Consider the following 115,343-nt stretch of genomic DNA (forward strand, 5'->3'; position numbering starts at 1 on the left):
ATTTTGTCCTTCCGGCGTGCTTAAACCGCCATGAAAGGTGACAAAGCCTTTAGCCTTCATCCCCGCACGAGCAGACTCTAAAACAGCGGCTCCACCGAAGCAGTACCCCATAACAACCACATTATCAGCATTCCCGCCTAAAGACGCCGCATAATCCAAACTGCCTTGCATGAGAGCTCTGAGCTTCTCTCTATCTTTATAGAGTTCGCCAGTATGTTGTCTTTTGTCTTTTACTTCAGTAGGTCTCACACCTTTACCGAAAAGATCAGCAGCGAATACGTTGTAGCCCATATCGGAAAGCATTTTCGCCCGTTTCATCTCGTAGTCAGTGAGTCCGTCCCAGTCGTGAACAAGCAAAACCAACGGGGCATCATCCCCAGCTTTCATCCAGTAGCCTTCGTAATCGTTGCCATTTACATTGTAAATTTTATTTTCGCCAGCAATGCTTGCCGCGCTGATAAGCGTAAAGAAAAGGAAAATCAGTTGTTTCATCGGTCACCTCCTGTGGTTTCAGAAAGTGTAGTACGGTTTAAAGGAGACGATAGTACAAAAAAACCTCCCCGAAGGGAGGTTGAACTGGAGTAAAGGAAAGAAAGAGTGCGTTACATCGCTGCAGTAAAGATGGCAGAGATTTCTTCGTGAGTCGCTTGTTTAGGGTTAGTAAAGCCACATGCGTCTTTTAGCGCGTTATCTGCAAGTGTTGGGATGTCTTCCGCTTTTGCACCTAGCTCTTGAATACCAGCAGGAATACCCACGTCTTTCGCAAGAGCGACAATTGCATCAATCGCGGCTTCTGCACCTTGCTCAGCGGTCATGCCTTCAACTTCAACACCCATCGCTTTTGCGACATCACGTAGGCGTTCTGGGCAAACTTGCGCATTGTAGCGCTGTACGTGAGGCAGAAGAATCGCGTTACAAACGCCGTGTGGAAGGTCGTAGAAGCCACCCAATTGGTGCGCCATTGCGTGAACATAACCCAGTGACGCATTGTTGAATGCCATACCTGCCATGAACTGAGCGTAAGCCATTTGCTCGCGAGCTTCGATGTCATCGCCGTTTTCAACCGCTGTACGTAGGTGGGCTTGAATCAGCTCAATCGCTTTAATCGCAACCGCATCAGTGATTGGTGTCGCAGCAATAGAAACGTACGCTTCCACAGCGTGAGTTAGAGCGTCCATACCTGTTGCAGCGGTTAATGACGCAGGTTTTGCAAGCATTAATTCTGGATCGTTCACCGAAATCAATGGTGTTGTGTGTTTGTCTACGATCGCCATCTTAATGTGACGCTCTTCATCTGTGATGATGCAGAAACGTGTCATTTCAGAAGCGGTACCCGCTGTCGTATTGATAGCGATAAGTGGCAGCATTGGTTTTGCTGATTGGTCAACGCCTTCGTAATCTGCGATTTGTCCGCCGTTAGATGCAACAAGCGCAATGCCTTTCGCACAATCGTGTGGAGAACCACCGCCAAGAGAAATAACAAAATCACATTGATGTTCTTTTAGAAGTGCCAAACCAGCATTAACGTTGCCGATAGTAGGGTTTGGTTGTGTGCCATCAAATACTACAGTCTCAACTGCTCGCTCAGTTAGTAGATCTTGCACCTGTTTTACCACACCGATTTGGTTCAAGATTTTGTCTGTAACGATAAGACCTTTTTTGAAGCCTTGAGATTGAATGCTGTCAGTTGCGTCTTTTAGGCAACCAGCACCCATTAGGTTTACTGTAGGGATGAAAAATGCACTTGTCATTGGATGACTCCATTATTATAGGATTTAAGAGTTGCAGTTAGATTCGCATAAAATTTCACGATGCAGAATTGATCTTGAGCAATTCTCTCACCCAAAAGTGGTACTTTGAGACTAAAACTGTGATGTAACTCTTGTTGCATATTTATCGTTGATAATATTGTTAAAATTTCGTGCGTTGACGCAATCGTTTTACCAACAGATTTGCTATTTTTATCAATAATTACAATTGGTTGTGAATTGAGCAAAAAAAGCCCCTTAAGATTGTGACCTTAACGGGCGTTTACAATTTGAAGTGATTTTATGCGATTTCTATTAGTTTACTGACCAGCTTTTCAATCCCAGAGGCGGCTTGAGAAATATTTTCTGCCAACATGTAGGCGGGGGTAGAAAGCACCTTGCGCTCTTGGTCATAGACATAGTCATTCACCGCACATTCAATGTGTTCTCCACCTAATGCGTTGAACGCGACACCCGTTGCTTCATCTGCTCCAATCGTGCCTTTTACTTGGTCTTTATAAATCATCGGTATGATAACGGGAGCAATACATAAATATCCGGCAGGTTTACCTGCGTTGGCAAAGGCGCGACATGCTGAGGCGACATGGGTATTGATACTGCATTCTGCACCTTTAACGGCAAAATCGGTGAGGTTTTTCGCGGCACCAAACCCGCCCGGCAACAAAAGCGCATCAAAGTCGTCGACGTTGAGTTTTGCGACATCTTCGATTTTACCTCGTGCGATGCGCGCAGATTCAACCAGTACGTTTCGGCTTTCGCTCATTTCTTCGCCTGTTTTGTGGTTGATGACATGAAGCTGTTCGATATTTGGCGCAAAGCAATGCCAGCTTGCCCCTTCTTTTTCAATCGCATAAAGCGCCAACACCGCTTCGTGGATTTCCGCTCCGTCAAAGACACCTGAGCCACTGAGTATGACCGCAACTTTTTTCATGGGATTTTCCTTATCTATTTGTCGTCATTAGGCTAGTTGAATTTAGGCGAGTGCGCTAATAACGAGCTCGCAGTTTCATAGATAAGTCGTAGACAGGGCTTGCTTGGGTTTCATAAATGGCAAGCCCGATGAAATGAAGAGTTTAGATGGGGACGATTGTTTACTCGATAAAAGCGGCTATTCATCGCTTGTGGGCGGTTGCTCGACGTCTTCTACAGGGTCAAGTTCATCGTTGTCTCGTTCGTCGTCTGAATAGTATTTAACGACAAAGGGAGTAAGCATTACACTGGATGGGAAAAAACGTTTCATATCAGACTCCAATGGTTTTCTTTCTTAAGCCAATAGTGCATTTTCTTGTTGCGGATGAATTTGCTTTGTGTCACTTGTTGGCTGACTAATCACGTCAATCTTACGTTCTGGGCTATGCATCACATCGTTTTGTTGGGATATGTGGGTGGAGGTGACAGCTAGTCACTACATCCCTTCGTTTCCAACTGGATTGAAAAGGATTAAACTGGTTGCTTAACGTTAGGAGAGACAAATGAAGTACGATTGGATTCTGTTCGATGCCGATGAAACCTTATTCCACTTTGATGCGTTTAAGGGAATGCAATTGATGTTTTCTCGCAAAGGGGTTGATTTTACTGAGCAAGACTTTGCGCACTATCAAACGGTTAACAAGCCTCTATGGGTTGACTACCAAGATGGAAAGATTACCGCGGACGAGCTAAAACATACCCGCTTTACCGAGTGGGCAAACAAACTTGGTACGACGACCAGTGAGCTAAACAGCGCATTTCTTGATGCAATGGCCGATATTTGTACCATGTTACCGGGCGCGCAAGAATTGATTGAATCTCTGCACGGTAAAGCAAGGCTTGGCATCATTACAAACGGATTTACCGAACTCCAGGCTATTCGTCTTGAGCGTACGGGGATGACGCACTATTTCGATCACGTGATCATCTCTGAAGAGGTTGGAGTCGCTAAACCTGATGTGGGTATCTTCCAGTATGCGCATGAGAAAATAGGCTCACCATGCAAATCAAAAATACTCATGGTGGGTGACAACCCTCACTCAGACATACTGGGCGGGATCAATTTTGGCATTGAGACGTGCTGGTTAAACCATTCTGGAGCAGCCAATATTCCGGGGATTGGACCAAACTATCAAGTTGAATCGCTGCATGAGTTAAAAAGTATTCTACTCGCGTGATGCCAAGTGATCGTTCTTTTCTTTTGCTCAGTACAAGGGGTAAGAACGCAAAGGAGATTCAACAATGGCGATGGTAGGTAGAGTTGTAAACTGGGACTCAAAACATGGAATTGGCCTCATTAGAGCAGATATGTCAGACGAGACGCTGTTCTTTCATGTACGTGACATGGATTTAGGGGCTCAACCACCGTACATTTCTGAACGCGTGGCTTTCGACGCTGAGCGCGATATGAGCGGGTGCGCTATGGCTTTGCACATCATGCCTGTTCGATAATCTCCCTACTATTTTTGGGTCTTCAAGGCGCTATCTACAGCGCCTTTGTTCGTTAAACGAGATAATAGTTTGTCCTCTTCAACCATCCTTTACACGGCTCTAGCCACCTATTGATTGTTATATAACTATTTTGTTATGAAACTGTGATGGCCACTATGCCTATTGTTTCTTACTTGTCTATATTTAACGCGCATACATATAAATCAATTAAACGTTACGTTAGGCAACAGTGCTGCATGGTGATGCGTGTGGCGCGATAGGGTAAATGACAATGGCTATTCAAGGAACGATCAGTGAGTGGAATCATCACAAGGGTTACGGCTATATCTCAGTTGATGATCAAGAGGCACAAGTAAGGTTTGACTTATTTGATTTTGAAGCATTCGGGCACCCACCTCGGTTAAGAGACAGAGTACAGTTTCGTCTCGCCGAAGATGAGCAAGGTGCGTTAAAAGCGGTTCATGTTGAGCGGCAATTTGTCTTCAGTTTCCCGTTGGCAGTCGCGATTTGGTTTGTTTCGACCATGGTTGCGAGCGTGTTTTTACTCAACTTCCCCCCCGTTGTTCTTGTTGGTGCGATTGCCCTCTCAACGGTCACCTACCTCATCTATTCCGTCGATAAACAAGCGCAGCACACTGGTGGCAGCCAAGTACCGGATATGGTCTTCTATTTACTTAACCTGTTTGGTGGCTGGCCTGGTGCTCTGCTTGCTCAGTCGATCTTGCACCACAAATACACCAATGTGGAGTTTCGTTTTTTGTTTTGGGCATCGATATCGCTCAACATCGGTTTTTATTGTTGGACGCTGACCTATGAAGGGAGCATGGCTCTGGCAAGCATAATTAGCCAACTCCAAGTCTTTATTGCGTCTTTCTGATCTGAAAGCGGCCTTATGTTAGGGCCGCTTTTTCCCTCGCCTCAATACTTTTCCCTCGTCTCAATAATAGATGCGTTGCTCTTTCCCTTTACATCTTCCCTAACCTGTAGCAAAACTAGGGGCTAATTAAGGAAGGAGGATGCGTTGGAAATACGTCTTATTTCTGCTGAAGAGACCTTGCCAATTCGGCATGCTGTACTTTGGCCGACCAAAAGTATCAATTTTTGCCGCGTGAGCGATGACGATAAAGGTCTTCACTATGGTGCTTATCGACACGGCGAGTTGGTGTCAGTGGCTTCAATTTTTACGTCGGGTAAAGTGAGTCGGTTACGAAAGTTTGCAACTCGCTCCGAGTTTCAAGGGCAAGGTATCGGTAAAGCCATGTTGACTCGCATAATTTCCGATCTTAAAGCGAGTGGTGTTGAGCACTTTTGGTGCGACGCGCGCATCAGTGCTACTGGCATCTACGCGAAGTTTGGCTTACAACCTGAAGGGGAGTGCTTTTACAAAGGCGATGTCGCCTACACAAAGATGGCCGTCTCTTGGTTAGGTAAGCCACATAAATCCACTTGCACGTGAAGCAACTTCCTGCCACTCATTGCTCTATTTTGCGTGTATAATTGCTTGCCAAACAAAGTAATGATTAACCAAAGGTCAGACTGTGCAATACGTAAAAATTAAAGACGCGATTGTTGAGCAAATTGAAAGCGGAATGCTCGCAGCAGGCGAGAAGCTACCGTCTGAGAGAAAACTCGCAGAAGCGTTTGATACGACGCGCATCACTTTGCGTGAAGCCTTGTCATTACTAGAATCAGAAGGGCGCATTTATCGTGAGGATCGTAGAGGTTGGTTTATCTCTCGGCCAACGTTAAAGCTTGATCCTTCAGTATCGATTAGTTTTCGAGAACTTACGAACCAGCAAAACCGTCAAGGTAAAACTGAAGTCTTAGTGTCGAAATCGACGTTAGCGAACAAGTACGCGTCGGCACTGATGGCACTAGCGCCGTTTTCTGATATCTATCAGATTGAACGGGTACGTTATCTCGAAGGGCGCCCTGTTTGCTATGTCGTCCATTACGTTCAGCCTGCAATGGTCCCAAACCTGCTTGAAGTGGATTTTTCAATGTCGTTGACTCAGGTTTATCGCGAAAACTACGGTCTCTCTTATGGAAAGACGCAGCAACGCATTACGACCACAGGCCTGCAAGGTGACATTGCCCATACTCTAAACGCGACGGTAGGGACACCAGCACTGATGATTGAGTGTACTAACTACGATGAGCAGGGAAGGATAGTGGATGCGTCAATTGAGTATTGGCGTCATGATGCGGTCAGTATAGAGAGTACGATTACCCGCTGAGTGGTCGTCGTTCAAGGTTGATAAGCCCCTGATTGATTCAGGGGCTTATTGGTTTTAGCGCAGATTACTGCTCTGCTTCAACGAATTCTGGTTGTTGCTCTGCGCGTGCGACGATAAGCATCTTACGAATCACGAATGAACAGATCAGAGCGATCGCGACCATTACAACAGCTAAAACGGTAAGTAATTGGAAGTAATCGCCATAGACGTTTTGAACGATTTCTTGGGTGATTTCTTGCCCCTTCTCTAGCGCAATAGACGTAGAGAAAACCGCACCGACAATACCACTCAACGCCATTGCTACCGAAAACAGCGATACTGAGAAGCCTTCGATGTGTTTCGGCGCAACAGAGAGAATAAACGCAACAACTAAGCTACCTACAATCACCTCTGCAAACGCTTGGAAGAAGTGAATGGCTAGGAACACTTCAGGGCGAATGATCACATCTTCGCCAATGTTCATAACCGCCATCGTTAAAATACCAAACGCAATAGCTGTGAAGATGAATGCAAAGCCGATCTTAGTCGCGGTAGAAAAAGTGATGCCTTTTTTCTCAAGGCTTGAGAAGGTCATTGAGATAACTGGACCTGCAACAATACACCACAATGGGTTCATTGCCATCGAAGCTTCTGGAGCAATCGGAATAATATTGAACAGATCACCGCGCATAGTGTTTATCGTCACCATGGTCATTGAGGTCATCATTTGGCCATAGTAAACAAAGAAACAGGTCGTCAGCACCGTCATGATTAGAATCGTGCCCATTTTCAACGCATCGGACTTGCCAGACTTAAACATCAGCGAGATGAAATACAAAATCGCGGCTGCGCCGATAGCGTAGACAATGTTTTGGCCGATATCCATGTTCGAGAACATGAAGAATACTAAGCCAACCATTGCTGCTGAAAGGCCAAGAAAGGCAATCCAGTTTTTGGTGCTGACAGGTTTTTGGTCGATGTCGGCGGCAACGTTCACTAGCTGCTTATTGAAGATGATGAGTACCGCAAACGCAAATGCAGCCATTACCGCAGATAGAGTGAAACTGCCGTGGAAGCCGATCACCAAGACAAACATTGGGAACAGGTATTGGCCCAGCAGCGCACCAACGTTGTTTACGGAGTAGTTGACTGGGTAGCCGTTTTCAAAGTCTTCTTCTGAAGCAAAGGTACGTTTGTAAAGACTTGGGTAAGAAGGAGACATCAAACCTCGAGCGTAGCTTGCCAATGCAATGCCGACCAAGGCCAGCGGAACATTAGTTGCTGACGCACCAAGGACGAGCAAGGTGTATCCGGTCGCAAATGTGCCATAAGCAATCGTCAACGAACGGTATGCGCCAAGGAATTTATCTGCTATAAAACCGCCCGCGATGGCGAACAGTGGACCTATCGACGAAAACGCACCAACTACCATCATTGTATCTGCCTCGCTGTATCCTAAATCCTCTAGGAAAAAGCGAGTTAGAATCACCATGACACCGTAGAATGATAAGCCAAACATAGCTTGGCAGAACATCATTGATTTGTTCAATTTATTCCACATAATATTCTCTTTTAATTGGTATAACACAGAGTTAACAACTGTAATGCTATAATTCTGTGGTATGTTATAAATTGAAACAATTATCGCAGAAAACCCTATTGATGCACGATTTTTTGTCTATTTCGCATAAATTTTTATAATGAAATTGATCCAAATCGTTTGCGTTGGATATTTGTTATTCAGTTGGGCTGGTTATCGGCATGGGAATTCGATGTTTTGTTGATGAGCTTTGTGGTAGCCTGCCCGTGTTGACCTCAAATGTAAAAGGAACGTAACTTTATGAAGATCTTCAGCAACTTCGATAGTGGTAGCATCGAAATCGTTAGCCTAGAGAATAAGGAAGACATTCAACTTAAAATTCCTAATGACAACCAGTCTGAGTTTTATCAGTGGTTCCATTTTCGTTTAGAAACGCAAGCTGAGCAAAAACACACCATCAAATTGCTTGACTTAAAAGGCTCGGCTTACCCTGAAGGATGGCAAGGTTACGATGTTGTCGCATCTTATGATCGAGAAGAGTGGTTTAGAGTTCCTGCTGAGTTTGATGGTGATACCCTCACGTTCTCAATCTACCCAGAGCGCGGCTCACTTTATTTTGCTTACTTTGCCCCATACAGCTATGACCGTCATTTAGATTTACTGCATATGGCGCAAAGTGCGCACCATTGCCAGTTGGAAACGCTGGGTCAAACCCTTGATGGCAATGACATGAGCTTACTTACCTTTGGTGAACCAGAAGAAGGTAAGAAAAAGATTTGGTTGATTGCTCGTCAACATCCAGGCGAGACGATGGCTGAATGGTTTATGGAAGGGCTAGTACAGCGTTTACTGGATGAAGATGACACGACAGCGCGCGCATTGCTTGAAAAAGCCGTTCTTTACGTGGTTCCAAACATGAACCCAGATGGCGCGATTCGCGGCCATCTTCGTTGCAATGCGATTGGCGTGAACTTGAATCGTGAATGGCAAACGCCGTCAATGGAGAGCAGCCCAGAGGTATTCTTAGTGCGCGAGAAGATGCTCGAAACAGGCGTTGATATGTTCCTAGATATTCATGGTGATGAGGCGATCCCTTATAACTTTGTTGCGGGATCTGAAGGCATTCCATCTTACGATGAGCGTCTAGCGGGCTTAGAATTGGCATTTAAACACGCATTGCACGCCGTGACACCTGAGTTTCAAGATGAGCACGGTTACGACAAAGATGAGCCGGGCAAAGCCAACTTGACGGTGGGCTCAAATTGGGTGGGGGAGCAGTTTAAGTGTCTCTCTTACACGGTAGAGATGCCATTTAAAGATAACAACGATTATCCGGACCCACTGTATGGCTGGTCACCAGAGCGAAGCATTAAGTTTGGTCATGATACTTTAGCTGCAGTATGGGCGGTATCGGATAAAATCTAACGTCGAAATGATAAGAAAAACCCAGCGATGTCGCTGGGTTTTTTAATCATTATTCGCAAGGCGGAGCCATATGGATGACGGCCAGTCCTCCTAATGACGTTTCCCTGTATTTCCGGTTCATGTCTTTGCCGGTTTGATACATGGTAGCGATGACTTTGTCGAGCGAGATAAGACACTTACTGGTGCGCTTGAGCGCCATACGAGAGGCATTGATCGCTTTCATTGCGCCCATGGCGTTACGTTCAATACATGGGACTTGAACTAACCCGCCGATTGGATCGCAGGTCATGCCTAATGAATGCTCCATCGCGATCTCAGCCGCTATGCAAATTTGCTCGTTACTTCCTCCGCGCAGTGCGGTAAGCCCTGCTGCTGCCATCGAAGAAGAAACGCCAACTTCACCCTGACAGCCTACTTCTGCGCCTGAAATAGACGCATTGGTTTTATACAAAATACCGATAGCGCCTGCGACGGCGATAAAGTCCTTAATCTGCTTTAAATCGAGCTCTTTGATAAAGCGATGGTAATACATCAGCACTGCCGGAATTACCCCAGCCGCACCATTGGTCGGAGAGGTGACAACTTGACCGCCCGCGGCATTTTCCTCACTGACGGCAAACGCGAACAGATTGATCCAATCCATGATTTCCATCGGATCGTTTTCAATCGCGGCATTGGCTTCGAGTTTTTTAAGTAGGTTAGGCGCGCGTCGGGTCACATTCAGTCCGCCTTCTAGAATCCCTTCGGTTTCGAATCCGCGCTGCATACACAAGGACATCACTTTCCAGATCTGCTCTGCTTTGCGGTCAATCTCTTCTTCTGACCAAAAACTCTGCTCATTGCGCAAAATCATCCCTCCTAAGCTGAGACCATTTTGCTCGGCCTGATTGAGCATTTCATCGGCGCTCGAGAAGGGGTAGCGAACCTCTACATCGTCTTGCTGCTTTCCATTTTGCATTTCATCGGCGGTGGCGATAAACCCTCCACCGATGGAATAGTAGGTTTCAGTGAATAATTGAGCGCCAAGCGCATCATAGGCAGTGATCGACATACCATTTTCGTGGAGTGGTAAGTTATCACTATGAAACAAAATATCACTTTCATAGCTAAAACTGATGGTATGGGCTGACGCAAGGGACAGCTTACCGCCCTCAATGGCTTGCGAAAGTGCCGTTTTTGCGCTGGTCATTTTTATAGTGTCGGGTTTATTGCCAAGCAATCCCAGAATGACCGCTCGGTCGGTGTGGTGTCCTTTGCCTGTTAGAGACAACGAACCAAATAAGTCGACCTGAACACGGTGAGTTTTCGTGATCGAGTGAGCGAGTTGTCTGGTAAAGTGGTAACCTGCGAGCATCGGCCCATTTGTGTGTGAGCTTGAAGGGCCCACACCCACTTTAAAGATATCGAAAATCGACAGCATAAACTTGATTCCTGTATAGAGAATTGCTGACTGAACCTGTTAATCAGGCCTTTTAATAATAGTTAACATAATTTTAACTTGGTAAGTTACCGACAAAATTTAGTTTTGTACAGACACAGTTTAAATAGAGGTTAATAAGTGATAACTCGGCAAAGTAAGAGTATTCATAGTGTGATCATTGTCCTTGGTAAAAGATTGGTATGTAATCAGTTGACTTTAGAAGGACAAAGCCGAGTCGATTATCTCGCCGATTACTTACAGCGCTTCGATTTGGCGCAAACGGCATTGATTTTTTGTGGTGGAGTAACGAGCGGGCAAACGGATGCTGAAGCCAAAGCAATGTACACGCGATTTGAGCAGCTCCAGATAGACGCAAAGCCTGCTTTGGTGATGCTCGAGCCTGATTCAACGAACACGGTAGAAAACGTTGAGAACGCCGCACTAAAAATGATTGATTCGAATAGATTCAACCTTGATGAGTGCTTAAACGTCTTTTTCGTCAGCAATGATTATCACCTAGAGCGAATTTTCCAAATCCAAACATTGATGGATGAGCAGGGGCTACTAAAGGTATTGCGCGATCGCTGTCTAAAGGCAGGGTTATGTTTAAATATTTCGCCAGATCTGTTTAAGCACGGCTTAGTGCCATATCCTCATAAGAATGATGCCGGAACGCGGTTTCTGGCGATTGATGAGCTCACGGTTTACAGAGTCTACTTAGAGGGGGTAGTGCAGGGCGCGTTTAAACGTTCGTTAGCAGAAGTAAGAGCCGAGCCTTATTGCATTGCGAAACGTGCACTCGAAAAGCTGGCACAATCACTCGAATGCCAACATGACCTAGCGCTGGTCAACGAACTATCTAAAATTGTGGAGTCGACGACCGAGCAATGCCCAGTGGAAACTGTACGCACTCAACTTGCTCGGTTTCATCAAATATTGACGGGTTTGAATCGAAAGTACGATCCTGAGAGTGCTCAATAGAGACTATGAATCGCTCTCTTTAGTGTGGTTGTTGCGATAGTACTCCCACTGTTCGACGCGATCCTTGTTTGGAAGTAGACAGTAGGTCACGCGTTGATCATTTTCACTGACGGTTTCTAGCTCTCCGCCTTGTTGAACGCAATACACTGCTGCTGGATTCGCCAACGACGTGTACTCTTTTACTTCATATTCATCAGGTTCACTTGCACAACCAGCCAACAATAATGAACCTGCGATTGCGCATAAGAGTGGTGTTTTATTCATTCTAATTCTCCAATGGGAACAACAACTCGATTTGGAGTATAGGATAAGCGTGAAAAAACATTGTCTTAAGTTTGTTAAAACAAAGACTAATACTAAAATAATAAGAGACCGATCATACTTACCGATTGTTTTATTGATGAATGATTAGTACTGGTTATGGTAGGGTAATCAGTATAACTAAACGTGTATTAGCATAGGACGTGCAAGATGTCGGAGCAAAAATATCGACTTGTAACCCGCAGTGATTTTGATGGCCTCGTTTGTGCCGTGTTACTCAAACAACTAAACCTTATTGATGACATTAAGTTTGTCCACCCGAAAGACATGCAAGATGGTGTTGTCGAGATTACTTCTAGAGATATTGTCACCAACCTTCCTTATGTGGCGGATGCGCATCTTGTATTTGACCACCACCTTTCAGAGACGATTCGCAATGAGGGCGATCGTGAGAATCATATCATCGACCCGAATGCACCATCAGCTGCACGCGTCGTTTGGGAGCATTATGGTGGTGAAGCGACGTTCCCATCTCAATGGCTTGATATGATGGAAGCGGTGGATAAGGGGGATTCAGCACAGTTCACCCGTGATGAAGTATTGGATTCTGACGGTTGGAACTTGCTGAACTTCTTGATGGACGCGCGCACTGGGTTGGGGCGTTTCCGTAACTTCCGCATTTCGAACTACAACTTAATGATGGATTTGATTGAGTACTGCAAAAACCACACAATCGATGAAATCCTTCAGCTTGATGACGTCAAAGAACGCATCGATTTGTACCGAGAGCATGAAGTGTTGTTCAAAGACCAGATTCAACGATGTGCAACGGTTCATGGCAATCTGGTACTGCTCGATTTAACCAACGAAGAAACCATTTATGCGGGCAACCGTTTTATGATTTATGCGTTGTTCCCTCAATGCAACATCTCTATTCACAAGATGTGGGGTTTCCAAAAACAGAACACCGTATTTGCAACCGGCAAATCCATTTTTGACCGTAGTTCTAAAACCAACGTTGGTGAACTGATGCTCAAGTACGGTGGTGGTGGTCACAAAGCTGCGGGAACCTGTCAAATTGATAATGACAAAGCAGAGCAAGTACAGCAGGAGCTTATTGCAACCATTACTGCTGATGGCTAGTAAGCGATGGCAATAGATTTAAAAATAAAGCCCTAGCATTTTTTGCTAGGGCTGTTTTGTTGGGTTGCAATTACAATGGCATGACTCTATTTCTGCCGAGTTGTTTGGCCTCATAGAGCAGTTTGTCTGCCCGTTCAATCAATGAATCTGCACTTTCATTTTCTTCAAGCTCAGCCACGCCAAATGACGCCGTAATATTTGCGACCAAGCTTCCGGAACGTTTATCTTTTATTGACAGTTTCTCAATAGAACGACGCAAGCTATCAGCGTACTGGCGAGCAATTCGTAACTGTTTGTTTGGTACGATTAGGGCAAACTCTTCTCCACCAAAACGATAAGCATGAACGCCGTCACGTGCGTTGATATGGAGTCGTTTGGCAATGCCTTTGATGACCGCATCACCAAATAGGTGACCATAGTTGTCGTTGTAGCTCTTGAAGTGATCAATATCTGCCAATACTAGGCAGATTTTTTGTCCTGTTTGGCAGAGCGTTTTAATATCGTTGTCGAAAGAACGGCGGTTATACAAACTGGTCAGGCTATCAAACAGCGCGTCTTGTTGAACTTCAGCGAGCTCAGTTTTTAGGCGCTGAATTTCTTCACTCGCTGATTCCAACTGGTTGTTTAAGAACTTGGTGGAGTGGCGAATTTCTTTTGATTCGTCGACAAGCTGGCGCACAACCGTCATCACTTCTTCCAACGACATGTTGTCGTCTTTTACTTTCTCTAAACTAGAGAAGCTCTTGTCAATCATGCTTGAGAATGTGGAGGTGTCGGCGAGCGTATCGGTAACCGATGAAGCAACTTGGCCAACCAACAGTTCGATGTTTGCTCGAAGATCGCTGATGTTGGTTTCCGCGCGTGAGGCAACGTAGTTTTTATACAACTGCTCTCCCGAAGCTGGTGGACAGACACCATAGCTTTCCAGCACAGTGTCGAGTTCCCTATTTAGCTGCGGGATCGCGTTATCAACGTAGGTGTACCATAGCGCATAGTTTGCAGGTGTGGCCGCTACGTGATTTTTCATCATTAGAGGGACGGCTTTCTTTAAATTTGCCGTCGATCTTTTGTAATCGTCGTCGGTCATTCGTTATTAGGATCTTAATGTACTTACCAATTAACTTAAGATTAGCGGATTTGCTAACGAGATGCTTGAGTTAATATCAATTAAATACGAATTATTGATGATTATTATGTGCTTAAGCGATTAATTGAACAATTAAGTAGCAATTATTCATACTAAGCCTAAAGTTTAGGCATGTAACCGGTGACTCCGTATCGTTTTGAGTCTGATTTAAGCTAAACATCCACTTCTATTCGCTCTGTAATATTCGTGCCTTCTTCAAGTTTACTTGCTCCCCTCAACATTGCTTTGATTAGGTCACCAGCGTTGAATTTTTCTAGTGCTTCATGGGCACCGACTTGCTGAGCACGGTCTACACATATTTCGCTCGACAAGGAGGTATGCAAAATGATGTAGGCGTTGCTCAACCGACTGTCACTTTGAGTTTCAAAAGCGAGCTCATAGCCGTCTAGACCGGGCATCTCGATGTCACTCACTAGCAAGTCAATAGGCGTATTGTTATCGGCTTGCTCTCGCATCGCTTGTAAGGCATCGAGCCCATTATTGCGAATCTGATAGGGGATGTTGATGCTGTCTAATGCATCAGAGAGTTGTTTACGAGCGATGGACGAATCGTCAACCAAGAGAATGTTCAGTGCCTTGAGCTTTTCCCGTTCGATGTCGGTCAGCATTGGGATGTTTGTAGATTCGTATTGCGGATAAATCTTAGATAGCAGCAATTCTACATCCAGCATTTGAACAATTTTGTCTTGGAAGCGAGTAATGCCCGTTACAAACACATTGTTGCCTGCGGAACGAGGCGCCGATTCGATCGCTTTCCAGTCACACTCGATGATTTTCTCTATCGAACGCACCATAAAGGCGACAACCGTTCTTAAGCAGTCTGTCACGATCAAGTAGCAAGAGTCGTACTCTTCTGGCTGGATTGGCCTAAAGCCAATCGCGGCCGGCATGTTGATTACGGGTATGGTCATATTTCGTATCGTCACCGTACCCACGACGTGATGATGCGAATAGGGAATCTGCGTGGTGGGCATGAAGGGTACGATTTCGCGAACTTTTAGGGTTCCGATAGCAAATAGCTGTTGCTTTGCTGTTAACGTAAACATCAACATGCCTTGCGATTGATTAGCTTTGCTTGCGATTTTTGCCATGGGGTATCCAACTGCACATAAACTTAAGGGTTATTTTTATAGTAACGAAATTAGCGTGTTGTTCAATTAGGATAGTCCAAATCTACCGTTAATAGCCTAGATAATCGTCAGTCAATATCGATTAGATCAATTGCTGGGATGAACAATGATGGTGTTTCGGCTACAATCCGGTCAAATTTAGGTTTCGAGGTTTACACTATGGCAAACACCGCAGCTGCTCTGCACATTTTGGTTAAGCATAAAGAGCAGGCAGAAGACATTATTAAACAGCTCAAGAAAGGGGCGAAATTCCAAACGTTAGCGAAGAAATATTCGACGTGCCCTTCGGGTAAAAAGGGCGGTGATTTAGGTGAATTTCGCCGTGGTCAAATGGTGCCTCAGTTTGACAAGGTTTGCTTCTCTGGTGAGACCCTCGTACCACATCTCGTAAAAACCAAGTTTGGTTGGCACGTTGTTAAGGTGCTGTATCGTACTTAACACCATAAGATGTTCTGTTAATGAGCCTGCGTGTTTTGCTGAGAGTAGTATGCGGCAATATCTTTTAAATCTTGCTCATTGAGTCGAGATAGCTGCGCGGCCATCATTTCAGCAAGTGGACCAGAGCGATTACCGCTTTTGTAATCTAGCATCGATTGATACAGATATTGTGCGTTTTGGCCGTTGAGGTTGGGATAGCTCTTATTCACCGCAACACCGGTTTCACCATGGCAAAACACACAGCTTGGTGACTTGATCTTACCCAGTTCGGCATCGCCAAACTGAGTCGCATGTAAGTGTGAGGCAAAAAGCAGGGCAAATAAAGTAAGTATTGGCTTCATCGCGTGGATTTGAGTTGTTGAAATTAGCCTAAAGAATAAAGCTTCCCCTAAGGGGAAGCTCAATGGTTCAGATCAACAAATCGTGAGGCGTTACAGATAAGCGTTGATTTTCTCGATCAAAGTATCGATATCTTGCTTGGTGATATCTTTGTGTGTCACGAAGCGGATCGGATTTCCGGGCGTAATGGTAATGCCGTCTTGGGCGAGTTGCTTGGCAATGCCATGAATATCAACGCTCTCATCCAACTTCGCGAATACGATATTGGTCTGTACAAATTCAGTTGCCACAGTAAATCCATCCAACTTATTCAACTTTTCAGCCAAACGTTTCGCGTTTTGGTGGTCGACTTTCAATTGTTCTACTTGCTCGGTCAATGCTAGTTTGCCCGCAGCAGCAAGAATCCCAGCTTGACGCATACCACCGCCAACCATTTTACGCAGACGACGTGCTCTTTCGACAAAGGCTTGGTCACCAAGGAGTAAAGAGCCAATAGGGGCAGCGAGCCCTTTTGACAAACAAATTGTCATCGAGTCAAAGTATTGAGCGATCTCTTTAACATCAATCTCAAGTGCCACCGCTGCGTTGTAGACGCGTGCGCCATCAAGGTGCAGTAATAGACCGTTTTGGTCAACAAACTCACGAGCTTGTTTAAGATACGCCATCGGTAACACTTTGCCATTGATGGTGTTTTCCAAGCTCAGCAGCTTCGTTCTGGCAAAGTGGGAATCATCCGGCTTAATAGCAGCTTTAAGTTTGGCGAAATCGAGTGTACCGTCTGGATTGTTTTCGATAGGCTGAGGTTGAATCGAGCCCAAAACCGCAGCGCCACCGGCTTCATATTTATAGTTGTGGGCTTGCTGACCGCATAAGTACTCATCACCGCGCTGACAATGGGCCATTAGCCCCAGCAAATTGGCTTGTGTTCCTGATGTGGTAAACAGTGCCGCCTCAAAACCATGGCGTTGTGCGACCCATTGCTCAAGTTCATTGACGGTCGGGTCATCACCGTAGACGTCATCTCCCACAGGGGCTTCCGCCATCGCTTTTCGCATCGCGGGAGTTGGTTTAGTCACGGTATCTGAACGAAAATCCATTTGATTATCTCCTAAAGGTATCCACATAATTTCGCTTTGCTAAGACACGCTATGGTTTTCGCATCGCTCACTTCGCCACGAATGATCTTTTGTTCTAGTTCTTCAATGGTTAGGGTAATGACTTCGATTACTTCATCGTCGTCGCATTCGTATCGGTAGGTTTTGTCCAACTCTTTTGCGACAAACAGGTACTGTATTTCATCACAAAATCCAGCTAAAGGGGTCACTTGGCCGAGCGAGATCATTTGTTTTGCGCTGTATCCCGTCTCTTCTTCTAACTCTCTTCTGGCACACTCTTCGATCTCTTCCGCGTTTTCAATGGTGCCTGCTGGAAGCTCTAATAACCACTTCTTTAGCGAAGGACGAAACTGATTGATAAGAATGATATGACCATCTTGAGTTATCGGTAAGATCACCGTCGCTCCGGGGTGAACAATCGTCGTGTGTTGAATATTTTTGCCATTTGGGAGGGTGACGGACTCTTCGACCAAAGAGATTCGTTTCCAGCTATGGAGGGTTTTGCTTGTATCGGAAGGTATCATGATTATTTTCTTTACAACTAACGCTGACGTTACCTTATCCGCTTCTTCTCGCGAATGAAAGAATTAACCTGTTATCGTTTGCGTCTCGCTGAAGCATTTTTGCGACTCAAGCTACATTAATGCAAACATTGATTTCAATGGCTTACAGACAACCCTGATTTGATATAAAGATTTGCCCTATCTACAAAATGCACTTGTAACAAAGTGATAACAAATGTATAAACTTATACATAAGTCTGCTCATAATCAGAGGTAAGCATGATAAACCCAACAAGAGCCTCCCACTCACAAAAAGCATTACTCTCTGAAAGGATCAATAAGCTCGCTCAAGCCCTATCTGACGGGGTATACGAGCGAGAAGAAACCATTAAACTTTGCCTGTTAGCCGCCCTGTCTGGGGAGAGCGTTTTCCTACTTGGTCCCCCTGGTATTGCAAAAAGTTTAATCGCCAAGCGCCTGATCCAGGCATTTGACAATTCCTCTTATTTCGAATACCTGATGACTCGCTTCTCAACACCGGAAGAAGTGTTTGGTCCGCTTAGTATCCAAGAATTGAAAGATAACGGCCGCTACGTCCGTCTAACGGAAGGGTATTTGCCAACTGCACAAGTCGTCTTCCTCGATGAAATTTGGAAGGCTGGACCTGCGATACTCAACACGCTTCTCACTGTGGTGAATGAAAAAACCTTTAAGAACGGTAATGAAATTGAGCGCGTCCCGATGCGCTTGTTGGTTTCTGCATCTAACGAGTTGCCAGACGAAGACAGCGGTTTGGAAGCGCTCTATGACCGAATGCTGGTGCGTGTGTTCGTCAATCGTATTCAAAACAAGCAGAACTTTAAGTCTATGCTCACGGTGGGAACGCCACAAGAAGCAAAACTCCCTGAGGGTTTAGCCATTACGGATGAAGAGTATCACCAGTGGCAATCGGAGCTAGATACGCTTGAGCTGTCTGATTCTGTGTTTGAAAAACTCTACGAACTCAAAACCATGTTGGAAAACGCAGCGCAAGAGTCGACGGGCGTCGATATTGCTGATACCGACATGTATGTCTCTGACCGTCGCTGGAAGAAAGCCGTCCGATTGCTAAAAGCGAGCGCATTTTTCAATGGCCGTGATGAAATCAACCCGCTCGATCTGTTACTGCTACAAGACTGTTTGTGGAACAGTCCAGATTCACGTGAGGTGGTTCGTAAGGTCATCAAAGAGTTTGCCTTGATGCGAGCGTTTGATCAGCAAGACGTTGAGCAGCAAATTACCCTGTGCCGTGAAGAACTTGCAGAGATTCAAGAAGAACTCGAATCTGAGTTTGGCGTGATGCTTTCAATGGAATCAACAACGGGTCTACTCAAGAAGCAGATCCACAGCTACGACATCTCCGATGCGAAAAGCTATCAGGTGGGCAGCGCTTACGACCTTGTTAAATTAGTCTTACTCCAAAGTAACATGTCAGTCACTGAGTCTGAAAAAGGTGACAGCCGCTGGGTTTACGTCCCTAAGAATGAACTAGAGCGAGTGATCAAAGAAGGTCACGGTGACGTTTATGGATACGTGAACACCAATACAAATCTGGTTAGATTGCGTTTTGATGTCGATGGCGCGAACAACTTGGTGATTAAAGACATCGCCAATCGTGCCGTCTTAGTTTCCATCGTGACCAACAAAGGCCTAGATCAAACACTTTACCAAGAGTGGTTTGCCAAGGCTGAGAAAGCAATGGCGCAGCTAGAACATGCTGAACACCACTTGCTGAGAGTGCGTTCGAATTTCCACGGAGCCTTGCCACATAGCTTTGTCGAACAAGAGATTCCAAGGGCAATGGAAGCGAGCTTACAACACCTTCAACAAGTACTGGAATCGACCAAAACCGAGTGTGAACGTACGGTTTTCCGTTTCAAGACCTTAAATCAATTCTTTGAATAGGAGAAATGAATGTTAGGCGCAGATGGATTAAACCTCGCACTGATGATTGCCGATTCTGGCATCATAGACACGGCTGTGAACGACTTAATGGCTCGTTCTCAGATGATGGCGGTAGCGGAAAACCGCGGCGTTAAGTCCTCGGTAAAAAACCATCTATTGAAATGGCGTGGAAGCGTTAAGAAGCGCATAACGAAGGTGTGTGAGACGGAACGTTTTCAACAAGAACTCGCGCTCTACCAAGAGGTGATCTATTGGGATGAAGCGCAGTTTTTTGAACAGATACCAGAAGTCATCAAAAAGCTAGAATGGCACTCTGCGTTTTACTTGCAGGCGCGTCGCCTAATGGAGAAGAACAAAGGGGTGAACAACCCAATGTTCCCGCACTATTTCTGTGATCAATGGTATCAAAGCCTTTCCGATGCCATTCGACAAGCGCAATTGACCGAGCTTGAAGCCAACAAAGAGAAAGTGCTCAAAGATCTTTACCAACGCATGGAAACCATGAAGAACATGGATAAAGTGACGGAAGAGGGTGATGAAGGCAGTGTTGGCCGTCTGTGGGACATGGCATCGGCTCGATTAAGCAAAACCGATCTTACCGTAATGAAGCGCCATGCAGAGTTTTTGAAAAAGAACCAAGGCCTTCAAGAGATTGCAGAGAAGCTTGGCCGAATGGCGAGTCAAGTTGACGATCCTGATTTGAACAAAGCGCCTTTGGAAGAGCCTCAAATTGTTGAAGAGAAATCTGACAAAGCCACCGACGATATCGTTGGTATTCATGAAGGCGACGATCTTAATAAGCTGTTACCCAACGAAACCATGTTCTTGGCGTATCCTGAACTAGAAGTGGTGTTCTACAAGCACCTAGTTGATAAGCGTCTCATGAACTACAAAATGCAAGGTAAGTCCCGCACTTTGCGCAAAGTACGCGCGCAAAAACCAGATAATGCCCAAGTTGATGTAGAGAAAGGGCCATTTATTATTTGTGTCGATGCATCTGGTTCAATGAGTGGCTTTCCTGAGCAGTGTGCCAAAGCGATGGCGTATGCGCTGATGCAAATTGCGCTGGCTGAAGATCGTGACTGCTATGTCATTCTCTTTTCTTCAGAGCAAATTACCTATGAGCTGACTAAGCAAGATGGCTTAAGAGAAGCGAGTGATTTTCTTACCTACAGCTTCCACGGTGGCACAGATTTAGAGCCCGTGCTTATGAAGTCAATCGACTTAATGACGGGAGACAAATACCGAAACGCGGATATGGTGGTGATCTCGGACTTTATTGCACCTAAGCAGTCAGAAGAGATGATCGCCAAGGTTGATGAACTGAAAGAGCATAAAAACCGCTTTCATGCGATCAGCCTGTCTAAATATGGCAATCCAGAGTTAATGACAATGTTCGATCACTGCTGGTCTTATCATCCCAATCTGATGGGACGAATCATGAAAAAATGGTAGTGGAAAGACAAATAAAAGGAGCTCAGTGAGCTCCTTTTTTAGATTAAAGATTCGCGTCTACTTCAGAACCCGCAGCGACAGAGAGCCCGTTTTGTGACGTGTAGATAGAGAAGTTTTCTCCCGCGACAATCCCTTCCTCGGAGTCGTCATTGGCTGTACATGTGTAACCAACCGAATAGGTTCCAGGCGCTACAAAACCGAACTCATACTCATAGGTTAGACCGTTGTCTTCTGTAACAACATTCGCGGCTGCTACCGGAGCACTATTCCCCGTTCCCGCAAAAGTACCCATGTCAGCTTTCGCAACATTACCCTCATATAGGTACACTGCGTGAGCGAAACCATTGCCGCTTGTTGTATCTGTCTCACATCCATTGTAGGTTGCTAGTGAAACATCGCCCTCTATCTCTCCTGTTGTTACGGTGTTGATCAACATGACAGAAGTTCGTTGAATGGTGTATTCACCAGAGTCCTCTTTTAATCCACGGCGTAAATCAAACTCCGCCACATAATCATTGTTTTGATCGTTAACTGTAAATGTGTCATTGAAATACAAAGTACCAGTATTCTCAAATTCACCGACGCCTTGAGGACATTTTCCGTTGCCTTTGACGGTCAAAGGAACCTGGTTCCCATTGCCAGTTTCTCTCACATAGGAAGGGTAAGTCGGGTGGTCTCCATCATGAGCAAAGAGACACAACTTATAGTTACCTGTTGGAATGTCTTGATCGTCCAGCAGCGACTTTGAATCGGAGCCTTGGAAATCAAGCAGATTAACACTAAGAGGTAACGGGTCATCTCCATCAGGGAGAGGAGCGCCATTCTCATCAACATAGTTGCCGTCTTCATCCGTTTTATAGACGTCAAATAGAAGAGGTGAGCTGCCATCAAGCGGTAAGAAAGCAACCTTATTGTATGTGACAACAACTTCTGAGACTCCGTCTAACGGTGCATCAGAAACCGACAGTGTTACTGGCGTTGTCGCGTTTGAGTCAGATGAACCGCCACCTGAGTTACAACCAGCAAGAATCAACAACACCGAAGCGCTCAATAAGCTGCGTTTACACATTTTCATACTCATAGTCCTAGTAAAAGCTAATGACATAATTCTAGTTCAAAGAAGGGAAATTTTATTGTTAGTACTGTCAATATTAGGGTGAATTTTGTCAGCGCTAGGTAGTGATTACATAAAGTAAGAGCTCCGTTCCAATCGATAGGGAATTGGAACGGAGTAACAACAGTTAGATAGCCAATGGCATTTGATCATTAGATTGGTCGTGTTTACGGTAAACGCGAATAAGACCAATCAGCGCGAGCAATGACATGATCAACATCAATGCACCTAAAGGCATCTGATTAGTGGTTGGAATCATGGATGCCCCTAAGGTTGCTAAGCCAGCTCCGAGGTTTTGCATTCCACCAAGAACCGCACCGCCAGTCCCTGCATGATAGGGCAGTGGAGAGAGCGCACCTGTCGTGGCCGCAGGGAAAAGAATGCCCGCACCCAAGAAATAAATGGTTGCTCCGCCGACCAATGTTAAGGCTGTTGTTTGACCCATTAAACCAGGAATCAATACAATCAAAGAGCCAGCCATAATGGCAAACAAACCGAACATCAGCGCACTTTTTTCGTTCTTCTTCGCAGCAATAATGCTTGAAAGTGCGGCACCGACTAAGTAACCCGGAATCGGCATTACAAATAGTAAACTGACGGTGGTTGCAGGAAGTTGTAACACCCCACCGAGCAGCACACCTGCCGCCGCTTCAAAAATAGCGACACCAGAAAACGTCGCCACCAAGCAAATTAGGTAGCCTTGGAAGCGTCGGTCCGATAATACGTAGCGATAGCTGTCGGTGACTTTCTCATAGCGACGTTTCTCTTTTGGCAGTGTTTCGATAAAGCTTGTCATCATGGTGATTACGACCGCGATACCAAATAGCGCGAGGAACATGTAGCTAGAACGCCACCCGAACACTTCTGTGAGATAGCCTCCTAAAACAGGTGCGATAAGAGGCGAAAAAATCACACACATGCTGATCAAGCTGTTGACCTTATGGAGCTCAGCGCCCGAGAACACGTCTCTCGTTAAGGTGCGTGACATAGCGCCACCACAGCCTATACCTAGACCTTGAATAAAGCTTCCCGCTAAGAACCATTCATATTGATGGGCAAACAACGCCATGATTGTGCCTAGGATATAAATCACCAGTCCAACAATGATGATGGGTTTACGGCCTAAGCGATCGGAAAGAGGCCCATAAATGAATTGAGAAAAACCATAAGGGATTAAGTAACAAGCCATGACCGCCTGCAATGCTGCCGGTGAGACTAAGAACTCATTCGCCATGTGACCGATTGACGGTACGTACATGGTTTGAGTCATTTGGCCAACAGCGGTCAAAATCGCAATCAAAAACGTGAGTTTAATAACTTGTGAAGACGCGGACATTTCCTATTTTACCTAAATTCAAAACGCAAGAAACCAATAGCTTTGCCGTAGCTAAGCTAATTTAAAAAACGAGAAAGGGAACTTTCAGGCGCGAGATATTAGAGCGAGTTAGAAGAGCGAGCAATGAAAAAGTGTGATCTTAAGCAAGATAAAAATCTATGATTTGGATTAGAAAAACTAATCCAAAATTTAATCCATGAAAACAAGAATTTTTATGCGATGGGTAAGTTTGTTAGACAAGAACGGCATAGGCAAGAATCGTTACTCTGTAATGAGCTTGTATCGCGTCTTTCCAAACTAAAGCACCAACATGTGGCCTTGCCTTCACTAAGATCGCAGCTTGCTGGTTTACCGCATTGAGGACACTGATGGCTTGATGTTTTGCCACTTAAACGGTCCATTACAGACTCTCTTTGCTCATCGGTCATCATTCGCCACGTTGCGATCTCTTCAACAGTGCGATGACACCCAAGGCATATTCCACCTTCATTTTTACATGCAGCGATACACGGTGTTTTCACAAACTTATTCCAACAATGATTTAGGGCCGATGACTATAAAGGTTTTAACAGAGAACCACCATAGTAAAGAAAACACACAAATTTCTTGCTATTAATTGCAAATGACAATCATTATCATTAATATGATTTGCAGTTGAATAAAAAATAATGTTTACAATGATTCCTTCTCTTGCTGCCGGAGTCTTTATTGCCGCGTTGGGTAAGAAGATCCATTTACAAAACGTTGAACTGCTCTTCTGGTTTATCTGGTTAGTTGTGCTCGAAACATGGCTTTCACACGGCGCGGTCTCGTTACTTATCGCACTTTTTGTGTCGGCTCCCTTCATGATTAAATGCAAGCCTTATGCAAAACCACTGTTCCGCGCTGCTATCGTTGCCAGTTCTCTACTGATTTATTTGAACTTTGGCGGTTGGTAGAGCAAGGAGCTATCTTGCTTCATAAAAATATTGCTCGCGATAAGGCTACCAATACAAATCAGCGACAGAGCCACCCAACCAAGAAGTGAAGGCTGCTCATTGAAGATTGGGATGGCTAAAAACGTCGCAATTGCTGGCGTTGCTGCGCCAAATGCAGCTGTTCTTTCTGCGCCCAGCACGGAAATAGCATGTAGATACGTAAAGGCGGCAATCACGCCTGCACCAATCCCTTGTAGCATGATGTGACCAATTAGTTCTTTCCATGGCCATTCATTTACCGCTGTGGTGGCTAAGTGGCTAGGCAACCAGCCAAGATGAATCGAAAGTGCGAGTGTGAATGTCGAGAGGAGTGATATAAAGCCCGCCGTTACCAACGGATTTAGGCTCGATACGCGAGCACAGATAGTGAACATTGCCCACATGATACTTCCCGTTAGGAACAGCAGATGCCCTTGCATACGCTCACCGTTGAGTTCCATCAAGTTGTGCGACATAAAAGCGGCAATACCAATGATGACCAATACCAAACCAGCAATCCGATGCTGGCTTAACGGCTGCTTAAACAGTAAAACAGCAATCCCAGAGACAAACAGGGGCAGTGTGCCTGGTATCAAGGCACTGCCATCAGAGACCGGTGCAAACTGCATCCCTGAGCCTGCAACCAACAAATAAGGCAGACCGCAGCCAATGAACATGCCAAGTAAATAGCGTGGCGGAACTGCTTTAATGCTCAGCCGAGATCGAATCACGAGTGGAAGTAAAATCAGACAAGGGATGACGAAGCGTGTCAACGCGATATCAGCGGTGGTGAGATCGGAATGCGCGCCGCTTCTCAGCGATAGAAAAAAACCAGACCAGAGCAGTAACGTGGCAATCATTGCCAAATATCCTGAAATCATAATGATGTTATCAATTTGTATTTGTTTGCGTTAATTATGAGTCGTAACCGTTGGCGTTATATGGCAAACTTCGCTAAGTTTTTCCCATTGCTTGATGGAAAACATCAAATCTATCGTAATAATTGGTAGAAAAAGTTAAGGATAAGTATGGATAGAATTGATAAGCATATTCTGTCGCTACTGCAGAAGGATGCAAGGTTATCCACTGCGGACATTGCGGATAGGGTTGGACTTTCGGCTTCACCGTGCGCGCGGCGAATCAAAAAACTGGAAGAAGAAGGCGTGATCGCAGGATACCAAGCCAAATTGAGCAAACCTGCGATTGGAGTCGGGATGACGGTTTTTGTTGAAGTGAGTTTAAATAACCACCAAGCGGCGTCTATTGATGCATTTGAGCAGGCGATTTTGGAAATGGGCGAGGTGACAAACTGCCACGTTGTGTCAGGTGCTTATGACTACTTGTTGGAGGTTGTTAGCCAAGATCTCACCGGATATGAATCGTTTACTCGAAAGTTACAGAGGTTGGATAATGTCAAAGACATTCATACCCACCTTGCAATCCGTCAAGTGAAAGAGTCGAGTGAGCTGCCTGTTTTCACTTAACGGTTTGTTTGCCAGACTCTCGTTGATAATCAACATCTTCATATTGAGAAAGCGTCGAGTCGCAGTAGACAGAAACCCGATTTCGACCAAGAGATTTGGCTTGATACAAGGCTAAATCGGCGCGCTTGATCCAAGCTTGGCTGGTTTCAAAGGGTACCGATTCAGCGACGCCACAACTGAGCGTGACTTTAACATCATGTGGGTAGGCTTGCTCTGAGATATTCCTTCCGATCAGATTCATTATCGTTTCTACCGCATACTTATCGACACCGTGAAACAGCAACAAAAACTCGTCTCCTCCGACTCTAAAGAGCAAGTCATTCGCTCTGGTATTGCTGTTGATGGTTGCAACCGCTTGTTTGAGGACCGTGTCGCCCGTGTCATGCCCATAGTTGTCATTAATGGTCTTAAAATTATCGACATCGATCATCACAATGGTTGAGTAGCCATACTGCTCGATGGCCCTGTCGAGGGAACTATGCAGTTGGTGGCGATTCAATGCCCCAGTCATCGCGTCTCTTTCTAGCAGGTGCCTTAGTTCACTTTGCAATTTATGCACTTCCTTGACCACCACATGGACAATCGTAAGGGTTGCAACAAGGGAAAACGTGTATCGAGCGGTCACTTCCGGATCTTGCTGAGGGTAAATCGCAGCCGTCACACCGATAATGATGAGCAGGTTTGACAAAAGCGCCACTCGCTCTGAAAACAAGAAGACAATTGCTATCACGATAGGGAACACCCAGTAGGTTGCGAGTGTACCGAAAATGTCGATCGCCATAATAATCGAGGCGCCGAGCAATGTCAGTGGGATCAAATTGCCGATTACTCGTTGTTCATTGTAAATGATGGCTGCGACTTCAAGCAGTAAGGTGATTTCGAAAGCAAGTAGGACGATGGCGAGGACAGTTTCACCAATGAGGATGTTTTTAACCGCAAGTGGAACGAAAACAACCAGCGTGATGATGGCGATAAGTTTGAGGACACGCTTCTTTTGATTGACGTCTAGGATGGTATCGTCTGCGTGGAGTTCAAAACTTGTCTTTTTAACCATCCGACACCTTTGCACTGGTTAATCAAAGTAGCTTTTGCGTGACGAAAAGCTACTAAGACGCGTTGTTTCACTTATTACAACTTTAGACCAATGCCCGGATAGTTCAATTCAGATAAGGCTATTCCGGTTTAGTGATGCTGCCCAGTTCAAGCACTGGCGCCACTTCAATATCTTCAGCGTTCATCATCGATGAAATACGTTGCACCGACGATAGCAGCAGAGATTGTTCCCACTCTTCGAGCCTTTGGAACTTATTAATGAAGTTCTGTTGCAGAGGCATAGGGGCTTGGCTTAGCACCTCTAAACCTTTATCAGTGATGTACGCATGAACTTTACGTTTGTCTTGATTACTGCGCACACGCTTAACAAGCTCGTTTCTTTCTAAGCGGTCAAGGATTGTGGTCGCAGTTGCTTGACTCATATTGGTATGATTCGACAACTCTCGTATGGTCACTTCACCTAACTCTTTGATTGAACGCATTAGAATAAGCTGAGGGCCTGTTAAACCAGACTCTTTGCTCAAGCGTTTGGAGTGTAAATCGATCGCGCGAATTATTTGGCGAATTGAAACGAGGACTTCTTCGTGCTTTTCCAATGTTCATCCTTAGTCAGCAAGCGTTTTAAGGCGTGAAAATACATGATATTGACGCCTAATTGAAGAGCAAAAATCAATAACAATCTCATTTAGAGATGCGGGTTGTTTAATTATGTTAGAAGACGGGTGAATAATTGCACATCTAATGTTTAGAATTCAAAGTTAATGGTGATTTGGGTTGAGCGAGATCACAGTTACTTTTTCAACAAAATGATCTTTTTGAGGTGGATTTGTGAGCGGTTAAGCGCGTTTGACTGGCAACTTACACTGGAAGGCGTACAATAATGTCGGTTCGATCAAGTCTTGAAATAAGATAAAATTACTTTCATCACTAATGAATTTTAGTTTTAGGCTTTGATTAGGGAAAGATAATTATCGAGAGAGGAAAAATGACGAAAGGTATCGATAAGTACAGTATCGACAGTACCGATTACACCATCGGTCAAGATAACGTACAAAAGTGGGGGTTCGATGTTCATAACCCTGTCTTTGGCGTCAGTGCAGGATTTATCGCCCTGTTCCTATTTGGCGCTCTAGTTATGGATGCGGAAACGGCTAAATCCGCGTTAGATGGCCTGAAGTGGCAAATCATTGGAAGCTTCGATTGGCTGTTTATCTGGTCTGGCAACATCTTTGTTGTCTTCTGCTTAGCGCTTATCGTATCGCCTTTGGGTAAAATTCGCCTTGGCGGCCAAGATGCTACCGCAGATTACTCATTCATTTCTTGGCTCTCTATGCTTTTTGCTGCTGGTATGGGTATCGGCTTGATGTTCTGGAGTGTGGCTGAACCTGTCGCTTACTTTACTGGTTGGTATGAGACTCCGCTCGGCGTTGAAGCCAATACCGCTGAAGCGGCGAAACTGGCCATGGGTGCGACGATGTTCCACTGGGGTCTTCACCCGTGGGCTATCTACGGTGTTGTGGCGTTATCGCTAGCGTTTTTTGCATACAACAAAGGCTTGCCTTTATCTATCCGTTCCATTTTCTATCCGCTACTAGGCGATCGCGCTTGGGGCTGGGCTGGGCACATCGTTGATATCTTGGCTGTGGTCGCAACCCTGTTTGGTCTTGCGACGTCTCTAGGTTTAGGCGCGCAACAGGCGGCGAGTGGTATTCAACATGTGTTTGGCATCGATGCAGGCTTAGGTCTGCAAGTGGTTGTGATTACGGTCGTAACTTTGCTTGCGGTAGTCTCTGTTATTCGTGGTATTGATGGTGGCGTTAAGGTCATCAGTAACATCAATATGGTGGTCGCATTCGTTCTGTTGATCCTAGTTGCGTTGATTGGTTACGCGGTGACTTTTGGCAATATCGGCACTACCTTGATGGCGTATGTTGAAAACATCATTCCTTTGAGTAACCCGCACGGTCGTGAAGATGAAGCATGGTTCCAAGGTTGGACTGTGTTCTACTGGGCGTGGTGGATTTCTTGGTCACCATTCGTGGGTATGTTTATTGCGCGCGTGTCTAAAGGTCGAACAGTCAGAGAGTTTATGACTGCAGTACTGCTAGTCCCAACGGCAGTGACGCTTCTTTGGATGTCGGTGTTTGGCGGTATTGCGATTGATCAGGTCGTTAATAATATTGGTGAGCTGGGTGCGAACGGTCTAACTGACGTTTCTCTGGCCATGTTCCAAATGTTCGATGTTCTGCCAATGGGCACCTTGCTCTCTGTTATTGCTGTTGTATTGGTGCTGGTGTTCTTTATTACCTCTTCGGATTCAGGTTCACTGGTTATCGATAGCATTACCGCAGGTGGTAAAGTCGATGCACCTGTCCTACAACGTGTTTTCTGGGCGTTTATGGAAGGGGCTATTGCGGTTGCTCTACTTTGGATTGGTGGTACAGAAGCGATTCAAGCGCTGCAAGCGGGGGCTATCTCTACCGCACTGCCGTTTACCATCGTCTTGTTGCTGATGTGTGTCAGCTTGCTAATGGGCATGCGCACAGAGAAGTACCAAAATTAAGGTTACGTTTGTTGATTATAAGGGCGCTCGGCGCCCTTTTTTTGTACCTGCTCACGAGTAAAAGTGAGTTTTGTGATCTGAGCAAGTCCGGAGGCAAAACTCCACTGTGTATCTACTCAATAAGTTAAAATAACCTTTTTGTTATTAACGAAATTTCATCGATTTTTTCTCCCAGATTCATAAAGTTCGTCACTATTAGCTGCTACATTTTTATTTATTAAAACTATCAAATTTATAAAAGTGCTGAATGCTTTCTTAAGAAGGTCTTGGCGCTTGAACAATGTTTAGAGCTAGGGATCGGAATTATGAATATAGAAAGATTATCGAAGGTGTCCATTGCGACACGGGCTTGGTCAATATTAGCGTTGTTCGCAATAGGATTGTTGTTGAACACCTATTTGAATATCGACAAATCGCGTGAGCACATGCGTGAAAACTACGAGCGTGGCGTCATGACGATAGTAGAGTCTGCGAACGGTGTTGTGGAGCACTATTACGATCTTTATCGTGCCGGTGAAATGAGCGAGAAAGAGGCGCAAGTGAGCGCCCTAAAAGCAGTTTCCGCTATGCGCTTTGACGGTGATAACTACGTCTTTGTTGGTGACAACACGGGTATCCAACTCGCGACGGGTGTGAGCTCGTTGTTGGGCAAAAACATCATGGGATTGCAAGACAGTTCAGGAGAGTACTTTGTCCAGAGACTCTATCAAACCGCGCGCAGTGGCGGAGGGTTTGTTGACTATACTTGGCGCAATCCAGACAAAGGGACAACAGACCCTAAAACCAGTTATGCGCTGATGTTTCAGCCTTGGCAATGGATGATAGGTTCAGGAATGAACATGGTTGCGTTGCAAGCGGCGACTGAACGTTCAGAAATGGCGTCACTCGGTTACGCGGTGGCAATTTTGTCAGTTCTCTCTCTGATGATTGCGTTCTTCATTAAAACCATTACGTCTCCCCTCAAACGCTCTGTGCGCGCCATGCAGGCGTTGTCGAAGGGCGAGGGCGATCTTACTCAGCGTTTACCCGAAGAGGGCAGCTCTGAGCTGATTCAACTTGCGCGCTACTTCAACCAATTCGTCGCTTCTGTGCAGTCTATTATGTTGAACATTAGCGATGCGGGTAGCCAGGTATCGAGCGCGGCAAATCAGTTGTCGACGTCTGTTCACCATATTGATGACAGTTTAAATCAGCAGCAGTCTGATGTGGATATGCTGGCCACCGCGATGACACAAATGCTTGCAACGGTAGAGGAAGTGGCGAGTCGGACGGTTGAGGCGAATGATGCCAGCCGCCTCGCGGCCAACGAAACGAATAGCAGTCATCAGATCATAAGCCAAAACGTCAATGAAGCGAATCAACTAGCGCAGCAAATGGATTCGGCCAGTCATGTGGTTGAGCAGTTGGCGAGTGACGCAAAAAATGTCGACACTGTGCTGGAAGTGATTCGCGGGGTAGCAGAGCAAACTAACTTACTCGCGCTAAACGCTGCCATTGAAGCGGCACGGGCGGGCGAACAAGGACGTGGATTCGCGGTGGTGGCTGATGAAGTGAGAAGCCTGTCGTTACGCACTCACGAATCAACGCTGGAAATTCAAAATATTGTTGAAAAGCTGCAAAATGGCGCTGGCAATATCGTTACGGTTATGGAGCAGGGCGCTGTCAAAGCCGTCAATGCGTCGAGCTTGTCTTCGCAAGCCGGTGAGGCGTTAACCCGCATCAACAAAGAAGTTCACACGATTGAAGAGATGAATCAACACATCGCGACCGCCGCTGAGGAACAAACGGTCACGGTCAACGACATCAATCGAAATGTGGTGAGCTTAAATGACATGGCATCGAGTGTTTCCGAGGAGTCAGCACAAATGGCGAGCGCCAGTAAAGAGCTGCGCAATGTGTCGGAAAATCTGATGTCGATGATCAATCGCTTCAAATTGGCGTAACTTGAGGAGACAGGGTGATGTGGTAGAATCGGCGCAAATTTTTTTGCTGAGCTGTAAATGAGACATTTAAACACCACCGTTCACCCTGACATCGACCATCTAGACGACAAAGTCATCTATCAACGAAACGCGGCTCGTGCCATTGTGGTTGATGGAGAAGACATCTTACTGCTCTACACGGAGCGCTATCACGACTACACGATTCCAGGTGGCGGCTTGGATGATGGTGAAGACGTCATCGCAGGCATGGTTAGAGAGCTAGAGGAAGAGACCGGAGCGCAGAACATTCACTCTATCAAGCCTTACGGAATCTATGAAGAGTTTCGCCCTTGGTACAAAGACGATGCAGACATTGTCCATATGATCTCTTATTGCTATACCTGTAAAATTGACCGCCAATTGGGTGAAACCTCATACGAGGATTATGAGATAAAAAACGGCATGAAAGCCGTATGGATGAACATCCATGACGCGATTGCTCATAATGAAAAAACAATGGCAGAGAGCCCTAAAAAAGGCATGAGCATAGAGCGAGAAACCTTTTTGCTCCATTTAGTCGCCAAGGAAATGCTCTAACAGTGAGTCCGCAAAATGCGGACTCTTTTTTATCCCAACCCCACTTGTTTTAGGAACACTTGCAGCGGCTCCGCGTACACTTTCCTTCAAGAACTGTTTTGCTTCACAATGCTTCCTAGTCCTAACGAAATCGTTTACATAAACATTGTTCCGCTTCTATACTGATCCAAGTAATTGAATTATTAATATTAATTATTCGTACTGTAGAGCGTATAAACCAGATTATTAAAGGATGAGTATATGGGGAAAGTACGTCATTTCGCGGTGGGTTGCTCACTGCTGTTGTCTGCTCAAATGAGTTTCGCTGATGTGATTGAAACGCAAGTTCTTGTCGGGTTCGGCGAGGCGAAGTATGCGTCGGATTTCGCGCACTTTGATTACGTTAATCCAAATGCACCAAAATACGGCTCAGTGACCTTTGGTCAGGTTGGAACCTATGACAGCTTCAACCGATTTGGGTCTCGAGGTGTTTCTGCGGCAGGCATTGGTGAAATCTACGATACCTTAATGTTTTCCCCAAGTGACGAAATAGACGCTTACTATCCCCTTATCGCGGAGCGAGTCCGCTACTCAGACGACTATCAGTGGATTGAAATCGATATCAATCCTAAAGCCAAATTCCATGATGGCAAACCTATCACCGCGCATGATGTGGCGTTCACTTTCGACAAGTTTGTCAAAGAAGGTGTGCCGCAGTACAAAGTCTATTATCAAGATATAAAATCTGTCACGGCTAAAAATGATCGTACGGTTCGCGTAGACATGGTTAAGCCGAACCGAGAGAAAATGTTCCGCTTTGCGCAGAACACTCAAGTTTTACCCAAGCACTATTGGCAAGATAAAAACCTCGCAGAGCCGCTATCGACTCCGCCAGTGGGAAGTGCGGCTTACAAAGTGGTGGACTATAAGTCTGGGCAAAGCGTCACTTACCAACTTGTTGACGATTATTGGGCCAAAGATCTTCCGGTGAATGTAGGGCGAGATAATTTCAAAACCATCACTTACGATTACTATCGCGACGAAACCGTCATGCTTGAAGCGTTCAAAGCGGGCGAGTTTGATTTTCGGATTGAAAACGTAGCCAAGTTTTGGGCCAACTCCTACACAGGCGTCAATTTTGACAAAGGATTCATCGTCAAAGAAGAGATCGCTCACGAGCGTCCAGCCAATGCACAAGCGTTTGTGTTTAACACTCAACAAGCTATTTTTAAAGACCCGAAAGTTCGTCAGGCGCTGAACTACGCGATGGACTTCGAGTGGATGAACAACAACCTGTTCTACAACCAATATACCCGTACTCGGAGCTATTTCCAGAATACGGAATATGAGGCTAAAGGCACGCCACAAGGCGACGAACTTGCCTTGCTGACCAAGTACAAAGATCAGCTGCCTCCACGCTTATTTACTGAAGAGTTCCAGCCGCCAGTTACCGATGGCTCGGGTCGTATTCGCAGTCAGATGAGAAGTGCGTTCAAACTGCTCAAAGAAGCGGGGTGGGAGCTAAAAGATAAAGTGATGACCAATACCGAAACCGGTGAACCGTTTAGCTTTGAGCTGCTGATCTATAGCCCGACCACAGAGCGGATTGCGATACCCGTGCAGAAAAACTTAAAGCGAATGGGTATCGAGATGAAGATACGAACGGTGGATACGACTCAATACATCAAACGCCTTCGCGATCGTGACTTTGATATGGTCTCTTCATCCTATGGCGCGAATCCATACCCAGGACCCAACTTGCTGATCGTTTGGAACTCCAATTACATCGATTCGACCTACAACACGGCAGGGGTGATGGATCCGATTGTCGATGAATTGACTGAGCAAATCGCGAAAAGCCAACAGAATCCAGACAAACTGCTTACGCTTGGTAAAGCGCTTGACCGTGTATTGCAATGGAACTACTACGTGATTCCACAGTGGCACTTAAGCAAATACCGCGTCGCGATGTGGGATAAGTTTGAGCGCCCGGCGACTATGCCGAAGTATGACCTTGGCCAAGACACTTGGTGGGTTTCTAAAGAGAAAGCGCAAAAACTGCCTGAGAAACGTCAATAGTGATTGTCTAGTTCATGGCTACTATGCTGTAGCGCTATCACAAGATGCGAACCAGAAGGTGACGCGTTACAGCAGTAATCGCTAAGAGACCAGAGCGCATTGATTCGCGGCTCTGAGATACGCAGAGGGAAACATGGCTGCCTATATATTTCGCCGACTACTTTTGGTGATTCCCACCTTGTGGGCGATTATCACCATCAACTTCTTTATCATTCAGATTGCGCCCGGTGGACCGGTAGAGCAAGCGATCGCCCAGATGGAGGGGCACACCTCTGGCATTATGGAGCGTTTTACTGGCGGTGGTGCTGAAGTGGAACTCGCGGACGACCAAAATAGTGCCTCTGGCTATAAAGGCTCGAGAGGTTTGGACCCAGAAGTGGTTGAGGCGATAAAAAAGCAGTTTGGTTTTGATAAGCCACTGCTTGAGCGCTATGTGGAGATGCTCAAAAATTACGCTACATTCAATTTTGGTGAAAGCTTGTTCAAAGGCGGCAATGTCATTGACTTGATCGTTGAGCGCCTCCCTGTCTCCATCTCACTTGGCTTGTGGAGTACTCTGATTATCTATTTGATCTCAATTCCTCTTGGCATTTTAAAAGCAATCCATCATGGCTCTCGATTTGATGTCTGGTCGAGTGCGGTCGTGATCGTGGGTTATGCCATACCAGGGTTTCTCTTCGCCATCATTTTGATCATTCTGTTCGCTAGTGGGAACTATTTCAGTTGGTTTCCTCTAAGGGGCTTGGTGTCGAGTAACTTTGAACAGTTAGTCTGGTATGAACAGGTGATGGACTACTTTTGGCATTTAACCTTGCCGATATTGGCGATGGTGATTGGTGGGTTTGCGACCTTAAGCATGTTGACCAAAAACTCCTTTCTGGATGAGATCAACAAACAGTATGTCGTGACCGCAAGAGCGAAAGGGCTCGATGAGCGCAGCATTCTCTACAAGCATGTGTTTCGCAACGCCATGTTGATTATAATCGCAGGCTTTCCCGCCGCTTTCATCAGTATCTTCTTTACCGGGTCAATGCTCATCGAAGTGATGTTCTCACTCGAAGGGATTGGGCTGCTTGGCTTTGAGTCGACCATCCAGCGTGATTACCCTGTCGTATTCAGTTCGTTGTACATCATGACTTTACTTGGATTGCTGCTCAGTATCATCTCCGACTTGACCTACACCTGGGTGGATCCACGCATTGATTTTGAGGCTCGTTAACTGTGATTGAAAAAAGACGCAACCCACTCAATGAAGCTCGTTGGTTACGATTTAAAGCCAATCGCCGCGGCTTTTGGTCGCTTTGGGTCTTTGCTTTGCTCTTCTTCGTCAGCCTGTTTGCAGAGCTAATCGCCAACGACAAACCGTTATGGATAACGTACGACAATCAATGGTATTTCCCGATCGTTTCGCAGTATGCAGAAACTGAGTTTGGCGGAGAGTTTGAAACGGAAGCCGATTACAAAGACCCGTTTGTGGTTGAGCTCATTGAGGAAAAAGGGAGTATTGTTTGGCCGCTTATTCCGTTTAGTTACGACACGATTAACTTTGATATTCAAGGCTCGGTTCCATCGGCGCCTGATGCGGTGAACTGGCTCGGCACAGACGACAAAGGAAGAGACGTCTTGGCGCGAATTATTTACGGCTTTAGAATTTCGGTGTTGTTTGGTTTTGTATTGACCATTATCTCAAGCGTCATTGGCGTGGTTGTGGGGGCGACACAGGGCTACTACGGAGGTTGGCTTGATCTGCTTGGTCAGCGTTTTATCGAAGTGTGGTCTGGCATGCCTACCTTGTTTTTGTTGATTATCCTTTCCAGCTTCGTTGAGCCCAATTTCTGGTGGCTACTGGGTATTATGGTCGCATTTAGCTGGATGAGCCTGGTGGGGGTTGTTCGCGCTGAGTTTCTTCGTTGCCGTAACTTCGATTACGTACGAGCCGCTCTGGCAATGGGCGTCAGTGACAATCGCATTATGTTAAGGCACATGTTGCCCAATGCGATGGTAGCGTCACTTACCATGATGCCGTTTATCTTGTCAGGTTCGGTGACGACCTTAACCTCATTGGACTTTCTTGGCTTTGGTTTACCTGCGGGGTCGCCATCGTTAGGTGAACTCTTAGCACAAGGAAAGGCGAACTTACAGGCGCCGTGGCTAGGGTTTTCGGCGTTTATTGTCTTGTCACTCATGTTGACACTGCTCGTGTTTATCGGGGAAGCCGTGCGCGATGCTTTCGACCCGCATCATCAAGGGAGATAGCCATGACTCATCCGATACTGACCATGGAAAATCTGTCTGTTGGCTTTGGCCGACAGGCGAACATAGAACAGGTGACCCATCAGGTTTCGCTGTCGATTTGTAAAGGGGAAACATTAGCGCTTGTCGGCGAGAGTGGCTCTGGAAAGTCGGTGACTGCGAACTCGATTCTAAAGCTATTACCCAAAGGCTCCGCACACTACTTGGAAGGTAAAATTACATTTGATGATATCGACATACTGCAATGTTCTGAACGACAACTGAGAGGCATCAGAGGGGGAAGAATCGGAATGATCTTCCAAGAGCCCATGGTCTCTCTAAACCCGCTGCATAAAATTGGTAAGCAGTTGGTGGAAACTCTCTCTATTCATCGTGGCGTTAGACAAAGCAAAGCAGAAAGCATTGCCATTGAATGGTTGGAAAAAGTGGGTATTCGCCACCCAAGCGTCAAAATCAACGCCTATCCTCACGAGTTGTCAGGAGGCGAGCGGCAGCGCGTAATGATTGCGATGGCGTTGATTAATGAACCAGAGCTTCTGATTGCCGATGAGCCAACAACAGCGCTCGATGTGTCAGTTCAGGCGCAAATCCTCGACTTGCTCAAACAATTGCAGCAAGAGCTCGGTATGGCAATGCTGTTTATTACCCATGACTTGAGCATTGTCCGCCGTATCGCGGATCGCGTTGCCGTAATGCAAGAGGGGCATCTTGTCGAAGTGGGCGAGTGTCAACAAGTCTTCCAGTCACCTAGTCACGCTTATACCCAATTACTCATTAATTCAGATCCTAGGGGGACGCCGGTTGTTGTCAGTGAACCGAGCGAACCAATACTGGATGTTGAGCAACTTAGGGTTTGGTTTCCTATCACTGGCGGCGTGTTCAAACGGGTGGTTTCGCACATTAAAGCGGTCACCGATATGCAAATCAGTTTGTCTCGTGGTCAATCCATAGGATTAGTCGGAGAAAGCGGGTCTGGTAAGTCGACAACAGGTATGGCGATTCTCAAGTTGGTCAACTCGGAAGGGTCAATTCGCTACCAAGGTAATGAGCTTCAAGGACTTGACCGTAAGGCGATGCTGCCATATCGGCGTCGCATGCAAGTGGTGTTTCAAGACCCGTTTTCAGCACTTAATCCTAGGATGTCCGTTGCGCAAGTGATAGGTGAGGGATTGCGTGTCCATGAGCAGCTTAGCGATGAAGAGATCGATGAAATGATTGTTAAAGTGATGCGAGAAGTGGACTTGGATCCGGACTCCCGCCATCGCTATCCAAATGAGTTCTCCGGAGGTCAGAGACAACGTATTGCGATTGCACGGGCACTTATCCTAAAGCCTGAGTTTATATTGCTCGATGAGCCAACCTCATCCTTGGATCGAACGGTTCAAGCGCAAGTGCTCGATTTGCTTAAATCCCTGCAACACAAGTACGGGCTAAGTTATCTATTCATTAGCCATGACCTGAATGTCGTTAAGTCTTTGTGTCACTACACCATTGTGCTCAAGCAAGGAGAAATTGTGGAGCAAGGCGAAACGAAAGGGCTGTTTACTGATCCTCGGCACCCCTATACCAAAGAGCTTGTCACACTGTCGAGTTTATAGAAAAAGAAACGCCGTCTAAGTAGACGGCGTTATCGATTCAATCAGTGCCAATTAGCTGTTTGGGATGATGATCAGCTCCATAGGGCTTTTCCACACGCTCTCAAACTCATTGCTGATGTCGTACTCGTTCATATGAGCGACATGGAAGTTCATTAGATCTAAGTCGTAAGAAGGAGAGGTGTAGACTCGGCCTTCATCGATCGCCTTAATCAACTGGTCAGCTTGGTGAGCGGTGTATGCCTCATCATGTGGGCGAGTTTGCCCCTCAAGCTCTTTGCGAAGTTGCGACACCACCATTTCGTACTCTACTTGGCTAAAACCGCTAGCGCGCGCACGGTTGATCTCTTTCTCGATGATCTGCTGTGCGGCTTTCGCCTGCTCGCTGTCTTCACTGGTAAGGGAAACTTGAGAAACCAAGCTAGATTGCGCCAAAATCTGGTTTGAAACCTCGACTTTAATATCTTGATTGGCAAACGCTTCTTCCAAGCGTTTCTCTAGAATTTTGTTTGCAATGGTTACAGTAAGTAGCTTTTTGCGTTGTTGCTTACTGTTTGCCGTATCGTCAAGTGAGGTATGGGCCGTGTATGCCACAGTTGGCTTTTCCTGTTTAGGAGCGTCAGAAACACTTTTTGGCATTAGGCTAAGCTCAGCAGGTGCAGAAAACGCTTCGCTTGATTTCCAGTCAGAAAGATTGTCGCTAATTAACTCTGCCGCAGTACGGTTTTTAAAGTTGCCAGCAATAACCAAATCGGTTTGTGACGGCAAGAAAACCCCTTTGGCTTCCTCGCTCTTAAATAGCGCTGCGAGCTGCGAGATTGCCTCTGCTAAGGTTTCTTCTTTATTGTCAGCGAAGTCGCGTTTGAGCACACTTTTGCCATTAAATTCGACCAACTCCCAACCATAGTCTTGCGTTAACGTCTGAGCAACAGACGCATATTTAATTGGAAGATCAGTCAAACGAACGCGGATAGAAAGCGCTTGTGTATTGCGGCTAGTCGGCAACAACACGTAGCGCATGGCATTGCTAAGTTTACCTGCTTTCGTGCCTTTAGGTAGCGTGATGTCGCTTTGTTCAAACCAGTTAAATTGATTTTGCTCTGCACTTACTGATAGGGAGAAAAAAGGGGAAAGCAGTAAGCTCGCTGAAAGGGTTGCAGTGACGATTTGACGTAATGGTTTAGACACAAAGTTCTCCTAAAACAAGTTTATTATGACTTTCCTTGTTTCAAGCGCTGTTGATGACGGTGTGTGATCTGACAGGCGGTAACGAATCGAATCCTTGATTGCGTTAATTTGAGAGGTTACACAGAGCTTTTGAATGCGTGTCATGTCTCAAAAATCGTGCAAATTTTCTACAACTTAAGTGACATAGTCAATCACTAAATATTGATATGTTAAATATGTCTTATTTTTGAGAGGGTTAGATCGCAGTATAGTGGCTAGCACTTGCGAATGAAAGAGGTTTAGAGAACCAATACCCTTGTAAATAGGAGGCTCCGAGGTCAGTAAACGCTTGGGCCATTTGCGCGTTTTCTATGCCTTCTATGACAATATCAACATCGTAGGCTTGGCATAACTTAATCACGAAAGAGAGATACTCAAAGGTTGCAGGGTTGGTGAAAGATCGCCAAGCGATGGATTTGTCGATCTTAATTTGTTGTAGCGGAAAATCAAAAAAGCTGTTTAACGAGCTGTAACCCGCGCCAAAGTCATCCAAAGAAAGTTGAAACCCGAGCGCGCTGAGCTTGTTAAGTTGGTCGGCCGCGTTCTTGTTGCCATCCAAAATCATGGTTTCGGTTAACTCGAGTACAATATGTTTTGGATCAATTAGGTATTCGTCAGCGACCTTTTTCACTCGCTCAGGAAAGGAGTGATTAAGCAGTTGCAGCACAGACACATTGACGTTAACGCGTACCGAGTTGTTATGCGTGGCTTGATATTGCTGGATAAAATGACATGCTTTGGATAGCACCAGATAACCTAAATCAACAATAAGTCCTTTCTTTTCCGCAACAGAGATAAACTCGTCCGGGAATATTTCCCCTATGTCTTTGCACTTCCAACGTACCAGCGCTTCAAAGCTCGCAATGGCGTTTCGTTTGGTGCAAATAATCGGCTGAAACTTGATCGAGAGTAGACCTTGTTTAATGGCGTTGCCTAACTCGCGTTCGATATAAAAGTGGCGGTCTACCCGTGATTTGGTTTTACTGGCATAAACGCTGATATGGCAATCTTTTTGCTCGCTGGCAAACTGGCTGGTACGGCTAGCGATTTTGATCGCTTCTTCGGCATCAAGCTCTGCTGGAATCGAAGGATAAATACCGATACTGATTTCGGTGCCATACAGGTAGCCGAACGTTTTTACCGCTTCGTTATACTTCTCGGAGATGCGCTCACCAAGTTGCGTCAGTTGCTCGTCACTGTAATCCCCTTTAACCAAGATAGCGAAGTCATCTGAGCGAATACGATAGAAGTCAACCAAGTCTTCCGGGAAATGATTAAGCGCTTGAATGATGTGATTAAGCACATCACGCATGATTTGAGGACCATAGAGTGATAAGTAGGAACGAATATTCGCGACTTGGATGTAAAGCAAGCTATGCGGTTCACGAAGTGGGTCAATGTTGTCAATATCCATGACCAATCTGTGCTCATTGGAAAGCCCAGACGCCCCATCTTTGAAAGAGGTTTGCTGTACAAACGCCTCCATCAGCTTTTTGTCGGAAATATCTTTGTGGCAACCAATCATAAACCGTTTACCGTTAACAGTTTTGGTTATCGCCGTTCCTTCTAGCCAAACATATTGTCCATTAGTGCAACGTACACGATATTGAGTCGCCATTTTGAAATCGTCTTCCGCGATATGCTCGTCTACTTTGCTTTGCAGCATCAAACGATCCATCGGGTGAACGAGATCAAGCCATGTTTCTAGGCAGGTATGACCGGATTGGATGCCGAATCTTTGATAAAAGCTCGGGTTGTAGAAGCAAACATGCTCGGTATCAGACATATAAAAAATGCCATCGTTAAGCACATCGATCATATGCTTAAAATGGTCATCCATGAGCTCATCTAACTCTGCGCCAGTCAGAGAGTGAGTAAGGTCTTGTGATACTGATTCGACCGCCACACCACACTCTGAGACCAAAGTGATTTTAGGGCGAGGGACGATACTTTTAATAGTTTGCGACATAAGATTGGGACATACCTTAACAACAATCGGTAGGTCTATTATTCATCTCAATTATTACGACAATTCGTGCTACTTGTTAATGTGCTGCCAACTACTAAACGAAATTACGTCGGACATTTCAAACGTAATTAATGCTTATTGTGAGGTTTGTCGTTAAACGGTGATCAATAGTTGGAGGGCTATCAAACGTCTGACCCAATTCTTAACCACAGTTAGGAAGCCTGCGAAAATGAAATGCTTACTTTACGGGGTGTTATGCTAACAAAATGAATTGTTATTTGTTAATTTTACATGTTCGTTGTTTCGCGTATGTTATTTGTAAGCGTCTAAATAGTCGACAACAAGTCTGTCAATCGTGCCATCTTGCTTTAACCGTTTTAAATGTCGGTTGAACTGTGTAATGAAGTCTTGCTTATAGGGGTAGAGTTCAGGCTGTTGGTTGGTAAACCCTAAGTAACCTTGCTCGCTACTCACGACAGAGCCGAGTTTTAATTGCCAATCTCGGTCAATCTGGCCATCTTTGATCATTTGATTGATGTACCATCGAATAGAGATTCGGTCATTGATGTAACAATCGGTGCGTCGTTTGTACAGATTTAGCAAGCTGGCTTCATTTCCTTTCGACGGCCGCAGTGTCAACTTCTCTTGAGACACCGCATCCCAGAATGCTTGCCCACCCAATGCAAAACCCTCGTTAATACCAATCGTTAACCCCAGATAATCGTCAGGCCAACTAGTAAGTTGACGATCCGCGACTTTGTCAGGGCGACAAAACACGACGACTTGCTCATCGAGAATCGGCTCTGAGTAGGGCGATATATAGAATCTTTGGTTGGCGTAGTAATAGGGTGGATAGAGGGCAAAGCCTTTGCCTAGCTCCAACATTTTTAATCCCCGCTTCCAAGGAATCGGTTTGATTTTGACGTCGTAAGCCTCCATTTGGGCGAAAATGATTTGGAGTATTTCGGTGTAGATGCCCTTTGCTTCTCCATTGATCGCGTAGCTGTATGGCGGGTAGGAGTCATCCGCATACACAGTGACTGGTGTAGGTGGCTCGTATGCATTGGCATAGCTTGACCATAGGGCAATAGCGGCGATTAGCCATCGAAACACATTGATGCCTTTGGAGTTAGAACACTTATTAGTAACTTTAGTTTATTTCTATACTTATTGGCATTAGACTCTCCGAATTGACAAAACACACTACAGAGTTCGTTATGACTGAAGAGTACCAAGAAGGCGAAGAGATCGAGATTGAAGCGATTGGTATCGAAGTGTCTTCTCATCCCATTGAGTTATATAAGGTATTCAAAATCGCTAACTTGGTTGGCGGTGGTGGAGAAGCAAAACACCTCATTGCCGAAGGATATGTCGCTGTTAACGGTGAATTGGAAACACGAAAACGTCGCAAAATGTATGATGGTGACTTTTTTGAGTTCAATCAGGAATATTACGTTGTCGTTTGTGATGCGCCAGTGACAGAGCCAGAAGAGAAAGCGGTAAAATCAAAGGCCAAAGAGCGCTCAAACGCCAAGCAACCTAAGCGCGACAACCGTTCTTCGTCATCTAAAAAGGGCAAGTCGAAGAAGAGTAGTGAAGCGAAGGGTAAGGAATCTAAACCATCGCAAGGCAAAAAAAACAACGGCCGATCTTCCATCGATTTCTTCTAACGACAAGCTGGGGCTTTGGTCCCAGCGCTCTAATTCTCTTCTCAATTTTCTTCCTATCCTCTTAATACAAATGCCAACTTCCTCCGCTTCAACTGATTACAAGACCATCACTTAGCCACATTTCTATTTTTTGAATAGTGACAATAATACAAATCTAAATGATAATGCGTTGCATTAAAATATTAAGGATGGACAAAATGAAACGTAAAGTTGTGGCACTAGCACTGGCGATGACCGCTCTTAATGCGAATGCAAAAATCATAGAAATTGAACATGCACAAGGGAAGACTGTATTAGAGAGCAAGCCCGAGCGTGTAGTGGTGATTGGATTGGGGCCTTTGGATACCGTTAAAGCGCTTGGCATTGAGCCAGTTGCTGTTTCTACAGTAAGTATGTTTCCTGACTATCTGTCACAATACCGAAGCGGTGAGTTTGTCTCGGCAGGCAGCTTATTTGAACCAGATTTTGAGACCATCTACAGCCAAAAACCTGATTTGATCATCGTAGGCCCCCGTGGCGCCGAGAAATACAAAGAGCTTTCTGAAATTGCTCCAACCATTGTCTATGCGCTAGATAAGAGCAAAGGGTACTGGGAAGCGACTCAGGAGGAGTGGCGCAAGTTAGGTGAAGTATTCGAGAAGCAAGATTTTGTTGAAGAGAAGATCGCGCAGGTAGATAAAGACTTCAAACAAGTTCAAAGCTACAACCAAACAAACAATGTTGATGCGCTGACAGTGATGAGTGCCGGTGGCAACATTACAACGTTTGGTGCCAAGTCTCGTTTTGGCTCCATTTACAAAGATTTCGGGTTCTCTGAAACGGTGAAAGGCATCAAAGAGAGTCGACATGGTGATCTAATCTCTTATGAGTTTATTCGCGAACATAACCCATCAACCTTGCTGATCGTAGATAAAGATATCTTGATCAACAAAGGCAAAGGCAGCACGGTTCAGCGCGATTTTGAGAACGATTTGGTGAAGGCGACCAGTGCTTACCAAAATAAAAAAATGGCGTATTTAGACATCAACGCTTGGTACCTGTCTATCGCGGGCATGCGTGCGACTGAACAAATGTTGAGTGACGTTAAGTCGGCTACAGGCCTTAACTAATTATTGAGTAAGTATGAAGAACCTCAAGTTCACACTTGAGGTTTTTTAGGTTCAAGAGGTTATAGACTTTTGAAGATGTTATCTTGGGTGCTCTTAGTTTTGAGTGTCTTGTCTCTATTTGTTGGTATTGGTCAGCTTAATGTCGCACAACTGTTGGCTGGCGATCCTCAAAGTTGGGATCTGTTATTTACCAGTCGAATTCCCCGTTTAGCGGCCGTGCTCTTAGCAGGAGCAGGCCTTAGTATCGCTGGTCTTATCATGCAGCAAATCAGCCAAAACCGATTTGCTTCTCCATCGACATCGGGGACGATTGAGTGCGCGATGTTAGGCTATGTTTTGAGTTTGGTGTTGTTTGGCAACGGCAACCAACTTTGGCTGATATTTTCAGTTTCTATGCTAGGCACACTGGCGTTCGTTCAGTTTATCAATCGTATTCAGTTTAAAAACGCGGTGTTTGTCCCTCTGGTTGGGATCATTTTTGGCAATGTGGTTCAATCGGTCGCAACGTTCTTCGCTTACAAATACGATGCAATCCAAAACTTGTCGAGTTGGGCTGTGGCCAATTTCGCTAATTTGTTGCAAGGCGATTACGAACTGCTTTATGTCGCGATTCCATTTGCCATTTTTAGCCTGTTGTACGCAACACGTATCTCAGCCGTGGGATTGGGAAAAGATTTTGCGGTCAACTTGGGCTTAAACTACCAGCAAGTGTTGGTTGTTGGGGTGTTGCTGGTTTCGGTCATGTCAGCATCTGTTGTGATGATTGTTGGTAAGCTCCCTTTTTTAGGATTGATTGTTCCTAACCTCGTGAGTCGTTTTTATGGCGACAACTTGAGGCGCAATATCCCGCTTACCGCGCTCCTTGGGGCGCTCATCGTCTTAGTCTGCGATCTTGCAGGACGTTTAATTATCTTCCCGTATGAGCTGCCGATTTCAAACATCATCAGCTTACTGGGTGGTGCAGTGTTCATTTACTTCATTCTACAAGGTGAGAAAAATGCACGATCGTCATAAGTTGTTTTGTTTGGCGTTGGTGTCTGTCGTTTTTGCGGGTCTCTTCATCGGTATTGGGCTTAACGCGGACAACTACCAGTACTTCTTGTCTCGCCGCGTACCAAAAGTTCTTGCGATGGTTATAGCGGGCGTCGCGATTGGTTTGTCGTCGCTTTCATTCCAGACCATTACCCACAACCGGATATTAACACCAAGTATCATGGGTTTTGACTCGCTCTACTTGTTCACCAAGGTTCTGATGGTGGTGATGTTTGGTGGGTTAAGCGGTATTGCGATGAACAGCTACTTCAACTTTGCTGTGTCAGTGACGGCTATGTTGGGCTTTTCTGTGCTGCTATTTGGCTTCTACTTCCGTGGCGCGAGACAAAACTTGCTTGTGCTGTTGTTGCTCGGTGTCATCTTGGGGCAGGTTTTTGATAGTGGTTCATCATTTTTGATCATGCTTATGGACCCGAACGACTTTGCGACTGTTCAGGCAAACATGTTTGCTAGCTTCAACAACATCAATGTTGATTTGGTTTATCTGAGCGCGCCATTACTGTGTTTCATTTCGTGGCGACTCTACACCCTTCATCGACTGCTGGACGTCTTCTGGCTGGATAAAGACAACGCCATCAGCTTAGGGGTTGATGTGAAAAGCGTCACCTTGCAGATCTTACTGCTGTCTGCGGTTTTGATCTCGATCTCGACGGCATTGATCGGGCCTCTGCTGTTTTTTGGCTTGCTCGTGACGAATTTAACGAGAGAAATGTTTACCAGTTATCGCCACAAAGTTCTGTTTGGTGCGGTGTCGCTGTTATCTATTGCTTCGCTGCTCGCTGGGCAATGGATTGTTGAAAATCTGTTTGGTTTTACGACGACGCTCAGTGTCGTGATTAATTTTGTCGGTGGTATGTACTTCTTGTCTATGCTGCTGCGCAATAAGATTATTTAGGTTGAATATGATTACTTTAAAAAGCCTTAACAAGGTATTTGGCCAATCTGCGGTTGTTGATAATGCGAGCGCAGAGTTCGAGAAAGGCAAAGTGACCGCAATCATTGGGCCAAATGGAGCGGGGAAGAGTACGCTTCTCTCTATGGCAAGCCGCCTAGTTTCTCGTGACTCAGGGGAAGTCTACATTGATTGCAAAGAGCTTTCTGAGTGGGATAACAAAGAACTCGCCAAACGACTTGCAGTGCTTCGCCAAGCCAATACCATCACGATGCGTTTTACCGTGCGTGAAATGGTCTCTTTTGGCCGCTTCCCGTATTCACAGGGTAACCTAGATGACAACGACCAATCGGTGATCGATAAGGCGATCCGCTATTTGGATCTCGACTCTATTCAACACAAATACCTGGATGAGTTGAGCGGCGGACAGCGTCAACTTGCTTTTATTGCGATGGTAATGGCACAAGATACCGACTACGTTTTTTTAGACGAGCCGTTGAATAATCTGGACATCAAACACTCGTTACAGATTATGCGAAATGTTGGCAAGCTCGCCCATGAAATGAACAAAGCCGTTGTGGTTGTTATCCACGATATTAACTTCGCGGCTTGTTATTCGGATAAGATCATCGCTTTGAAAAAGGGAAAAGTGGTTGCGCAAGGCAGTGTTGAAGCAGTGATTCAAGCGGATATTCTTGAGAGCATCTACGAAACGCCGTTTAACATCGTTGAAGTAGACGGAAAGCGCATGTGTACCTACTACTAGCATCCAGAATTGAGTGAAGCCCCACTGGATGGCTTCACTCACTACAGAGTTTACTTCGTGAGATCCTCGATGATAGGGCATTTGCTCCCTTCATCGCCTGGGCAAGTTGACACCCATTGCTTCAATTGCTTTTCAATCTCTTTGAGTTCGCGAAGTTTGATTTCGACTTCGAGGAGTTTTTCTTGTGCTTTCGCTTTGACTTCGCGGCTCTTTCTGTTTGGATTCTGCGCAAGTTCGACAAACTCTTTGCATTCAAGCAGGGAAAATCCGGCGTTCTTAGCCCGCGAGATTAGGTTGAGCTCTTGAACATGCTGATCGCTGTATTCTCGGTATCCCGCATCGCTGCGACAAGGCGGCGTGATTAAGCCTTTTTCCTCGTATAAGCGAATAGATTTGCTAGATAAATTTGTCAGTTTAGCGACCGCACCAATGTTCATGTTTTCCTCACTCCTAACGTCTGAGTGTTATCTTTGTATGTCGTTAAAGATGTTTTACTACTTTTGCTGGTGGAACGCCAAACTCTTTTTTAAACGCATTGGTAAAGTTTGCAGGGTGGTTGTAGCCTGCCTCGTAGGCGGCTTCTGTTACCGTGAGTACGCCGCGTTCTAATCCAGTTTTGGCGACGTGAAGCCGTCTTTGGCGAATGTAACTCTTTACGGTGATGCCCAACTCATCTTTAAAAACACGCTGCAAATTGGATGTACTCATCGAGAAACGAGCAGCCAAGACATCTAAGCTCATCGGCGCCTCGAGGTGGGTTTCTATAAAATGCAAAATGCGTTTGATGCGTTCAGATTGCGGCGTTTCTTTTGACGCTTTGTGTGTAGAGGTGTTCCAATCAACCAACGCAAACATTTGTTGAATAAGCTGCAAAGAGAGCGATTCGAGCTCTAGACGAACCAATAGATCGCTTGGTTGCTCGCAGGCGAGGATGCGTTTAATGACTTCGAGAGTATCGCTATTAATGGGTTGTCTTAAGTAATTGAGATGAGATTGAACAAATTGGTTGGGACATTCGTTTTGATTAAGGCGAGCTTTAAGCCAGTTTGGCGAGATAACAAGGTTCACTTTAGTGAGTTGATTGTCTTTTTTAATACTGCGATGAAAACTCACTGGATGCGTTAGGTTGACCATAAGGACTTCGGCGCACCGAGAGCCATCTAACTGAAACTCTAGATCGTCATAGCCAAAAGTGAGCGTACCCTCCAAAACGATAGTCAAAACAACGCAGGGTTTGATTGACGAGACCACGTGCGTATTCACTAATTCTTGGCTCGTTCCGGCATACAGGGTGAAGGCATCAGGCGCCTCGTAATGAAGGAGTTTGCCCTCAAGGATTGGGGAGTTTGCGAACCGGTTTTGGCTAAAGATAACCCTTCGATTTTCTTCGATCACAGTTTTTGTGAGTACCACCTTAGGGATAGAGGTAGGAGTGCGTGAACCCGGTTCCATGGTAGCGATTCCTCATAACCGTTATGCGATTTGGCATAACCGTAAATTCTTCTCGTTAATAAAATTGACACTTATCATACATGCGAATTGTTTTCATTACCAACTAGAGCAATCTCCGATACTAAGCGGATTGAACCCCCACGATTTTAATAAACTGCGCCATTTGCTGAGAATAACAATGGAAAAAAAGACCACGATTTACTCCGAACACGCGAGCAAGTATATAACAGTATTGTGTCGCCACTTTGCGCGAAAAGTAGACGCCGAGTGGGATGAAGTGAGCGGCAATGTGGTCTTTCCTATGGGGGAAGTCGAAATGCAAGTTGACCCATCACGCTCAGCACTTACCATTTACTGCCGTGCTGATGGGGAGGGCAAGCTCAACGCTGTCATGGCTATTATCGAATCCCATGTCCACCTTTTTGCTCGCCGTGAGCCCATCGAGCTAGTGTGGGAGCCTTAATTCGCTAGTTCGTCAATTAGCGGTGGGTTGTGGTTTAGCGTCCATAAAATCGCGTCTTCTAGCGGGATTGCCGGACTGTAATAAAACCCCTGAATATAATCGCAGCCATACTTATTTAAAATGTGCAAAATTTCTTGTTGCTCCACACCTTCTGCAACCACGCTATAGCCTAGCCCATGTGCTAGTGAGATAGCGTTAGACACAATCGAGCGATTACGTTCATTTCGCTCTAACTGATACAAGAAAGAGCGATCGATTTTGATTTGATCAACAGGTAGATCGCGCAGCAATGACAGTGAAGAGTATCCGGTACCAAAATCGTCCAAGCTTATTTTAAATCCGAGCGATTTTAAGGACTCAAGACGCTTTTCTGGGCTACGTAAGCGGTTAATTGCGGTACTTTCTGTTATTTCCAGCACAATAGATTTGGTTAGTGATGGTGAGCGCGCCGTTAAGGCGATGAGCTGGTTTTCTAGGTTTTTGCCCATGAGATCTTTCGCTGACAAATTAACATGCACGGGGTTGTGGATGCCATGCTGATGAAAAATTTCTATATCTTCAGCGACATGGTCGAGTAACCATTCAGTGATGGAGGTAATTTTGTTGCTTTGCTCTGCAACGGGGATAAATTCAACCGGACTGATTGTCGTGCCGTCGGGTTTAACCCAACGCATCAGCGCTTCATACCCGCAAACTAGGTTGAGTTTACTGCTCACAATGGGTTGATAGTATATTCTGAACTGTTGTTTCACTAGTGCTTCGTCAATGGCGTGTGAGATGGCCAGTTTCTGCCTTGCGCCTTGGTTCATGGAGGGATCGAATTTAGCGCTTTCTCTGCCGCTGCGCTTTGCCCAATACATGGCCACATCGGCTGCGTTGATGACTTGCTCTGCGTCCTTACCTTGCTCTGGGTATCGGCTAATGCCAACGATAGCACTGCTAGTGAACTCGAAGCCATCAATAGAGAATGTCTTCTTAAGTTCACTGTTGATCGTGTTTGCAAGGGATTGAATCGCAAGATCATTTTGATTTGGGCAAATGACAATAAACTCGTCACCCCCAATTCTGGCGACAAAATCGCCACGGTTTAGGTTGGAGGCAATGCGCTGACCGATTTGAACCAGCAGTTGATCACCACAAAAATGCCCCATGCCATCATTGACCTGCTTAAAATTGACCACGTCGACCATTAAAAGGTGAAAGGGGATTTGGTTCTCTATCAAACCGTTGATCGTTTCAATGCAGTGTTTCCGGTTTGGTAGAGAGGTTAGGGGATCATGAAGGGCGTTGTACTTTTCTTCTTCCGCCAAGTGGTGAAGTTTTTTGATGGTGTTGAGGCTGAAGGTGGTCACCATGTAAACAAACACACTGCCTGAAAAGAGAATAATGGATAAGCCGAACACCACATTGTTGACTTGCTGTGTCACTAGAAGAGACACCAAAACCGACGTGTAACCAATCACAAACAAAGTAATTAACAAGCTGAGTGCTTGCCAACTTTTGTGTTTAGTTTTGGCGCAAATTTGGCGAGCAGGAACCAAGCCAAATAGCAGCAACAAGATGCCAGCAATGATGAGAAGAATCGCTAATGTATACAAGTTGACACCATTGATCGTCGATAGACCCTTCAGGTTACGCTCAAAAACAGATGCAGAAATGAAATCGTTTGCATTATGTATAGTGTAGAGCTTTCGAGACTGTTTATAAAACTCACATTAATTTTTACGATCGAATTAAATTGACAGTTGCTTTAGATCAACAAAAGTTATTTGTTTTGTTTAATTTAGCTAAAGAAAGTTGAAAGATTCAAAAAAAATTGAATAATGGTATCCATAACGATACAAGCATAGTGCTTTCAATACACGGTCTGAAACAGGATACATCCCTCATGTCAAATTCGTATGTGCTGGTTATTAACTCAGGTAGCTCATCACTTAAGTTTGCTGTTATCGATTCTAAGTCGGGTGACGCGATTGTCTCTGGTCTTGGTGAGTGCTTCGGTCTTCCAGAAGCCGTCATCAGCTGGAAATACAATGGTGAGAAAACGGAAGAAGCGATCACTGCCCCAGATAACCACCATCAACATGCCATCAACCGTATTGTTGCTTTGATGGAAACACTAGGCTTCACACAAGATTTAGTTGCTGTGGGACACCGTATCGTTCACGGTGGTGAGAAGTTCACTTCAACGGTTCGTATTAATGATGAAGTGCTCGCAGAAATTGAAAACCTGTCTGACTTGGCTCCGCTCCACAACCCTGCAGGCGCAAAAGGTATTCAAGCTGCAATGCAAGCATTCCCGAGCCTTCCTCAATTTGCTGTCTTTGATACAGCGTTCCACCAAACGATGCCGCAAAAGGCATTTACAGGTGCTATCTCGAACGAATTGTACAAAGAATACGGCATCCGTCGATACGGTTTCCACGGCACTAGTCATTACTTTGTTAGCCGCGAAGCAGCGAAAATGCTTAACAAATCTGTTGAAGAGGCGAGCTTTATCTCTGTTCACTTGGGGAATGGCGCATCAGTGTGTGCGATCGAAAATGGTGAGTCAGTAGATACGTCTATGGGCTTCACACCGTTAGCAGGCTTAATGATGGGCACACGCTCTGGTGACCTAGATCCTGGTGTGATTGAGTTCCTAATCAAAAAAGGTTGGACGACAGAGCAAGTCTTCGAAACGCTGAACAAGAAATCAGGTTTCTTAGGTGTCTCAGGTCTAACGTCAGACGCTCGTGGCATCTTAGAAGCGATGGAAGAAGGTCACGAGGGCGCAAAACTGGCGTTCGAAGTGTTTACCTACCGAGTGGCGAAGTACATTGGTTCTTACCTAATCCCACTTAGCAACCTAGACGCGATTATTTTTACCGGTGGTATCGGTGAAAACTCACTGCCGATTCGCCGCGAAATCTTAAACAACCTTAAGTTACTAGGCTTCGTTGAAGATGAAAAAGGCAACGAAGCTGCACGTTTTGGTAACGCAGGTATCATCGCGAAGTCATCAATTCTTGATGCTGTCGCTATGGTTATCCCAACCAACGAGGAATTTGTGATTGCTCAGCAGTCGGTTGAGTTGCTGTAATAGCATTTAAAATCAGATAGATAAAAGCGAGCTTCGAGCTCGCTTTTTATTGGAACAATCACTTAATGTAAGAGTCGAGAACCTTCAGCACCACTTCCATATCTGCTTCACGTTGCTCTTTGTCTTCTTCAAGTACAACGTGCTCTAGCAAGTGACCTTTGATTACCTCTCGCATCAAGCCATTTACCGCGCCTCGAATAGCAGCAATCTGCTGCAACACATCTTGGCATTCATGCTCTTCTTCAAGCATTTTTTTAAGTCCATTCACCTGACCCTGTATTTTACTGACTCGGGTGTTGAGCTTCTTTTGAGCTCGGGTTGTATGTGACATGGCTTATCTTCTTTAGTTATGGGCTGAGCGATTCTAACCGATAATGTAGCACTCCATTTATACTGGGGGGTAGTATTTAATACTGGGGGGGAGTATAGTTTGTTGCAAATAACAAAACACAGCAGGGATACGGATGGATTTTGTCGCGCTACTCCAACAAGGTAATGGATGGTTCTTTATTCCCAGTGCCATTTTACTTGGTGCTTTGCATGGCCTTGAGCCCGGACACTCGAAAACAATGATGGCGGCGTTTATTGTTGCAGTTAAAGGAACAGTCAAACAAGCAGTGATGCTGGGGTTGGCAGCCACACTTTCTCATACTGCTATCGTATGGTTGATTGCTGTTGGTGGGATGTACATCAGCCAGAAGTTCACGGCTGAAGCGACTGAGCCTTGGATGCAACTCATCTCAGGCATCATTATTGTCTCGACAGGTTTATGGATGTTTTGGAGAACGTGGAGCGATGAGCGAGCTTGGCGTAAAGCTCATTCTCATGTCCATGATTGGACCACTCAAGTCGTTGATACAGGGCACGGGCATGTTTCGATCTCTATTACAGAAGAGGGGGCCCACCACCGTTTTCAGTTGCGAACACTCCATGGTAAGCCTTTAACGGCGGAAAGTGTCAAGGTTTCAGCACCGAGCAACAACGCCCAATCTACTGATACCTATCACTTTATTGAGCGTGATGGATACTTAGAATCGGCATCCTGCATTGAAGCCTCTGATGATTTGTCTGTCACATTGGTTATTGGACACCACGACCATACCCATGATTTTGATGTACATTTTAGTTCAAGAGCTCATTCAGGAAGTGATAACAAGGAATATCAAGATGCACATGAACGTGCTCACGCTTTGGATATTCAAAAGCGGTTTGAGAACCGAAATGTTACGAATGGGCAAATACTGCTTTTTGGTTTAACTGGTGGCTTAATTCCATGTCCTGCAGCGGTAACGGTTTTGCTTATTTGTTTGCAACTTAAGGCTATATCCCTTGGTGCTACTCTGGTTGTGTCATTCAGTGTTGGCTTAGCTCTCACTCTGGTTGCAGTTGGCGTTGTGGCAGCCGTGGGGGTACAAAAAGCGACATCTAAATGGAGTGGTTTGAACGATGTTGCACGCCGAGCACCTTATTTATCGGGCGTTTTGATCTGTGCTGTTGGCTTATACATGGGTATGCACGGATATACATCGTTGATGAGCTAAGCTCTGAGTGATTCAATTGGCACTCCGTCAGAAAGCGTACCGCTTTCTAATCAACGGTTAAAATGCCAATTCAACCATTTAGAAGTTTCAGTTAGTTTCAGTCTATTCGAGTAATAAAGGTTTGCTCGTCATCAACAAAGGCGACGAAGCCACCATGATAGATAAACACTCGACCGCGCCCTTCAACGAGACAGGCAAGCTGAGGGTTCAAATCTTCTCCTATGTCCTTGCTTTGAAATGTACCTGTATCAGTGATCACGCCACTGAGTTTAGGCAGATACCCATAAGCGCGCTTGGCTTGATCAATCAAGCTCAACTCGCTGGTGGTAGAAAAATAAGAGGGAATGGCACCGGCTTCTTCTATGAAAAGAGGCTTCAGCTCTTCAAAAGCGGTAATCACTAGCCAGTCAATATCGTTTACGTGATGAATAAACATAGAGTGTCTCAATAATTCTGATGGCGCGATTTTATCACTATAAGGTGAGCTAAGAACAGTTTAGCCAATAGGGGAGTGAATAAAATCCTCCGCCCAATCTTGTTCAAGACAATGTAGACTTGGACCCTTTCAAAGTTTAAAGACGGAGTTTTCTTTATGCGCAAATCAGATAAGAAGGTCGAAAACCTTATTAGAGAGGTGCTGACCGAAGTTTGTGAAAATACATTAAAGGGCTACGATGGTTTTCTATGGGTGACTCATACCGTCAAACACGCCGCGTTTCCACAAAGCCTAGAAATTGTCTGCGTATTTGAATCTGACCAAGACCGAGCCAGTTTTCTCGAGGGCGAAGGGCAACAGCATGTCTCCACAACCATCCAAAACGCATTTGATAAGGCCGGTGTTCAACTAAAGAACGCGAGCAAGCATATTCGCTACGATGTTCAACAAAGTCGTAATGGCCGCCAACAAAGAAAGTGAATGAAGTGTTGTTGGGGGAACTCATTTGTGCCCCAAAATGAGTTATAGCCATGTATTGTGACGAGAAAAGATAGTCGAATTGGCCGAAGAAAAACTACTAGTACATTCTATTTATGGAGACTTTAACGTTGGTTGATTCAGCTCATTATGAACTAGGTTACTAAAAGTATACTAATTGTATTCAAACTCTAGGTAACTAAAATATACCGTAAGACGCTCGCCATTAGGTAACTACCCTTACACCTATTCGATGTGCGTACTCAATAACTATGAGTGACGTTTTTATTATCAATGCTGATAAACTACGTTGCTTAGCTTCTCCAAATGACGCGGGGCTGTATGAAAGCAAAAGTTGAAGTTGATTCAAAAGGGCGTAAGAGCGTTGTTGGTGCCTGTATCGAGCCTTGTGCGATAGAAAAAGGTATGAGGATTTTGGGTTCAAAATGGAAGGGCTCAATTATCTACCACCTGAAAGATGGTCCCGTGAGATTCAATGACCTTTCAAGAATGTTGGGCGGTGCAAGCAAGAAGATGGTTGACCAGCGTCTAAAAGAACTAGAAAGTGAAAAGATGGTAATACGTCGTGTACTTAACGATAAACCGCTGGCAGTCAGTTACGAACTCACTGAGTTTGGACGTAGTGCGTTAACGATTCTCGATGAGTTGAGAAAATGGTCAGAAAGCAACAATGTGCAACTCAAATAATGAATGTTCCGCTAAAATAGCGTGAGCAACATTCGTCCATCTCCCTCTTTAACGTAACAAGGCAACCAATATGGTTGCCTTGTTGTCTTTCGAGCTGAAGGTTCAATAATCTAGCGTGCCACGGATAGGGTAGTTATTCTCTGGGTTACGAATCCATGCCAAACCTCGGGTTAGTGCACCGAGCTCTGGTCTGACAAACGGGTTATTGGATAGGTCAACCACGTGTAAGTTTCCGTGCTCATTGACCACAAACAACCCCGGCTCTGCAAAGTTATGATCGGTTTCGGCTTCAGAGCGTGGTAGCGATATATAAAGCCCCAGAGTCTTCATTTGTTGCTCAGTAAGCCCATAGGCGATTGGAAAACTGATATCGAGTTTTTCTAGGTGCTGCTCCAATTGTTGCTTCGAGTCACCAGAGACAGCCAGAATATCAACGCCTGAGTCACTAAATGCTTGTTTATAGGTCTCAATTTCATTGAGGTACTTGGTGCAAAGTGGACAGTGTTTGCCACGATAAACAAACACCGCTTGCCATGTTGCATCACCTTGAGGTTGACCTAGCTTGACTTTGGTTCCATCAAGCTTTGTTGCCTCCAAAGAAGGAAAAGCGTCACCCGCTTTGAGTTTTTTTGAGTATGTCATCTGAGCTCCTGAGATTGAGGTCACAACAAGTTAGAAAAAAGATAAGGCACTAAGAAACAAGTTGCAACCGGTATACTTTTAGTAACCTAGTGCTGATTCGCCTGAGCCATTAACTCAGCTAAGATTTGTTTGTAACCTTCCACTGGATGTGCACCAGAAACACCATGTTCTCTGTTAAAAATCACCGTTGGCACACTCGATACGCCCATTTTTTGCCATTGTTTCTCTGAACTACGGATTGAGTTGCGTCGCTGCACATCATTTAACCAGCGCATTCCTTCCTCAGGGTCAAGACCTACAGAGATTAGCTCTTGCTTGAGAATTTCACGATCAGAGACGTCTTTCTGTTCACTGAAAAATGCGGTAAATAAACGTATTTTTAGTTCAGTCTGTTTGCCCAAGCTCTTGGCGTAATCAAGCAAAAGGTGTGCGTCAAATGTGTTCACCATCTTCATGTCATCAAAGTAGTTAAACTTGAAGTCATGCTCCGCACCAATGCTGGCGATACGAATACGCGCGTTCTTGCTTTCTTCTGCGGTACTGCCATATTTACGAGCAACGTGATCTCGAAGGTTTTCACCTTCAGCAGGCATATCAGGGTTCAATTCAAAAGGCTGCCACTCAATCTCGATGCGATCTTCAATTCCAAGCTGTTCGATCGCTGCTTTTAAATGGTTGTATCCGATGATGCACCACGGGCAGACAACATCGCTAATAATGTCGAGCTTAATTGTATTATTCATATGAGTTTCCTACTCAAAGCACTGTGCTCACGTGGCAAACAGTGCTTTGATTTGCGTTTACTTATCTTTGAGTAAGCTTCAAGTTCTTTAGACTCTTCTGGGGCCGTTTATGGATTGTAGTCAGTAAATTCAGTGCTCATGACTCCATTCTTAGAAGTGTGCGTCTAGGTGTGCTTCAAAGCGAACAAAGTCGTTCTCGATGTCGGCGTTTTTCATCACGTCGTAGCATGCAAAGGTTGGCAGTGCAGTCATGCCAAAGAAGCGGAAGTTTGCGTGCATGTGGAACATCAAATCATCCACACTGCGACCTTGGAATAAGTATTCGCTATCATCATTAAATGACTCTTCTGGCGCATTGAATGTGAAAGACAGCATGTATTTGGTATTGGTACGAGTGCCGCCTGTTCCATAATTTTTCTTTGGCTCTTCCGGCGTTCTTCCATCAAAGGCACACAGCGCACCACCCATCCCCGCAGTGAATACTTCATCCATGTATTTCTTGAAAGACCATGGAATCGTCATCCAGTTGACAGGTGACTGTAGGATCACTCGATCTGCCCATTCAAAGTTCGCCAGTTGCTCGTCAACGACGATCTCATCTTGCATTGTAACTACGCGAACTTCGTGGCCCTTTGATTCTAACTGGGTGCGAGCTTTCTCAACTAAAGCCGCATTTAGTTTGCCTTCAGAAAATGGAGATGGTTCGTGTGCGTTAATGATTAGAACGTTACTCATGATATTAACCCTTCAATATTGGATGTTTACAGAGCGAATAATGATTTCGCTGTCTTGCGGTTTATTATGGTTACCTGCATTTCTAGTGCAATTAGTAAACTTTTAGTAACTACCATGAAGTTCGATTAAAGTTTGTTTAAGTCTTTGTTTAATCGTAATTTAATTTTTTAAAATGGAGTGGAATATGAGTGGATAGGCGAGGAAAGGTTACCAAAAGTATACTAATTGAAATTATTGAGGGGCTAGCATACTGAACACAACATGCGGCTTAGCGCAGTGATTTTGTAAAGGGCGTAACTTTATGGATTTAGCCAAGAAACATCCATTATGGCGTAAACCCAAGCATCAGCTGGATGCGCAGACCTGCAGTGATCATGTGCACTGTATAGAGATTTTTTACGATTTGGCTCATGTCGTATCGATTTTCGTGCTGGGAAATTACTTGAGTCATCACCTTGGCATTACCGGATTCACCGTTTTTGCGTTGCTATTTATCGTGATTTGGTCTGCATGGTTTGACATAAGCCTTTTTAAATCGATTTATGTCAGCACTGATGTACAACACCGTTACATTATGGCGGCGCAGATTGCCACAATAATGATTATGTCATCCGCTATCGTGCATATTGGTGGTGCTGGGTAGCTCAATGCAATCTAGTTTGGTGCTAGGTTAGACATGGCTCAAGCCTAAAACACATCGCAAATCCAAAGGTCGCTTTCGACGGCAAGTGCGATGATGTCGTTTTCGGATAGTTGCAATTGCTTCGCAACAGGTTCGATGCTTAGCCAATCGTTGGTCTCAAGCCATTTAGTGATCTGCAATGTAGCGCCGATCTTTCCTGAGTGATGTACCAACGCACTGGTAATCGCGGAGTCTAGCTTCAAGCTTTGGCCAATATCTTCAATGTTCATATCTAACATGGCATCGGTTAAAGAGAGCAATCCTGTCAAATAGGCTTGTTCTGCTAAACTCTCGTGCTTTAGATAGAGCATGATTGAATACATAAGACGTGCTCGCCTCAATGCAAACAATTGAAGGACTGGCGGCTTTTCGCTGCCTAGTTGCGAGAGCAGAGCATAGGAACAGTACTTAACCACTTTACTGTCGCCAAGATAAGCCAGCGCCTGTTTGACACTGGTAATTTCACCGACCAACCCCGCGTTATTGACGTATCTAAGTAGTTGATAACTCAAACTTGCACTTTGGTTGATTACATTAGTGATTTTGTTGTAATCCAATGGTGTTGATGCGATTAACTTGGATAGGCTGACTAGCGTTTCAGTTGAAGAGCTCAGCCTAGTACGCTTGATAAGTTGAGGCTTAGTAAAGAAGTAGCCTTGGAATAGTTCAAATCCCCACTTTTTAGCTGCTTCAAACTCGTCATAGCTTTCAACTTTTTCAGCTAAAAAGCGGATGTCGTAACCTTGGAGACTCCGAATAGTGAGCCCGCATTTAATCATCGACATGCTCTGAATATCGAACTTAATGACGTCGATCAGAGGATAAAAAGATTGCCATTCATCGCTAGGGGTAAAATCATCCAGCGCCAGTGTGTACCCTTGCGATTTTAAAGCGCTTAACACCTCAAACAATTCTTCTGTTGGTGGGCAAGTCTCGAGAATTTCAACAACGATAGCTTGTGGAGGAAAGTCCATTGCCGCGCCATTGATGAGTGAATCGTAGTCAAAATTGATGAAGGCAGGCGTTTCGCCCAAAAGGCCGGCGATGTTGCCCAAAAAATGTTCTGCATACATTCTAGCGGTTGCTTCTGTATCAGCGACACCTTTTGGGTAACGATTGGCCATGCTGTTTCGATACAGAAGCTCATAACCGAAAACGTGACCGTCAACCTCGAGGATAGGCTGCCTAGCGATGTAGGTGTTGGTGTCCAAATTTGTCTGCATGCTTGCAACTACCATTGCTTTCTATGTATTAGAAGTTATCAATATAACGAAAAATGAGGCACTTTTGTTACAAAAATCATTCACTCGTTAACTTGACTCGTACTTAACTATAGCGAATCGCTAAGAATGGCATCGCTTCACTTGCAAACTACCTTAATACTTTATTGTCGATAGCACTCAACATTGTGATTAGTCATGTCTGTGAACCAGAGTTTGCTATTTGTCGTAAATAGATCACCACGAATCAACAGGAACGGTCAGATGTTAAAGGGTGATGAAGTATCTCGTATCATTGAGATGGCATGGGAGGACCGCACGCCGTTTGAGGCGATTAAAGTCCAGTTCGGGTTAACAGAGCCTGAGGTGATCCAGTTAATGAGGCGCAATCTAAAGTCTAAGAGTTTTAAACTGTGGCGGGAAAGGGTGTCTGGGAGAGCAACCAAACACATTGCACTGCGAAGTCGTGATGTCATCAGGGGTTACGCACCGACGCAATACAAACACCGTTAACTGGAAGGGGGAACGGATAGCGTTTTCGCGCCCCCAATAGTCTCATTATTAATCTGGCGCTAAGGCTCGCCAAGATGAGGGTTCTCCCTCTTTGGTAAGGGGAAAGAGCGCTTTATTTGGTTTCGCATAACTCAAACGGTGAACGCGTTGGGTGACGTGATAACTGTCCAAGCCAGAAATAGTAACGAGGTCAAGAGCTTCGAGGTCAACGTAACCGTCGGGCATGATGGCCTGCTCTGGCAAACTTACGTGAACGACTTCCCCAATCACCATTTCCGTATCATTGCTATTAATGATGATGTGCTCACGCAGTTCTAGCGCCATTTTTAGGGGACTTTCCAAAACGAAGGGGGCAGAGATGTTGTCTTCATAATGGGGCGTCAAACCAGCTGCATTAAATTCTGAAACCTCTTTAGGATAACGAGCAGAGGTTTGGTGGGCTTGCTGTACAAAATCAAGCGCTATTGCATTGATGGTGAAACTGCCTGTACTCAAAATATTGTCTAGCGTATGTCGTTCCACTTTGCGCGGTCGAACAATAAAGCCGAGCAGGGGTGGGCTCGAGCCCATATGGATCACAGAGCTGACAACCGATACGTTTTCATTACCTTGTTCATCGCGTGTACCGATTAAGTTGGCACTTTTATAGCCAGACAAACAGTTAATAAGGCGGGTGCGTTGCATTTTTTCGAGCGCTTCAATGTCAGCGCGGGTCAATGTCTTGTTGTGCATATGAATTGGGCAGCGAGTGGCTGCCCCCTATTATTGACAGGTTGGAACGAACGTTTACTTGGGCATAATCACGGTATCGATGACATGGATAACGCCGTTTTTAGCTTTTACATCTGTTGCGACAACATTTGCGTTGTTAACCATGACCTTATCGCCCATCACTTTCACCATCACGTCTTGGCCCTGTACCGTGGTTGCTTTGTCTAGCTTAACTACGTCTGCTGCCATCACTTTACCTGATACAACGTGGTAGGTGAGGATAGACACCAACTTGTCTTTGTTTTCAGGTTTAAGCAGCATTTCTACCGTACCGTCTGGTAGTTTCGCAAACGCTTCATCAGTGGGTGCAAACACAGTAAATGGGCCTTCGCCTTTCAATGTGTCCACGAGTCCCGCCGCTTTAACGGCAGCAACTAGAGTGTTAAATGAACCATTGCCAACAGCGACGTCAACAATGTCTTCTTTTTTCATTCCGTGGTCGTGAGCTTGCGCTGGCATTAAGAATGAAAAGAGTGCGAATAGTGCAGTTGTGATAACGAGAAGATATTTACTCATGGTATGTTCCTTGTAGGTGAGGGTACCGAATAATCCCTGTTAAAAGTGAAAGCTTGTACGCGGCTATTCTGAACTCGATCAACTGTGTTTCGGTTTTCCGGCTCGAACGTGTCGTTTCAAGATGCGATAGCCTTCCGAGACGACAGCGGGCTCTTTCTGCCAAGACCATAGACGCTCTCTAGCCTCACGGGCGCAGTTGTCTACATCAATGACAGGGTTCAGATAAAGGCTCTGCTTAGGAATCTCATACATCATTATTTCCATCGGTGTCATTTTCCATGGTTCGAACAACAGGGGAACGGGCAGGGCAGCAAGCTCTGGTAGCCACTTCTTGATAAAGTGACCGTCAGGGTCGTGTTCTTGGGCTTGCTTGGTTGGATTGTAGATACGAACGGTATTGATGCCAGTAACCCCAGCTTGCATTTGAAACTGTGGATAATGAATCCCGGGTTCGAAGTCGAGAAATAGCTGCGCAAGATGAGTGACACCGTCACGCCAGTCTTGGTTCATATGATGGCAAAGTACACTGACGAGCATGGCTCGCATCCTAAAATTTAGGTAGCCGGTATGATGCAAGCAGCGCATGCAGGCATCGACCAACGGCAAACCAGTGGTGCCCGTTTTCCAAGCCTTCAACATCATTTCGTTTTTGCGTGTGCTTTGAACGATCAAGGGTTCGTAGCCTCTGTTTAGGCAACGAAACTCCATTTCGACTTCAGACTCAAACTTTTGCATAAAGTGACAATGCCAATGCAAGCGTGAAGAGAGAGCAATTGCACTGCGTTTAAAGCCCTTTAACTGCCAGTGCTGCAACAGGTACTGATAAACTTCCCGCAGTGATACATTGCCCCAAGCGAGGTAAGGCGAAATACGGGTACACGCGGACCTAGACAGTGAAGGGCTCGAAATGCGGCGGTAGTAGTCTTTACCACGTCGACGAAAAAAATCATCGAGCGTTTTCCATGCGAGTTGACTGCCGCCGGTTTGCATGCCGTTAGCTTTGCCTTGCCACTCAGGAGGGGGAGAAAAGCGCATGTGTGGTTCTATCCCTTCGAGGTTTACCCAGCGAGCGTGATCGAATTGCGGGTCGGCTAGGGGCGCGCGCATGAATGTGTGCCAACGCTCGTCCCACTGCTGGCGAGTTTTTGCCCCGCGTAGTACTGCCCCATGTTGATACTCGTGCCATTGAATTCCGTTGGATGTAAACCAAGCCGCGAGGCGTTTATCGCGCTCAAAGGTATTGTTTAGGCCAATTTCTTGATGGGAAAAGACCCTCCCAATGGAATAGTGATGAGCTAGAGACTCAAAACACTGTGTCGCATCGCCAAACAAAATATGCACCGACGAGCCGAATCGAGAAAGTGTCTCATTGATGTCGTCAAGAGATTGCAGCACAAACCGCCAATGACGATCGGAATAATGAGGGTCATTAAGAAGAAGGGGTTCAAAGATGTAAATGAGCGCGAATGGCGTGCCATCTTGAATCGCATCATGTAACGGTTGGTGGTCGGTGAGCCTTAAATCTCTTTTTAACCAGACTAGATTGATTGATTGCATTTGGGACCTCGTAGTTTTGGTTTTCTACGCCGGCCTCGGGAGAACGTATCACTTGTGCATCACCGGATGTGACTCATGATCTCAATTTTTGCCGGTGAACTTCCCTACTTATTTCAACCGTTTGCATACATAAAATAAACAGGGCATTATCGTTATAGTGAATTGACCCAGTTGAGAACGCGTATGCAGATTTTGATAGAGCAGGAAGTGGCATTACATCAGTACGAAATTCGTCAAAATAAGCACGAGATAGCACGCCTCATACATCCTTCCTTTAAAGAAGTTGGCAAGTCAGGAGCAAGTTTTGACTATGCTGACATCCTCGAAATGATGGGGAACGAAAAGCCTTGTCTTGGTCATATTCACTCGCAAGACTTTGAAACCATTCAGCTCGAACCCTCAATTCAACTTCTCCTCTATAAAACGGCTTGGATCGACAAACTGGGCACCAAAGGCCACTACGCCAAGCGTTCCTCTATCTGGGTTTTTACAGGGGAAGGTTGGCAACTGAAATATCATCAAGGCACGCCCTGTGCTGAGTTTGAGCTAGTCACCTAATCGGATGTAAGGAGGCGGTATGAATGTCGCAGTGGTGTTAGGAACGTCCAAATCGGATGGCAATACGCGTCGTTTGGTCAATGAGTTTGTTTACCAATCTGGCGCGGCTCTGTTTGATTTGTCTGAGCGCGAAATCTCATACTATGATTACGAGCACAAAAACCGTATGGACGATTTCTTGCCTCTAATCATCGAGTTAAGCGAGTTCGATCATATCGTGTTTGCCTCTCCCGTCTATTGGTATTCCATGTCAGCGCAGTTGAAGGTGTTCTTTGACCGACTCTCCGATTTGCTGACCATAGAGAAACAACTCGGCAGACGCCTAAAAGGCAAGTCCATCTCCATTTTATCGACTGGTTACAATACCGAGTTGCCGGAATGCTTTATTGAACCTTTTGTTCTCACGGCTAAGTACATGCATATGGAATTTAACGGCTGGACTTACGCAGCGATTCAGAGTGAAGTGGATCTCGCTGCGCTAGAGGCAGTGGCGGAAATGGCACTGCATAAAATTCATTAAGCAAGGAGCATCAATGAAGAAAACAGCGATCGTCACGGGTGGTTCAAAGGGCATTGGACTTGAAGTGGTTAAACGTCTCATCGAGCAAGGTGTTCAGGTCATTACGTGTTCACGGAACAAAGCGCATTGGTTGGAACAATGTGACGCGTTCCCAGCACTGCAAAGTGTCGACTATCTCGCGCTTGATATCTCTATTGAATCCCAACTTAGGGATTTTTTTGATTACGTTGAGCGTCAATACGGTCAACTTGATTTCGCCATCAACAATGCCTCTCCCGCGATTGGTTCGCTAGGCGAGTTTGGCAGTGTCGCACTGGATGATTTGAAAAACACATTGGATGTGGATTTTTGGTCACAAGCCTACTGTTTGAAGCGAGAAATTAGCCTGATGGGTTCTGGCGGCGCGATTGTGAATGTCAGCTCGGTCAATGGCATTAGACCTACGCCCAACGCGGCGATGTACAGCGCGGCGAAACACGCACTTGAAGGTTTAACGCGTTCTGTGGCGCTCGAAACGATCAGCAAAGGGATACGGATTAACGCGGTGGCACCAGGCGTGACGTGGACACCGCGTTGGCAAGAGAGAGAGCGTGAAGATCCGGGCATTCGAGAGCGAGTCAACGACGCCGTGCCATTAAAGCGTTTTGCACACACTGGTGAAGTGGTGGACGCCATTGAATTTTTGCTTTCAGATAAGGCAAGTTACATCGTTGGGCACACTTTGGTTGTCGACGGTGGTCTATCGCTCGCCTAATGGTTTTTTCCTGATTTTTCTCTAACTCCTAGTGTGACAGTTAAAAGAAATAGCGCGCTAGGACTCGCAATTTTCGTCACTATGTCTAAGCTCCTTTAAGGGCAGGACTGCGGTTTAGTTCGTTCCAGTGCTGCCTTTCTCCAACTCAATCACACCGAGAGACACAAGCTAAGTGTCCATTTTGCATGCTAGAAGTCAGTCAAATAAACGTAAATGAGTTAAGGACTAAGGAAATGTTTAACAACAAAATTTGCCTAGTGACAGGCGCAGCCCAAGGAATCGGCAAGGCAGTAGTGGAACGATTTGCCGAGCAGCACGCTCAAATGGTCTATGCGATCGACATGAATGAGCAAGCGTTACTCTCGGCATTTGAAGGCCGGACCAATGTAAAACCGATTGTGATGAATATTTGCGACCGCGCTGCGGTATTCGAGTTCATCGAGCAGGTAAAAGCGGACGTCAGCAGAATCGATGTATTGGTCAACAATGCGGGCATTACCCGAGACGCATTGATCGAGAAAATGACCGAAGATGAGTGGGACGCGGTAATAAACGTAAACCTAAAAGGTGTGTTTAATCTGACTCAGGCTGTTGCCCCGATCATGATGGAGAACAATTCAGGCTCTATCGTAACCATGTCTTCGGTTGTTGGAACCGATGGCAACATTGGCCAAAGCAATTATGCCGCAACCAAAGGCGGGGTGATTGCAATGACGAAAGGCTGGGCAAAAGAGTTTGCGCGAAAAGGCGCACAAGTTAGAGCGAACTGCGTAGCCCCTGGCTTTGTTCAAACCCCAATGACTGAAAACCTTCCAGAAAAAGTGTTGGACATGATGAAAGCGAAGACGCCGCTCGGTCGGATGGGAACGCCAGAAGACATCACCAATGGCGTAGAATTTCTTGCCAGTGACAAGGCCAGCTTTATCACCGGCCAAGTGCTTAAAATTGATGGCGGGCTGGTGTTGTAGTTTAGTTTGATAATTCGCTGTCATGGCATCGAATCCGTGACAGCGGCTTTTTAGCTCGATTTGAGAATGGCGTCCACCAGCTTGTTGAGTTCTGTTTTCACGGTGTCATTGAGTTCATAGCCGATGTTAATACGAAAACAATCGTTATAGAGTGCTAGCGTACTAAACAGATGACCAAGTCGAATATCGATATGTTGTTGTTCGATAAGCAATCGAAACTGATCAACGTCTAAATTTGGTACTTGCAACCAGAGCACCATTCCTCCCTTCGGGTCACTCATATTCACATGGCTCGGTAATCGTTCAGAGAGATAATTGACATACGCTTTTCGGAGCTGGAGTAGCCGATTTCTGCGCCGCTTGAGCTGTTTTGTGTAGTGTCCAGACTCAATAAAATCGGCCACTGCGAGCTGGATAGGCAGAGAAACACCGAAGCAAGAAGCGGTATGACGTTGAAGGTATCGGTCTGTATAGCAACCTGGAAGGCACCAACCTAACCGATAACTCGGAGAAAGACTCTTAGAGATGGAGCCACACCATAGAACATAGCCGCCTTGATCGTAATACTTAGCAGGAAGCGGCGTGTGATCAGCGTAAGAGAGTTCTAAGTAAACATCATCTTCAATAATCGGGGTTTGGTATTGGTTGGCGAGCCTTGCGAGGGTCTGTTTTTGTTGAGCGGACATAGTGATGCCTTGCGGGTTCATATGCGAAGTACAAAAAATGCCCGCTTTTACATTCCCATCTCGCAAATGGCCTTCAAGTTGAATTAGGTCTATCCCATCATCCAGTGAAGGGATTTCAACAATGTGTCTGCCCATTTGACCAAGCAAATCCAATATACCACTGAAACACGGAGAGCTAATAGCAACCGCATCACCGGCTTGAGTACATGCTTCAAGCGCAGCTTTGATTGCTGGCATACAGCCAGAGGTTACAACGAGTTCTTCTGGATTTAGGTGTAAGCCTAGTTTTGAGAAATGAGTACTTAGTGCATTTCGAAGCAGCGGCTCCCCTTGAGTATTTGGGTAGTGATTTAGCCGCTCTGTGAGTCGTTTGCTGGCGCGTCGAAAACTGCGTTCCAACTCATTTAACGCGATTTCATCAATACTCGTACTAGAAACGCCAAGTGGACCGTTGTGGTTGGAGTGAATCGAAAAGCTGTGGTTTACGGTTGATACCCTGCTGACAAAGCGGGCCCACTCAGGCGTATTGTGTTTGCTGGGTCTGGCACTGACGAAATAGCCAGCTTGGGGGCGAGCATAAATCCAACCTTGAGATTCAAGCTCTTGATAGCAACTCACTGCCGTAGACATACTGACCGCATGCTGCTTAGAGAGTTGGCGCAAAGAGGGCATACGGCTACCTTCGATGAGTTTTCCGCTTTCAATCTCGTGAACGAACTGGTTTGCGAGTGCTCTATAGATGCTCATAGTCATACTGTACTGGTTTTTATGTGAATAATTGTATCTGTACTGATAACTGTACCCGAGCAATACTAATTTTCAACAGAAAGGGAGGGCAGTTATGACAAGAAACGATTTATTGTTGGCTATTTTTGTAATGGCGATTTGGGGGTTTAACTTCTCAATGATAAAAATGGGGATTACAGATGTTCATCCGTTATTGGCGACGGCGGCACGTTTCACACTTGCAGTGATTCCCGCCATATTCTTCATTCGCAGACCCAGCGTGAAGTGGCGATACCTAATGAGTTATGGCGTTGTATTTGGCGTTGGCATCTGGGGAATGGCGTCTTGGTCAATCACCGCGGGGCTATCGTCTGGGATGTCATCGGTACTGCTATCATCTAATGCGCTGATCAGTATGGCTGTGGGCGTGTTTATTCATAAAGAAGCGGCTTCGAAACGAAAAGTCATGGGGGCAGTGACGGCCTTAGTCGCCTTGCTTGTTTTGGTCTCTGCTACCAATGGTAATGTCACGGTTCAAGGATTGCTCTTTATTGCAATTGCGGCGGGAAGTTGGACGGTCATGGGGATGATAGTCAAAGGGTCAAAGACCACCCAGGCATTCGCGTTCAATGTATGGGGAATGCTATTTGCTCCGATCCCATTGGTGTTATTTGCTATCAGTTTGTACGGTGCGGATATTGTGTTTGACGCTGTTCGTGTTTGGGATACGAAAACGACGGTCGCAGTGCTTTTTCAGGCTTACCCGACCACTTTGTTTGGTTACTGGATTTGGAACCGATTGTTGATCCGCTATCCATTGAGTACCACGGCCCCGTTGACTTTATTGGTGCCGGTGTTTGCGCTTGTTTCAGGCTATCTGATGTACGCAGAGCGACTTAGTAGCGCACAAGTTTTGGCTTGTGGGATGTTCCTTGTCGGCATCGGTTTGATTGTCAAGCCAGCTAAGGAGAAATGGCGCACTGGACCAAAGGTCAGCGTATCTTAGGTAATGTAAAAAGGGGCTGAATGTCAGCCCCTTTTGCTATTTGATAAACGCGAGATCAAACACGGTTGAGCGGTTTCGCCCAGTCTCTTTTGAGAAATAAAGCGCTTTGTCTGCATGCTCTAGCCAGTTCAAGTGGTTAGATTGATAAGGTGAGATTTCACAAATCCCCAAACTGATGGTGTACTTAACGTTGTGGCCTTCACATTCAACGATCGAGCTCTCGATCTTCTTACGTAAACGCTCGGTAAAGTAGAGTGCTTGGTTAGCGCATGTCCCCGGAAGCAGCACCGTGAACTCTTCGCCGCCATACCGGCCACAAACATCGGATGTGCGTGATGCCTTTCTTAGTTCATTCGCGGTGTGGCGAATCACGTGGTCACCGACGGTATGACCATAGGTGTCGTTAACGCGCTTAAAATGATCGATGTCGAAAATCACTAGAGAGGAGACCGCACCTGAAATTTTGCAGCTCTCATACTCCTTCATTAAACACGTTTCCCAATAGCGGCGGTTGAACAGTTGCGTTAAACCATCGGTTCGGCTCAGATCGGACAGTTTTTGATTGGAGTCCATCAAGTGGATTTTGTTTTTGGCGATATCAGTGACGTCATTGATCACTAAGCTCACATGTGACACCTCACCATTGACCGAGGTTAACGGTGAGAATGTGATGTTTTGACGCATCTCCCTTAACCCGTTTGAGATGGGGCTAAAGTTCTTAAACTTGAAGAGGTAAGGGCGATCTTCCCAGCAGGAAAAGCCGCGGCTGTTGAGTTTAAAAGAGGCGTCGACTTTTTTTCTTAGCCAAGATTCCGGTAGCCCCTCAATCACATCAAACAGAACTTTGCCGATGATTTTGTCGGCGCTAATACCGCTGTAGGATTGCATGAAGGAGTTCCACGCGTAAACACGGTACGCTTTATCTACAACGATAAGGCCAGCATCGAGATCGCCGATGATTTGCATTGTCCAATGGAAGTCACTGATTTCGGTTGCTTTCATAACACGCTCTTTAGAATCTGTTCGATGGCGTCAATGGAGTCATTGTCCATCAGGAAAATGACATCGCAGGCAATGTCGAGGTTTTCCGCCTTATAGACGAACTCGATGGTAAAAATATCTTCATCGTACCCCGCAAGAAACTGATTACAGGTCAATGACACTTGCAGCAGCTCTTTTTCAAGCACGATAGGTTGGCGTAAAGAGATGGCGATATCGAGTTGACGGCTAAACGACACTAAGAAAGACGAAACCAGTAGGTTGGAGATATCGAGAATGACTTCGTTGGTGCCGTTGCTGTCTTCACCCCCGAGGTTATCTAGCCCGCGCCCGTGCAAGCAGACGAGCGCTTCGCCATTGATGCCATTGCCCACAAAACGCTGAGATACCGCGCGATACTCAGAGTTATTGACAATGTCTTGGACGGTCATTTTCAGCTCTGACTGATGCAAAGACGCGACGTTTGGCAATGGCATTTCAATGAACTGGCCAACTTGTTCTGCAATCAAGGAAGCACTGGTCCCTAAGGCGATATTACTCATCTCGCGGATACTGCCCATCAAATCGACAGATTGGTGAATGCACTCTGGCGTTGCCATATTAAACGCCTGAAGTGGGATACCGTACTTTGAAAACAGTTGGGTAAGGTCAGAGGTACTGAAGGGTTTTTCGATAAAATCGAGGGCGCCCATTGCGCGGCATCGTTGTTTGGCTTCGCTCTGAATGTCACCAGACACGACGATCACTTTTGTCGGGTAACGGCTAACAGGGAGCGACGCGAGCACTTCAAAGCCATCCATTACTGGCATGGTGAGGTCAAGAAATAGGACATCGATGTCAGTTTCCACGAGCTGCTCTAAGGCTTCTTTACCATTTTCCGCTTGAAGAATGACGGTTTTAGCGGTTTGCCCGATTTTGCTGATGATAGCTTTGCGTGCGATCTTTGAGTCGTCGCAGACCAATATATTCATGAGGTGTATTTTAAGCCCAAGGGTGACGAAGGTTTTTTTATAGTTGTATAAAGCAAGAAACGATTATAGTGTGATGTTCGTGCCAAATACTCAGACTTAGTTAACACTTTTGAACGGGTTATATCACGAACTTTTTAATCGCTAGGGGTGATTTTTAGAGCCCCAACACAGAATCATCGTTTGATGTGATCTTGTAATGCTAATGCAACATTCGAGTTAGGTGAGCGGTTTAGATATTGTGTGACTCGCCAACCACTTAGCGCCACTTTGCGAAGGTCTACACCGGTATCAATGCCTAGCCCTTCACACAGATAAAGCACATCTTCTGTCGCTACGTTGCCTGACGCGCCTTTTGCATAGGGGCATCCGCCAAGCCCAGCCACGCTCGAATCGATAACATTCACCCCCATTTGCAATGCTTGATAGATGTTCGCCAAGGCTTGTCCCCACGTATTGTGGAAATGAACGGCGAGTTTTGATTGATCAACTTGGCGCATCACGGCATTCAGCATTTGGGCGACTTTTAGTGGTGTGCCTGTGCCTATCGTGTCACCCAGCGAGACTTCGTAGCAGCCCATGGAAATAAGTTGTTGGGCAATACTTGCGACTTGTTCAGGCTGAATTTTGCCTTCATAAGGACAGTCAATAATGCAGGAAAGGTAACCGCGCACAGCAATACCTTGCTGTGACGCTTTTTCGATAACGGGTTTAAATCGTTCTAGGCTTTCTTGAATCGAACAATTGATGTTTTTTTGGCTGAAGGACTCCGAGCAGGAAGCAAACACCGCGACTTGGTTCGCTTGAGCTTTCATCGCGGCATCAAAGCCGGTGATGTTGGGCGTAAGTGCCGCGTAGATGACGTCAGGGTTGCGTGTGATCTGTTTAAAGACCTCATCAGAATCGGCCATTTGCGGCACCCACTTCGGAGAGACAAACGATCCCACTTCGATGTGAGTGAGTCCGCTATTTGAAAGTTGGTTGATGAGCGCTACTTTCGCGTGAGTAGGGATGCTCGCTTCATTTTGTAAGCCATCCCTCGGGCCCACCTCAACAATTTTAACGCGCTTAGGCAGTGACAGGTGAGCCATTGGGTTACTCCTCATCTGGCCAAATGGGCGGACGTTTTTCGATAAAAGCGGCGAGTCCTTCTTGCCCTTGTCGTGAAACGCGCACATTGGCAATCATATCGCTGGTATAGCGAACCAGTTCGCGGTCGATGATTTTGTTGTCACAGTGATCAATGAGCTCTTTGGCGTGACGTAATGCAGCTGGGCTATTACGTAAAATCTGCGCTATGAAGCGATCAATACAGGCTTGTGCGTCGTCTTTGGTTGTGAGGTGGTGAACGATGTGCAGTTCTTGCGCGGTTTTTGCGTCGATGGTTTCTGCTGTCAGCATGTATCGCCTAGCTTGTCTAACGCCAATACTTCGAATCACATAAGGCGCAATCGTTGCGGGGACTAATCCCAGCTTAACTTCACTCAAGCAAAATCGAGCGTGATGATCAGCAATGGCGATGTCGCTGCAACAGATAAGACCTAAAGCACCGCCAAACGCCCAGCCATGAACGTAGACGATGGTAGGGTGGGGAAACTGATCCAATATAGACATTAACTTGGCGAGCGTTTGCGCATCTTCGACGTTGGCCTCATGCGATTGCTCCGCCATTTGTTTCATCCAGTTTAAATCCGCACCCGCGGAGAAGTGTTCGCCATTCCCTTTAAGCAACAAACAGCGCACATCAGGATGATTGGCGAGATAATCAAGGGCAAGAATTAACTCGTGAATCAATTGATCGCCAAACGCATTGTGTTTATCGAGGCGGTTAAGGCTCAGCGTTGCGACGCCGTTTTGATCAATCTCATACTGTAAATCGCTACTCAGCGTAATGTCCATTGTACCGTTCCTTTGTATTACATCCTGAAAATCCCAAACTCGCTATCTGGAATCGGCGCATTAAGGGCGATTTTTAACGCGCGGGACAGCACGTTCCGAGTCTCTTTTGGATCGATGATGCCGTCATCCCAAAGTCTAGCACTTGCGTAATAAGGCGAGCCTTCGGTTTCGTATTGATTGATGATCTTCTTTCTGAACTCGGATTCAGCGTCTGGTGACCAGTCACCATTTTGCCTTGTGATGGCCTCGCGTTTGACTTGAGTCAGCACGCCTGCCGCTTGCTCTCCACCCATCACAGAAATTCGTGCATTGGGCCACATCCACATCATGGTGGGTTCGTAAGCGCGACCACACATGCCATAGTTTCCAGCTCCGTACGAGCCGCCCACGATGACTGTAAACTTAGGCACATCGGCGCACGCCACGGCCATCACTAACTTGGCTCCGTGTTTGGCGATGCCGCCTTCTTCGACCTTTTTACCGACCATAAAACCGGTCACATTTTGTAAAAACAGCAAAGGAATCTTGCGTTTGGCGCACAGCTCAATAAAGTGCGCCCCTTTTTGCGCCGATTCTGAAAACAAGATGCCATTGTTGGCAACAATTCCAATCAGTTGACCGTCAATTCGGGCAAATCCACACACAAGGGTGGGTCCAAATAGCGCTTTGAATTCGTCAAAATCGGAATCATCGATGATCCTCGCAATCACTTCACGAATATCAAACGAGAGGCGCAAATCGGCGTTTACAATGCCATACAACTGTTCGGCTGGATAACGCGGTGCAACCGATGGTGTGTGGTTGTAGTCGACGGGCGTTAGGTGGCAATTGTTAATGGCTTGACGCGCGAGACTCATTGCATGTTGCTCATTTTCGGCGTAGTAATCTGCAACGCCCGATTTTCGGCAGTGCACATCTGCGCCGCCTAGTTCTTCGTCGGTGACCACCTCTCCAGTGGCGGCTTTCACTAAAGGGGGACCAGCGAGAAAGATGGTCCCTTGTTGTTTGACGATGATCGACACATCGGCCATTGCCGGAATGTAGGCGCCACCAGCGGTACAAAGACCGAGCACGACCGATATCTGCGGGATACCCAATGCCGACATGCGTGCTTGGTTGTAAAAGATGCGCCCAAAATGCTGTTTATCTGCAAAGACATCCGCTTGGTGAGGCAGATTGGCACCACCGGAATCCACCAAGTAAACGCAGGGTAGGTGACATCGCTGGGCGATCTCTTGGGCGCGAAGGTGCTTTTTAACGGTCAGCGGGTAATAGGTTCCTCCTTTGACGGAAGGATCGTTGGCGATAATCATGCACTCCACGCCATTCACTTTTCCTATGCCAGCCACCGCGCCCGCGCACGGTATTGGTTCTTCATACACTTGCCATGCAGCGAAAAGTCCGACTTCGAGAAAATCACTGTTGTCGTCTAAAAGCATGGCAATACGTTCTCGAACGGGATGTTTCCCCTTTGAACGTTGCCTTTCAATTGCCTTGGTACCGCCGCCTTGTTTGATGAGCTCTATGTTGCTTTTAAGCGTATCGACGAGTGCAGTCATCGCTTGATGGTTTTTTACATAGAGCGGTGCGTCAGGTTTAATCTTGCTTGTGATTACCGTCATTGAATGCCCTCAGCGTGATTCTTCAAACAGTTCGCGGCCAATGAGCATACGTCTTATCTCAGACGTACCCGCGCCAATTTCATACAGCTTAGCGTCACGTAATAAACGCCCAGCGGGAAACTCATTGATGTAGCCATTGCCGCCAAGCAGTTGTATTGCGTCTAAGGCGAGTTGGGTGGCCAGCTCTGCGCTATACAAAATCACACCAGCGGCATCTTTACGTGTCGCTTCCCCTCTATCGCAGGCGGCAGCAACGGTGTACACGTAACTTCTTGCTGCGTTAGTTTGGGTGTACATATCGGCAACTTTGGCTTGCACCAGTTGGAACTCGCCAATGGCTTTGCCAAACTGCTTTCGCTCATGTACGTAAGGGAGCACTAAGTCTAAGCACGCTTGCATGATGCCCAAAGGTCCGCCCGCAAGGACGACACGTTCGTAATCTAATCCGCTCATCAGCACGTGAACGCCTTTGTTGACTTCACCAAGGACATTTTCAACCGGGACAAGGCAATCGTTGAACACAAGCTCGCAGGTGTTTGAACCTCGCATACCCAGTTTGTCGAGTTTCTGCGCATGACTAAAACCTGAGAACGCTCGTTCGACGATAAAAGCGGTGATGCCGTGTGAACCAGCGGATGAATCGGTTTTGGCATAAACGATGATTACGTCGGCATCGGGGCCATTGGTGATCCACATTTTGTTGCCGCTGAGTCGATAATGGTCTCCATTTAACGTCGCTTTAAGCTGCATGCTGACCACATCGGAACCGGCGTTTGGTTCGCTCATCGCCAATGCGCCAATCGCAGAACCATCAATGAGTTTGGGTAGGTATTTGGCTTTTTGTTCTTGGGTGCCGTTGCGAAAAATTTGATTCACGCAAAGGTTGGAATGAGCCCCATAGCTCAATGCAACTGAGGCGGAAGCACGGCTGATCTCTTCCATTGCAACCACATGAGCCAAGTAGCCCATGCCAGCGCCGCCAAATGACTCGGACGTGGTGATGCCAAGTAGCCCCATGTCACCGAGCAGCGGCCACAAATGATTGGGGAACTGATTGTCTTTGTCTATTTGATCCGCGATAGGCGCGATATGTTGGTCAGCAAATGCGCCAACATGGTCACGTAACATGTCGATGGTTTCGCCCAGTCCGAAGTTGAGCGGGTGGTATGGAGATAACATAGCGCCTCCCAGTTGCACCTAAAGATGCAAAAAGAAGCGCTAAGTTACTTAAGGTTGCTAGCTTTGACTTAGGGCTTCTTCACATCGTTGACGAGCTGCATTTAAGTCTTCAAGAACTACGGTAATGTCTTCAAGTTGACGCTTAAGCACAGCTTCCTTTTCATCAATAATCTTGAGCATTTTGGTCAGCTGAGTATCTTCTTGGTGAGTATCATACAGCGCAAATAGCTCTTTGATCTCGGCCAGAGAGAAGCCCAGTCGTTTACCACGAAGAATCAGTTTTAGGCGGATTTTATCCCTACGCTGGTAGAGTCGCATTGTGCCTTTACGTTCGGGCTCGATAAGCCCCACATCCTCATAAAAGCGAATGCTTCGAGTGGTAATACCAAACTCTTTTGCCAGCTCACTAATCTTAAATCTTTCCACCTGTCTTTATTCTCCAACTGCCTAGGAATAGATTGTAAAAAATGCGTTTCTTTACGTTTACGTAAATGTTAGTGCTATGCTTACGTAAACGTCAAGAAATTCCATGGAGTGGGGGACACAATGGGAGATACCGATATCTGGATTGTTGCGGCGAAGCGGACACCGATGGGGTGCTTTCAAGGAGCCTTATCAAGTTTTTCCTCTCCACAGCTTGGCGCCATGGCGATAGAGAGCTCAGTTGAAGCCGCTGGCATTGCAAGTGACCTAATCGACGAAGTCTTTATGGGCTGTGTGTTGCAAGCTGGTTGTGGTCAAGCGCCCGCAAGACAAGCGGCGTTAGGGGCTAGTTTAAGTGAATCAACACCATCAACGACGGTAAATAAAGTATGTGGCTCAGGCATGAAGGCCGCGATGTTGGCAAACGATCTTATCAAATTGGGCTCGATCCAATGTGCGGTCGCGGGCGGAATGGAAAGCATGACTAACGCGCCCTATTTGCTAAAAGATCAGCGTGGTGGTGCGAGAATGGGGCACAAAACAACGTTCGACCATATGTTTTTAGATGGCCTGCAAGATGCCTATCAAGGCGAGTTAATGGGCGTTTATGGACAACAGATTGCCGACAAGTTGAAGTTCACCCGCGAAGAGATGGATGCGTGGGCGACCAACTCGATTCACCGAGCTAGAAGCGCAGATGAACAAGGGTTGTTTGTTGATGAGCTTTGTTCGCTCACATTGAGCTCTGGTGAAAAGCTCGAGCGTGATGAACAGCCTCACCGCGTTGACCCTGGCAAAATCCCCAAACTAAAACCTGCTTTCGATAAACAAGGTACGGTGACCGCTGCGAACTCGAGTGCAATTTCCGATGGCGCCGCTGCTTTGATCTTAATGTCTCCGACACTGGCAAAGCAGCAAAAACTTAAGCCACTCGCCGTCATCAAAGGTCATTCAACACATGCCAGAGCCCCTGAAGAGTTCACGTTAGCGCCGGTGTTTGCCATCGAAACCTTGTTATCGACGCTTGATTGGAGTGTCGATGAGGTTGACCTATGGGAGATCAACGAAGCATTTGCGGTGGTTACCCAAATTGCGGTCAAACAGCTTGGTCTTGATCCCGATAAAGTCAACATCAAAGGGGGCGCCTGCGCACTTGGTCACCCGATTGGTGCCAGTGGCGCCAGAATTCTCGTCACCTTGATCCACAGCTTAAGACAGCTACAGGCGATAGGGACGGATGGGGATACGGAAAATAAAAAAGTGGTGCGAGGTATTGCTTCTCTGTGTATCGGCGGAGGTGAAGCCACTGCTATGGCAATAGAAATTCCACTTGAGTGAAAAAGGATACCACTATGACACAGTCAGTTACGCTTTATATCGATGGTGAGTTCTGTCAATCGCAATCCAATGAATGGATTGATGTGACTAACCCCGCAACCAATGCCGTGATTGCCAAGTTACCAAAGGCAACAGACGCAGAAATAGCGCGCGCGATCGAGAGTGCAAGCCATGCTTTTCATCAGTGGAAAGAGGTGGCGGTTTCTGAGCGAGCCAGAGTCATGCTCCGCTACCAACATTTACTCAAGGAGCACCACGACGATTTGGCTGAGTTATTGTCTCAAGAAACAGGGAAAATCCTTCTGGATGCCAAAGGGGACGTGTGGCGCGGGATAGAAGTGGTCGAGCAAGCCGCAAACATCGCCAGCAATATGATGGGAGAAACGGTTGAAAATGTTGCGACCGACATTGATAGCTACTCGTTAATTCAGCCCCTCGGCGTCTGCTGTGGCATTACACCGTTTAATTTTCCTGCGATGATCCCATTGTGGATGTTTCCGTTGGCCATTGCTGCGGGTAATACCTTTGTCCTTAAACCTTCAGAGCAAGTGCCATTAACATCAATCCGTTTAGCTGAGCTTTTTGAGCAAGCGGGCGCACCGAAAGGCGTGTTGCAAATCGTCCATGGTGACAAACATCAAGTGGACACGCTTCTAGCCCATCCAGATATCCGAACCGTATCTTTCGTCGGGTCGGTCTCGGTAGCGGAATACATCTATCACACCGGAACCCTGCACAATAAACGAGTCCAAGCCTTTGCCGGTGCCAAAAATCATATGGTGATCATGCCCGATGCTAACAAGAATCAAGTGGTCAGCAATTTAGTTGGGGCATCGGTTGGCGCGGCGGGGCAACGGTGCATGGCGATTTCCGTCGCGGTGTTTGTGGGTGAATCCAAACAATGGATTGCTGAGCTCAAAGACGAAATGGCGAAGATGAAGCCAGGGGCATGGGATGATGAATCCGCTGCTTACGGGCCTTTGATAAGCAAAGCGGCGAAAGAGCGAGTGATACGACTGATTGATGAAGGCAAAGCGCAAGGTGCCATTTGTGAGTTGGATGGTAGTGATTGCGCGGTAAGCGGCTTGCCTGACGGAAATTGGGTGGGGCCGACGCTGTTTAGCGGTGCGACGACCGATATGTCTATCTACCAGCAAGAAATTTTTGGTCCTGTTTTGGTGTGCCTTGAAGTGGATTCACTGGATGATGCCATTGCGCTCATCAATCGAAACCCATACGGCAATGGCACCTCGATATTTACTTCAAGCGGCGGCGCGGCGCGTAAGTTTCAACACGATATCCAAGTTGGGCAGGTGGGCATCAATGTCCCGATTCCCGTGCCGTTACCCTTCTTTTCATTCACGGGTTGGCGAGGCAGTTTCTACGGCGATTTGCACGCTTATGGCAAGCAAGCAGTGCGATTTTATACCGAAACCAAAACGGTGACCGCGCGTTGGTTCGATGACGACATTCCCACTGGCCCCAACTTAACCATTCAATTGAAATAGGAGCGGCAGATGGACTTTGAACTGAATGAAGAACAACGAGCGTTTGCCGATACCGCGGCACAATTTGCCGAGCAACGTTTAATGCCAAATGCCGCCAAATGGGATAGCGAGCAAATCTTTCCTAAAGAGGTTCTGAGCGAAGCGGGCGAGCTGGGTTTTTTAAGCCTGTACACGCCAGAAGAGCAAGGCGGTTTGGGCTTGAGCCGTTTAGATGCCTCTATCGTATTCGAGCAGCTTGCGATGGGCTGCACGTCAACCACAGCCTACATGACCATTCACAATATGGTCAGTTGGATGGTGGCAAGTTTTGCAATCGATGCAGTAAAACAGCGCTATTGCGACAAACTGGTCACTGGTGAATGGTTAGGATCTTACTGCTTAACCGAGCCAAACGCAGGCTCCGATGCCGCCTCTTTGACAACCAGTGCCACCAAGCAAGGTGATCGCTATATATTGAACGGGGCCAAAGCATTTATCTCGGGTGCGGGTGATACCGACGTATTGGTTGTTATGGCAAGGACCAGCGACGACGGGGCAAAGGGCGTTTCGGCATTTGTGGTTCCCGCAAGTGCCGAAGGGATAAGCTACGGACGAAAAGAGCCAAAAATGGGGTGGAACAGCCAGCCAACACGCTCAGTCTCCTTTGATGGTGTGGTCATTCCTGACGATCATCGACTTGGCGCAGAAGGCAAAGGGTTCACCTTTGCCATGAAAGGATTGGATGGGGGGCGGATTAACATTGCGACCTGTTCTATTGGGACTGCCCAGCAAGCACTGAATCAGGCGACGCAGTACATTCAAGAACGCAAGCAGTTCGGTAAACGGATTGCTGATTTTCAATCTATTCAATTTCGACTGGCTGACATGGCGACAGAATTGGTGGCTGCGAGACAATTAGTGCGTTTGGCTGCGTGTAAGCTCGATCAAAACTCCTCAGACGCGACGGCGTACTGCGCCATGGCAAAACGCTACGCCACCGACATTGGTTTTAAAGTGTGCGACCAAGCGCTGCAGCTTTTTGGTGGCTATGGCTACATTCAAGAATACCCAATGGAGCGCTATTTTCGCGATGTTAGGGTGCATCAAATTCTCGAAGGTACCAATGAGATCATGCGTTTGATCATTTCAAGACGATTGTTAGCGCAAGGCGGGCAGCTACTGTAAAGGACAACCACTATGACCAACGCAATCGAACACACAGTGTCTGATCATATTGCCGTGATCACGATGAACAATCCGCCCGCCAATACATGGACAGAGCAAAGCCTGATGCAACTAACCCAATTGGTGTTGAGCTTAAATGAAGAGCGCGATGTCTATGCGCTAGTACTAGTGGGGCAAGGCGAAAAATTCTTCTCTGCGGGCGCTGACCTTAACCTGTTTGCATCAGGAGATAAAGCCGTCGCGTTTAAGATGGCAAAAGCCTTTGGGGAAGCATTCGAAACCCTATCTCAATTTCGCGGCGTGTCGATAGCGGCTATCAACGGTTACGCCATGGGAGGCGGGTTAGAAGTCGCGTTGGCTTGCGACATACGCATCGCAGAAACGCAAGCCAAGCTCGCGCTGCCTGAGGCGAAAGTGGGCTTACTGCCGTGCGCTGGAGGGACGCAGAATCTAACGGCTTTAGTGGGTGAAGGTTGGGCTAAGCGGATGATTCTCTGCGGCGAACAGATCGATGCGCAAATGGCGGAAAAAATTGGGCTGGTTGAACAAGTGGTTGCAAAAGGTGATGCGCTAAATCAAGCCATTGAACTTGCGAAACAAGTCGCCAATCAATCACCCTCATCGGTGGCGGCGTGTAAAACGCTGATCCAGACAACACGGTTCCAAACGCGAGACTACGGTTTAGCAAAAGAGAGGGAGCTGTTTATGGCTCTTTTCGATACGGATGATCAACAAGAAGGGGTGAACGCATTTCTTGAAAAGCGTGCACCTGAATGGAAAAACCAATAAGGGGGCAATATGACCGATACTGTCCATTTTAATCTACTGCCTTGCAGTGACAGTCAACACAAAATCGCCGTTGCCACGCTCGACAACGCCCCTTCATTAAACGCGTTAACCGCCAACATGCTCACCTTGTTAATGACTCAATTAGCGTTGTGGCAAGAAGACGATGACATCATTTGTGTCGTGCTGGAAGGTGCCGGAGAAAAGGCTTTTTGTGCGGGTGGCGATGTAAAATCGATGCATGAAGTAATGCGTGACAACACCAATGATGAGATTCGTCGAGTGTGTGGTGATTTCTTTACTATCGAGTATCAATGTGACTACCTAATTCACACCTACTGCAAACCGATCATCGCATGGGGAAACGGAATTGTGATGGGTGGAGGCATGGGGCTGTTTATGGGCTCGAGCCATAAAGTCGTCACGCCCAATTCTAAGCTCGCAATGCCAGAAATCAGCATTGGCTTATACCCTGATGTTGGCGGAACATGGTTCTTGAATCGGTTGGATGACGGGATAGGCCTGTTTCTTGGACTCACCGGTTCCATGCTCAATGCGACTGATGCCGTTGACGTCCATTTGGCAGACTTTATGGCGCTTCCGGAACATAAAGCCAGCTTAATCGAACAACTCCAAGTGGCCGACTGGGAATGCGTGGACGACGCCTATGAAGTCGTGACCGAGTTGTTGGAAACATTTGCTCAAGAGGCGCATCACGAATCACCTAAACCTCAGCTACTTCCCTTTTACCCGCATATTCAGCAAGCCTGCCATCAGGACAGCTTACTTCAAGTGGTTGATGCCATTGACGCGATAGAGGGTGAAAGCCAGTGGTTAGCGCGCGCGAAATCAAATCTCTCCACAGGCAGCCCGATCAGTGCCCATATTTGCTACCGTCAATTGACCGCTTGCCATGACCTTTCATTGGCAGATTGTTTTCGCTTAGAGCTGACGTTGTCAGTGTGTTGCTGCCTAGTAGGCGAGTTTCAAGAGGGCGTGAGAGCACGATTGGTCGATAAGGATGGCTCCCCAAACTGGAAGTATAAAAGCCTCGCTGCTGTAGACGATAAGCTCATTGATGAAATGTTTACCTCCCTGTGGACACCAGAGTCACACCCTCTTGCACAGTTAGGGCATTACTAGTCAGTTGACTCTCAAAACAAAAGGACACTGTTATGACAACCATCGCGTTTATCGGACTTGGCAATATGGGCGCACCCATGGCACTGAATTTAGTGAAAGCAGGGTGCAGGGTGCAAGTATTTGACTTGGTAGAGCAATCGGTAGAGCAAGTGGCGTCACAAGGCGCTGTCGCGGCAAACTCAATCGAAGAAGCACTAAGCGGTGCAAACGCCGTGGTAACCATGTTACCCGCGGGGGAGCATGTTCGCGCGGTCTATCTCGGTGACCACCAAGGCAATAAAGGACTCATTGATACCGTTGCTCCAAATACTCTGTTAATCGATTCCTCCACCATCGATCCAGATTCGGTCCGTTTGGTTGCCTCGTACGCGCAGAGCAAAGGGTTAGAGTTTGTCGATGCGCCGGTCTCTGGAGGCGTTGCGGGGGCAGCTGCGGGGTCACTGACCTTTATCGTTGGTGGCAGCGATAAAGCGTTTGATAAAGCAGAGCAAGTGCTAAAACACATGGGCAAAAACATTTTCCATGCTGGCAAGGCAGGCGATGGTCAGATGGGAAAAATCTGTAACAACCTGATGCTGGGTATATTAATGTCGGGGACCTGTGAGGCGTTAAACCTAGGCATTGAAAACGGTTTGGATCCAAACGTCTTATCACAAATTATGCTGCAAAGTTCGGGGCGAAATTGGGCACTTGAGCTTTATAACCCATGTCCGGATGTGATGGAGACAGCGCCAGCCAGCAATGGTTACCAACCCGGATTTATGACCAAACTGATGCTCAAAGATCTGGGCTTAGGGCTTGATACGGCGGCAAAAAGCCAAACCTCGGTGCCGATGGGATCGCTCGCTCGAAACCTATTCGCTTTTCACAATGCTAATGGCAACGCGGAAAAAGACTTTTCTAGCTTGTTTGAGTTTTACCAAAACAAAAATAAGTGAGGTCAACGATGGACTTAAAGCAGAGTGTAATTGCGATAACAGGGGCAGGTAGAGGATTGGGCCAGATGATGGCAATCACTTTGGCTCACGCCGGCGCGGAGTTAGCCCTACTTGATATGGATGAATCTTCTCTGGAAGAGACCAAGCAACAATGCAATATGTTGGGCGTGAAAGCGCTGTGTTATTGCGTGGATGTCACATCGGAAGAAGAAGTTGAACGCGTTTTTAATGACATTGTGGATGATTTTGGCCAGTTAGACGGACTCATCAATAATGCAGGGATCCTACGTGACGGCTTACTTGTCAAAGTGAAAGATGGCGTAGTCAGCAAAATGTCGTTGGAGCAGTTCAATTCAGTGATTAGCGTTAATCTGACCGGGACGTTTTTGTGTGGCAGAGAGGCAGCGTGTCAGATGGTCAGATTACAACGACCGGGCGTCATTATTAATATTTCGAGTGTTGCGAGGGCAGGCAACATTGGCCAAACCAATTACGCGGCGTCCAAAGCTGCGGTAGCGACACTTGCGGCAACTTGGGGCAAAGAGTTAGCAAGGTACGGCATACGCTCAGTTGCCATTGCCCCAGGCGTGATAGAAACGGAAATGACTCGCCAAATGAAACCCGAAGCCAAACAAAGGTTGGAGCAGGCCATACCACTTCGCCGCTTGGGCTTGGCCAATGAAATCGCCAGTACGGTTCAATTTGTTCTTGAAAATGATTACGTCAATGCGCGAACCATTGAGATAGACGGTGGAATTTCATTTTAGTCTGTCCAGTAACGGGTATCCACAGATACGTTGACAGACTTTTTTTCCCAATTTTTCGTAAAGTCCCCAAAGCGTGCTTACAATTATATCACTAAGTGCATAAATATATGTGACGTCAGATGGCAGTTTCCTCTAATTCGATAAGCGGATATGGACTTTCCGCGAGAGGTCATTGTTATGAAAATTGCCACCAAAATAGTAACGGCATCAACCATTCTGTGTACGCTGGCGGTTGTTGCCACGGGCGTGATAGTAGGTTGGCGCTCCTCGGTTTTATCAGAAGACGCACTATATAACCGCGCTACTGAGCAGCTAATCTCTGTTCGTGAAATAAAGAAAAATGAGATTGAACTCTATTTCGAACAGATTCGTGGTCAATTGATCACAACAGCACACTCGGTAGGTGTACAAGACGCCATTACCGAGTTTTCTCGAGCGTTTGCTCAGTATCCGACCGAGTCAGTGACACAGCGCGATCACTCTGCATTAGAACGTTACTATCAGAGCCAGTTTGGTGCGACGTATCGAGCGTCAAACAGCGGCCGTTCTGCCAATGAAATGCAAAAACTTTCGATGATTTCTCCTCTTGGAAAGGCGTTGCAAGCAAGATACATAGGTAGCAACCCAAATCCACTCGGTGATAAGCATCAATTGATGGCTGACAGTTTGGGCAATCGTTACGATGAGGTTCACGCAAAATATCACCCAAGTATCAAAGGGTTTCTAGAGCAGTTTGGCTATTACGATATTTTTCTAGTTAACCCAAACGGGGACGTCGTTTATTCAGTGTTTAAAGAGCTGGATTACGCCACCAACTTATTGACTGGCCCTTATGCGGGCAGCGGGATTGCAAAAGCCTTTAGTCAGGCACTTTCAATGAGTGATGGCCAGTTCCACCTTGAAGACTTCGCGCCTTACTATCCTTCTTATCAAGCTGCGGCTTCTTTTATCTCTTCACCGATCAAACAGGGTTCAACAACCTTAGGTGTGCTGATATTCCAGATGCCAGTGGACGAAATCAACAACATCATGACTTTCAACGGCAACTGGAGTAATGCGGGTTTGGGGGAAAGTGGTGAAAGTTATCTTGTTGGCCCTGATGGGCTTTTGAGAAGCGAATCGAGATTTCTCATGGAAGATGCCGATAATTACTATAAAACGATGCTGAATTCAGGGGTATCAAACACCATTATTGAGCAAATCAAGGGCAAAGGATCTGCGATTGGTCGCCAGCCTGTGACCACATCTACCTCAAAATCGGCGTTGCGTGGGCAAAGTGGTTCGGACGTTGTAGTTGATTACCGTGGTGAGGACGTTTTGTCAGCTTACGCGCCAGTCAATGCGGCGGGATTGAGCTGGGGGATCGTGACAGAGATTGATAAACACGAGGCGCTCAAAGATGTAGATAGCTTAATCAATGCAATGATCTTTACCGTCTTGAGCAGCATCGTGGTCATTGTGCTTATTGCAATTGTCATCTCTTACTTCTTAGGTAGAAGTATCGCTTGGCCTATCAAGTTGGCGAGCGAGCGTATTCATCAAATTAGCGAAAACAATGATCTTACCCAGCGACTCGAAGTGGCGGGTAAAGATGAGATGACTGAGCTCGCTCTAAGTTTGAACGGGTTATTCAAACACCTACAGCAAATCATTGGCAAATTTGCACAAGCGACTGATGACTTAAACAGCAATACCAACAGCATGGCGGGTAACATGAACAGTACCCGTGCAGCTGTCGATGACCAAAATCATCGAACCGAGTCGGTGGCTACGGCTGTTAATGAGATGAGCGCCTCAATTGCTGAGGTGGCGCAGTTTGCAACCCGAGCAGCAGAGTTTGTCAAAAACGCCAATGACGCAGGCAGCCAAGGTGTCAATATTGGACGAAGTTTGGGCGTGGAAATCTCTCAGTTGAATCAGCAAATGCAAACTGCGGTTGAAGCGATCGGACGCTTACATAATGAGACTAACTCAATCGCAGAGGTGCTCGATGTGATTCAAGGCATTGCCGAGCAAACGAACTTGCTGGCACTCAATGCAGCGATTGAGGCGGCTAGGGCTGGTGAGCAAGGGCGCGGTTTTGCTGTGGTAGCTGACGAAGTCCGTTCATTGGCGGGGCGTACTCAGTCATCGACAGAAGAAATCCGAGAAAAGATTGAGTCACTTCAACGCGAAACCAATGAGGTTTCGAAGAGTATTGAGAATGCAAACATCACGGTATCGAAAGGCGTCGCGACGTGTGATGAGAACACAGACATGTTGGAGCAAATCGTCACGATGTTGATTGAACTTAATGAGATGAATGTTCAAATCGCTGCCGCGACCGAAGAGCAGCGCGCTGTAACGGATGAGATTAGCGGCAGTATCACATCCATAGCGGATGCATCTTCCGCGGTGTCAGTTCAGGTGAACGACGTAGATGATGTGTTGCAAGGGCTCTCTTCTCAAGCTGAAGAGCTCAATCAGGATGTTACCCAGTTCAAATATTAATCCAATTGTAACCGCGGCTACTTTGCATGCGCCTAGATCAGCGAAGTAGCCTCGGCTCATCTTGAATTCCTTTCTTTATAGAGTAGGGTTAACCTACCTATTGTCTGACGACAAATTAGCGCTTTTTATCTGGTAATCAATCGCATAGACTGACCTCTTTATAATATCTATGGAGAGAGTCCAAATGGAATTGAATGCCTTTATTGAAAAACTAAACCAGCAGCCTGAGCAAGTTGAATTTGAACAAACGATCGCGGTAATCGACGCTTACTACGATTTCGTTCCAACCTCGTTTACTAACGGGAGTACCCGCAATGATGCTGGGCAAAACAACGGTTCGTGTAAGATTTTTGCTTTCGGCAAACTGAATGGATTGGATAAGGCAAGTACGCTGGCTTGTTTTGGTCGTTTTTATCGACAAGACGTGCTGGAAAACCCAGATGGCGAAGATCACGCCAATATTCGTAACTTTATTCAGTCAGGCTGGGATGGTGTTCACTTTAACGGTGAGGCATTAATAGCAAAATAAGCGTATCGATTTCGACTTTCTGGAGAGCGAACAATGACGAACAACGAACTAGAAAAATACCTTGATACCTTTATGTGCGCGGAGTCGAGCTTCCCATTTGGGCCAGATGCGTTGGTATTTAAGGTCAAAGGTAAGATGTTCGCCATTTTGGCGCAAAGAGAAGGGCGAGAGTACGTGACTGTAAAGGTCAAACCTGAAGATGGAGAAGTACTCACCGATCAGTTTGCGGATATCACACCGGGTTACCACACCAATAAGCGCCACTGGGTGACCGTTTATTATCCTGGTGATGTTGAAGACGGCTTGATTCACGATCTTTGCGAGCGTTCTTATGAGCTTGTGGTGAGTAAACTACCTAAAGCACAGCGAGAATTATTGCGGGGCGGAGCGATCGGAAGTGTTTAAAAATCGCCTGATTAGATCAAACAAACAGCTATTTGATGTAATTGTCGGCAAACAAACAAAAATATGAGATTTTTGTTTGACTCTCAGAGCTCAATCCGTAAAGTATGCAGCGAACGCAACGGTGGGTAACCTAAAGCGTTGAAAGGAAAGGGCGCCTTGGCAGAGTGGCTATGCAGCGGATTGCAAATCCGTGGACCTCGGTTCGACTCCGGGAGGCGCCTCCATTCTTTATCATATTTTAGATGGTGTTTATTGTTCTAAACGGCATCACAAAGCGATTTGTGTGCCCTGGTGGTGGAATTGGTAGACACAAGGGATTTAAAATCCCTCGGCGTTCGCGCTGTGCCGGTTCAAGTCCGGCCCGGGGCACCATCTTAAATTACTCGAGAGAGTGCAAAAATAATGGCGCCTTGGCAGAGTGGCTATGCAGCGGATTGCAAATCCGTGGACCTCGGTTCGACTCCGGGAGGCGCCTCCATTATTTTGAAGCCCTGACAGCAATGTCGGGGCTTTTTTATGTCTGTAGCTTGGTCAAAAAAATGCCCAGTCAAAAGACTGGGCATTGCTGATCAATAGCTATTCATAATGATGAGTTGCGTATCATCAATGACATAAGTTTGGTAGCCATCGCCTGACACATCCAGTTCATTGTAAATACTATTGTTACTTCCTGACGCGTCACCGCTGTAACGCTGTGAGCCATCCGACTTGAAGATCCATATATCTTTGTCACCATAGTAGTTATTTGTGGTGGCATGAACTTCGTTGTTCTCACCCATTGCTGAGCCAGCGGCGTATCCGTCGGTGGTAAATACCTGCGTAACCTGCATGCTATCGACATCAAGACTGAGCAGCGAGGAGCCAACCGGGTAGACCACGCTACCATCTTTGTTGATGGCCAAACCGCTAGCGAACGAATCTGTACCGTGTGGCGCTGTAGCGATATGCTCCACTTTGACATCATCGCGATAGCTGTTGTACGTCAGTTCATAACAGTGCAATAGGTACGGCGATAGACCAGATTCGGCAGCACAGAAGCGGTTACCAAATTGGCTTGATGCAACAATGTCATAGCCTTGATACCAAGCAACGGCTGATACCCAGTGAGCGTCACCACGTACATTTAGGCGTGTACCGGTATTGGCGTGATAAATGTTCCCACGAGCGCCAACAATCAGTGGTACGCCTGAAGGTTCGGTAATTGTAAACGTCTCTGCGAGCCCATCATTACCTGACCAGATCGTATGTAGGTTAAATGTCGTCAGGTCAAAGACAGCGATACTGTTGCCATCCAAACCACTGTATAACCATCTTCCGTCCTCACTCACTTTAATGTCACCAAACTGGTGCGTTCCGCCAGGTGATAGCCCCGCAACGTATTTTTGCGTATGGCTATGATAAACACTGATTTCAGCAGAATCGGCGGTTCCATCGTTAAGGTAGATGTAAGGTCTAACTGGGTCAGCCGCTACATTGATTGCTTTTTGGGGTATCACTTGCTTTTCGACTGGGTCGGTATCGCCAACCCAAAGGCTGACACGAATGCTATTGCTGTTGGCAATACTCGTGTCATTTGGTACGACGACAACTTCCGCTTCATGCAGCTGATTGGTCGCTAAACCGCGAGCATCCGCAGTAAGCTGCAACTTATCAGCCGTGGTACCAGAGGTTGTCACCGTCAGCCAAGGAGCTTCTGTTGACGCTTTCCAAAGCGTGTTGGTAAAGCCGTAGGTGTCTAGGATATCGATGTCAGCAGTAAGACGTTGTTTGGTTGCAAACTTAGTCAAGGCAACACCGCGATCAGGCACAACAAGCGCACGACGAGACGCAAGCACGTTCACGTCAAATTGTTTGTTGATTGTGTGTTCACCAACCTGAGCAGAAGCCGTTGCGGTAAAGGTGTTAAGGCCTTCCTTCACACTCTCAATCGAGGTCAAGTTCACATCAAGTGTTTTTGCCGTGCTCGAAGCGTAAATGTTGGAGGAATGCAGACCTTCAGGCAGTGACACTGTTACTGGATGAATGCGATCACCTGTCGATAAGCTTACGTCGAGGCTGGTTGAAATGGGTTCAAACCCATCTGAGATGTCGAGTGTGACGCTATTATTACTCAGCGTTAACTCTGGTAAAGCAAACTCAGCGGAGACTTGGATTTGCGAGTCTGTGCCTTCCGTTTTGTCGCGCAACGTTATAGTCGTTGAGTAGGATCCAGGCGTGAGCTTGTAGTCGATAATGGAAAGCTCGACAGTGGTGTCACCGGTGCCCATTCTTTCACTAATCGAGAGCCAGCTAGCGGTGTCTAGTAACAGCCACTCTATGTTAGTTCCGGTAATTGAAAGCTGTTTAACCTCTTTCATTGAAGAACCAATGGTGTGGGACAAGGTAGTACTTGTGAGGTTTGCCTTGAGTTTATCGTGGCGAGTCGGATCGAGTGGGTAGTGATCGTTGACATCCAATACGCCATCGTTGTCATCATCGGTATCATCGTTGTTGCTGATACCATCGCCATCTGTGTCTACAACTGGCTCAGTAGGCTCAGTAGGCTCAGTAGGTTCAGTAGGATCTGTTGGTTCGGTAGGTTCCGTTGGCTCTGTTGGTTCCGTAGGCTCTGAAGGATCAGTTGGCTCCGATGGCTCAGTGGGTTCGGTTGGCTCTGTGACAGGCGCGGTGAAGTTTGTGAGCTCAAGGGTTTGACCGCCTTGAACGCGGCGAACAATACCAACATTGTCGGCGAACCACAGGTCTACTTGCCAAGGAATTTCAAAGAAGTAGCCGTCGATGGTAGAGCTAATGTATAAGTCTACGGTTACGTGAGTAGCATCAAAAGTACCGAAGGGAACGGTAATCGTCTCAGTCCCATTGATGGTTGTCGAACCATAAACATTGATGGGGTTGTTTCCGTATGTCGGTTGAATGTTGGCTGTACCAGAAGTGGCAACACTTTGCAGCGATCGAGCTGAACTCTCAACTAACTGCATAGAATCATCGAATCGGAAATCAATACTAAAAGTGCCGACGCCAGAAACATAAGTGGAAGGCGAATAGAAACCAGCAAACGAGACACTTTCTTCTGTGGCAATAAAGTACTCTTTACCGCCAGTTGGATAGTTGATGACTTGCGCGGTTTTTCCGCCTATTTGGGTGGTCGTTGCGTACGTACTTTCGCTACTGTTGTCGTAGTACCACTTGGTGTCACTGGTGGTTGGTAGATAGCTATTGGGAGAGTTAGGCGCGATGGTTTGAGGTTTGTTGCCACCATTACTGCTGCCACCTCCGCCGCCACCACCACACGCAGATAGTGTCAAAGCACAGGCTAATATAAGCCCATGATGCAATGTTTTTATTGAGGTCGAACCTCGTCGGCTCCGTGCCGAACAATTAAGCCAGTTCAAACGATTTCTCCTGAAAAATCAAAATCGTCTAAGTTTATAATTTGCTCAATTATATTGGTTAGGATTGATGGGCAATTTCGACTGACTTGGCATATTTCTCATCAATATTTCAGTTGGCTGTGAAGTGTTTCTCAAATGATTGTTTTTGATGTCTAAATAGAATTCTAACTCTACCTTAACCTCATGTTTTACAAATGGAAATATTTCTAAGAGCAAAAATATTAACAAGGGGGGAAATCAAGTGATATTGAGAACGAGCCGGTAATAAAAGTACGAACTATGAAGCCTATCTGACTCGAGACTCTATAACGACATAGAGTGATAAGACATCGAACCTAGTTAGCGTTTTTATTAAGGCTTTTCGAAGTTCGCTTTGTAACCGAACACAATGAACGGATTGAATTATTAATAATACAGTGTACATTTAGCAGATGAATCAACCATTATTCTTATATTAGAAACTCTTAACATGAAAAAGAACTTGCTCACTTTGTCCGTAGCAGCGTTGCTATCCTATCCTTTTGTTTCTTACGATGCTCACGCGATTTCCGTTGCTTGGGATCAGCAGGATGAAGTATGGCAAACTCAAGAATCTGATCATTTCTCAATCCACTTTCGTTCTGGGCACGAAAAGCAGGCAGCTCGCTCACTCGATTTGGCAGAGCAAGTTCATAAAGAGCTGACGCCTTTTTTTGGCTACGAGCCTAAAGATAAGACCGAGATAGTATTGGTCGATGAGTTTGACTTTTCAAACGGATGGGCGACCGTAATCCCTTACCCGCAGATCAGGCTCTATATGAGCCCGCCAGATGACGTAAACAGCCTTGAAAGTAATGACGAGTGGCTACACTTACTGATACGACACGAGTATGTGCATATCCTGCATCTAGAAATGGGGGGCGGTGCGCCTGAGTTTTTACGCAACATATTTGGTCGTAACGTATTGCTTTACCCCCATACTCTTACGCCATCATTGCTAGTCGAGGGCTTGGCGGTGTATTTGGAAACCAATAAAGAGCTTGGTTACGGGCGCTTGCAAGGTTCAAGCTATCCAATGGAAATGCGCATGGAAGTCGCCTCTGGAAAGGTTAAGGACCTCAATCAAGCGGTGGTCGCCAGTAAACACTTTCCGCTTGGTTATCAATATCTCTATGGTGCTTACTTTGTTGACTATCTTGTTCTTCAATATGGAGAAGATAAAGTTCAGACCTTCTTAGACGATTACAGTCGTCGTTTACTGCCATTTTTCCTTTTGAACAGAACCGCCAAAAATACATTTGGTGAGTCGTTTGAAGCGTTGTGGCCGCAGTTTCAAACCTACTTAAACCAGCGTTTTAGTGAAGAGATCGCGCTTCGCACGGCGAATAAGGTGTCGGGTGAAAGACTCAATGAGACAACTCCCGTTATGCAGGTAGTCACGACAAACGCGGCGGGTGATGTTTTCATCAATCGAAACAACGGTGAAGATAGAAATGACGTTGCTCAAGTGCAGGCATCTAAACAGATCAATCGTATCTCAAGTTCAAAAGGTGTCGTTGCTCTAGATGCCCACCAAACCTCTGGATTGGTTGCATCAAGACTGGTTTATTACGCCGATGGGCGAGGTATTACAGACTTGTTCTGGTTACAAGAAGGGGCATGGAAACGGTTAACCGAGCGGGAGCGTTTTAGAGATGTTCGTTGGCTTGCCAATGGTCAGCAGGTTATCGCAAGCCGAAAAATCGATGGGTTTAGTGAGCTGTGGTTAATTGATGTTATGGCACCGGAAAACAAGCAACGGCTGTGGCGAGGGGCTGAAAACGAAGTGTTAGGTGGGTACGATCTTTCTCCTGATGAGACTTACTTAGTGGCGAGTGTTAAGCGCTCCCAAGATGGCTGGAATCTTGAGCGTTTGAATCTAACGAACTTGCAATGGTCCACAATCACCAAGACACGATCCGTTGAAAATAGCCCAGTATTTGTGGATGCAGACACTGTGATGTTTAGCGCTGATTACGACGGAGTGTTTAATGTTTACCGCCATACTCTCGGTAGCCAATCGGTTGAGCAACTCACCCGCGAAGTGGGGGGAGCATTTTCACCATTATGGTCAGACACCTTTGGCTTGGTTTATCAAAGCTATGACAGTGAAGGTTATACGCTTCGCGCACTTAAGCAGCCAGACGCCCTTGATAATGTCGTTTTAGGTGAGGTTGCTGCAAGCTACCAATACCCAGATCCAGCACCAGTGTCTGTGGAGAAAACCGATGCTGTTGATTATTCACCATGGAGCAGTCTAAGGCCAAGGACATGGGTGCCGATTTTCAGCCTAGATGAGAATCAATCGATCGCCGGAATCGTAACCAATGGCTCTGATGCGCTTGGCAGACACAACTACACCATTGAGTTGGGGTGGGATACGGAAAACGGATTAGGTCAGTACCACCTTAGTTATCTTTACGACAATCGATGGTTCGCCGCGATTGGCAGAAATCATGATTTTACAACATTCTCTGAATTAGGGGTTGAGTCCAAGCGCATCGAACAGAACGACAATGCCTTGTTACAACGTAACCATATTTACACCGCGTTTGAAGATCAGTTATCTCTCTCTGCGGGCCTTTTTTGGGAGAAAGAGAGCGAGGTTCAACAACCTAAGGTAACGACCAGCCCTTATGAAGAGCGGGAAGAAACGCTAGTCGGTTTAGCGGCTTCGTTCGACAACAGAGAAAGCTATCTTAACGTCATGGGCGTGGGTTGGGGGCACTATCTTGATCTAACTGCTGAAACAAATGATTTGCTGGGAAGCGACTATGAAGGGAACAAGTATCAAGCGCAGTGGCGAAGCACGTTTGATCTTCCTGGCCGCTCTACACTGACGCTCCGCTTAGCTGGAGGATACAGCGATGAGAAGGCGAAACCGTTTCGTTTAGGCGGCAGCGACCAAAGCGATGAGAGCGCTCTGTTTGGTCGAGAAACTCAGGCATTAAGAGGTTATGATGAAACTGTTCAATCAGGGAATCACTATTTTACTCAGCGAGTAGAGTACACGTCATGGTTGGCTCGAATTGAGCGCAACTGGGGACTGTTTCCGATTGGTTTGGGTGATATCTCTGCAACCCTGTTTGCCGACTCTGGCAGCGCATGGAGTGAAAGCGGTCAGTATAAAGGGCTTACTGGGTTGGGTATTTCAACAACCGTTGAGCTCAAGATGGGGTACAACTTAACGGTACCCGTGACCATGGGTTATGCCAACGGTTTAGATAAAGAGCTAGGAAAGGATCAATTCTATTTGTCTGTATCAGGCGAGTTTTAAAGGCGGGTCTGAGATTGGAAAGGCGATGCCAACTCGTGAGAACAAAATAAGTTGTCGAGTTTTAACGCAAATTCCTGCACATCCATTACACTTAAACGCACGAGCTTGGTGCAAAAAATTTGCACCAAAATGCTATGTTATTGAAATTTAGAGAGATGTTTGTTTGGCATCAGATTTGCTATACTCAGTATTGTGACCTTTGAAAGTCAATGTCAAAGGCGAGACAAGAATAATATAACAGCGTCAAAGGCAACTAAGCCTCTTCCTCTCTAGGGAAGAGGCTTTTTCTTCTCTGGAGATGCGGTTTTCTCGGTAGCGTTCAAAAGGTCAAATTTGGGAGGATCAGGCCAGTATGTAAGCGAGTGTAATCAAGGCTAGTAAATTAATAAAACACTGTTCATAATGAGTGCATCTCATAGGAGCAGTTATTATGAAAAGAATTTGGTTAGCCGTACTTTTTAGCGTTGTATTGTCCGGATGTGTCGTTTTTCCAACAACCCGTGACTACTACAAGCCAGTTGTAATGCAATCCCAATCTGCAGTACCAAGCTCAGCTTGTGGCTACGTTAAAACTCGACTGGATGGAATTGAACAGGCTATTGACCACTATGGTGTTAGCGTATTCCCTTCAAAAGACAGTGAAAACGGTATATCCATTACCGCTCTATTGGAATCGAAGAGAAAAGGTCCTGAGTTGGTTAACGTTGAGGTGGTAACCGAGATCGGCGCCTTGATGCGTGATGACCACGCGACCCAAGTCTCTAATACGACTGACAGTGTCGGGATCCACCGCTCTTGGTTCAATGTTAAATATCCGCCTTTAAAAGTGCTACCAGAACAGTTGAAGATAATGGTGACTGATAGCGAAGGTAAGACTTTTGAGTTCAACTTTGAACATACCATTCAAAGTGACGTTTATCATGGCTCTATCAACTGTTGAACCTCCAGCTTTGATGAGTCAGTCGTGTAAAGTTTGGGCGTGTTGCGGTGGTTTTACGCGTTTAAGCGGTTTTTTAAGCACTTAAACGAATGTGAAGACGTTAATTGTTGACGTGTAAAATCAATCGGTTAAAGTACGCCTCGTTCAAACGGGAAAGCCCGTGAGGATGATGGTGTACCATCGCATTATGCGTTGCCCTGGTGGTGGAATTGGTAGACACAAGGGATTTAAAATCCCTCGGCGTCCGCGCTGTGCCGGTTCAAGTCCGGCCCGGGGCACCATCTAATCAAAGTGAACAATTTGGCGCCTTGGCAGAGTGGCTATGCAGCGGATTGCAAATCCGTGGACCTCGGTTCGATTCCGGGAGGCGCCTCCATGACATTTTGGTCAGAATTGAGGCCAAACATAAACCAGCATAAAGCTGGTTTTTTTATGTCTGATGGACGCTTAATCTCTTTTTATATCGCAGTACCACACCTTCACCGATAAGCAGGGAACAGTTTAATGCTCCCCAGCGTCGATCACTCACTATGCACATAGATGCTATCGCGACCGTTGGCTTTCACATGCAACAAGGCTCGGTCTGCGCGGCGCAGTAACAGATCAAAGTCGTGACTGTTATCTGAGTTAACAATGCCAGTACTGATGGTCACGGTTAGGTGCTCTGCCACGCTGCCAAAGTCTCGTTGTTTAATGGCATTACGTAATGATTCGCACACTGAAAACACCTTCTGCGGATCCCAGTCTCTAAACCCTATAACAAACTCTTCGCCGCCCCAGCGAGCGACAAAACCATTTTGTGGCGTCGCATCTTTAATCTCTTGCGCGACGATCTTGAGCACTTGGTCACCTGCTAAGTGGGTGTAGGTATCATTAATTTGTTTGAAATGGTCAATATCGATTAGCGCGAGAGAAAACGACGTCGATTGACCCGGTGCGTAGACAACTTTCTCAATCCATTCATCAAAGGCACGTCGGTTGTTGAGTCTCGTTAATTGGTCTTCTCGAGCTTGAACTTCAAACGCCGCAGCTTGTTTGCGGAGTGCGAGGGTTTTCTGCATGACCTCGTTTTTGAGCCTTAGCTCTGAGCGTTTTAACAACCTCAAGCGCCACCAAAATAGCAATGCGATTGACGCTGCGAGCAACAAGAATAACCCTATTTGAACGCTGGCACGTTGCCACCAATAGGGCAATACCACGAATTCAACGCTTGCTAGGTTGACGTCACTTTCATGATGTTCGTAATAGGCTTTCACAACAAAACGGTAGTGGCCGGGGGCAAGGTTGGTATAGTCGGCACTCGTTTGTGATCCGCGAGATACCCAACCGTTATCCAGACCTTCAAGTTTCGTTCGATAGCGAATGTGTTGAGCGGATAAAAAACCAAGACCCACGTAATCAAATGAGACGCGTTGGCTACCTGCAGGAAATGAGAAAACGTGTGGTTGGGCTAAATCATATTGCGTTTTATCGACGGTGAGACGTTCGATGACGGTCGGGAAATGAGGAACAACTAGCCCCTCGGTATTGCGTGGATTGGTAGATGCAACGCCTTGCGCGGTAGGGAACCACAATGTCCCTTCATTATCGATAGTCGCCGCTGGATTAGAGCCTCCGTTGACTTGAGCGGTTCGCATACCATCGCGTTCATTATAGAGCTCGAAACGTATAGGTCCTGTCGCGCGGCCGTCGGCTATCGCGTTCGCTTGGTCTAGACTGATCCTCCAAAGCCCACGGTTGGATGTTAGCCAGAAATAGCCCATGTGATCGGGTATCACTTGAAAGAACTTATCGATCGGTAATCCTTGCGGTCGTCCAATAAGGCTGAGCTTTTTATCGCTAAATCGATAACGCACTAAGCCACGATCGGTTGCTAACCACATCGAAGACCCTTGCGAGTAGAAACCAAACACATATTGCGCATCTTCCATGCTAGTGAGATCGATCTGTTCAACCTTGTCACCACGAATGACGGCGACACCAACCGCTGACCCAACCCATATATGCCCATGTTTATCTTGAGCGAGTGCCATCACATAGTTATCTACTAAGCCATCGTCGACGGTAAACAATCGTGTTGTGCCGTCCGGTGAGCGACGTAGTAGACCAGCCGTTGTGCCAAACCAATGCTGATTTTGCTTGTCCTGCAAAATGGCGCGAACTTCGTGCGTAGGAAGCTCATCAAGTGGATAGGGGGCCAATGTTTGACCATCAAATAGGTAAACACCTCTGTTGTACGTCCCAACCCAAGCGCCGCCTTCTGCTCTAGGGGCGAGGCTCAGTATTGATAGCAATTCATTGTTATTTGAGTCTGTTTGAACATTGCGGATTTCCCGATTACGAATAACACTTAAGCCGCGACTTGTGCCCGCGATAATGTCGCCAGAATCGAGCGCAAGTACGGTTCTTACGTAATCGCCGGCTAACCCTCGATGCTGATCCCAAACGGTAAATGGTGCCTTGTGCAACCGAGTCAATCCACCGTTGGTTCCGATCCAGATGCTGCGCTCTCTATCTTGGAAAAGGGAAAGCACGCGGTTGTTGAGCAATCCTGAGCGCTCATTAAAGTGAGTTAATGTGTTGTTTGATAGCCGATAAACCCCGTTATTAATGGTGCCAAACCAGTAATCACCGGAGTCGTCAGCGAGAATTCGAGTGATGAATGCACTGTCTAATGTTGGGTGAACTGAGTGCAGCGTGTTATTGGCATCGAAGCGCCAAGCGCCATGTTTGCCACCAAATAGGATCTCACCATTGCTTAGTTGGAGAGCGTCGTAGATTGGATTTGGGTCCAATCCAGCTTGGGCGCTAATGTTGACCACGCCTTCTTGACCGACTTTAAATAAGCCTTTATTGGTTGACGCAAGTACGTCTCCATCGAGCGCGAGGGTCAGTTTGTAAACACCGACTGAGGAGATTTTGATTTCGTTCTTTGCTTCTAAGCTGGCGCGATAGACCAAGCCAAGGCTTTGCGTGCCGATCCAAATTCCACCGTTTGGATCGCGTAGTACTGTATTGATGAGCTTACCGGCGGGCTCGACAGGTTGCCAACCTCGCTGGTGGCGATAAGTTAATCCACCACGTACGCCACCGGCAAGTAGTCCGCCATTGGCGTCTGCATAAAGAGCGCGTACGCCCGAGTCAATTAAGCCTGAATCAACGCCGCGAGTGAAATGTTCGAATCGATGTCCATTGAATCGCGCCAGACCTTCCCACGTTGCGAACCAAAGATAGCCGTCATCAGTTTGGGTGATGGCATTAATGCTGTTGTGGGGAAGACCATCTCGGCTAGTCCAAGTCTCGAAGAGGTATTCACTTAGTTCAGAAGCGCGCGCGGAAACGGGAGAGACGAAAAACAGAACAAAATAGATTAAGCCAGCCACTAATTGAGGGGACCAATTTCGTTCGTTCATCTGTATACCTTTGGCTGCAATCTCTTGGAACGAGACAGCATAGTTGATTTCATATTATTGCTCAATGTATTAGCTCTATGTTATACACAGCGTAAAGCGCAATTGAAGTTAGTGATTAAGGTACAAAAATCCCCAAATAAGGAAACGTTCTATGGAATTGGTTATGATCTTTGCCATTATATTTGGCGCTGTGTTTGGAACTCGGTTTGTGAAGTTGTTTCTATCTCACCGCAAAGAAATCAAACAGCTTGAGTTAGAGCAACAGAGCGGCGTAGATCGTGCCCAAAACGTCAAACTTCAGCAGCAAGTTGAGCAGCTGACCGATCGTGTCGAAGTGCTCGAAAAGATCGTTACCGATCAAAAGTATCAGTTAGATAAAGAGATCGCGTCGCTCTAACTCATCGCAAGCGCAACAATGCCCACGACTATGCGGAACAGGGGCTTGCATTTTGTGCCATTTCATATTGTCGAAGTGGCATTTTATCGATTGTCGATTTAATAGAGTCCCAATTGGTTTTTTTACCCCAGCGTAGCTTTTCCATGCCATCCTTACCAACTAAGACCGCGGTATGTTCGCCCGGCACAACATCGTAGATGTGGAACATACCACTAAGGTTGAATTCCTCTCTGACCCAACTAGGTACTGTAAATCCATCTTCGGTAATAACGAGGGTGACAACGTCACGCTCAGCCAGTTCGCACTCTATCATCAGAGTTTCGAGCAGGAACTGTTTGACGTGTTCGTCATTAGTCGGGGCAAAGTAAATGACACTTCTGTGAGCCCATTTTTCCGAATGAGCTGGGTATGCTAGGGTCGTTTGCACAAAACCAAACATCAGCATTGTAAGCAGTAGAACGCGCATTGTGAGCCTCCTAGTCGCACTATCCGAGCTTTGTTGCTTTCATTTCCTATACGTTAATTGTAGGTGTTAAGCTCAGTCATTTCTGATTGTAAGAGGACATCGCAACATGGAAGTGATTCACACCTCAAGATTGAGACTTAGAATGGCGACAAAAGACGATGCGCTATTCATCCAAAACCTCTATTCAAGTGAAGACTTTAAAAGGTTTGTCGGCGACAAACAGCTTCACACCAAACAAGATGCCGAGCGCTATATTGAAGAGAACATTTTAACCATGTATCGAAACCATGGCGTATGTCTGTTGGTGGTCGAGCGAATTAGTGACTCTACGCCCATTGGGGTTTGCGGACTAATAAAGCGCGACCAATTTGATGCATACGATATTGGCTATGGCTTTTTACCGACCTTCTATGGATGTGGCTTTGGTTTGGAGTCATCGCTTGCGATCATTGAATACGCAAAGAAAAACCCACAAATCGATGAGCTGATTGCGATCACAACGTCAGACAACATAGCCAGCCAAAAGCTACTATCTCGACTTGGCTTTACCTATGTCAAAGTCGAAAGCAAACTAAGTGATACGATTGATCTACTCTTGTATCGAATACCTCTGATCAACCATGAAACACATCCATAGTGATATCTTGCAAGGTGCTTTACTCACGGAACACAAAACCGTGGCGGCGATGATGGCGATTTACTGCCGTGATAAGCACCATTCAAAAGGAGAGCTTTGCAGTGAATGTGCTGAGCTTTTGGCTTACGCTGAGGTAAAGTTAGACCGCTGCCCTTATGGTCAAGAAAAACCGACGTGCAACAAGTGCCCGATCCACTGTTATAAACCCCAGCCCAAAGCAGCAATGAAAGCCGTTATGCGATACTCGGGGCCTAGAATGCTTCTACCTCATCCAATTCTCTCAATTCGTCATCTTTTGTTGGAACGCCGGGCAGCTCCGGAAAGGCCGCTAAACAAGATGTCAAACCGAGCCAAGCGGCGTCAAAAATAGTCGGCTCAACAACTTTACTCTCTCTTCGCTTCTAAGTCGCAATGTTATACGCCGCGCCGCTTCACGCACATCGCTGGCTAGCTCACAAAACATCACCTTGTTGAATGCATCTCTCTATAGGTATTACCAAAGCAAAGGGTAAAGAGTGGGTGTGATATATATTTTTCCTATATGACACTAGCTATAGCCTATTTTTCCAACTGATATCGACTGAGTAAACTGGTTCTAAATTACTGAATTATTGGAGTTTACAATGCGAAGAAAAACGGTGTTATACGGCGCTTTAATGACCGCTATACTAGCGGGGTGTACGAATACCGAGCAGGTTTCTACGACAGAGTATTTTGAGGGAACAGCGAGCTATCAGCTTAATGCTGCCGATGTATTTCGTCTCGCTAAGCAGATGAAACAGAGGGATCTCGTAAAGTCGCTTAAGCCACTCTATGGCGAGTCTTACTACTCGGAGGAGGCATTCAAATCGGCCATTTCTACTCGCTTAAATCGCGAACTTAGTAACGAACTCTACCAGGAGTTAAAGCAAAAAGCGTTGGTTGCTCCGCAAGTGCTATCGCTGGAGTTTGTCGCTGACAATACGTTGCGGGTGCGCTTTGGTCACGAGCAAGTTCCTATGCAGCAAAAGTTACTCGATATGAGCGCTCTAACACTCTCAAGTTTGGATAAATTGGGCAAGTACCAGTGGGCGACCAGTTCATTGGTTGTTGCCGTTGAACCGACGACCTTGTGCGTTAAGATTCAAGATAAGCAAGGCAGCGAAGTTAATCAGGTTTGCCCAGCGCAATCGACAGGCTTCACCCTCCACACTGATCATTACTATCACTACCACGGACTCGGTCAAGAGTTTCAAAAAGCGGGCAACTTAGATGGAAGATGGAACCAACGAACACGCCACGCGGGCAACAAAATGGAAGGATTCAATGGTGGTGCGACTGGTAACACTATTATTCCTATTCTTTATGGTGCGAGCCCAACGCAGAGTGATTTCGCGCTCTATCTCAACAACCTTTACAGTTCGGAATGGCAGTTCGATGGCCAAGAGATAAATGTAAAAGCCTCAAAAGGAGCCAGTGAAATCATCGTTATGGTCGCTCCTAAACAAAAAGAGCTGCGTAAGCAGTTTATGCAGCTGTCTGGCAAACCTCTCGTGCCGCCGAGAAAGATGTTTGGTATGTGGCTGTCAGAGTACGGATTTGATAATTGGGCTGAAATGGATAGCAAGCTCGCGACACTGCGCGACAACCAGTTCCCTATTGATGGGTTCGTTATGGATCTTCAGTGGTTCGGTAATGTGAGTGGCAACGATCCAGACAGCCAGATGGGCTCTCTTACCTGGGATGGAGAAAACTTTCCACAGCCCGAACAAAAAATAGCCAAGCTCAAACAGCAAGGAATCGGGATGGTGCTGATTGAAGAGAGCTATGTCAGTCAGGGACTTGATGAATTTAAAGCGCTCGAAGAAAAAGGCTATCTCGCCAAAGACCCGGAGACAGGGTTAGGTGCCAATGTGAACCCTCATGGGGGAGGCAGCTGGTGGGGGAAAGGCGGCATGATTGATTGGTCGAACCCAGAGGTAAACGGCTATTGGCACGATTGGAAGCGTCAGCCACTGATTGATATGGGAATCATGGGGCATTGGACTGATCTTGGTGAACCAGAAATGTACAATCATCAAGCTCGTTACTTTGGCGATCAAACGCATGATGAAATTCACAACCTGTTTAACTACTATTGGCTAGAAGGCATCTATCAGGGCTACCAAAATAATGATGTGGACCAAAGGCCATTTATGATGTCTCGCTCCGGAACAACGGGGATTCAAAAGTTCGGTGCGTCGATGTGGTCTGCGGATATTGGCTCTAATCTGACAAGCCTCGCCACTCACATTGGGCAACAAACCAATATGATGTTGTCAGGCATTGACTACTATGGGTCAGATATTGGCGGATTTCATCGTAAAGGACTTGGGGTAATTGGCGAGAAAAAACAAGCTGCCCTAGATGAGACGTACACTCAGTGGTTTGCCTACAGCAGTTTGTTTGATGTGCCGGTTCGCCCACATACCGAGAACTTGTGCAACTGCAAAGAAACCGCGCCAGATCGTATTGGAGACAGGGAAAGTAATCGCAACAACCTTGCTCTGCGCTACCAGATAATCCCATACCTATACTCTCTGGCTCATCACGCCCATCAGGATGGCGAGGCGATCTTTGCGCCCGTCAGTTATGAGTTCAGCGAGGATTCAACCTTGTATGACATCCAGCATCAAAAGATGATCGGCAATCAGTTGATGAGTGCAGTGGTCGCCGAACTTGATGCCAAAGACGTTACTGTGACATTCCCGCAGGGAGATTGGTTTGATTTCCGAACCGGAACCAAGATGGATGCGCTGAAAGCACAAACCAAGACCATTGACTTATACAACGAAAACAACCAATACCAACTGCCACTGTTTGCAAAGCAAGGCGCAATCATCCCTGTTTCAAAGAGTAGTGCAGGGCAATGGACCAGCGAAGTGCCGCAAGACATTACACTAAAAATCTTTGGCTTCGCCAATAATGCCTTCACGCTTGTTGAAGACGATGGCAAGACGACTGACTATTTGCATGGCGCGAAACGGGAAACACAAATCACGACGCGTGTATTTGATTCGAGTGCAACTTTGCGTATTGAATCGCTAGGGAAGTACCAAGGTATGCCATCGTCACGTGCACTTGAAGTTAACTGGAGTCTAGGTGCGGAGGCACAAGTTTCTCGAATCTCTAGCAACACAGAGCAAGTGATCACGTGGAAACAGTCAGGAGACCAACTTTATGTGAAGCTCGCTCAATTACCTGAGCAGGGAGAAACAACCATCACACTCGAGTTTTGAAAGTGAAACGGGCATAAAAAATAAGGAGAACATCGCGTTCTCCTTATTGATTTATTACTCGCCAGCGACCGCTTGACGTTTGGTTTTTATGCTTGCGATGAGCATGTAAACGCAAGTCGCCAGCAGCGTTGCAAACAGGTAGCCCATCAAACCTTGTTCTCCAGACATAAACCAGTCAGCGAGAACTGGACCTGCCACGGAGCCCACGCTGTAGCTAAACAGCATCACTTGTGTCGCTGACACAATGTAGCTTGCATCAAGTTTGTCGCAGCCAAGATTGATTGCAACGGGATAAAGCGCGAATGTCGCCATACCCAAGATAAACAGCCCCGCACCCAACGCATGAATACTCGAATACGCCGCGGTTAGCGCAATCGCAGCAACGCCAAGCAAGCAAAATATTGCCATTAAAAACGTGCGGCCAAAATACTTAGACATCCAAGGAACGATTGGCTGAACCGCCATACCGCCAAGTACTACTAGTGCCATTAAGCTGCCCAAATTGTCGTTACTGATACCGCGCTGAGAGAGCTCTAAAGGCATCAACCCGTAAACGGCGCCAAGCGTTAAGCCAGACACAATGCAACCAATGATTGCCGCATGGTTGAGCTTCGCGATTTGTTTCAACGAGAGCGGTGAGCTGTGTTGGCTTTCAGGTTGGTCAGTTTCACCAAATAGTAGAACAACAATCGCCAACAATAACATGGTGACAATGGCAATGAATGGCACGCCACCAGTCACTCCCAGTACGCCAATACCAAGTTGGCCAAGTGATGTGCCGCCGTACAACGAGCCCATGTATAATCCAAGGCGTTTTGCTCTTGCAGATTCGTCACCGTGCAGTAACCATGACTCAACAATCACAAACACGCCCGCTACCGCAATACCGGCGACAAAACGTGCACAAAGCCAAACCATGGATTGATTGAATGCTGGCAACAGCGCAATCGTAAACAGAAAAGCGCCCAAACAATAAACAAAAGCGTTCTTGTGCCCAACCTTGGTGACTACAGGTTCAATAATGACAGCACCAACTAGTAGACCCGCGTAAAACACACTGGCTAACCAACTGGCAAGGGAAGATTCCAAGCCATAATGTGGCAGCATTAAAGGAATCAAGCTCATTAAATAGCCTGACGCTACCGCATAAAGAGCAAGCGCAATAACAGGTACAGAAATGCGTGCTTTTGGAGCAGGAGCAAGGGTGTTTTCCAACGTCGTGACCTCTGGTTGATGGAGCGAAAATAATCAGAATTTGGCGCGACTATGGGGTTAAATGGGGGAGAGGTAAAACGATAAATATTGTTCGAGACGATAAAAGATGCTTATCGTTATCTATGTGTAGAAAATGAATAATTAAAGCCGAAATTTTCGCCCATTTCGGCTTTCTAGATTGCTAATTTAATCTGTGCGCTACTTCAGTAGAGCTTGGTTTAACCATTGATCAAATTGACCTTTAGGAAGAGCGCCGTTAATCATATCGACTCTTTTCCCATCTTTAAACACCATAACGGTTGGAATGCTTCTAATCTGATATTTAGCGGCGATATTTTGCTGAGATTCGGTATCGACTTTTACAAATCGTACACTTTGCGCTCGTTCAGAGGCAACGTCAGAAAATACAGGAGCAAATCCAACACATGGGTTACACCAAGGTGCCCAAAAATCGATTACCACTGGCTGTTTTGACTCAAGCAACGCATCTAGATTTTGCTCCGTCCCTTCAATTGGCGCGCCATCTAACAATGAAGTTTGGCATTTACCACAGTTTGGGCTCTCGGACACTCGCTCTGTAGGAACGCGATTGACGCCTGAACATGACGGGCATCGTGTATTAAATGTAGACATGACTTTTCTCTTTCTATTTGTAATTGCTGTGACACTAGTTGTTTCAATAGGATGACACCACCCACCAACGCTAGTTATACTCTGAAAAGGTCGAGTGACTCAAATAAGAAAACGAAAAGGCTCAGAATGACAACTTTTTTTGCAGAAATTACTGGCTGGGGCAAGTGCCTACCTCCAGCTACGCTCTCCAATGATGATCTAAGCACATTTATCGATACCTCAGATGAATGGATCCGAACTAGAACGGGGATCGAAAATCGCCGTATTAGCCACGTCGAAACCTCTGATATGGCGACCGTTGCCGCGAAACATGCACTAGCTTGTGCAGGAGTTAGCGCCGATGACGTTGATTTGCTTATCGTCGCGACTTGCTCTCCTGATTCACTGATTCCGAACATTGCCTCGAAAGTGTCCCAAAACCTTGGGATGAAAGCGACCACAGCGTTTGATTTGAACGCTGCTTGTACAGGTTTCGTGTACGGCTTGGAAACGGCGACGCGTATGATTCAAGCAGGCAACTACAAACATGCAATCGTGATCGGTGCAGAGCGTCTTTCTTTCTACATTGACTGGACGAAGCGTGACACCGCTGTATTGTTTGGTGACGGTGCTGGTGCAGTCGTGCTTTCGCGCACTGAGCAACAAGTCGGCTTGCAACATGCACAGCTCGGGTGTGACTCGGCAGGACGCGATATTCTTGCGGTACCAAAATTTGGCACATCAATGGACCGTTTTGCCGCAGACAATGGACATTGGGACTTCAACTTTGTTGGTAAAGAGATTTTTAAACGCGCCGTTAAAGGCATGGGCGCAGCGGCTCACAGTGTTCTGTCGAGAAGTCAGCTAGCCACCGATGACATTGATGTGGTCATCCCACACCAAGCGAATATTCGCATTATTCAAACACTGTGTGATATGTCTGGAATCAGCCAAGATAAAGCCTTCGTCAATATCCAGAAGTATGGCAACACCTCTGCTGCTACGGTTCCGATTGCACTGTGTGAATCTTTGGAGCAAGGCGTTGTTAAACCGGGCGACAATTTACTACTTGCCGCATTTGGTGCGGGTCTCACTTGGGGCGCAGGCCACATTAAGTGGGGTGAGCGAGTGACGCCGATTTCACAAAGTGATGCGGTATTGCCTGATTGCGATAAAACCGCGCTTGAATTGCTTAAAACGGCGATTGAGTTTTGCCATCGCCGCGCAGAGTAAAAGCCACGTCTTAAAACGGAAAGCCGCGTATCATTCGCGGCTTTTTTACGCGACTAGCAAAGAAAAAGCGGAGGCATAACCGTAAAGAAGACAGTATCATAGAGCGCAAATCATAAGAATGATAAAGGGCGTTCATGAAGTTTCTGCACACCTCAGATTGGCATTTAGGTCGACAATTCCACAACGTTTCATTACTCGACGATCAAGTGGTTGTTCTTAACCAAATCGTCGATTACATCAAGCAAAATCCAGTCGATGCGTTAGTCGTCGCGGGCGATATTTACGATCGCTCAGTACCACCAACCGCCGCGATAGAAGTCATGAACCGCTTCGTCAATCAAGTGTGTGGTGAGTTAAATCTGCCAATCATCTTAATTCCGGGCAACCACGACGGTGCTCAGCGACTCGGTTTTGGCTCTGGCCGAATGAAAAGTGCAGGGCTTCACATTCTGTCTGACTTTGAGCAGATGCTAACCCCGGTTGTTATTGAGTCAGAGATTGGTCCCGTTGCATTCTACGGCATGCCATATAGCGACCCAGAGCAAGTTCGCCACCACTTTAAGCAGTCGGTGTCGACACACGATGAGGCTCATCAACTGCTCACTCAGAAAATCTGCCAGCAATTTCAACCTTCAAACAAGAATGTACTAATCAGTCACTGCTTTGTAGACGGTGCCATTGAATCAGACTCAGAACGTCCTTTGTCCATTGGTGGTTCAGATCGCGTCAGTCACGAGCACTTCACTTCATTTGATTACGTCGCACTAGGGCATCTTCATCAGCCGCAGAAAAAGGGTGAAGAGTATATTCGCTATTCCGGTTCCTTGATGAAATACAGCTTCTCGGAGCAGCATCAACGAAAAGGCATGACGCTGGTTGAGTTGGATGAGTCGGGTTTCAAGCAGTCTACCCACATTGACCTAACGGCGCCTCATGAGATGCGTATCTTGGAAGGCAAGATGGAAGAACTTCTCTCTGCTGGCCAAACTGATCCTAAGTTCGATGACTATCTACTGGTCCGCTTGCTTGATAAACACGCGATTCTAAATCCCATGGACAAACTACGCGCGGTTTATCCAAATGTATTACACCTTGAGAAACCCGGCATGTTAGTAGGGGTTGAACAGCAGATGGCCAAAGCCAAATTGGCAAGAAGTGAAATGGATATGTTTCGCGATTTCTATTTAGAAGCACAAGATTCAGCGCTCAGTGATGAACAAGAAAGCGCACTCTCTGGCATCATCAAACAACTGACAAAGCAGTAAGATCACTATGAAACCAATTAAACTCGTACTACAAGCTTTTGGTCCGTTTGCCCAAAAGCAAGAGATTGACTTCACTCAATTGGGATCAAATCCGCTGTTTCTCATCAACGGACCAACCGGATCCGGGAAAACGTCGATTCTTGATGCAATCTGCTTCGCGTTGTATGGCGAAACGACGGGAAATGAGCGTCAAGGCATTCAAATGCGCAGTGATCTTGCTCCGCTCTCAGTACCTACAGAAGTGATATTAGACTTTGCGTTGCAAGGAAAGACTTACCGCGTGACACGCTCTCCCGAGCAAGAAGCGCCTAAAGCTCGCGGTGAAGGGACAACCACACGAAAGCACACGGCGTCTTTGTATCAACTGGGTGAGCCAGAAGTTCTAATCACCAGTAAAACGGCGCAAGTAAAAACAGAAGTTACTGACCTACTGGGGTTGAACGAAACCCAGTTCCGTCAGGTAATGGTGCTGCCGCAAGGTAAATTTCGAGAATTACTGCTCGCAAGCTCGAAAGATCGCGAAGAGATCTTCGGCCAGCTATTCCAAACCGATATTTACAAGCGGATAGAGTATTCGCTGAAAGACAAAGCCAGTGCGATAAGCAAAGCGAAGAACGAATTTGACCATCAAATCCGTGGCGCGCTAAAGGTCGCGGAAGCCGAGTCTGAAGCTGAGCTTAAAGAACAACTGACCCAGTTAAAAGCCGCGCTAGAACAAGCGACAACCCAAGAGCACGATGCGGCTGCGCAGCTGCAAGCGCAAAAACAAACGCTTCAGCAAGCTCAAACTATTCAACAGCGCTTTAGTGAACTAAGCGCGGCCACTAAATCATTGGCTGAACATGTTGCTGCGGCAGACCGCTTTACAGAAAAGCAGCATCTTGTCGATATGGCGTTAGCCGCCAATGGCTTAGCTTTTACTCATAGCCAATGGAAGCAGAGTGCTTTGCAGTCTGAGCAGGCAGCGAATCAACTCACCAATGCGAAAGAGAAACTGGCCTCAATTAAGAAAGAGGTTGAGAATTCTGCTGCCCAGCAAAAACAGGCAGCAGAGAAAGTCGCGACAGTACCCGCGCTCAACGATGAGCTTTATGCTTTACAAACCATTAAATCCAAATTGTCTGAAAAACAGCGGGTTGATGCTCAGTGCACATCACTGGAAACGTTAGCCGCCGAGCAACAACAGACGTTAACGCAGTACATCGCGCACAAACAAAACCTCGAACAACAAGCAGAAGAGGGCAAGGCGAAATTTGAGCTCGCAAGGCAACAGCACCATGAGAAGCCTGCCGTTGAAGCAGCAATTGTTCGTTTACAGCGTTCGATGTCGGATCTGCAAAAGTTTGCTCAACTCAAAAATGAGCTTGCTAGCCAGCAGAAACAGCTTACGCCACTCGAAGTTCAGCTGGCGAATGCAAATCAAGCCTTATCGGAAGCCACACAACAGGCTGATAGGCTCGATTGGGCTTGGCATAGTGCTCAAGCAGCAGTGTTGGCACAAAAGCTTCAAGATCATATGCCATGCCCTGTGTGTGGCAGCGAGGAGCACCCCAATCCAGCGCGCTTTGATGGCGAAGAGATTACAAAAGAGCAAGTCAAACGAGCTCGTGCCAAAGAGCGACAAGCGCTGAATACCCAGCAGCAGGCGATGAGTTCCCTTGAGCAGCAGCAATCGTTAATCGCAGCGAGTGAAAAGCGAGTCGCTGAGACGGAGGCAGAACTCGGAACACTTGCGCAAGCCGACCACGTCGCGCTTGAAGAGGAACTGAAAACTAACCAGAGCAAGCTTAAAGAGATCGAATCGCTTGATTTAGCGAACTTGGAGCGAAGCGTCACAGAGCTTATCCAGCGCAGTGACAATGGTGAGCGCAAGATTGCAGAGCTCAAAGAGGCGATGTCTGCGACGCAAGCACAATTAACTGGATTACGAGAGCAATCGACAGTGCTAGCTAAAGAGATCGGTGAAACGTACCAAGAGGTAAGTGTAGTCGACCACGCTTTAGCTCAATTAAAACAGCGTATTGACAGCATCAACCATGCACACGACCTTGCGCAGAAACGGTTCCAAGCCGTGTCCAACCAGCACTACGAACTTGAAGGGCAAGTGAAAACGCTCAGCGAACACTGCGAACAAATGACGTTGGCACTAACCAGTAACGCTCAATCTTGGCAGCAGGCGCTGGAGAAGAGCCAGTTTTCTGATGAAGCGGCATTTCTTGCTGCAAAAGTGCACGATGAGCAGTTGAAGCAATGGCAAGAGGAGATACAAGGCTACCAACAGACGCAAATCAAACTCGAACAGACAGTAGAAAACTTGACCGAGAGCTTAAAAGAGCAAACCGAACCAGATATGGAGGCGCTGAATGCGCAACATTCTGAGGTCGAATCGCGTTATCAAAAAGCTCGTGTTGAGTTAGATATTACTCGCTCTGCTTATGAGCGCGTCAGCAAGGTATGCGAAGATATTTCACTGCTGCACCAAAAGAATGCCGAGTTGGAAAACGAGTACAAGGTATTTGGAACCCTTTACGATGTGGCGAGTGGCAAAACAGGCAGTCGCGTTAGCTTACACCGTTTTGTGCTTGGCGTATTGCTTGATGATGTTCTTATTCAGGCTTCTCAGCGTTTGAGTCTAATGAGTAAAGGGCGTTATATCCTATTACGCAAGACCGAAGGCTTTAAAGGCGCAGCCGGACGAGGTTTGGATCTGATTGTCGAAGACGGCTACACAGGCAAAACGCGAGATGTGGCTACGCTTTCTGGCGGTGAGTCATTCATGGCGGCGCTTTCTCTCGCGCTAGGCCTTTCGGACGTGGTTCAATCTTACAGCGGCGGCATTCGTCTTGATACCTTGTTCATTGACGAAGGTTTTGGCAGTCTCGATCCAGAATCACTTGATTTGGCCATTCAAACCTTGGTTGATCTTCAGCAATCGGGAAGAACCATCGGTCTTATCTCACACGTCTCTGAACTAAAGGAGCAGATGACACTGCGTATTGACGTAGAACCAACCAAACTTGGTAGCTCCATCAAACTCGTGTCATCTTAGCGGAAGATTGGGAGCTCAAATATGGAGGGCTCCCAAGATATGTGCTAATTGTTAATTGAATAAACCCATAAATATAAAAGCAATATAGATAGTCAGCGAGTCGGATAGGTGATTAATGGACGCATTTCGCGTAGCAATCCAAGACACGGTCAACAAAATATACCAGTACGCAGAACCTAACCTTACCTTAGTCGGTTGGATGGGGCTGCTAGGGTTTCCTACATACTACTACGTATGGAGCTATCTATTTCCGCAACCATACGAAAGTTTGGCATTAAGAACGTTTTGTTCTTTACTGTTCGCCGTTATTGCGTTTCGTAATCAGTTGCCTGAGCACTATCGCCGCTATATGCCGTATTACTACCTCGTTGCCATCACGCTCTGTTTACCGTTTTTCTTCTTCTACATGATGCTGAAAAACGACTGGTCAACGATCTGGGCGATGTCATTTATGTCGTCCATTTTCCTGCATATTTTGCTCGTGCATCAAACGCGGATTGTGTTGGCTCAAGCGGGGGTGTCCATTTTCATCGCTATTGTGCTTGTTTATGGTGCCGATATGAATCAGGCGCTGAACGATGTGGTTTGGCCCTATATTCCTATTTTCCTGTTTACCTATGTGTTCGGCAATTTGTTCTATTTTCGAAACCAAGCCGAACACGAGAGCAAGGTGTCGATTGCCAAATCATTTGGCGCTGGTATTGCCCATGAAATGCGCAACCCGTTAAGTGCGCTTAAGGCGTCTATTGAAGTATTGAGCGCCATTTTACCAGCGGATAAAAGTGGCTCTCAAAGTGGCATCAGTATATCTACGCATGAACTGTCGATGGCCAGAGAGGTTCTTGACGACGCTGATGAAGTGATTCGCAACGGCAATGAAGCTATCGATCTGCTGTTAACATCGATTGATGAGAATCGAGTGTCGACGTCTACGTTTAGGAAACACTCCATTGTCACGGTCACGCGACACGCCCTTGAGAGCTTCCCTTACAAAAGCGGCCATGACAAATCTGCGGTGGAGCTGGTTGTCGAGCAAGACTTCGACTTCTTCGGCAGTGATACCTTAATCAAATACGCGCTCTATAACCTGCTCAAGAATGCGTTTTACTACCAAGCTGACAATGATTTTAAAATTGTCATTACGCTCACCCGCCGCGATGATAAAAATCAAATGATTTTCCACGATAACGGCGTCGGTATTGCCCCTGATGTTATCGAGCATATTTTCAAGGATTTCTACACCTTTGGTAAGACCGGCAGCTACGGGCTTGGCCTGCCTTTCTGTCACAAAGTGATGGCCGCGGTTGGTGGAATGATTGAGTGTGATTCGATTCTGGATGAATGGACGCAATTCACACTCACATTCCCTGAATACAAATCTAATGCGGTAGGGTCGATCAAACTCGATCTGATGAAGTCTAAATCCATCCTTCTCATTGGCGAACAAGGAACCTTTAGTAATATTTTAAATGAACACGCGTTTTACCAAGGGTTTCGATTTGTCACTTTGGACCTTGAGGCGGCAAGTAAAAAACAAGAATATGAGTTCGAATTTGATGTCATTTTTATCGACTTCGATATTGCACTCAAAACGCCAAGTTTAATGAATGAACTTGAAGCAAAACTGCACTTTACCGAAGGACGCATCGCACCGTTATTCCAAAGTGATCACTCGTATCACGACAATATTGAACGCCACCTGGCCATCTATCCGGTTGAGAAAGAGCGCTTGAAGCAAGATCCCGATAGCGTGCTTGATCAACTTCTGTTTGAACAGCTCGAACCGAGCCGAAGCGTTATTCCAAAGAAACGTGTTTGCCACGGGAAAACCATCGTAATTGCGGACGACAATCAGTCTCTACGTGCTTACACGTCGATTTTGTTGGAGCAGCAAGGGTTTGAAGTTATCCAAGCTCAAAATGGTCATGAGGTGATCGAAAAGCTTCAACAAAGCCCTGTAGACTTGGTGATTATGGACATCGAAATGCCGTCTCTTAATGGATTAGAGGCGGCCAATGCAATACGAAATTCAGCCAGTGAGTATGCCAATGTCCCAATTCTTGGTCACACGGGAGACTCAACGGCGCTTGCCATCGATAAAATTCAACAAGCGGGCATGAATGACTATGTCATCAAACCCGCGGGCACCGATGTTTTGCTCGACAAGATTGCCAACTGGATTTAGGTGCCTTCACTTCGAAGGCACGTCGGCGTGACTAAAGAATGTATAGGTTGGGCTGCTGACGGGCCGATTGAACCGCAGCGATGATCTGGTCCAGTTGTCGTTGTGTGGTGCTGCTGTTTAATGAGAAACGAATGATGTTTTTGTTAGGAGTGGTTGCTGGCTGACAAAAAACGGCGCCGAATACGTGTTTACTCTCTAGGAAATCTCGTACGTTTTCTGTGTTTCTCTCATCACCCGTTTCAAGCGTGACGATTTGTGATTCGCTACGAATCGTTACGCCGATTTGCGTCAGCTGTTGTTTCAAATAACGACTGATTTTGCGCAAGTGCACGCGCTGGTGGTCACTTTGGCGAATGATCTCTAAGGTTTTGTCGAGTCGCTCAATTTCATAGGGCAACATGGCTGAGCTAAATACCGCTGGGTAGCCAACAAATGGAATGCACTCATTTGCTCGATTGTTGCACCAAATCGCTCCCGCCCGATAGGCAAACGTCTTCGCTAAACTTGCGGTCATAAAATCAACTTGGTGGCTGAGTTTGAGGCTCTTGAGCAAACCTTCACCATGCTTGCCATGAGTGCCAAGGGAATGGGATTCGTCTATAACCAGAGCGCAGCCATTCTCCTTCGACATTAAGACAATATCGATGAGAGGGGCAACCGTACCTATTGTGCTATACACCGAATCAATCAAGACTAAACCGGGTCCGTGGCGGCGAATCAGCTTTTGTAAGTGACGGACATTGTTGTGCATAAACGGGTGGATGTCTGCCCCTGCAATTCTTGCCCCTTCCCAAAGTGACATGTGGGCAAAGAAGTCAATATACACCTGGGTTTCGCTATCACAGATGGTTTGCAGTAAGGCTAGGTTTGCTGACCAACCGGATTGAGATAATAAACAGGAGCTAAATCCTGTGTAGTCTGCCAGTTTGCGCTCGAGCGCAGGTTTTCTATCTTCACTTTGCAGGAACACGCCAGACATGACGGATGTGTGCCGTTTTTCGAGAATGGCTTCGGCGTGACGGTGAATGATCTCGGGGTGGTTCGCGAGATCAAGATAATCATTGCTTTGCAGTACAATATCGTCATCGTTGGGCTGGGCACCCATCACCAAATGTTTACCGTTTTGATGGCAGTTAACGAGCTTCGCTAAGTGATGTTCTATCTTTTTGTTGATGAATTCTGGAGATGGAGGGCATAGGTTTAGCGTATTCATAATCGTATATCCTTTATTTGAAACCATGCGCCAGCTGACGAAAGAATATATGAATGAAATTTAATAATGTTTCTAGCTAAGATAATTATATTTTCGTGGTAGGTTACAAACAAAAATATCAACTATAATGCATAAGGGAAGTCTTCCCTAGGCTACGGCACTATAACTTACTGAAAATCCGGCGATAAAAGTTAGCCTTTTGCAACGTTTCGGGTTCAGAAAAACGCGTACAAAAGCAGGCTAGGGCGGAAACTGTTAAAGGATAGAAATAGCAAATAGATGGCTAGTTTGCCGCTTGATTAGTGCGGTCGGAAGAAAACAGCTCAGGCCAGTACATTTTTATGTAACCCACCGAAACCCAAATCACCAATCCAGTCGCGACACTTAACTCGAACAGCCCAAAATGGTGGAGCCAATGCCATTGAGGGTGATATTGCTCAAAGAAGCTGGTGAGTCGATGCATTGCAATGGCGCTGATGACAGACGGAAACGTAACCGCTGCAATAGAGGGCTGAAACTTAAGCCGAAGTAATCTGAAGTAACACAAGTAAATAAACAGCGTCATGGTGACCGCTATGCCAGCGAGAGCTCCGGTGAGGATTGGATCTGGCTGCGGAAAGTTCACTAAGTAGGTCGCCAGCGTCAGGTTAATTGGTGCCGCCATAATAGCAAGTGTGGGTCTGGCGCGTCTTGGCAGCATCCCTTCAAACATTAAGCGATAAAGTACCAGCGGCAGCATGAAAAAATAGATCGCGATACAAACTGACACCAAGGTTTCGGAGAATACGGTATGACCAAACTGAGTGCCAGCCAGTGAGCTACTGATAAGCCCAACGGGATACAAGAACCAACTAGGGACGATGTTCGATATTTTGAAGTTGGTTAATTGGAAGCCAAAGAACATCACCATCATGGTGAGGTGCAGTAATAACGCCGCAAACCAAAGTGGATAGGCGACAACGGGTGAAATCACCGCTAAATAATCGCATAGAATCAGTAGTGCCATGCTCATTGGAGCCATCAAGCTGCCACTAAGCGGATTGCGAATATCGTTAATGAATGTATTCGCATTGGTGAGGTATTTAACTAAGACAGGAAATAGCAATATCGCGCCAAGAGAGGCGAGATAGGGACGCACAAACTCGCCAACTTCAGGAATATACAAGAACCACGCATGTCCCAATCCAATAACACCCAGTGCAAGTGCGGCTTGCGATGGGGGTACACTCTGAAATTGTGTTAAGCGTCTCCAGTTCAACGACCTATTCCTACTTTGTGCGAGTAAATGCTCTAAAAATCGGTCGAAGGTTTTGCGAGTTACCGATTTTTCTGCGCAGATGATAACAAGCCAAACGGTTGCGATGCAATTATCATTTCACTTCGCTAGGGAGGTCTTCCTGTCTTAACTTCTCATTTTTAAGAGTTCTGTGGAGCAATTGACTGTAGATCGGCTGCCCACCGAGCATTTGGGCAAAGACCACTGCACCTAAGCTGGTGATGATCAAAGGCAGGATCAAGTAGTAGTTATTGGTCATTTCGATCACCAACAGTATGCCTGTAATTGGCGCTCTCACGGTTGCGGCAAACAGTGCGCCCATTCCTGCAATCGCGAACATACCGGGCTCGATCATCAAGTCAGGTAACAATTGGTGCGCAATCAGACCAAACGCATAGCCAAACAAGGTACCTAAGGCTAACATTGGCGCGAAGATACCCCCCGGAGCGCCCGAACCAAAACAGATCATGGTTGTGGCGATACGGGCGACAAAGAGCAACAGAAGAAATCCAGCGGTATAGCCGCCGCTGGCAATATTGGGAATCAAGGTGATTCCGCCGCCTGTAATCTCTGGCATGTAAAGTAGAGTGATGCCGAAGAATCCCCCAATTAAGCTACCGGTAATCAAATAGCGCTTACGTTCGTTTTTGTGGATTCTGGCAAAGAAGTCTTGTGACAGTGTCACTAATTTATTGAAAACCACGCCAAAGATACCAAACATAATCCCAAGTAAGAGAAAGAGCCAAAGTGCTGGTAATTCCGGTGGCTGATACTGAGGTAAGGTAATGACGGCTGATTGCCCATTAATAGCGCGAAAGACAATATTGGCTGAAACCGCAGAAACAATGACCGCTTTTATCGAGATTAATGAGTAACGAAATTGAGGACGCATCTCTTCAACGACAAACATAATCCCCGCTAAAGGTGCATTGAATGCCGCCGCTAAGCCACCGGCAGCGCCAGAGGCCAGTAGGCTGTGTTTCGTGTCGTCATCTTTGACTCGAAAGATATCGGTTACCATGCGACCAATCGCGCCGCCCATCTGAACCGTCGGACCCTCGCGACCGAGCACCATGCCGGAGCCGAGGGTACCCATACCGCCAAAAAACTTAACAGGGATTACTCGCCACCAGCGTACCGGGCGAATTCCATCCATCGCACCTTCGATTTCCGGTATTCCAGAGCCCGCGGCTTCTGGTGCGAATCGATGCACTAAAAAATAGCCAATGAATGCCAGCGAAGCGCTAATTAAAAATGCGCTTAACCAGAGTGGTAGAGCGCTTCCAATAGAATCTTTCAGCCAGTCGGTACGGGTTTCAGAAACAAAGTGCACCGCCAACTCAAATAGAGTGCCAACAAAACCAGCAAGAACGCCAACGATGATCGAAAGTAACAAGACTGAAACGGGCGTTTTGTCTTTGGAGAGAAATTGATTGATCGCGTCCTTGGGTACTGCTGCGAGTAGGGACTGCTTGAATTTCTCTCTTTTTGTCATGGAGTGTTTTGCCTCGTACGATAAGCGGTGGAAATGATGTTACGGCAAATTATACGCCGGTCTATGCGTAACTATAGCGACAAGAATGGAATATTGATTTTCAAATATGACAATTTATTGAGACTCGTGGCGAATCGAGAGGATTTAATTATCGGATCGGTATCACAGAACCGATTAAATAGGGGAGATGACCAGCTTGCAAACTGGTGGTTTTGAACCATAGTT

The 115,343-nt window shown here is 46.4% G+C and carries 106 protein-coding genes and 5 tRNA genes; 62 read left to right on the forward strand and 49 right to left on the reverse strand.

Features of this window, described 5'->3' with window-relative positions; translation table 11 throughout:
- From RJ47_RS00005 to RJ47_RS21575, 4 genes are all read right to left on the reverse strand, one after another.
- On the reverse strand, positions 1-492 hold a 492-nt coding region (locus RJ47_RS00005; protein ID WP_039480195.1), incomplete at its 3' end, for a dienelactone hydrolase family protein.
- 110 nt (positions 493-602) lie between these two features.
- Complete coding sequence (gene yiaY, locus RJ47_RS00010) at positions 603-1,751, reverse strand: L-threonine dehydrogenase (protein ID WP_005472429.1); 1,149 nt, start codon at positions 1,749-1,751, stop codon at positions 603-605.
- A gap of 298 nt (positions 1,752-2,049) precedes the next feature.
- Positions 2,050-2,700 carry an isoprenoid biosynthesis glyoxalase ElbB gene (gene elbB / locus RJ47_RS00020; RefSeq protein WP_038137297.1) on the reverse strand — a complete coding sequence of 217 codons (651 nt, stop codon included), beginning with the start codon at positions 2,698-2,700 and terminating at the stop codon, positions 2,050-2,052.
- A 177-nt stretch (positions 2,701-2,877) separates the two neighbouring features.
- The gene (locus tag RJ47_RS21575) at positions 2,878-3,009 is read right to left on the reverse strand and encodes a hypothetical protein (protein WP_269410213.1); all 132 of its coding nucleotides are present in this window, start codon (positions 3,007-3,009) and stop codon (positions 2,878-2,880) included.
- A 232-nt stretch (positions 3,010-3,241) separates the two neighbouring features.
- Here RJ47_RS21575 and yjjG point away from each other — a divergent pair, with 232 nt between their 5' ends.
- From yjjG to phnR, 5 genes are all read left to right on the forward strand, one after another.
- Positions 3,242-3,916, forward strand: coding sequence for a pyrimidine 5'-nucleotidase (gene yjjG / locus RJ47_RS00025; RefSeq protein WP_038192217.1), 675 nt, complete (start codon positions 3,242-3,244; stop codon positions 3,914-3,916).
- A 64-nt stretch (positions 3,917-3,980) separates the two neighbouring features.
- Positions 3,981-4,190 carry a hypothetical protein gene (locus RJ47_RS00030; RefSeq protein WP_038192219.1) on the forward strand — a complete coding sequence of 70 codons (210 nt, stop codon included), beginning with the start codon at positions 3,981-3,983 and terminating at the stop codon, positions 4,188-4,190.
- A gap of 271 nt (positions 4,191-4,461) precedes the next feature.
- Positions 4,462-5,067 (forward strand): DUF1294 domain-containing protein, encoded by a 606-nt coding sequence (locus tag RJ47_RS00035; RefSeq protein ID WP_039480201.1) that lies wholly within the window; start codon positions 4,462-4,464, stop codon positions 5,065-5,067.
- A 144-nt stretch (positions 5,068-5,211) separates the two neighbouring features.
- Complete coding sequence (locus RJ47_RS00040) at positions 5,212-5,646, forward strand: GNAT family N-acetyltransferase (protein ID WP_039480204.1); 435 nt, start codon at positions 5,212-5,214, stop codon at positions 5,644-5,646.
- An 82-nt stretch (positions 5,647-5,728) separates the two neighbouring features.
- Entirely contained in the window at positions 5,729-6,427 is a 699-nt protein-coding gene (phnR, locus tag RJ47_RS00045) for a phosphonate utilization transcriptional regulator PhnR (RefSeq protein ID WP_039480206.1), read from the forward strand.
- 64 nt (positions 6,428-6,491) lie between these two features.
- On the opposite strand, the gene RJ47_RS00050 is transcribed toward phnR, so the two are convergent.
- The gene (locus RJ47_RS00050; protein ID WP_039480209.1) at positions 6,492-7,967 is read right to left on the reverse strand and encodes a peptide MFS transporter; all 1,476 of its coding nucleotides are present in this window, start codon (positions 7,965-7,967) and stop codon (positions 6,492-6,494) included.
- A gap of 279 nt (positions 7,968-8,246) precedes the next feature.
- Between RJ47_RS00050 and RJ47_RS00055 the strand changes: the two genes are divergently transcribed.
- Positions 8,247-9,371, forward strand: a complete 1,125-nt coding sequence (locus RJ47_RS00055) for a M14 family metallopeptidase (protein WP_039480213.1) — start codon at positions 8,247-8,249, stop codon at positions 9,369-9,371.
- A 49-nt stretch (positions 9,372-9,420) separates the two neighbouring features.
- Here RJ47_RS00055 and RJ47_RS00060 read toward each other — a convergent pair whose 3' ends face one another.
- The gene (locus RJ47_RS00060) at positions 9,421-10,791 is read right to left on the reverse strand and encodes an L-serine ammonia-lyase (RefSeq protein ID WP_038137276.1); all 1,371 of its coding nucleotides are present in this window, start codon (positions 10,789-10,791) and stop codon (positions 9,421-9,423) included.
- A 138-nt stretch (positions 10,792-10,929) separates the two neighbouring features.
- Here RJ47_RS00060 and RJ47_RS00065 point away from each other — a divergent pair, with 138 nt between their 5' ends.
- The gene (locus tag RJ47_RS00065; RefSeq protein WP_231565920.1) at positions 10,930-11,772 is read left to right on the forward strand and encodes a YdcF family protein; all 843 of its coding nucleotides are present in this window, start codon (positions 10,930-10,932) and stop codon (positions 11,770-11,772) included.
- A gap of 3 nt (positions 11,773-11,775) precedes the next feature.
- Here the strand turns inward: RJ47_RS00065 and RJ47_RS00070 are convergent, their stop codons facing one another.
- On the reverse strand, positions 11,776-12,036 hold the full coding sequence (locus RJ47_RS00070; protein WP_038137273.1) for a DUF333 domain-containing protein: 261 nt from the start codon (positions 12,034-12,036) through the stop codon (positions 11,776-11,778).
- Between the two features lie 207 nt (positions 12,037-12,243).
- Between RJ47_RS00070 and RJ47_RS00075 the strand changes: the two genes are divergently transcribed.
- A complete protein-coding gene (locus tag RJ47_RS00075) occupies positions 12,244-13,176 on the forward strand; it encodes an exopolyphosphatase (RefSeq protein ID WP_039480215.1) in 933 nt (310 codons plus the stop codon).
- Positions 13,177-13,246: 70 nt separating this feature from the next.
- On the opposite strand, the gene RJ47_RS00080 is transcribed toward RJ47_RS00075, so the two are convergent.
- The gene (locus tag RJ47_RS00080; RefSeq protein ID WP_038137267.1) at positions 13,247-14,263 is read right to left on the reverse strand and encodes a GGDEF domain-containing protein; all 1,017 of its coding nucleotides are present in this window, start codon (positions 14,261-14,263) and stop codon (positions 13,247-13,249) included.
- 212 nt (positions 14,264-14,475) lie between these two features.
- Positions 14,476-15,414 (reverse strand): chemotaxis protein, encoded by a 939-nt coding sequence (locus RJ47_RS00085; RefSeq protein WP_005472307.1) that lies wholly within the window; start codon positions 15,412-15,414, stop codon positions 14,476-14,478.
- Positions 15,415-15,612: 198 nt separating this feature from the next.
- On the opposite strand from RJ47_RS00085, the gene ppiC reads away from it, so the two are divergent.
- Positions 15,613-15,891 (forward strand): peptidylprolyl isomerase PpiC, encoded by a 279-nt coding sequence (gene ppiC, locus RJ47_RS00090; protein ID WP_005472248.1) that lies wholly within the window; start codon positions 15,613-15,615, stop codon positions 15,889-15,891.
- A 17-nt stretch (positions 15,892-15,908) separates the two neighbouring features.
- Here the strand turns inward: ppiC and RJ47_RS00095 are convergent, their stop codons facing one another.
- The 3 genes from RJ47_RS00095 to RJ47_RS00105 all read right to left on the reverse strand — a co-directional run bounded on the left by RJ47_RS00095 (position 15,909) and on the right by RJ47_RS00105 (position 17,869).
- Positions 15,909-16,232 carry a c-type cytochrome gene (locus RJ47_RS00095; RefSeq protein WP_039480218.1) on the reverse strand — a complete coding sequence of 108 codons (324 nt, stop codon included), beginning with the start codon at positions 16,230-16,232 and terminating at the stop codon, positions 15,909-15,911.
- Between the two features lie 90 nt (positions 16,233-16,322).
- A complete protein-coding gene (ltaE, locus tag RJ47_RS00100) occupies positions 16,323-17,327 on the reverse strand; it encodes a low-specificity L-threonine aldolase (protein ID WP_039480221.1) in 1,005 nt (334 codons plus the stop codon).
- An 11-nt stretch (positions 17,328-17,338) separates the two neighbouring features.
- Complete coding sequence (locus RJ47_RS00105) at positions 17,339-17,869, reverse strand: NUDIX hydrolase (protein ID WP_039480224.1); 531 nt, start codon at positions 17,867-17,869, stop codon at positions 17,339-17,341.
- A gap of 258 nt (positions 17,870-18,127) precedes the next feature.
- On the opposite strand from RJ47_RS00105, the gene RJ47_RS00110 reads away from it, so the two are divergent.
- Positions 18,128-19,792, forward strand: a complete 1,665-nt coding sequence (locus RJ47_RS00110) for an ATPase RavA domain-containing protein (protein WP_038137257.1) — start codon at positions 18,128-18,130, stop codon at positions 19,790-19,792.
- Positions 19,793-19,801: 9 nt separating this feature from the next.
- A complete protein-coding gene (viaA, locus tag RJ47_RS00115) occupies positions 19,802-21,247 on the forward strand; it encodes an ATPase RavA stimulator ViaA (RefSeq protein WP_038137255.1) in 1,446 nt (481 codons plus the stop codon).
- 43 nt (positions 21,248-21,290) lie between these two features.
- Here the strand turns inward: viaA and RJ47_RS00120 are convergent, their stop codons facing one another.
- From RJ47_RS00120 to RJ47_RS20720, 3 genes are all read right to left on the reverse strand, one after another.
- Positions 21,291-22,322, reverse strand: a complete 1,032-nt coding sequence (locus RJ47_RS00120; RefSeq protein ID WP_039480226.1) for a DUF4382 domain-containing protein — start codon at positions 22,320-22,322, stop codon at positions 21,291-21,293.
- Between the two features lie 166 nt (positions 22,323-22,488).
- Entirely contained in the window at positions 22,489-23,697 is a 1,209-nt protein-coding gene (gene emrD / locus RJ47_RS00125) for a multidrug efflux MFS transporter EmrD (RefSeq protein WP_038137251.1), read from the reverse strand.
- Positions 23,698-23,909: 212 nt separating this feature from the next.
- A complete protein-coding gene (locus tag RJ47_RS20720) occupies positions 23,910-24,218 on the reverse strand; it encodes a cysteine-rich CWC family protein (protein WP_072036303.1) in 309 nt (102 codons plus the stop codon).
- Between the two features lie 147 nt (positions 24,219-24,365).
- Between RJ47_RS20720 and RJ47_RS00130 the strand changes: the two genes are divergently transcribed.
- On the forward strand, positions 24,366-24,635 hold the full coding sequence (locus tag RJ47_RS00130) for a hypothetical protein (protein ID WP_039480228.1): 270 nt from the start codon (positions 24,366-24,368) through the stop codon (positions 24,633-24,635).
- Here RJ47_RS00130 and RJ47_RS00135 read toward each other — a convergent pair.
- A complete protein-coding gene (locus tag RJ47_RS00135) occupies positions 24,611-25,534 on the reverse strand; it encodes a DMT family transporter (RefSeq protein WP_197058113.1) in 924 nt (307 codons plus the stop codon). The two genes, RJ47_RS00130 and RJ47_RS00135, sit on opposite strands and share 25 nt — an antisense overlap.
- Before the next feature lie 147 nt (positions 25,535-25,681).
- Between RJ47_RS00135 and RJ47_RS00140 the strand changes: the two genes are divergently transcribed.
- Entirely contained in the window at positions 25,682-26,137 is a 456-nt protein-coding gene (locus RJ47_RS00140; RefSeq protein WP_038137243.1) for an Lrp/AsnC family transcriptional regulator, read from the forward strand.
- On the opposite strand, the gene RJ47_RS00145 is transcribed toward RJ47_RS00140, so the two are convergent.
- Positions 26,130-27,191 carry a GGDEF domain-containing protein gene (locus tag RJ47_RS00145; protein ID WP_039480234.1) on the reverse strand — a complete coding sequence of 354 codons (1,062 nt, stop codon included), beginning with the start codon at positions 27,189-27,191 and terminating at the stop codon, positions 26,130-26,132. The genes RJ47_RS00140 and RJ47_RS00145 overlap by 8 nt on opposite strands.
- Positions 27,192-27,309: 118 nt before the next feature.
- The gene (locus RJ47_RS00150) at positions 27,310-27,786 is read right to left on the reverse strand and encodes a MarR family winged helix-turn-helix transcriptional regulator (protein ID WP_038137240.1); all 477 of its coding nucleotides are present in this window, start codon (positions 27,784-27,786) and stop codon (positions 27,310-27,312) included.
- Between the two features lie 389 nt (positions 27,787-28,175).
- On the opposite strand from RJ47_RS00150, the gene RJ47_RS00155 reads away from it, so the two are divergent.
- The 7 genes from RJ47_RS00155 to RJ47_RS00185 all read left to right on the forward strand — a co-directional run bounded on the left by RJ47_RS00155 (position 28,176) and on the right by RJ47_RS00185 (position 38,181).
- Positions 28,176-29,753 carry a BCCT family transporter gene (locus RJ47_RS00155; protein WP_038137237.1) on the forward strand — a complete coding sequence of 526 codons (1,578 nt, stop codon included), beginning with the start codon at positions 28,176-28,178 and terminating at the stop codon, positions 29,751-29,753.
- Positions 29,754-30,058: 305 nt separating this feature from the next.
- The gene (locus tag RJ47_RS00160; protein WP_039480238.1) at positions 30,059-31,696 is read left to right on the forward strand and encodes a methyl-accepting chemotaxis protein; all 1,638 of its coding nucleotides are present in this window, start codon (positions 30,059-30,061) and stop codon (positions 31,694-31,696) included.
- 57 nt (positions 31,697-31,753) lie between these two features.
- Entirely contained in the window at positions 31,754-32,272 is a 519-nt protein-coding gene (locus RJ47_RS00165) for an NUDIX hydrolase (protein ID WP_039480241.1), read from the forward strand.
- Between the two features lie 294 nt (positions 32,273-32,566).
- Complete coding sequence (locus tag RJ47_RS00170) at positions 32,567-34,330, forward strand: extracellular solute-binding protein (protein WP_231565930.1); 1,764 nt, start codon at positions 32,567-32,569, stop codon at positions 34,328-34,330.
- 133 nt (positions 34,331-34,463) lie between these two features.
- Entirely contained in the window at positions 34,464-35,549 is a 1,086-nt protein-coding gene (locus RJ47_RS00175; protein ID WP_039480248.1) for a microcin C ABC transporter permease YejB, read from the forward strand.
- Positions 35,550-35,551: 2 nt separating this feature from the next.
- Positions 35,552-36,586 carry an ABC transporter permease gene (locus tag RJ47_RS00180; RefSeq protein ID WP_038192249.1) on the forward strand — a complete coding sequence of 345 codons (1,035 nt, stop codon included), beginning with the start codon at positions 35,552-35,554 and terminating at the stop codon, positions 36,584-36,586.
- A gap of 2 nt (positions 36,587-36,588) precedes the next feature.
- Positions 36,589-38,181 carry an ABC transporter ATP-binding protein gene (locus RJ47_RS00185; protein WP_039480251.1) on the forward strand — a complete coding sequence of 531 codons (1,593 nt, stop codon included), beginning with the start codon at positions 36,589-36,591 and terminating at the stop codon, positions 38,179-38,181.
- Positions 38,182-38,232: 51 nt separating this feature from the next.
- Here the strand turns inward: RJ47_RS00185 and RJ47_RS00190 are convergent, their stop codons facing one another.
- The 3 genes from RJ47_RS00190 to RJ47_RS00200 all read right to left on the reverse strand — a co-directional run bounded on the left by RJ47_RS00190 (position 38,233) and on the right by RJ47_RS00200 (position 42,487).
- Entirely contained in the window at positions 38,233-39,366 is a 1,134-nt protein-coding gene (locus RJ47_RS00190) for an insulinase family protein (RefSeq protein WP_039480255.1), read from the reverse strand.
- Positions 39,367-39,601: 235 nt separating this feature from the next.
- Positions 39,602-41,374 (reverse strand): EAL domain-containing protein, encoded by a 1,773-nt coding sequence (locus RJ47_RS00195; protein WP_039480257.1) that lies wholly within the window; start codon positions 41,372-41,374, stop codon positions 39,602-39,604.
- 312 nt (positions 41,375-41,686) lie between these two features.
- The gene (locus RJ47_RS00200) at positions 41,687-42,487 is read right to left on the reverse strand and encodes a substrate-binding periplasmic protein (protein ID WP_039480262.1); all 801 of its coding nucleotides are present in this window, start codon (positions 42,485-42,487) and stop codon (positions 41,687-41,689) included.
- Positions 42,488-42,591: 104 nt separating this feature from the next.
- Between RJ47_RS00200 and RJ47_RS00205 the strand changes: the two genes are divergently transcribed.
- From RJ47_RS00205 to vctC, 5 genes are all read left to right on the forward strand, one after another.
- Complete coding sequence (locus tag RJ47_RS00205; protein ID WP_039480265.1) at positions 42,592-43,044, forward strand: RNA-binding S4 domain-containing protein; 453 nt, start codon at positions 42,592-42,594, stop codon at positions 43,042-43,044.
- 197 nt (positions 43,045-43,241) lie between these two features.
- Entirely contained in the window at positions 43,242-44,153 is a 912-nt protein-coding gene (locus tag RJ47_RS00210) for a siderophore ABC transporter substrate-binding protein (protein ID WP_039480268.1), read from the forward strand.
- Between the two features lie 69 nt (positions 44,154-44,222).
- Positions 44,223-45,167 (forward strand): iron chelate uptake ABC transporter permease subunit VctD, encoded by a 945-nt coding sequence (gene vctD / locus RJ47_RS00215; RefSeq protein ID WP_039480271.1) that lies wholly within the window; start codon positions 44,223-44,225, stop codon positions 45,165-45,167.
- Positions 45,151-46,101, forward strand: coding sequence for an iron chelate uptake ABC transporter permease subunit VctG (vctG, locus tag RJ47_RS00220; RefSeq protein ID WP_039480274.1), 951 nt, complete (start codon positions 45,151-45,153; stop codon positions 46,099-46,101). Before vctD ends, vctG begins: the two co-directional genes overlap by 17 nt.
- Before the next feature lie 7 nt (positions 46,102-46,108).
- Positions 46,109-46,864, forward strand: coding sequence for an iron chelate ABC transporter ATP-binding protein VctC (gene vctC, locus RJ47_RS00225; RefSeq protein WP_038137202.1), 756 nt, complete (start codon positions 46,109-46,111; stop codon positions 46,862-46,864).
- A 50-nt stretch (positions 46,865-46,914) separates the two neighbouring features.
- On the opposite strand, the gene cueR is transcribed toward vctC, so the two are convergent.
- Together cueR and RJ47_RS00235 are read right to left on the reverse strand one after the other, a co-directional pair.
- Entirely contained in the window at positions 46,915-47,301 is a 387-nt protein-coding gene (cueR, locus tag RJ47_RS00230; RefSeq protein WP_038137199.1) for a Cu(I)-responsive transcriptional regulator, read from the reverse strand.
- A gap of 43 nt (positions 47,302-47,344) precedes the next feature.
- The gene (locus RJ47_RS00235) at positions 47,345-48,316 is read right to left on the reverse strand and encodes a helix-turn-helix domain-containing protein (protein ID WP_039480278.1); all 972 of its coding nucleotides are present in this window, start codon (positions 48,314-48,316) and stop codon (positions 47,345-47,347) included.
- A gap of 178 nt (positions 48,317-48,494) precedes the next feature.
- Here RJ47_RS00235 and RJ47_RS00240 point away from each other — a divergent pair, with 178 nt between their 5' ends.
- Positions 48,495-48,779, forward strand: a complete 285-nt coding sequence (locus RJ47_RS00240) for a DUF2218 domain-containing protein (RefSeq protein WP_039481589.1) — start codon at positions 48,495-48,497, stop codon at positions 48,777-48,779.
- On the opposite strand, the gene RJ47_RS00245 is transcribed toward RJ47_RS00240, so the two are convergent.
- On the reverse strand, positions 48,776-50,377 hold the full coding sequence (locus RJ47_RS00245; protein ID WP_039480280.1) for a putative bifunctional diguanylate cyclase/phosphodiesterase: 1,602 nt from the start codon (positions 50,375-50,377) through the stop codon (positions 48,776-48,778). The two genes, RJ47_RS00240 and RJ47_RS00245, sit on opposite strands and share 4 nt — an antisense overlap.
- A gap of 290 nt (positions 50,378-50,667) precedes the next feature.
- On the opposite strand from RJ47_RS00245, the gene RJ47_RS00250 reads away from it, so the two are divergent.
- Positions 50,668-51,861: an acetate/propionate family kinase gene (locus RJ47_RS00250; protein ID WP_039480283.1), complete on the forward strand. Its 1,194-nt coding sequence runs from the start codon at positions 50,668-50,670 to the stop codon at positions 51,859-51,861.
- Positions 51,862-51,919: 58 nt separating this feature from the next.
- Here RJ47_RS00250 and rcnR read toward each other — a convergent pair whose 3' ends face one another.
- Positions 51,920-52,192, reverse strand: coding sequence for a Ni(II)/Co(II)-binding transcriptional repressor RcnR (rcnR, locus tag RJ47_RS00255; RefSeq protein WP_039480285.1), 273 nt, complete (start codon positions 52,190-52,192; stop codon positions 51,920-51,922).
- 133 nt (positions 52,193-52,325) lie between these two features.
- On the opposite strand from rcnR, the gene RJ47_RS00260 reads away from it, so the two are divergent.
- Positions 52,326-53,402, forward strand: a complete 1,077-nt coding sequence (locus tag RJ47_RS00260; protein ID WP_039480288.1) for a nickel/cobalt efflux protein RcnA — start codon at positions 52,326-52,328, stop codon at positions 53,400-53,402.
- Between the two features lie 97 nt (positions 53,403-53,499).
- Here the strand turns inward: RJ47_RS00260 and RJ47_RS00265 are convergent, their stop codons facing one another.
- Positions 53,500-53,838: a hypothetical protein gene (locus RJ47_RS00265; protein ID WP_039480292.1), complete on the reverse strand. Its 339-nt coding sequence runs from the start codon at positions 53,836-53,838 to the stop codon at positions 53,500-53,502.
- A 156-nt stretch (positions 53,839-53,994) separates the two neighbouring features.
- Between RJ47_RS00265 and RJ47_RS00270 the strand changes: the two genes are divergently transcribed.
- Together RJ47_RS00270 and RJ47_RS00275 are read left to right on the forward strand one after the other, a co-directional pair.
- Entirely contained in the window at positions 53,995-54,318 is a 324-nt protein-coding gene (locus RJ47_RS00270) for a hypothetical protein (RefSeq protein WP_039480295.1), read from the forward strand.
- 339 nt (positions 54,319-54,657) lie between these two features.
- Positions 54,658-55,023 (forward strand): winged helix-turn-helix transcriptional regulator, encoded by a 366-nt coding sequence (locus tag RJ47_RS00275; protein ID WP_039480297.1) that lies wholly within the window; start codon positions 54,658-54,660, stop codon positions 55,021-55,023.
- Between the two features lie 102 nt (positions 55,024-55,125).
- Here RJ47_RS00275 and RJ47_RS00280 read toward each other — a convergent pair whose 3' ends face one another.
- The 3 genes from RJ47_RS00280 to RJ47_RS00290 form a co-directional block, all read right to left on the reverse strand.
- Positions 55,126-55,665 (reverse strand): peroxiredoxin family protein, encoded by a 540-nt coding sequence (locus RJ47_RS00280; protein WP_039480300.1) that lies wholly within the window; start codon positions 55,663-55,665, stop codon positions 55,126-55,128.
- An 86-nt stretch (positions 55,666-55,751) separates the two neighbouring features.
- Positions 55,752-56,408, reverse strand: a complete 657-nt coding sequence (locus RJ47_RS00285) for a DsbA family oxidoreductase (RefSeq protein WP_039480304.1) — start codon at positions 56,406-56,408, stop codon at positions 55,752-55,754.
- A gap of 150 nt (positions 56,409-56,558) precedes the next feature.
- Entirely contained in the window at positions 56,559-57,143 is a 585-nt protein-coding gene (locus RJ47_RS00290; protein ID WP_039480307.1) for an NAD(P)H-dependent oxidoreductase, read from the reverse strand.
- 301 nt (positions 57,144-57,444) lie between these two features.
- On the opposite strand from RJ47_RS00290, the gene RJ47_RS00295 reads away from it, so the two are divergent.
- Positions 57,445-57,786 carry a low temperature requirement protein A gene (locus RJ47_RS00295; RefSeq protein WP_039480310.1) on the forward strand — a complete coding sequence of 114 codons (342 nt, stop codon included), beginning with the start codon at positions 57,445-57,447 and terminating at the stop codon, positions 57,784-57,786.
- Positions 57,787-57,830: 44 nt separating this feature from the next.
- Here RJ47_RS00295 and RJ47_RS00300 read toward each other — a convergent pair whose 3' ends face one another.
- Positions 57,831-59,048, reverse strand: a complete 1,218-nt coding sequence (locus RJ47_RS00300) for an EAL and HDOD domain-containing protein (protein ID WP_039481592.1) — start codon at positions 59,046-59,048, stop codon at positions 57,831-57,833.
- Positions 59,049-59,309: 261 nt separating this feature from the next.
- Here RJ47_RS00300 and RJ47_RS00305 point away from each other — a divergent pair, with 261 nt between their 5' ends.
- Positions 59,310-59,558 (forward strand): TIGR03643 family protein, encoded by a 249-nt coding sequence (locus RJ47_RS00305; protein ID WP_038217420.1) that lies wholly within the window; start codon positions 59,310-59,312, stop codon positions 59,556-59,558.
- Between the two features lie 48 nt (positions 59,559-59,606).
- On the opposite strand, the gene RJ47_RS00310 is transcribed toward RJ47_RS00305, so the two are convergent.
- The 3 genes from RJ47_RS00310 to RJ47_RS00320 form a co-directional block, all read right to left on the reverse strand.
- Positions 59,607-60,290: a flavin reductase family protein gene (locus RJ47_RS00310; RefSeq protein ID WP_039480312.1), complete on the reverse strand. Its 684-nt coding sequence runs from the start codon at positions 60,288-60,290 to the stop codon at positions 59,607-59,609.
- A 54-nt stretch (positions 60,291-60,344) separates the two neighbouring features.
- Entirely contained in the window at positions 60,345-60,845 is a 501-nt protein-coding gene (locus RJ47_RS00315; protein WP_039480315.1) for a fasciclin domain-containing protein, read from the reverse strand.
- A gap of 78 nt (positions 60,846-60,923) precedes the next feature.
- The gene (locus RJ47_RS00320; RefSeq protein ID WP_039480319.1) at positions 60,924-62,402 is read right to left on the reverse strand and encodes a cryptochrome/deoxyribodipyrimidine photo-lyase family protein; all 1,479 of its coding nucleotides are present in this window, start codon (positions 62,400-62,402) and stop codon (positions 60,924-60,926) included.
- A gap of 183 nt (positions 62,403-62,585) precedes the next feature.
- On the opposite strand from RJ47_RS00320, the gene RJ47_RS00325 reads away from it, so the two are divergent.
- From RJ47_RS00325 to RJ47_RS00340, 4 genes are all read left to right on the forward strand, one after another.
- Positions 62,586-62,960: a DUF4440 domain-containing protein gene (locus RJ47_RS00325; protein WP_039474283.1), complete on the forward strand. Its 375-nt coding sequence runs from the start codon at positions 62,586-62,588 to the stop codon at positions 62,958-62,960.
- A gap of 19 nt (positions 62,961-62,979) precedes the next feature.
- Positions 62,980-63,480: a flavodoxin family protein gene (locus RJ47_RS00330; protein ID WP_005471279.1), complete on the forward strand. Its 501-nt coding sequence runs from the start codon at positions 62,980-62,982 to the stop codon at positions 63,478-63,480.
- A 13-nt stretch (positions 63,481-63,493) separates the two neighbouring features.
- Positions 63,494-64,234 (forward strand): SDR family NAD(P)-dependent oxidoreductase, encoded by a 741-nt coding sequence (locus tag RJ47_RS00335; protein WP_039480321.1) that lies wholly within the window; start codon positions 63,494-63,496, stop codon positions 64,232-64,234.
- Positions 64,235-64,467: 233 nt separating this feature from the next.
- On the forward strand, positions 64,468-65,202 hold the full coding sequence (locus tag RJ47_RS00340) for a beta-ketoacyl-ACP reductase (RefSeq protein WP_039480324.1): 735 nt from the start codon (positions 64,468-64,470) through the stop codon (positions 65,200-65,202).
- A 50-nt stretch (positions 65,203-65,252) separates the two neighbouring features.
- Here RJ47_RS00340 and RJ47_RS00345 read toward each other — a convergent pair whose 3' ends face one another.
- A complete protein-coding gene (locus tag RJ47_RS00345) occupies positions 65,253-66,635 on the reverse strand; it encodes a PLP-dependent aminotransferase family protein (RefSeq protein WP_156143288.1) in 1,383 nt (460 codons plus the stop codon).
- A 94-nt stretch (positions 66,636-66,729) separates the two neighbouring features.
- Here RJ47_RS00345 and RJ47_RS00350 point away from each other — a divergent pair, with 94 nt between their 5' ends.
- Complete coding sequence (locus RJ47_RS00350) at positions 66,730-67,620, forward strand: EamA family transporter (RefSeq protein WP_039480326.1); 891 nt, start codon at positions 66,730-66,732, stop codon at positions 67,618-67,620.
- Positions 67,621-67,656: 36 nt separating this feature from the next.
- Here RJ47_RS00350 and RJ47_RS00355 read toward each other — a convergent pair whose 3' ends face one another.
- From RJ47_RS00355 to RJ47_RS00385, 7 genes are all read right to left on the reverse strand, one after another.
- The gene (locus RJ47_RS00355) at positions 67,657-68,622 is read right to left on the reverse strand and encodes a sensor domain-containing diguanylate cyclase (RefSeq protein WP_038193382.1); all 966 of its coding nucleotides are present in this window, start codon (positions 68,620-68,622) and stop codon (positions 67,657-67,659) included.
- Positions 68,619-69,590 (reverse strand): response regulator, encoded by a 972-nt coding sequence (locus RJ47_RS00360; RefSeq protein ID WP_039480329.1) that lies wholly within the window; start codon positions 69,588-69,590, stop codon positions 68,619-68,621. The genes RJ47_RS00355 and RJ47_RS00360 overlap by 4 nt, the downstream gene beginning before the upstream one ends.
- A gap of 173 nt (positions 69,591-69,763) precedes the next feature.
- Entirely contained in the window at positions 69,764-70,669 is a 906-nt protein-coding gene (locus tag RJ47_RS00365; protein ID WP_197058123.1) for a hydroxymethylglutaryl-CoA lyase, read from the reverse strand.
- Positions 70,670-70,682: 13 nt separating this feature from the next.
- Positions 70,683-71,486 (reverse strand): enoyl-CoA hydratase-related protein, encoded by an 804-nt coding sequence (locus RJ47_RS00370; protein ID WP_039480337.1) that lies wholly within the window; start codon positions 71,484-71,486, stop codon positions 70,683-70,685.
- A 17-nt stretch (positions 71,487-71,503) separates the two neighbouring features.
- Entirely contained in the window at positions 71,504-73,108 is a 1,605-nt protein-coding gene (locus tag RJ47_RS00375; RefSeq protein ID WP_039480344.1) for a carboxyl transferase domain-containing protein, read from the reverse strand.
- A 9-nt stretch (positions 73,109-73,117) separates the two neighbouring features.
- Positions 73,118-74,287: an isovaleryl-CoA dehydrogenase gene (locus RJ47_RS00380; protein ID WP_039480348.1), complete on the reverse strand. Its 1,170-nt coding sequence runs from the start codon at positions 74,285-74,287 to the stop codon at positions 73,118-73,120.
- Positions 74,288-74,344: 57 nt separating this feature from the next.
- Entirely contained in the window at positions 74,345-74,713 is a 369-nt protein-coding gene (locus tag RJ47_RS00385; protein WP_005471363.1) for a MerR family transcriptional regulator, read from the reverse strand.
- 120 nt (positions 74,714-74,833) lie between these two features.
- On the opposite strand from RJ47_RS00385, the gene RJ47_RS00390 reads away from it, so the two are divergent.
- The 13 genes from RJ47_RS00390 (at position 74,834) to RJ47_RS00450 (ending at position 86,256) form a co-directional block, all read left to right on the forward strand.
- Positions 74,834-76,048: a thiolase family protein gene (locus RJ47_RS00390; RefSeq protein ID WP_039480350.1), complete on the forward strand. Its 1,215-nt coding sequence runs from the start codon at positions 74,834-74,836 to the stop codon at positions 76,046-76,048.
- A gap of 14 nt (positions 76,049-76,062) precedes the next feature.
- Entirely contained in the window at positions 76,063-77,556 is a 1,494-nt protein-coding gene (locus tag RJ47_RS00395) for a CoA-acylating methylmalonate-semialdehyde dehydrogenase (protein ID WP_039480353.1), read from the forward strand.
- Positions 77,557-77,565: 9 nt separating this feature from the next.
- Positions 77,566-78,720: an acyl-CoA dehydrogenase family protein gene (locus RJ47_RS00400; protein WP_039480356.1), complete on the forward strand. Its 1,155-nt coding sequence runs from the start codon at positions 77,566-77,568 to the stop codon at positions 78,718-78,720.
- A gap of 12 nt (positions 78,721-78,732) precedes the next feature.
- Positions 78,733-79,509, forward strand: coding sequence for an enoyl-CoA hydratase (locus RJ47_RS00405; RefSeq protein WP_039480359.1), 777 nt, complete (start codon positions 78,733-78,735; stop codon positions 79,507-79,509).
- A 9-nt stretch (positions 79,510-79,518) separates the two neighbouring features.
- Positions 79,519-80,649, forward strand: coding sequence for an enoyl-CoA hydratase/isomerase family protein (locus tag RJ47_RS00410; RefSeq protein ID WP_039480362.1), 1,131 nt, complete (start codon positions 79,519-79,521; stop codon positions 80,647-80,649).
- Positions 80,650-80,681: 32 nt separating this feature from the next.
- The gene (gene mmsB / locus RJ47_RS00415; protein ID WP_039480364.1) at positions 80,682-81,587 is read left to right on the forward strand and encodes a 3-hydroxyisobutyrate dehydrogenase; all 906 of its coding nucleotides are present in this window, start codon (positions 80,682-80,684) and stop codon (positions 81,585-81,587) included.
- An 8-nt stretch (positions 81,588-81,595) separates the two neighbouring features.
- Entirely contained in the window at positions 81,596-82,354 is a 759-nt protein-coding gene (locus RJ47_RS00420) for an SDR family oxidoreductase (RefSeq protein ID WP_039480366.1), read from the forward strand.
- 177 nt (positions 82,355-82,531) lie between these two features.
- Positions 82,532-84,844, forward strand: a complete 2,313-nt coding sequence (locus tag RJ47_RS00425; RefSeq protein WP_039481597.1) for a methyl-accepting chemotaxis protein — start codon at positions 82,532-82,534, stop codon at positions 84,842-84,844.
- 184 nt (positions 84,845-85,028) lie between these two features.
- Complete coding sequence (locus tag RJ47_RS00430; protein ID WP_038193356.1) at positions 85,029-85,373, forward strand: HopJ type III effector protein; 345 nt, start codon at positions 85,029-85,031, stop codon at positions 85,371-85,373.
- Between the two features lie 33 nt (positions 85,374-85,406).
- Positions 85,407-85,778: an MmcQ/YjbR family DNA-binding protein gene (locus RJ47_RS00435; RefSeq protein WP_039480369.1), complete on the forward strand. Its 372-nt coding sequence runs from the start codon at positions 85,407-85,409 to the stop codon at positions 85,776-85,778.
- A 150-nt stretch (positions 85,779-85,928) separates the two neighbouring features.
- A tRNA-Cys gene (locus RJ47_RS00440) sits at positions 85,929-86,002 on the forward strand.
- Between the two features lie 61 nt (positions 86,003-86,063).
- A tRNA-Leu gene (locus RJ47_RS00445) sits at positions 86,064-86,150 on the forward strand.
- A 32-nt stretch (positions 86,151-86,182) separates the two neighbouring features.
- Positions 86,183-86,256 (forward strand) — tRNA-Cys (locus tag RJ47_RS00450).
- A gap of 91 nt (positions 86,257-86,347) precedes the next feature.
- On the opposite strand, the gene RJ47_RS00455 is transcribed toward RJ47_RS00450, so the two are convergent.
- Positions 86,348-89,083 carry a hypothetical protein gene (locus RJ47_RS00455; RefSeq protein ID WP_039481600.1) on the reverse strand — a complete coding sequence of 912 codons (2,736 nt, stop codon included), beginning with the start codon at positions 89,081-89,083 and terminating at the stop codon, positions 86,348-86,350.
- Positions 89,084-89,639: 556 nt separating this feature from the next.
- On the opposite strand from RJ47_RS00455, the gene RJ47_RS00460 reads away from it, so the two are divergent.
- The 4 genes from RJ47_RS00460 (at position 89,640) to RJ47_RS00475 (ending at position 93,781) form a co-directional block, all read left to right on the forward strand.
- Complete coding sequence (locus RJ47_RS00460; RefSeq protein ID WP_039480373.1) at positions 89,640-92,465, forward strand: hypothetical protein; 2,826 nt, start codon at positions 89,640-89,642, stop codon at positions 92,463-92,465.
- A 430-nt stretch (positions 92,466-92,895) separates the two neighbouring features.
- Positions 92,896-93,405, forward strand: coding sequence for a hypothetical protein (locus RJ47_RS00465; RefSeq protein WP_039480376.1), 510 nt, complete (start codon positions 92,896-92,898; stop codon positions 93,403-93,405).
- A 194-nt stretch (positions 93,406-93,599) separates the two neighbouring features.
- A tRNA-Leu gene (locus tag RJ47_RS00470) sits at positions 93,600-93,686 on the forward strand.
- A gap of 21 nt (positions 93,687-93,707) precedes the next feature.
- Positions 93,708-93,781 (forward strand) — tRNA-Cys (locus RJ47_RS00475).
- 145 nt (positions 93,782-93,926) lie between these two features.
- Here the strand turns inward: RJ47_RS00475 and RJ47_RS00480 are convergent.
- Positions 93,927-96,818, reverse strand: a complete 2,892-nt coding sequence (locus RJ47_RS00480; RefSeq protein ID WP_039480379.1) for a ligand-binding sensor domain-containing diguanylate cyclase — start codon at positions 96,816-96,818, stop codon at positions 93,927-93,929.
- 151 nt (positions 96,819-96,969) lie between these two features.
- Between RJ47_RS00480 and RJ47_RS00485 the strand changes: the two genes are divergently transcribed.
- On the forward strand, positions 96,970-97,215 hold the full coding sequence (locus tag RJ47_RS00485; RefSeq protein WP_038137090.1) for a nitrite reductase: 246 nt from the start codon (positions 96,970-96,972) through the stop codon (positions 97,213-97,215).
- Positions 97,216-97,243: 28 nt separating this feature from the next.
- Here the strand turns inward: RJ47_RS00485 and RJ47_RS00490 are convergent, their stop codons facing one another.
- Complete coding sequence (locus RJ47_RS00490) at positions 97,244-97,681, reverse strand: DUF4174 domain-containing protein (protein ID WP_005471294.1); 438 nt, start codon at positions 97,679-97,681, stop codon at positions 97,244-97,246.
- A 106-nt stretch (positions 97,682-97,787) separates the two neighbouring features.
- Here RJ47_RS00490 and RJ47_RS00495 point away from each other — a divergent pair, with 106 nt between their 5' ends.
- The 3 genes from RJ47_RS00495 (at position 97,788) to RJ47_RS00505 (ending at position 101,575) form a co-directional block, all read left to right on the forward strand.
- Positions 97,788-98,318 (forward strand): GNAT family N-acetyltransferase, encoded by a 531-nt coding sequence (locus RJ47_RS00495; protein ID WP_039480383.1) that lies wholly within the window; start codon positions 97,788-97,790, stop codon positions 98,316-98,318.
- Positions 98,302-98,688 (forward strand): nitrous oxide-stimulated promoter family protein, encoded by a 387-nt coding sequence (locus RJ47_RS00500; RefSeq protein WP_039480385.1) that lies wholly within the window; start codon positions 98,302-98,304, stop codon positions 98,686-98,688. Before RJ47_RS00495 ends, RJ47_RS00500 begins: the two co-directional genes overlap by 17 nt.
- A 253-nt stretch (positions 98,689-98,941) precedes the next feature.
- Positions 98,942-101,575 (forward strand): TIM-barrel domain-containing protein, encoded by a 2,634-nt coding sequence (locus RJ47_RS00505; protein WP_039480388.1) that lies wholly within the window; start codon positions 98,942-98,944, stop codon positions 101,573-101,575.
- Between the two features lie 54 nt (positions 101,576-101,629).
- Here the strand turns inward: RJ47_RS00505 and RJ47_RS00510 are convergent, their stop codons facing one another.
- Complete coding sequence (locus RJ47_RS00510) at positions 101,630-102,790, reverse strand: MFS transporter (RefSeq protein ID WP_039480391.1); 1,161 nt, start codon at positions 102,788-102,790, stop codon at positions 101,630-101,632.
- A gap of 198 nt (positions 102,791-102,988) precedes the next feature.
- Positions 102,989-103,423: a thioredoxin TrxC gene (gene trxC / locus RJ47_RS00515; RefSeq protein WP_039480393.1), complete on the reverse strand. Its 435-nt coding sequence runs from the start codon at positions 103,421-103,423 to the stop codon at positions 102,989-102,991.
- A 126-nt stretch (positions 103,424-103,549) separates the two neighbouring features.
- Here trxC and RJ47_RS00520 point away from each other — a divergent pair, with 126 nt between their 5' ends.
- The 4 genes from RJ47_RS00520 to RJ47_RS00535 all read left to right on the forward strand — a co-directional run bounded on the left by RJ47_RS00520 (position 103,550) and on the right by RJ47_RS00535 (position 111,134).
- Positions 103,550-104,635 carry a ketoacyl-ACP synthase III gene (locus RJ47_RS00520; protein ID WP_039480396.1) on the forward strand — a complete coding sequence of 362 codons (1,086 nt, stop codon included), beginning with the start codon at positions 103,550-103,552 and terminating at the stop codon, positions 104,633-104,635.
- Between the two features lie 134 nt (positions 104,636-104,769).
- On the forward strand, positions 104,770-105,900 hold the full coding sequence (locus RJ47_RS00525; protein WP_039480398.1) for an exonuclease SbcCD subunit D: 1,131 nt from the start codon (positions 104,770-104,772) through the stop codon (positions 105,898-105,900).
- 7 nt (positions 105,901-105,907) lie between these two features.
- Positions 105,908-108,949, forward strand: a complete 3,042-nt coding sequence (locus RJ47_RS00530) for an AAA family ATPase (protein ID WP_039480401.1) — start codon at positions 105,908-105,910, stop codon at positions 108,947-108,949.
- A gap of 115 nt (positions 108,950-109,064) precedes the next feature.
- Entirely contained in the window at positions 109,065-111,134 is a 2,070-nt protein-coding gene (locus RJ47_RS00535) for a hybrid sensor histidine kinase/response regulator (RefSeq protein ID WP_039480404.1), read from the forward strand.
- A 31-nt stretch (positions 111,135-111,165) separates the two neighbouring features.
- Here the strand turns inward: RJ47_RS00535 and cqsA are convergent, their stop codons facing one another.
- The 3 genes from cqsA to clcA all read right to left on the reverse strand — a co-directional run bounded on the left by cqsA (position 111,166) and on the right by clcA (position 115,118).
- Positions 111,166-112,347 carry an alpha-hydroxyketone-type quorum-sensing autoinducer synthase gene (gene cqsA, locus RJ47_RS00540; protein ID WP_039480407.1) on the reverse strand — a complete coding sequence of 394 codons (1,182 nt, stop codon included), beginning with the start codon at positions 112,345-112,347 and terminating at the stop codon, positions 111,166-111,168.
- Between the two features lie 283 nt (positions 112,348-112,630).
- Positions 112,631-113,605, reverse strand: a complete 975-nt coding sequence (locus tag RJ47_RS00545; RefSeq protein WP_039480410.1) for a TDT family transporter — start codon at positions 113,603-113,605, stop codon at positions 112,631-112,633.
- Between the two features lie 112 nt (positions 113,606-113,717).
- The gene (gene clcA, locus RJ47_RS00550; protein ID WP_005471274.1) at positions 113,718-115,118 is read right to left on the reverse strand and encodes a H(+)/Cl(-) exchange transporter ClcA; all 1,401 of its coding nucleotides are present in this window, start codon (positions 115,116-115,118) and stop codon (positions 113,718-113,720) included.
- Positions 115,119-115,343: the final 225 nt, after the last annotated feature.

This window comes from Vibrio sinaloensis (assembly GCF_000808535.1).
GTDB lineage: Bacteria > Pseudomonadota > Gammaproteobacteria > Enterobacterales > Vibrionaceae > Vibrio > Vibrio sinaloensis_D.

Coding starts and splice junctions, on each gene's coding strand:
- clcA (WP_005471274.1), bottom strand. CDS start 115,118: ATGACAAAAAGAGAGAAATTCAAGCAGTCCCTACTCGCAGCAGTACCC.
- RJ47_RS00505 (WP_039480388.1), top strand. CDS start 98,942: ATGCGAAGAAAAACGGTGTTATACGGCGCTTTAATGACCGCTATACTA.
- RJ47_RS00410 (WP_039480362.1), top strand. CDS start 79,519: ATGACCGATACTGTCCATTTTAATCTACTGCCTTGCAGTGACAGTCAA.
- RJ47_RS00105 (WP_039480224.1), bottom strand. CDS start 17,869: ATGATACCTTCCGATACAAGCAAAACCCTCCATAGCTGGAAACGAATC.
- RJ47_RS00465 (WP_039480376.1), top strand. CDS start 92,896: ATGAAAAGAATTTGGTTAGCCGTACTTTTTAGCGTTGTATTGTCCGGA.
- RJ47_RS00160 (WP_039480238.1), top strand. CDS start 30,059: ATGAATATAGAAAGATTATCGAAGGTGTCCATTGCGACACGGGCTTGG.
- RJ47_RS00395 (WP_039480353.1), top strand. CDS start 76,063: ATGACACAGTCAGTTACGCTTTATATCGATGGTGAGTTCTGTCAATCG.
- RJ47_RS00165 (WP_039480241.1), top strand. CDS start 31,754: ATGAGACATTTAAACACCACCGTTCACCCTGACATCGACCATCTAGAC.
- RJ47_RS00430 (WP_038193356.1), top strand. CDS start 85,029: ATGGAATTGAATGCCTTTATTGAAAAACTAAACCAGCAGCCTGAGCAA.
- RJ47_RS00185 (WP_039480251.1), top strand. CDS start 36,589: ATGACTCATCCGATACTGACCATGGAAAATCTGTCTGTTGGCTTTGGC.
- cqsA (WP_039480407.1), bottom strand. CDS start 112,347: ATGAATACGCTAAACCTATGCCCTCCATCTCCAGAATTCATCAACAAA.
- RJ47_RS00155 (WP_038137237.1), top strand. CDS start 28,176: ATGACGAAAGGTATCGATAAGTACAGTATCGACAGTACCGATTACACC.
- RJ47_RS00170 (WP_231565930.1), top strand. CDS start 32,567: ATGAGTTTCGCTGATGTGATTGAAACGCAAGTTCTTGTCGGGTTCGGC.
- RJ47_RS00405 (WP_039480359.1), top strand. CDS start 78,733: ATGACCAACGCAATCGAACACACAGTGTCTGATCATATTGCCGTGATC.
- RJ47_RS00300 (WP_039481592.1), bottom strand. CDS start 59,048: ATGCAGACAAATTTGGACACCAACACCTACATCGCTAGGCAGCCTATC.
- RJ47_RS00345 (WP_156143288.1), bottom strand. CDS start 66,635: ATGAGCATCTATAGAGCACTCGCAAACCAGTTCGTTCACGAGATTGAA.
- RJ47_RS00250 (WP_039480283.1), top strand. CDS start 50,668: ATGTCAAATTCGTATGTGCTGGTTATTAACTCAGGTAGCTCATCACTT.
- RJ47_RS00485 (WP_038137090.1), top strand. CDS start 96,970: ATGGAATTGGTTATGATCTTTGCCATTATATTTGGCGCTGTGTTTGGA.
- RJ47_RS00480 (WP_039480379.1), bottom strand. CDS start 96,818: ATGAACGAACGAAATTGGTCCCCTCAATTAGTGGCTGGCTTAATCTAT.
- RJ47_RS00120 (WP_039480226.1), bottom strand. CDS start 22,322: ATGAAAATGTGTAAACGCAGCTTATTGAGCGCTTCGGTGTTGTTGATT.
- RJ47_RS00035 (WP_039480201.1), top strand. CDS start 4,462: ATGGCTATTCAAGGAACGATCAGTGAGTGGAATCATCACAAGGGTTAC.
- RJ47_RS00055 (WP_039480213.1), top strand. CDS start 8,247: ATGAAGATCTTCAGCAACTTCGATAGTGGTAGCATCGAAATCGTTAGC.
- RJ47_RS00420 (WP_039480366.1), top strand. CDS start 81,596: ATGGACTTAAAGCAGAGTGTAATTGCGATAACAGGGGCAGGTAGAGGA.
- RJ47_RS00050 (WP_039480209.1), bottom strand. CDS start 7,967: ATGTGGAATAAATTGAACAAATCAATGATGTTCTGCCAAGCTATGTTT.
- RJ47_RS00135 (WP_197058113.1), bottom strand. CDS start 25,534: ATGATTTCAGGATATTTGGCAATGATTGCCACGTTACTGCTCTGGTCT.
- RJ47_RS00060 (WP_038137276.1), bottom strand. CDS start 10,791: ATGCTGTCGATTTTCGATATCTTTAAAGTGGGTGTGGGCCCTTCAAGC.
- RJ47_RS00290 (WP_039480307.1), bottom strand. CDS start 57,143: ATGAGTAACGTTCTAATCATTAACGCACACGAACCATCTCCATTTTCT.
- trxC (WP_039480393.1), bottom strand. CDS start 103,423: ATGTCTACATTTAATACACGATGCCCGTCATGTTCAGGCGTCAATCGC.
- RJ47_RS00140 (WP_038137243.1), top strand. CDS start 25,682: ATGGATAGAATTGATAAGCATATTCTGTCGCTACTGCAGAAGGATGCA.
- RJ47_RS00370 (WP_039480337.1), bottom strand. CDS start 71,486: ATGGACATTACGCTGAGTAGCGATTTACAGTATGAGATTGATCAAAAC.
- RJ47_RS00525 (WP_039480398.1), top strand. CDS start 104,770: ATGAAGTTTCTGCACACCTCAGATTGGCATTTAGGTCGACAATTCCAC.
- rcnR (WP_039480285.1), bottom strand. CDS start 52,192: ATGTCACATACAACCCGAGCTCAAAAGAAGCTCAACACCCGAGTCAGT.
- RJ47_RS00460 (WP_039480373.1), top strand. CDS start 89,640: ATGAAAAAGAACTTGCTCACTTTGTCCGTAGCAGCGTTGCTATCCTAT.
- RJ47_RS00110 (WP_038137257.1), top strand. CDS start 18,128: ATGATAAACCCAACAAGAGCCTCCCACTCACAAAAAGCATTACTCTCT.
- RJ47_RS00235 (WP_039480278.1), bottom strand. CDS start 48,316: ATGGAACCGGGTTCACGCACTCCTACCTCTATCCCTAAGGTGGTACTC.
- RJ47_RS00240 (WP_039481589.1), top strand. CDS start 48,495: ATGGAAAAAAAGACCACGATTTACTCCGAACACGCGAGCAAGTATATA.
- ppiC (WP_005472248.1), top strand. CDS start 15,613: ATGGCAAACACCGCAGCTGCTCTGCACATTTTGGTTAAGCATAAAGAG.
- RJ47_RS00350 (WP_039480326.1), top strand. CDS start 66,730: ATGACAAGAAACGATTTATTGTTGGCTATTTTTGTAATGGCGATTTGG.
- RJ47_RS00520 (WP_039480396.1), top strand. CDS start 103,550: ATGACAACTTTTTTTGCAGAAATTACTGGCTGGGGCAAGTGCCTACCT.
- RJ47_RS00305 (WP_038217420.1), top strand. CDS start 59,310: ATGTTAAAGGGTGATGAAGTATCTCGTATCATTGAGATGGCATGGGAG.
- cueR (WP_038137199.1), bottom strand. CDS start 47,301: ATGAACATTGGTGCGGTCGCTAAACTGACAAATTTATCTAGCAAATCT.
- RJ47_RS00195 (WP_039480257.1), bottom strand. CDS start 41,374: ATGTCGCAAACTATTAAAAGTATCGTCCCTCGCCCTAAAATCACTTTG.
- RJ47_RS00275 (WP_039480297.1), top strand. CDS start 54,658: ATGAAAGCAAAAGTTGAAGTTGATTCAAAAGGGCGTAAGAGCGTTGTT.
- RJ47_RS00075 (WP_039480215.1), top strand. CDS start 12,244: ATGTCGGAGCAAAAATATCGACTTGTAACCCGCAGTGATTTTGATGGC.
- RJ47_RS00380 (WP_039480348.1), bottom strand. CDS start 74,287: ATGTTATCTCCATACCACCCGCTCAACTTCGGACTGGGCGAAACCATC.
- RJ47_RS00400 (WP_039480356.1), top strand. CDS start 77,566: ATGGACTTTGAACTGAATGAAGAACAACGAGCGTTTGCCGATACCGCG.
- RJ47_RS00535 (WP_039480404.1), top strand. CDS start 109,065: ATGGACGCATTTCGCGTAGCAATCCAAGACACGGTCAACAAAATATAC.
- RJ47_RS00320 (WP_039480319.1), bottom strand. CDS start 62,402: ATGCAATCAATCAATCTAGTCTGGTTAAAAAGAGATTTAAGGCTCACC.
- RJ47_RS00330 (WP_005471279.1), top strand. CDS start 62,980: ATGAATGTCGCAGTGGTGTTAGGAACGTCCAAATCGGATGGCAATACG.
- RJ47_RS00270 (WP_039480295.1), top strand. CDS start 53,995: ATGCGCAAATCAGATAAGAAGGTCGAAAACCTTATTAGAGAGGTGCTG.
- emrD (WP_038137251.1), bottom strand. CDS start 23,697: ATGTCCGCGTCTTCACAAGTTATTAAACTCACGTTTTTGATTGCGATT.
- vctC (WP_038137202.1), top strand. CDS start 46,109: ATGATTACTTTAAAAAGCCTTAACAAGGTATTTGGCCAATCTGCGGTT.
- mmsB (WP_039480364.1), top strand. CDS start 80,682: ATGACAACCATCGCGTTTATCGGACTTGGCAATATGGGCGCACCCATG.
- RJ47_RS00095 (WP_039480218.1), bottom strand. CDS start 16,232: ATGAAGCCAATACTTACTTTATTTGCCCTGCTTTTTGCCTCACACTTA.
- RJ47_RS00425 (WP_039481597.1), top strand. CDS start 82,532: ATGAAAATTGCCACCAAAATAGTAACGGCATCAACCATTCTGTGTACG.
- RJ47_RS00030 (WP_038192219.1), top strand. CDS start 3,981: ATGGCGATGGTAGGTAGAGTTGTAAACTGGGACTCAAAACATGGAATT.
- ltaE (WP_039480221.1), bottom strand. CDS start 17,327: ATGGATTTTCGTTCAGATACCGTGACTAAACCAACTCCCGCGATGCGA.
- RJ47_RS00435 (WP_039480369.1), top strand. CDS start 85,407: ATGACGAACAACGAACTAGAAAAATACCTTGATACCTTTATGTGCGCG.
- RJ47_RS00080 (WP_038137267.1), bottom strand. CDS start 14,263: ATGACCGACGACGATTACAAAAGATCGACGGCAAATTTAAAGAAAGCC.
- RJ47_RS00340 (WP_039480324.1), top strand. CDS start 64,468: ATGTTTAACAACAAAATTTGCCTAGTGACAGGCGCAGCCCAAGGAATC.
- RJ47_RS00490 (WP_005471294.1), bottom strand. CDS start 97,681: ATGCGCGTTCTACTGCTTACAATGCTGATGTTTGGTTTTGTGCAAACG.
- yjjG (WP_038192217.1), top strand. CDS start 3,242: ATGAAGTACGATTGGATTCTGTTCGATGCCGATGAAACCTTATTCCAC.
- elbB (WP_038137297.1), bottom strand. CDS start 2,700: ATGAAAAAAGTTGCGGTCATACTCAGTGGCTCAGGTGTCTTTGACGGA.
- RJ47_RS00325 (WP_039474283.1), top strand. CDS start 62,586: ATGCAGATTTTGATAGAGCAGGAAGTGGCATTACATCAGTACGAAATT.
- RJ47_RS00355 (WP_038193382.1), bottom strand. CDS start 68,622: ATGAAAGCAACCGAAATCAGTGACTTCCATTGGACAATGCAAATCATC.
- RJ47_RS00335 (WP_039480321.1), top strand. CDS start 63,494: ATGAAGAAAACAGCGATCGTCACGGGTGGTTCAAAGGGCATTGGACTT.
- RJ47_RS00260 (WP_039480288.1), top strand. CDS start 52,326: ATGGATTTTGTCGCGCTACTCCAACAAGGTAATGGATGGTTCTTTATT.
- RJ47_RS00205 (WP_039480265.1), top strand. CDS start 42,592: ATGACTGAAGAGTACCAAGAAGGCGAAGAGATCGAGATTGAAGCGATT.
- RJ47_RS00265 (WP_039480292.1), bottom strand. CDS start 53,838: ATGTTTATTCATCACGTAAACGATATTGACTGGCTAGTGATTACCGCT.
- RJ47_RS00390 (WP_039480350.1), top strand. CDS start 74,834: ATGGGAGATACCGATATCTGGATTGTTGCGGCGAAGCGGACACCGATG.
- RJ47_RS00495 (WP_039480383.1), top strand. CDS start 97,788: ATGGAAGTGATTCACACCTCAAGATTGAGACTTAGAATGGCGACAAAA.
- RJ47_RS00530 (WP_039480401.1), top strand. CDS start 105,908: ATGAAACCAATTAAACTCGTACTACAAGCTTTTGGTCCGTTTGCCCAA.
- RJ47_RS00310 (WP_039480312.1), bottom strand. CDS start 60,290: ATGCACAACAAGACATTGACCCGCGCTGACATTGAAGCGCTCGAAAAA.
- RJ47_RS00375 (WP_039480344.1), bottom strand. CDS start 73,108: ATGACGGTAATCACAAGCAAGATTAAACCTGACGCACCGCTCTATGTA.
- RJ47_RS00315 (WP_039480315.1), bottom strand. CDS start 60,845: ATGAGTAAATATCTTCTCGTTATCACAACTGCACTATTCGCACTCTTT.
- RJ47_RS00210 (WP_039480268.1), top strand. CDS start 43,242: ATGAAACGTAAAGTTGTGGCACTAGCACTGGCGATGACCGCTCTTAAT.
- RJ47_RS00070 (WP_038137273.1), bottom strand. CDS start 12,036: ATGAATAAAACACCACTCTTATGCGCAATCGCAGGTTCATTATTGTTG.
- RJ47_RS00295 (WP_039480310.1), top strand. CDS start 57,445: ATGGATTTAGCCAAGAAACATCCATTATGGCGTAAACCCAAGCATCAG.
- RJ47_RS00280 (WP_039480300.1), bottom strand. CDS start 55,665: ATGACATACTCAAAAAAACTCAAAGCGGGTGACGCTTTTCCTTCTTTG.
- RJ47_RS00145 (WP_039480234.1), bottom strand. CDS start 27,191: ATGGTTAAAAAGACAAGTTTTGAACTCCACGCAGACGATACCATCCTA.
- viaA (WP_038137255.1), top strand. CDS start 19,802: ATGTTAGGCGCAGATGGATTAAACCTCGCACTGATGATTGCCGATTCT.
- RJ47_RS00175 (WP_039480248.1), top strand. CDS start 34,464: ATGGCTGCCTATATATTTCGCCGACTACTTTTGGTGATTCCCACCTTG.
- RJ47_RS00085 (WP_005472307.1), bottom strand. CDS start 15,414: ATGGCAAAAATCGCAAGCAAAGCTAATCAATCGCAAGGCATGTTGATG.
- RJ47_RS21575 (WP_269410213.1), bottom strand. CDS start 3,009: ATGAAACGTTTTTTCCCATCCAGTGTAATGCTTACTCCCTTTGTCGTT.
- RJ47_RS00360 (WP_039480329.1), bottom strand. CDS start 69,590: ATGAATATATTGGTCTGCGACGACTCAAAGATCGCACGCAAAGCTATC.
- RJ47_RS00285 (WP_039480304.1), bottom strand. CDS start 56,408: ATGAATAATACAATTAAGCTCGACATTATTAGCGATGTTGTCTGCCCG.
- RJ47_RS00130 (WP_039480228.1), top strand. CDS start 24,366: ATGTTTACAATGATTCCTTCTCTTGCTGCCGGAGTCTTTATTGCCGCG.
- yiaY (WP_005472429.1), bottom strand. CDS start 1,751: ATGACAAGTGCATTTTTCATCCCTACAGTAAACCTAATGGGTGCTGGT.
- RJ47_RS00500 (WP_039480385.1), top strand. CDS start 98,302: ATGAAACACATCCATAGTGATATCTTGCAAGGTGCTTTACTCACGGAA.
- vctG (WP_039480274.1), top strand. CDS start 45,151: ATGCACGATCGTCATAAGTTGTTTTGTTTGGCGTTGGTGTCTGTCGTT.